The 115,343-nt window shown below is 63.4% G+C and carries 83 protein-coding genes, 1 other RNA gene and 5 pseudogenes (1 of these 89 running past the window's edge); 38 read left to right on the forward strand and 51 right to left on the reverse strand.

The features are described 5' to 3' along the window. Positions 1–309: 309 nt before the first annotated feature. The 6 genes from CKW35_RS22350 (at position 310) to CKW35_RS22375 (ending at position 5,218) form a co-directional block, all read left to right on the forward strand. Positions 310–1,248 carry a 2-hydroxyacid dehydrogenase gene (locus CKW35_RS22350; RefSeq protein ID WP_016488392.1) on the forward strand — a complete coding sequence of 313 codons (939 nt, stop codon included), beginning with the start codon at positions 310–312 and terminating at the stop codon, positions 1,246–1,248. Between the two features lie 51 nt (positions 1,249–1,299). Beyond that, a complete protein-coding gene (locus CKW35_RS22355) occupies positions 1,300–2,088 on the forward strand; it encodes a PhzF family phenazine biosynthesis protein (RefSeq protein WP_095116897.1) in 789 nt (262 codons plus the stop codon). Between the two features lie 193 nt (positions 2,089–2,281). Next, positions 2,282–2,689: a GFA family protein gene (locus CKW35_RS22360; protein WP_016488390.1), complete on the forward strand. Its 408-nt coding sequence runs from the start codon at positions 2,282–2,284 to the stop codon at positions 2,687–2,689. A gap of 82 nt (positions 2,690–2,771) precedes the next feature. After that, a complete protein-coding gene (locus CKW35_RS22365; RefSeq protein WP_016488389.1) occupies positions 2,772–3,110 on the forward strand; it encodes an FKBP-type peptidyl-prolyl cis-trans isomerase in 339 nt (112 codons plus the stop codon). Positions 3,111–3,317: 207 nt separating this feature from the next. Continuing rightward, positions 3,318–3,980 carry a hypothetical protein gene (locus CKW35_RS22370; RefSeq protein ID WP_016488388.1) on the forward strand — a complete coding sequence of 221 codons (663 nt, stop codon included), beginning with the start codon at positions 3,318–3,320 and terminating at the stop codon, positions 3,978–3,980. A gap of 44 nt (positions 3,981–4,024) precedes the next feature. Continuing rightward, complete coding sequence (locus CKW35_RS22375; RefSeq protein WP_095116899.1) at positions 4,025–5,218, forward strand: D-amino acid dehydrogenase; 1,194 nt, start codon at positions 4,025–4,027, stop codon at positions 5,216–5,218. 58 nt (positions 5,219–5,276) lie between these two features. On the opposite strand, the gene CKW35_RS22380 is transcribed toward CKW35_RS22375, so the two are convergent. The 3 genes from CKW35_RS22380 to CKW35_RS22390 all read right to left on the reverse strand — a co-directional run bounded on the left by CKW35_RS22380 (position 5,277) and on the right by CKW35_RS22390 (position 8,547). Then, positions 5,277–6,005: an aspartate/glutamate racemase family protein gene (locus CKW35_RS22380; protein WP_016488386.1), complete on the reverse strand. Its 729-nt coding sequence runs from the start codon at positions 6,003–6,005 to the stop codon at positions 5,277–5,279. 16 nt (positions 6,006–6,021) lie between these two features. Next, a complete protein-coding gene (locus tag CKW35_RS22385) occupies positions 6,022–7,554 on the reverse strand; it encodes an NCS1 family nucleobase:cation symporter-1 (protein ID WP_016488385.1) in 1,533 nt (510 codons plus the stop codon). Between the two features lie 555 nt (positions 7,555–8,109). Further along, positions 8,110–8,547: an Lrp/AsnC family transcriptional regulator gene (locus tag CKW35_RS22390; RefSeq protein WP_024717676.1), complete on the reverse strand. Its 438-nt coding sequence runs from the start codon at positions 8,545–8,547 to the stop codon at positions 8,110–8,112. A 133-nt stretch (positions 8,548–8,680) separates the two neighbouring features. On the opposite strand from CKW35_RS22390, the gene CKW35_RS22395 reads away from it, so the two are divergent. Next, entirely contained in the window at positions 8,681–9,577 is an 897-nt protein-coding gene (locus CKW35_RS22395; RefSeq protein ID WP_095116901.1) for a DMT family transporter, read from the forward strand. 145 nt (positions 9,578–9,722) lie between these two features. Further along, the gene (locus CKW35_RS22400) at positions 9,723–10,649 is read left to right on the forward strand and encodes a class I SAM-dependent methyltransferase (RefSeq protein ID WP_016488382.1); all 927 of its coding nucleotides are present in this window, start codon (positions 9,723–9,725) and stop codon (positions 10,647–10,649) included. 119 nt (positions 10,650–10,768) lie between these two features. Here CKW35_RS22400 and CKW35_RS22405 read toward each other — a convergent pair whose 3' ends face one another. The 3 genes from CKW35_RS22405 to CKW35_RS22415 form a co-directional block, all read right to left on the reverse strand. Then, on the reverse strand, positions 10,769–12,793 hold the full coding sequence (locus tag CKW35_RS22405; protein WP_095116903.1) for a mechanosensitive ion channel family protein: 2,025 nt from the start codon (positions 12,791–12,793) through the stop codon (positions 10,769–10,771). Between the two features lie 173 nt (positions 12,794–12,966). Then, on the reverse strand, positions 12,967–13,965 hold the full coding sequence (locus CKW35_RS22410) for a sulfate ABC transporter substrate-binding protein (RefSeq protein ID WP_016488380.1): 999 nt from the start codon (positions 13,963–13,965) through the stop codon (positions 12,967–12,969). 217 nt (positions 13,966–14,182) lie between these two features. Beyond that, a complete protein-coding gene (locus CKW35_RS22415; RefSeq protein WP_095116905.1) occupies positions 14,183–15,004 on the reverse strand; it encodes an ion transporter in 822 nt (273 codons plus the stop codon). 145 nt (positions 15,005–15,149) lie between these two features. On the opposite strand from CKW35_RS22415, the gene CKW35_RS28935 reads away from it, so the two are divergent. Beyond that, complete coding sequence (locus tag CKW35_RS28935) at positions 15,150–15,908, forward strand: RHS repeat-associated core domain-containing protein (RefSeq protein ID WP_095116907.1); 759 nt, start codon at positions 15,150–15,152, stop codon at positions 15,906–15,908. Here the strand turns inward: CKW35_RS28935 and CKW35_RS22425 are convergent. From CKW35_RS22425 to gcl, 6 genes are all read right to left on the reverse strand, one after another. Continuing rightward, positions 15,893–16,768 (reverse strand): urea transporter, encoded by an 876-nt coding sequence (locus tag CKW35_RS22425; protein WP_060519362.1) that lies wholly within the window; start codon positions 16,766–16,768, stop codon positions 15,893–15,895. The genes CKW35_RS28935 and CKW35_RS22425 overlap by 16 nt on opposite strands. Before the next feature lie 195 nt (positions 16,769–16,963). Further along, positions 16,964–18,379: a pyruvate kinase gene (gene pyk, locus CKW35_RS22430; protein WP_095116909.1), complete on the reverse strand. Its 1,416-nt coding sequence runs from the start codon at positions 18,377–18,379 to the stop codon at positions 16,964–16,966. Further along, on the reverse strand, positions 18,376–19,650 hold the full coding sequence (locus CKW35_RS22435) for a glycerate kinase (RefSeq protein ID WP_024717675.1): 1,275 nt from the start codon (positions 19,648–19,650) through the stop codon (positions 18,376–18,378). Before CKW35_RS22435 ends, pyk begins: the two co-directional genes overlap by 4 nt. Positions 19,651–19,828: 178 nt before the next feature. Then, positions 19,829–20,722: a 2-hydroxy-3-oxopropionate reductase gene (locus CKW35_RS22440; protein WP_016488375.1), complete on the reverse strand. Its 894-nt coding sequence runs from the start codon at positions 20,720–20,722 to the stop codon at positions 19,829–19,831. A gap of 89 nt (positions 20,723–20,811) precedes the next feature. Then, a complete protein-coding gene (gene hyi / locus CKW35_RS22445; protein WP_016488374.1) occupies positions 20,812–21,636 on the reverse strand; it encodes a hydroxypyruvate isomerase in 825 nt (274 codons plus the stop codon). A 54-nt stretch (positions 21,637–21,690) separates the two neighbouring features. Further along, positions 21,691–23,466: a glyoxylate carboligase gene (gene gcl, locus CKW35_RS22450; protein ID WP_016488373.1), complete on the reverse strand. Its 1,776-nt coding sequence runs from the start codon at positions 23,464–23,466 to the stop codon at positions 21,691–21,693. Between the two features lie 257 nt (positions 23,467–23,723). Between gcl and CKW35_RS22455 the strand changes: the two genes are divergently transcribed. Continuing rightward, positions 23,724–24,164, forward strand: a complete 441-nt coding sequence (locus CKW35_RS22455; protein ID WP_016488372.1) for a heme-binding protein — start codon at positions 23,724–23,726, stop codon at positions 24,162–24,164. A 135-nt stretch (positions 24,165–24,299) separates the two neighbouring features. Here the strand turns inward: CKW35_RS22455 and CKW35_RS22460 are convergent, their stop codons facing one another. Continuing rightward, positions 24,300–24,911, reverse strand: coding sequence for a TetR/AcrR family transcriptional regulator (locus tag CKW35_RS22460; protein WP_010955036.1), 612 nt, complete (start codon positions 24,909–24,911; stop codon positions 24,300–24,302). A gap of 132 nt (positions 24,912–25,043) precedes the next feature. On the opposite strand from CKW35_RS22460, the gene CKW35_RS22465 reads away from it, so the two are divergent. Continuing rightward, positions 25,044–25,958, forward strand: a complete 915-nt coding sequence (locus tag CKW35_RS22465; protein ID WP_016488371.1) for a DUF808 domain-containing protein — start codon at positions 25,044–25,046, stop codon at positions 25,956–25,958. Positions 25,959–26,088: 130 nt separating this feature from the next. Here the strand turns inward: CKW35_RS22465 and CKW35_RS22470 are convergent, their stop codons facing one another. The 8 genes from CKW35_RS22470 to puuE form a co-directional block, all read right to left on the reverse strand. Then, positions 26,089–28,032 (reverse strand): LTA synthase family protein, encoded by a 1,944-nt coding sequence (locus tag CKW35_RS22470; RefSeq protein WP_095116911.1) that lies wholly within the window; start codon positions 28,030–28,032, stop codon positions 26,089–26,091. 258 nt (positions 28,033–28,290) lie between these two features. Then, complete coding sequence (locus CKW35_RS22475) at positions 28,291–29,073, reverse strand: outer membrane protein OmpK (RefSeq protein WP_016488369.1); 783 nt, start codon at positions 29,071–29,073, stop codon at positions 28,291–28,293. Between the two features lie 353 nt (positions 29,074–29,426). Continuing rightward, the gene (locus CKW35_RS22480) at positions 29,427–30,212 is read right to left on the reverse strand and encodes an outer membrane protein OmpK (RefSeq protein ID WP_023047851.1); all 786 of its coding nucleotides are present in this window, start codon (positions 30,210–30,212) and stop codon (positions 29,427–29,429) included. Positions 30,213–30,352: 140 nt separating this feature from the next. Further along, positions 30,353–31,708, reverse strand: a complete 1,356-nt coding sequence (locus CKW35_RS22485; RefSeq protein ID WP_016488367.1) for a nucleobase:cation symporter-2 family protein — start codon at positions 31,706–31,708, stop codon at positions 30,353–30,355. Between the two features lie 225 nt (positions 31,709–31,933). Further along, entirely contained in the window at positions 31,934–33,262 is a 1,329-nt protein-coding gene (locus CKW35_RS22490) for a urate hydroxylase PuuD (RefSeq protein WP_016488366.1), read from the reverse strand. 43 nt (positions 33,263–33,305) lie between these two features. Beyond that, positions 33,306–33,809: an ureidoglycolate lyase gene (locus CKW35_RS22495; RefSeq protein ID WP_016488365.1), complete on the reverse strand. Its 504-nt coding sequence runs from the start codon at positions 33,807–33,809 to the stop codon at positions 33,306–33,308. A gap of 48 nt (positions 33,810–33,857) precedes the next feature. Next, positions 33,858–34,373: a 2-oxo-4-hydroxy-4-carboxy-5-ureidoimidazoline decarboxylase gene (gene uraD, locus CKW35_RS22500; RefSeq protein ID WP_016488364.1), complete on the reverse strand. Its 516-nt coding sequence runs from the start codon at positions 34,371–34,373 to the stop codon at positions 33,858–33,860. Continuing rightward, the gene (gene puuE / locus CKW35_RS22505; RefSeq protein ID WP_016488363.1) at positions 34,373–35,299 is read right to left on the reverse strand and encodes an allantoinase PuuE; all 927 of its coding nucleotides are present in this window, start codon (positions 35,297–35,299) and stop codon (positions 34,373–34,375) included. The genes uraD and puuE overlap by 1 nt, the downstream gene beginning before the upstream one ends. A gap of 399 nt (positions 35,300–35,698) precedes the next feature. On the opposite strand from puuE, the gene uraH reads away from it, so the two are divergent. Both uraH and CKW35_RS28690 read left to right on the forward strand, forming a co-directional pair. Next, the gene (gene uraH / locus CKW35_RS22510) at positions 35,699–36,052 is read left to right on the forward strand and encodes a hydroxyisourate hydrolase (protein ID WP_023048949.1); all 354 of its coding nucleotides are present in this window, start codon (positions 35,699–35,701) and stop codon (positions 36,050–36,052) included. Between the two features lie 179 nt (positions 36,053–36,231). Then, positions 36,232–36,493 (forward strand): annotated as a pseudogene (locus tag CKW35_RS28690) (RHS repeat-associated core domain-containing protein); the annotation flags it as partial. A gap of 485 nt (positions 36,494–36,978) precedes the next feature. Here the strand turns inward: CKW35_RS28690 and CKW35_RS22520 are convergent. Beyond that, the gene (locus CKW35_RS22520) at positions 36,979–38,328 is read right to left on the reverse strand and encodes an NCS2 family permease (RefSeq protein WP_016488362.1); all 1,350 of its coding nucleotides are present in this window, start codon (positions 38,326–38,328) and stop codon (positions 36,979–36,981) included. A 283-nt stretch (positions 38,329–38,611) separates the two neighbouring features. Between CKW35_RS22520 and CKW35_RS22525 the strand changes: the two genes are divergently transcribed. Together CKW35_RS22525 and aqpZ are read left to right on the forward strand one after the other, a co-directional pair. Next, a complete protein-coding gene (locus CKW35_RS22525) occupies positions 38,612–39,367 on the forward strand; it encodes a GntR family transcriptional regulator (RefSeq protein WP_012273431.1) in 756 nt (251 codons plus the stop codon). Between the two features lie 150 nt (positions 39,368–39,517). After that, complete coding sequence (gene aqpZ / locus CKW35_RS22530) at positions 39,518–40,216, forward strand: aquaporin Z (protein WP_019472843.1); 699 nt, start codon at positions 39,518–39,520, stop codon at positions 40,214–40,216. On the opposite strand, the gene guaD is transcribed toward aqpZ, so the two are convergent. From guaD to xdhA, 4 genes are read right to left on the reverse strand one after another with little or no spacing between them, the layout of a single operon-like run. Continuing rightward, positions 40,213–41,517, reverse strand: a complete 1,305-nt coding sequence (gene guaD / locus CKW35_RS22535; RefSeq protein WP_095116913.1) for a guanine deaminase — start codon at positions 41,515–41,517, stop codon at positions 40,213–40,215. The two genes, aqpZ and guaD, sit on opposite strands and share 4 nt — an antisense overlap. A gap of 10 nt (positions 41,518–41,527) precedes the next feature. Beyond that, positions 41,528–42,373 (reverse strand): xanthine dehydrogenase accessory protein XdhC, encoded by an 846-nt coding sequence (xdhC, locus tag CKW35_RS22540; RefSeq protein ID WP_016488359.1) that lies wholly within the window; start codon positions 42,371–42,373, stop codon positions 41,528–41,530. Positions 42,374–42,423: 50 nt separating this feature from the next. Then, a complete protein-coding gene (gene xdhB / locus CKW35_RS22545) occupies positions 42,424–44,823 on the reverse strand; it encodes a xanthine dehydrogenase molybdopterin binding subunit (protein WP_016488358.1) in 2,400 nt (799 codons plus the stop codon). Beyond that, complete coding sequence (gene xdhA / locus CKW35_RS22550; RefSeq protein ID WP_095116915.1) at positions 44,816–46,270, reverse strand: xanthine dehydrogenase small subunit; 1,455 nt, start codon at positions 46,268–46,270, stop codon at positions 44,816–44,818. The genes xdhB and xdhA overlap by 8 nt, the downstream gene beginning before the upstream one ends. A 268-nt stretch (positions 46,271–46,538) precedes the next feature. On the opposite strand from xdhA, the gene CKW35_RS22555 reads away from it, so the two are divergent. The 5 genes from CKW35_RS22555 to ffs all read left to right on the forward strand — a co-directional run bounded on the left by CKW35_RS22555 (position 46,539) and on the right by ffs (position 54,742). Beyond that, a complete protein-coding gene (locus tag CKW35_RS22555) occupies positions 46,539–47,198 on the forward strand; it encodes a GntR family transcriptional regulator (protein WP_016488356.1) in 660 nt (219 codons plus the stop codon). A 3-nt stretch (positions 47,199–47,201) separates the two neighbouring features. Next, positions 47,202–50,690, forward strand: coding sequence for a chromosome segregation protein SMC (gene smc / locus CKW35_RS22560; RefSeq protein WP_095116917.1), 3,489 nt, complete (start codon positions 47,202–47,204; stop codon positions 50,688–50,690). 205 nt (positions 50,691–50,895) lie between these two features. Further along, positions 50,896–51,789: a cell division protein ZipA gene (zipA, locus tag CKW35_RS22565; RefSeq protein WP_016488354.1), complete on the forward strand. Its 894-nt coding sequence runs from the start codon at positions 50,896–50,898 to the stop codon at positions 51,787–51,789. A gap of 232 nt (positions 51,790–52,021) precedes the next feature. Next, complete coding sequence (gene ligA, locus CKW35_RS22570) at positions 52,022–54,352, forward strand: NAD-dependent DNA ligase LigA (RefSeq protein WP_095116919.1); 2,331 nt, start codon at positions 52,022–52,024, stop codon at positions 54,350–54,352. Positions 54,353–54,645: 293 nt separating this feature from the next. Continuing rightward, positions 54,646–54,742: signal recognition particle sRNA small type (gene ffs, locus CKW35_RS22575), an RNA gene on the forward strand. A 28-nt stretch (positions 54,743–54,770) separates the two neighbouring features. Here ffs and CKW35_RS22580 read toward each other — a convergent pair. Next, a pseudogene (locus tag CKW35_RS22580) lies at positions 54,771–55,094 on the reverse strand (MerR family DNA-binding protein); the annotation flags it as partial. Positions 55,095–55,453: 359 nt separating this feature from the next. Between CKW35_RS22580 and CKW35_RS22585 the strand changes: the two are divergent. Further along, a complete protein-coding gene (locus CKW35_RS22585; protein ID WP_095116923.1) occupies positions 55,454–55,729 on the forward strand; it encodes a hypothetical protein in 276 nt (91 codons plus the stop codon). Between the two features lie 192 nt (positions 55,730–55,921). Here CKW35_RS22585 and CKW35_RS22595 read toward each other — a convergent pair whose 3' ends face one another. Further along, a complete protein-coding gene (locus CKW35_RS22595) occupies positions 55,922–56,689 on the reverse strand; it encodes an ABC transporter substrate-binding protein (protein WP_095116925.1) in 768 nt (255 codons plus the stop codon). 124 nt (positions 56,690–56,813) lie between these two features. Between CKW35_RS22595 and dnaX the strand changes: the two genes are divergently transcribed. From dnaX to recR, 3 genes are all read left to right on the forward strand, one after another. Beyond that, positions 56,814–58,883, forward strand: coding sequence for a DNA polymerase III subunit gamma/tau (dnaX, locus tag CKW35_RS22600; RefSeq protein ID WP_095116927.1), 2,070 nt, complete (start codon positions 56,814–56,816; stop codon positions 58,881–58,883). Between the two features lie 64 nt (positions 58,884–58,947). Beyond that, a complete protein-coding gene (locus CKW35_RS22605) occupies positions 58,948–59,283 on the forward strand; it encodes a YbaB/EbfC family nucleoid-associated protein (protein ID WP_016488349.1) in 336 nt (111 codons plus the stop codon). Positions 59,284–59,470: 187 nt separating this feature from the next. Then, positions 59,471–60,073, forward strand: coding sequence for a recombination mediator RecR (recR, locus tag CKW35_RS22610; protein ID WP_095116929.1), 603 nt, complete (start codon positions 59,471–59,473; stop codon positions 60,071–60,073). Positions 60,074–60,205: 132 nt separating this feature from the next. Here recR and CKW35_RS22615 read toward each other — a convergent pair whose 3' ends face one another. The 16 genes from CKW35_RS22615 to ccoN (CKW35_RS22695) form a co-directional block, all read right to left on the reverse strand. Beyond that, a complete protein-coding gene (locus CKW35_RS22615) occupies positions 60,206–60,754 on the reverse strand; it encodes an adenine phosphoribosyltransferase (RefSeq protein WP_009683910.1) in 549 nt (182 codons plus the stop codon). A gap of 55 nt (positions 60,755–60,809) precedes the next feature. Then, a complete protein-coding gene (gene fnrA / locus CKW35_RS22620) occupies positions 60,810–61,544 on the reverse strand; it encodes a Crp/Fnr family transcriptional regulator FnrA (protein WP_012273416.1) in 735 nt (244 codons plus the stop codon). 186 nt (positions 61,545–61,730) lie between these two features. Further along, entirely contained in the window at positions 61,731–63,113 is a 1,383-nt protein-coding gene (gene hemN, locus CKW35_RS22625; RefSeq protein WP_095116931.1) for an oxygen-independent coproporphyrinogen III oxidase, read from the reverse strand. A 105-nt stretch (positions 63,114–63,218) separates the two neighbouring features. Continuing rightward, positions 63,219–63,902, reverse strand: coding sequence for a sulfite exporter TauE/SafE family protein (locus tag CKW35_RS22630; RefSeq protein WP_095116933.1), 684 nt, complete (start codon positions 63,900–63,902; stop codon positions 63,219–63,221). After that, positions 63,895–64,110, reverse strand: a complete 216-nt coding sequence (gene ccoS / locus CKW35_RS22635) for a cbb3-type cytochrome oxidase assembly protein CcoS (protein WP_016488346.1) — start codon at positions 64,108–64,110, stop codon at positions 63,895–63,897. Before ccoS ends, CKW35_RS22630 begins: the two co-directional genes overlap by 8 nt. Then, complete coding sequence (locus CKW35_RS22640) at positions 64,089–66,563, reverse strand: heavy metal translocating P-type ATPase (protein ID WP_016488345.1); 2,475 nt, start codon at positions 66,561–66,563, stop codon at positions 64,089–64,091. Before CKW35_RS22640 ends, ccoS begins: the two co-directional genes overlap by 22 nt. Positions 66,564–66,702: 139 nt before the next feature. After that, on the reverse strand, positions 66,703–67,233 hold the full coding sequence (locus CKW35_RS22645) for a FixH family protein (protein ID WP_016488344.1): 531 nt from the start codon (positions 67,231–67,233) through the stop codon (positions 66,703–66,705). A 15-nt stretch (positions 67,234–67,248) separates the two neighbouring features. Then, positions 67,249–68,664 carry a cytochrome c oxidase accessory protein CcoG gene (gene ccoG, locus CKW35_RS22650; RefSeq protein ID WP_060519318.1) on the reverse strand — a complete coding sequence of 472 codons (1,416 nt, stop codon included), beginning with the start codon at positions 68,662–68,664 and terminating at the stop codon, positions 67,249–67,251. Between the two features lie 308 nt (positions 68,665–68,972). Further along, a complete protein-coding gene (gene ccoP / locus CKW35_RS22655) occupies positions 68,973–69,953 on the reverse strand; it encodes a cytochrome-c oxidase, cbb3-type subunit III (protein WP_016488342.1) in 981 nt (326 codons plus the stop codon). Beyond that, entirely contained in the window at positions 69,950–70,141 is a 192-nt protein-coding gene (locus tag CKW35_RS22660) for a CcoQ/FixQ family Cbb3-type cytochrome c oxidase assembly chaperone (RefSeq protein WP_024718181.1), read from the reverse strand. Before CKW35_RS22660 ends, ccoP (CKW35_RS22655) begins: the two co-directional genes overlap by 4 nt. 5 nt (positions 70,142–70,146) lie before the next feature. Beyond that, positions 70,147–70,755, reverse strand: coding sequence for a cytochrome-c oxidase, cbb3-type subunit II (ccoO, locus tag CKW35_RS22665; RefSeq protein ID WP_016488340.1), 609 nt, complete (start codon positions 70,753–70,755; stop codon positions 70,147–70,149). Then, complete coding sequence (ccoN, locus tag CKW35_RS22670) at positions 70,755–72,197, reverse strand: cytochrome-c oxidase, cbb3-type subunit I (protein ID WP_016488339.1); 1,443 nt, start codon at positions 72,195–72,197, stop codon at positions 70,755–70,757. Before ccoN (CKW35_RS22670) ends, ccoO (CKW35_RS22665) begins: the two co-directional genes overlap by 1 nt. A gap of 680 nt (positions 72,198–72,877) precedes the next feature. Then, a complete protein-coding gene (ccoP, locus tag CKW35_RS22680; protein ID WP_023048603.1) occupies positions 72,878–73,819 on the reverse strand; it encodes a cytochrome-c oxidase, cbb3-type subunit III in 942 nt (313 codons plus the stop codon). Then, entirely contained in the window at positions 73,816–74,019 is a 204-nt protein-coding gene (locus tag CKW35_RS22685) for a cbb3-type cytochrome c oxidase subunit 3 (RefSeq protein ID WP_016488337.1), read from the reverse strand. Before CKW35_RS22685 ends, ccoP (CKW35_RS22680) begins: the two co-directional genes overlap by 4 nt. A gap of 5 nt (positions 74,020–74,024) precedes the next feature. Next, positions 74,025–74,633, reverse strand: a complete 609-nt coding sequence (gene ccoO, locus CKW35_RS22690) for a cytochrome-c oxidase, cbb3-type subunit II (protein WP_016488336.1) — start codon at positions 74,631–74,633, stop codon at positions 74,025–74,027. A gap of 13 nt (positions 74,634–74,646) precedes the next feature. Continuing rightward, positions 74,647–76,071 carry a cytochrome-c oxidase, cbb3-type subunit I gene (ccoN, locus tag CKW35_RS22695; RefSeq protein ID WP_016488335.1) on the reverse strand — a complete coding sequence of 475 codons (1,425 nt, stop codon included), beginning with the start codon at positions 76,069–76,071 and terminating at the stop codon, positions 74,647–74,649. 50 nt (positions 76,072–76,121) lie between these two features. On the opposite strand from ccoN (CKW35_RS22695), the gene CKW35_RS22700 reads away from it, so the two are divergent. Beyond that, positions 76,122–76,814, forward strand: coding sequence for an alpha/beta family hydrolase (locus CKW35_RS22700; RefSeq protein ID WP_016488334.1), 693 nt, complete (start codon positions 76,122–76,124; stop codon positions 76,812–76,814). 51 nt (positions 76,815–76,865) lie between these two features. On the opposite strand, the gene CKW35_RS22705 is transcribed toward CKW35_RS22700, so the two are convergent. Further along, positions 76,866–77,150 (reverse strand): pyrimidine/purine nucleoside phosphorylase, encoded by a 285-nt coding sequence (locus CKW35_RS22705; protein ID WP_016488333.1) that lies wholly within the window; start codon positions 77,148–77,150, stop codon positions 76,866–76,868. A 74-nt stretch (positions 77,151–77,224) separates the two neighbouring features. Beyond that, positions 77,225–77,776 (reverse strand): exonuclease domain-containing protein, encoded by a 552-nt coding sequence (locus tag CKW35_RS22710; protein WP_016488332.1) that lies wholly within the window; start codon positions 77,774–77,776, stop codon positions 77,225–77,227. Between the two features lie 171 nt (positions 77,777–77,947). On the opposite strand from CKW35_RS22710, the gene CKW35_RS22715 reads away from it, so the two are divergent. Both CKW35_RS22715 and CKW35_RS22720 read left to right on the forward strand, forming a co-directional pair. Beyond that, positions 77,948–78,748, forward strand: a complete 801-nt coding sequence (locus CKW35_RS22715) for an ABC transporter substrate-binding protein (protein WP_095116935.1) — start codon at positions 77,948–77,950, stop codon at positions 78,746–78,748. Positions 78,749–78,811: 63 nt separating this feature from the next. Next, positions 78,812–79,825 (forward strand): GNAT family N-acetyltransferase, encoded by a 1,014-nt coding sequence (locus tag CKW35_RS22720; RefSeq protein WP_095116937.1) that lies wholly within the window; start codon positions 78,812–78,814, stop codon positions 79,823–79,825. 115 nt (positions 79,826–79,940) lie between these two features. Here CKW35_RS22720 and CKW35_RS22725 read toward each other — a convergent pair whose 3' ends face one another. Next, positions 79,941–80,471: an RNA polymerase factor sigma-70 gene (locus CKW35_RS22725; protein WP_023048844.1), complete on the reverse strand. Its 531-nt coding sequence runs from the start codon at positions 80,469–80,471 to the stop codon at positions 79,941–79,943. 305 nt (positions 80,472–80,776) lie between these two features. On the opposite strand from CKW35_RS22725, the gene CKW35_RS22730 reads away from it, so the two are divergent. After that, positions 80,777–93,730: a non-ribosomal peptide synthetase gene (locus tag CKW35_RS22730; protein WP_095116939.1), complete on the forward strand. Its 12,954-nt coding sequence runs from the start codon at positions 80,777–80,779 to the stop codon at positions 93,728–93,730. 317 nt (positions 93,731–94,047) lie between these two features. On the opposite strand, the gene dsbG is transcribed toward CKW35_RS22730, so the two are convergent. From dsbG to dsbD, 3 genes are read right to left on the reverse strand one after another with little or no spacing between them, the layout of a single operon-like run. Beyond that, positions 94,048–94,806 (reverse strand): thiol:disulfide interchange protein DsbG, encoded by a 759-nt coding sequence (gene dsbG / locus CKW35_RS22735; RefSeq protein WP_023048273.1) that lies wholly within the window; start codon positions 94,804–94,806, stop codon positions 94,048–94,050. A gap of 1 nt (position 94,807) precedes the next feature. Then, a complete protein-coding gene (locus CKW35_RS22740) occupies positions 94,808–95,644 on the reverse strand; it encodes a TlpA disulfide reductase family protein (protein ID WP_095116941.1) in 837 nt (278 codons plus the stop codon). Further along, positions 95,644–97,359 carry a protein-disulfide reductase DsbD gene (dsbD, locus tag CKW35_RS22745; RefSeq protein ID WP_095116943.1) on the reverse strand — a complete coding sequence of 572 codons (1,716 nt, stop codon included), beginning with the start codon at positions 97,357–97,359 and terminating at the stop codon, positions 95,644–95,646. Before dsbD ends, CKW35_RS22740 begins: the two co-directional genes overlap by 1 nt. Before the next feature lie 344 nt (positions 97,360–97,703). Here dsbD and CKW35_RS22750 point away from each other — a divergent pair, with 344 nt between their 5' ends. The 8 genes and pseudogenes from CKW35_RS22750 to CKW35_RS22785 form a co-directional block, all read left to right on the forward strand. Continuing rightward, positions 97,704–100,535 carry a xanthine dehydrogenase family protein molybdopterin-binding subunit gene (locus CKW35_RS22750; protein WP_016488320.1) on the forward strand — a complete coding sequence of 944 codons (2,832 nt, stop codon included), beginning with the start codon at positions 97,704–97,706 and terminating at the stop codon, positions 100,533–100,535. Further along, positions 100,528–101,064, forward strand: a complete 537-nt coding sequence (locus CKW35_RS22755; RefSeq protein WP_016488319.1) for a (2Fe-2S)-binding protein — start codon at positions 100,528–100,530, stop codon at positions 101,062–101,064. Before CKW35_RS22750 ends, CKW35_RS22755 begins: the two co-directional genes overlap by 8 nt. A 2-nt stretch (positions 101,065–101,066) precedes the next feature. Continuing rightward, complete coding sequence (locus tag CKW35_RS22760) at positions 101,067–102,278, forward strand: cytochrome c (protein WP_016488318.1); 1,212 nt, start codon at positions 101,067–101,069, stop codon at positions 102,276–102,278. A gap of 2 nt (positions 102,279–102,280) precedes the next feature. Further along, complete coding sequence (locus tag CKW35_RS22765) at positions 102,281–103,252, forward strand: XdhC family protein (protein ID WP_016488317.1); 972 nt, start codon at positions 102,281–102,283, stop codon at positions 103,250–103,252. After that, positions 103,249–103,812, forward strand: coding sequence for an NTP transferase domain-containing protein (locus tag CKW35_RS22770; RefSeq protein ID WP_023047084.1), 564 nt, complete (start codon positions 103,249–103,251; stop codon positions 103,810–103,812). Before CKW35_RS22765 ends, CKW35_RS22770 begins: the two co-directional genes overlap by 4 nt. A gap of 119 nt (positions 103,813–103,931) precedes the next feature. Beyond that, positions 103,932–104,615, forward strand: coding sequence for a response regulator transcription factor (locus CKW35_RS22775; protein ID WP_016488315.1), 684 nt, complete (start codon positions 103,932–103,934; stop codon positions 104,613–104,615). Next, positions 104,612–105,934: an ATP-binding protein gene (locus CKW35_RS22780; RefSeq protein WP_016488314.1), complete on the forward strand. Its 1,323-nt coding sequence runs from the start codon at positions 104,612–104,614 to the stop codon at positions 105,932–105,934. Before CKW35_RS22775 ends, CKW35_RS22780 begins: the two co-directional genes overlap by 4 nt. A 214-nt stretch (positions 105,935–106,148) precedes the next feature. Beyond that, positions 106,149–107,540, forward strand: a pseudogene (locus tag CKW35_RS22785) (aspartate aminotransferase family protein); the annotation flags it as partial. A gap of 908 nt (positions 107,541–108,448) precedes the next feature. On the opposite strand, the gene CKW35_RS22790 reads toward CKW35_RS22785, so the two are convergent. Continuing rightward, a complete protein-coding gene (locus tag CKW35_RS22790; RefSeq protein ID WP_095116945.1) occupies positions 108,449–109,402 on the reverse strand; it encodes a siderophore-interacting protein in 954 nt (317 codons plus the stop codon). 358 nt (positions 109,403–109,760) lie between these two features. Here CKW35_RS22790 and CKW35_RS28940 point away from each other — a divergent pair. Continuing rightward, a pseudogene (locus CKW35_RS28940) lies at positions 109,761–114,128 on the forward strand (amino acid adenylation domain-containing protein); the annotation flags it as partial. A gap of 117 nt (positions 114,129–114,245) precedes the next feature. After that, positions 114,246–115,343 (forward strand): annotated as a pseudogene (locus CKW35_RS28945) (amino acid adenylation domain-containing protein) (its annotated part continues 14,954 nt past the right edge of the window); the annotation flags it as partial.

Here is a 115,343-nt window from a genome sequence, read left to right on the forward strand (position 1 = left end):
CGCTGCGCTCCGGGGTTCCCTCACTCCGGCCTCGCTCCCGGGAGGACCGCGCTGCAGGCCCCATCCTGGGGCCCAGCGCTTGACGGGCATCCATGCCCGTCACCTCCCTCCGCAAGGCCTGCGTTCGGCCTCCTGAAGTCGCGAAGAGCAAGAGCAAGAGCAAGAGCAAGAGCAAGAGCAAGAGCAAGAGCAAGAGCAAGAGCAACGGCTACAGCGGAGCAGCACAGTACAGTTTTGCCTTGTTATTTCAATTGACTGTACTGGCTGGTGACTCCGCATAATGACGCCTCGAATTGACCCGGAGGTGGCATGCGCAAGACAGTCCTGGTACTGGTAGAAACCGTCGACGATTACCTGCCCATGCTGGAGCAGGCCGGTTACCGCCTTATCCGTGCCCCCTTACCGCAACTGCGCGCCGAGGCCATTCAGCGCCACGCCAGTGAAATCGATGCCGTGCTCACTCGCGGCCCGCTGGGGCTGACTGCCGCCGAAATCGACGCATTGCCCAAGTTGCAGATCATCTGCGTGATCGGCGCCGGCTACGAGCAAGTCGACCTGGTTGCCGCCGCCGCCCGCGGCATCACCGTAACCAATGGCGCTGGTGCCAATGCCAGCGCAGTCGCCGACCACACCCTGGCCCTGTTGCTGGCACTACTGCGCGACATTCCCCGTGCTGATGCCAGCACCCGGCGCGGTGAATGGAACCGGGTGATCAGCCCCTCGGTGAGCGGCAAACGCCTGGGTATTCTTGGCCTCGGGGCGGTGGGCCAGGCCATTGCCAAGCGCGCCAATCTGGGCTTCGACATGTCCATCAGCTATCACAGCCGCACGCCGCGCGAAGATGTACCTTACACCTGGTACGACAGCCCGCTGCACCTGGCCGCTGCTGTCGACATCCTGGTCGTGGCCACTCCCGGTGGCGCCAATACCCAGCACCTGGTCGATGCTCAGGTACTGCAGGCGCTGGGCGCAAATGGCTATCTGGTGAATATTGCCCGGGCCAGCGTGGTCGACACGCAGGCTCTGATTACCGCATTGCAGCAGGGTCAGCTGGCGGGCGCCGCGCTGGACGTGTTCGACGACGAACCGGCAGTACCCCAAGGCCTCAAGGCTTTGGCCAATACCGTGCTCACGCCCCACGTTGCCGGCCAGTCACCGGAGGCTGCGCGCGATACCGTGACCCTGGTGCTGCGCAACCTGCAGGCCTTCTTTGCCGGCGAGCCAGTATTGACCCCGGTACGCCCGTAACCCCTTTTCAGACATCTGCCTGGCAAGGCCCGGGCAACAAGGAGTGTGTGCATGCAACTCGAAATCTTCCAGGTCGATGCCTTTTCCGCTGAACCGTTCGGTGGCAACCCGGCGGCGGTGATCCCGCTTGAGGCCTGGCTGCCGGACGATGTGCTGCAGCGCATCGCCGAAGAAAACAACTTGTCGGAAACGGCCTATTTCGTGCGCAACGGCGAAACCTTTGACCTGCGCTGGTTCACCCCGACCGTTGAAGTTGACCTATGCGGCCACGCGACTCTCGCGTCGGCCTATGTGCTGTTCGAGCAACTGGGTGAGCAGGCGCAGGTGCTGCGTTTCAATACCCGCAGTGGCGAATTGCGTGTCAGCCGTGGCGCTGACGGGTTGCTGGCCATGGATTTCCCGGCCAAACAACCGGGCATCGTGGAAACCCCGGCGGGCCTGTTGCAAGCGCTGGGCCTGAGCCAGGCACAGGCGGTGTACCGTAGCGATGACTACGTCGTCGTGATTGATGACGCCCTGTTGCTCGATACGTTAAAGCCTGACTTTGTGGCACTTTCGGCCTTCGACGTGCGCGGCATTGCCGTGACGGCTGCAGGGCGTGGCTTTGATTTTGTCACCCGCTGGTTCGGCCCGCGGGTCGGCGTGAATGAAGACCCGGTCACTGGCTCGGCACACACCTCGCTGGCGCCGGTGTGGGCTGAGCGCCTGGGCAAGCAGGTGCTCAGCTGCGAGCAGGGCGGTGCACGTAAAGGGCAGCTGCGGTGCGAAGTACCGGGCAATGGTCGGGTGATCATCAGCGGGCGGGCGGCGTTGTACCTGCGCGGCACTGTGTACATCTGACGCTTCACGCGATCCTTTGTAGGCGCGGCCTTGTGTCGCGAGCGGCGCAACGCGCGCCCCTCGGCTTTCGCGTAGATGCATCACCCAAGGGGCTGCTTTGCAGCCCGATCGCGACACAAGGCCGCTCCTACACCGACCGCGTTGCAGCTGGCATCTATAATTGCTGGCCCATCTTCCGCTCAAGGAGCCAGCCATGGCCCTGGAAAAACAAGGCACCTGCCTGTGCGGCGCCACCACGCTCAAGGTCACCGTCGACAACACCCATATCAGCGCCTGCCATTGCAGCATGTGCCGCAAGTGGACCGGCGGCCCGTTGCTGGTGGTGCATTGCAGCCAGCCGCCGGTCATCGAAGGGCGTACCCCCAATGTCTACGATTCGTCCGACTGGGCGCAGCGAGGGTTTTGCGGCCAATGCGGCACGCACCTGTATTACCGGCTGAAGTCCAATGACTTCCATGCGGTGCCGGTCGGCCTGCTGGATGGGGATCAGGAGTGGGATTTCGATCTGCAGATTTTTGTCGAGCAGAAGCCCGCCTGGTACTGCTTTGCCAACCAGACCAAAGAGCTGACCGGTCAAGAAGTGTTTGAGCAGAGCAGTTAAAAGTGGCCTGTCGATCCTTCTTGCCAAACCTGTGCATTCCTGAGAAAAGGGCGGCTTTGTTTTTCAGCGTTGGAGTGTGCCTGTGAGCCAAGAACTGCAGATCATCGACCTGGTCGAGGGTGAAGGCAAAGCCGCCGTCAAGGGCGCCCTGATCACCACCCAGTACACCGGCTGGCTGGCTGATGGCAGCGAGTTCGACTCGTCCTGGTCACGCGGCAAGCCGTTCCAGTGCGTTATTGGTACCGGTCGAGTGATCAAAGGTTGGGATCAGGGCCTGATGGGGATGCGCGTTGGCGGCAAGCGCAAACTGCAGGTTCCAGCACACTTGGGCTATGGCGAACGCAGCGTGGGGGCGATACCGCCTGGCTCGGACCTGACCTTTGAGATCGAATTGCTGGAAGTGCTGACGCGGGATGATTGAAGCACCGGACATAATTTAGCAACACCCATCCCCTAATCTAGGCTTGCCTAGGGAACGGCATCCACCTCCAGGGAGGAACCAAACGGGTTCAGGGCACTCTGACGCTCACTCGTTGCCAAGGATGGCATTTACTGCAAGGGCGCCCTGCAACCGATGGGGCGATGTGGCGGGTCAACCCGATTTTCTCTGCCACACGAGCCTGCCTTGATGAAGTTGCCCACATTCTTCCGCCGTCGTCGCCATCTGGTACTGAGCCTGGCACTCACGGTCGTCGGCGTACCGCTGGCGCTGGAGGCTGTCGACAGCCGGGCTCAACCGGTGGATGGCACACAGACCCTGGTGTTCCTGCGCCATGCGGAGAAGCCGGGTGAGGGGCTTGGCCAGTTGAACTGCCAGGGCCTCAATCGCGCACTGGACCTGGCAACCTTGCTGCCAGAGCGCTTCGGTAATGCCGACTACGTGTTTGCCGCCAACCCTTCGCGGCAGGTCGAGGAAGGCAGCAAGGACGAAAGCTACAGCTACATCCGCCCGCTGATGACCATCACCCCTAGCGCCATCCGCCTCGGCTTGCCGGTGAATATCGACTACGGCGCCAACGACACCGATGAACTGGCCGATGAATTACTGAGCGACAAATACCGCAACGCGACCATCTACACCGCCTGGTCCCACGGCTACCTGCCTGAACTGATCAACACGGTGGCCGGCAAGGCCTTGGGTGAAGAGCGGGTGATCACCCAGGACTGGAACGGCGATGACTTCGACACCCTCTATGTACTGACCCTGACCTGGCACGACGGCAAGGCTAGCCTGCTCAGCCGCAACGTGCGCCAGGGCCTGAATGACGGTGCGCATAGCTGCCCGACCTGATCCGCTGGTACTGTTTGGCCAGGAAGCCACCACAGGGAAGCGCGATGAAGCAGCGGGTAACGGTAATCGGGGGCGGGGTGGTTGGCCTGGCGACGGCTTACGCGCTTGTTCGTGAAGGGCGGTCGGTTGATTTGATCGAGGCCCGCGACAGCTTGGCGTCGGCGACCAGCTTCGCCAATGGCGGGCAATTGTCCTATCGCTATGTGGCGCCGCTGGCTGATGCCGGGGTGCCGTGGCAGGCATTGGGTTGGCTATTGCAGGGCGAGTCGCCGCTGCGCCTGCGCTTGCGCCTGGACCCGGCGCAGTGGCGCTGGTTGTTGGCATTCACCCTGGCTTGCCGGCGCAGCGTCAATCGCCGAAATGCCGAGCAGCTGCTGGAGCTGGCGCTGCGCAGCCAGGCCGTGCTGGCGCAATGGCGCGAGGACCAGAACCTGGGTGATTTCAACTGGCGGCGCAATGGCAAGCTGGTGGCTTTTCGCAGCGAGCGGGCCTTTGCCCATGGCCGGGCTCAGTTGACGGACCCGGCCAGCCAGCGGGTGCTGGCAGCAGCCGAGTTGCGCGCGCTGGAACCCGCCCTGGAGGGCGCACCGTTTGTGGGTGGCGTGTTCACAGCGGATGAAGAGGTGGGCGATTGCCACTTGTTCTGCCAGCGCCTGGAGGCACTGTTGCGCGCTTCGGGGCAATGCCGTTTCCTGCTTGGGCGGCCAGTGACGCAGCTGGTACGGCGCCAGGACCAGGTCGTAGCGCTGCAACTGGGCAACGAGCAACTGGACGTGGAACAGTTGGTGCTGTGTGCCGGGCATCGTGGCCCAAGCTTGACATTACCGGGGGTGCAGATACCGGTCTACCCGCTGAAGGGCTACAGCCTGACGGCACCGATCAGCACTGGGCATCGGGCACCGGAAGTGAGCCTTACCGACTATGAACGCAAGATCGTCTATGCCCGCCTGGGGCAGCAGCTGCGGGTAGCGGCGATGGTGGACATTGTCGGGTTCGACGAATCGGTGGAAAAGCGCAGGTTGCAGAGCATGCGACGGCTGGCGCTGGAGACATTACCGATGGCTGCGGATTATGGGCAGGCGGTGGAGTGGGCGGGCATGCGACCGGCGACACCGACCGGGGTGCCGATCATAGGGGGGACGGTGTATCGCAACCTGTGGCTGAACCTGGGGCATGGGGCGTTGGGGTTTACACTGGCCTGTGGCAGTGCGCAGCGCTTGGTCGAGATGATGGGTTGATAGTACCGGCCTCTTCGCGGGCAAGCCCGCGAAGAGGCCAGTACAGGCCAATGAAGGATCAGCGGCCTAGGCGCATCGGCCAACCCACCACTTTCTTCACCCGCGGCGTGGCATAGGTGCGCACCTTGGAGGTGCTCAAGCCCATGCGCACCAGCGATTCGGCAATGGTCACCGCTGCGCTCACCCCATCCACCACCGGCACGCCGGTGCGCTGGCGGATCTGCTCGTCCAGCCCGGCCATGCCGCCGCAACCCAGGCAAATCACTTCGGCCTTGTCGTCATGCACGGCGCGTTCGGCCTGCTCGACAATCGCCTCCACAGCCCGTTGTGGGTCAGCTTCCAGCTCCAGCACCGCCAGCCCGCTGGCCCGCACTGACGCGCAGCGGTCATAAAGGCCAGACAGCTTCAGACGGTCTTCGATCAGTGGCACGGTACGGTCCAGGGTGGTTACCACGGAGTAAGCATGCCCCAGGTACATCGCGGTGCTGGCGGCCGCATCGGTAATGTCCACCACCGGCACGTTCAGCAGTTCCTGCAGGCCTTCGCGGCCGTGTTCGCCGTAACCAGCCTGGATCACGGCGTCGTAAGGACCTTCGTAGGCGAGCACCCGGTCCATCACCGCAATGGCAGCCAGGTAGCTTTCGAAGTTGCCTTCCACCGACTCGGCGCCGAACCAAGGGGTAAGCCCCACGATTTCGGTACCGGGTGCGGCTACTGCACGGGCCTGTTGGGCAATGGCTTCGGTGATGGCTTCGGTGGTGTTGACGTTGGCGATCAGAATACGCATGGGCAGTCCTCCCTGATCAATGGCTGCTGTGGTCGACGGCGATGCATTCGCCGCTGACGTCGTGGTAGTGGCGGTTGCGTGGTGCGATCAGCAGGTACAGGACGGCGGCGATGCCGGCACCGATCAGCCATGAGAACGGGGCCACGCTGTGGAAATGGGGTACCAGGGCCAGCACGATGGCCAGCAACGCAGCAGGCACGAAGGCGGCCACGGCGCGCAGGTTGATGCCCTTGCTGTAGTGGTAGGCGCCGGTCGGGTGCTCGGTGTACAGCTCCGGCACGTTGATGCAGCCTTTGCGCAGCAACCAGTAGTCGGACATGATCACCCCGTACAGCGGGCCGAGCAGGGCGCCCAGGCCGGACAGGAAGTACACGATCACCAGCGGACTGTTGTAGAGGTTCCACGGCAGGATCAGCACCGCCAGCGTGGCGCTGATTAGCCCCGCGCGGCGGAAGTTCAGGTGGCGTGGCGCCAGGTTGCTGAGCACGAAAGCCGGGGCGACGAAGTTGGCCATGATGTTCACCGCCACGGTGACAATCAGGAAGGCTACGCAGCCCAGTACCAGGAACAGCGTGCTGGGGATGGCGGCGACGATCTGGGTCGGGCTGTCGATGATCTGGCCGTTGATCTGGAACTGCGCGCCGCACAGCACCACGGTGATCACGGCAAACACCAGTATGTTCACCGGCAGGCCCCAGAAGTTGCCGACGCGGATGGTCTTGCGGCACGGCGAGGAGCGGGCGAAATCACAGAAGTTCAGTACCAGGGTGCCGTAGATCGCCAGCCACAATGCGCCGCCAGCGAAGATGTTGCGCCACATATCAACGCCGGTCAGTGGCTCGGCGACCGACCAGGCGATGCGCGCGTCGGCCTTGACGTACATGAACACCGCCAGGGCGGCAACGGTCAGCAGGATCACCGGGCCGGCGAAGGCCTCGTAGCGGCGCACCATCTCCATGCCGTAGGCCAGGATCACCAGCTGCACCAGCCAGATCGACACGAAGCACGCCCAGCCCAGGCTCGACAGGCCGAGGATGCTGTCGTGGTCGTAGGCCGCCACTTGCGGCCACACGGCTGTAAGCAGCACACGCAGCACCACCGAGGCCAGGTAGGTCTGGATGCCGAACCAGGCAATGGCAATGACTGCGCGGATCAGCGCCGGTATCTGTGCGCCGTGAATGCCGAAGGCAATGCGGCTGATGACCGGGAACGGCACCCCGGTTTTCTGCCCCATATAGCCAGACAGGTTCATGAAGAAGTACACCAGCGCCGCGCCAATGGCCAGCGACAGCAAAATCTGCCAGCCACCCAGGCCAAGGGCGAACAAGCCCATGGCGAAGGAGTAGTTGGCAATATTGTGCACATCGTTTGTCCACAACGCGAAGATGCTGTAGCCACCCCAGCGCCGCCCTTCGGTGCGTGTCGGGGCAAGGTCGCGGTTGTGCAGGCGCGGGCTCAGCGCCAGTTGCGGCACCTCGCCAACAAGGTTGGAAGCGGGGTGGATGCTGGCGACGGATAGTTCAGGGGCAAGGTCGAGGCTGCTACTCATTCCGGCGGGCTCCTGATGCACTTTGACTGCGATGAGCGGGCATGCGCACGGGCTCGCCACCTCGTCGGTGCAGCTTGGCATCACAGGGTTCTGGGCGCGGCGGCCGGTTTTGGACCGGCGTGGCGGGTTCTTGTGTATTTATGTTTTGTTTAAGTTGTATACAAAACACGAACACACAAAAGCGAGTTCCATGCCAGGGGAAAGCAAGTTGTAACAGATGGACATTTCGAACTTATCTTTTTGAAAGATAAGTTAATGAAATAAGTGAGGTATAAATTGACCGAATGAACAGGTTTAAATTTTCTGTCGACTATTTAGTTGATCGAATGGTCAAAATTAGTTGCGGGTAGTGTGTAACGCAATGGGGCGTTTCTGAAGAAAGTGCACACAAAAATGGCACTTATGGTGACATTTATGTGTACAAAAAATCGTCAGGTTTTTCTGCGCTAGCCTCTTCGCGGGTAAACCCGTTCCCACAGGGTTCATCACAAGCCCAAATCTGGTGCAGTACTTGTGGGAGCGGGTTTACCCGCGAAGAGGCCGGGACAGGCGAATTCATTCCATTGGCGGCAATCGCCGCTTCACCGGGCTTTTCTTGATGATGGCGGTGTTGGTCTCGGCCAGCACATTGATGCGGTCGAGCAGGGTGTCCAGTTGCTCCATCGAGCGCACATGCAACCGGGTAATGAAACAGTCCTCCCCGGTGACCTTGTCGCACTCGGTGAACTCGGGGATGGCGATGATTTGCCGTTCTACCTCCTGCAGCTGGCCCGGCAGTGGGCGGATGCGCACGATGGCCTGTAACTGGTAACCAAAGGCGCGCGGATCGACCTCCACGGTGTAACCGCGCAGCACACCGCGCTCTTCCAGGCGGCGCAGGCGCTCGCTGACGCTGGGCGCGGACAGCCCGCTGACTTGCGCCAGGGCTTTGAGCGAGCGGCGCGAGTCTTCCATCAGTGCATTGATCAACAGTTGGTCGATGGCATCGGTCATGGTCACCTCGTCAGGTAATTCGCGTAATTTGCCTTGATAGTAAAGGCAAGGCTGCAAATCTGCCTTGGTTATCCGCTGGAAGGCTGAGCTGTAACCTTTGCATACTGTTGCCATCAACAACGGGAGGTGTGAGATGGACAGTTCGTTGCGCCGTGGCTCGCTGGAAATGGTCGCCGCCATGCTGATTTCCGGGACCATCGGCTGGTTCGTGCTGGTGTCGGGGCAGCCGGTGCTCGAGGTGGTGTTCTGGCGCTGCGTGTTCGGTGCCGTGACCCTGCTGGTGATTTGCGCCGCTTTCGGCTTTTTGCGGGCCGGAGTCATCAGCCGCACGGCGTTCCTGTTGGCGATCGCCAGCGGCGTGGCCATTGTCGGCAACTGGCTGCTGCTGTTTGCCTCGTATTCCCGTGCGTCGATCGCCATCGGGACCGCGGTGTACAACGTGCAGCCGTTCATGCTGGTGGGGCTGGCAGCGCTGTTTCTGGGCGAAAAGATCACACTGGCCAAGCTTACATGGCTTAGCGTGGCGTTCCTCGGCATGTTGGCCATCGTCAGCGCCCATGGTGCGGGGCAGGGCGGCGGTGAGGAATACTTGCTGGGCATTGCCCTGGCACTGGGTGCGGCGTTTTTGTATGCCATTGCGGCGTTGATCATCAAGCGGCTGAAAGGCACGCCACCTCACCTGATCGCGTTGATTCAGGTAACGACGGGTGTACTGGTGCTGGCGCCGTGGGTCAAGCTCGGCGGATTGCCGGGTGAAGTGCCAGCGCTGGCCAGCCTGTTGACGCTGGGCATCGTCCACACCGGCCTCATGTATGTGCTGCTGTACAGTGCCATTCAGCGTTTGCCCACGGCGTTGACGGGGGCGCTGTCATTCATTTACCCGATTGCTGCGATTCTGGTGGACTGGGTGGCCTTCGGGCACCGCCTTGCTCCGCTGCAATGGCTGGGGGTAGGGCTGATTCTGCTGTCAGCGGCGGGGATGCAGCAGGGATGGTGGTTCCGGCCGGCGCGGCTTGCAGTCAAGAATTGAAGTGACCTTGCCGGCCTCTTCGCGGGTAAACCCGCTCCCACAGGATCACCTTAGCTCTGAATACTGTGGGGTCCCTGTGGGAGCGGGTTTACCCGTGAAGAGGCCCTCAAGGTAGAATGCCGCTTTTGCCAGCCTGCGACCCACCATGACTTCCCCGATTCACACCTTGGAGCAACACCTGCTCGCCGCCCTCGACCCTGCCCCGCAGGAAACCCGCCGCCTGTTCCATGGCCGTGGCCGCTGCTGGGCAGGCCTGGAGCAGGTCACTGTCGACTGGCTGCAAGGCGTGCTCTCGGTAGCCCTCTTCCGCGAGCTGCCCGAGGGCCAACTGGCCGAACTGGAAGCCATGCTGCGCAACCTGGCCCAGTGCCCGCAATGGGCCGGCCAAGCCATCCTCATCCAGCACCGCTACTTGCCCGACAGCCCTGGTCAGTGGCTGCTGGGCGAGCCGTGTCAGCAACGTGAGGTGGTCGAGGACGGCCTGTCCTACTTGCTGGACCTGGGGGTGCGGCAAAATATCGGCCTGTTTCTCGACATGCGCTATGGCCGCCGCTGGGTGCGCGAGCAGGCGGCGGGCAAGCGCGTGCTGAACCTGTTCGCCTACACCTGCGGCTTCTCGGTAGCAGCGATTGCCGGGGGCGCCGAGCAGGTGGTGAACCTGGACATGGCCAAGTCGGCGCTGGCACGGGGTCGGGACAACCACCGCCTCAATGGCCATGACGCATCGCGGGTGGCGTATCTGGGGCATGAGCTGTTCAAGTCGTGGGGCAAGGTGCGCAAGTACGGGCCTTATGACCTGATCATCATTGACCCGCCAACCTTCCAGCGTGGCAGCTTCGTGCTGACCCAGGATTACGCGAAGATCCTGCGGCGTTTGCCAGAGTTGCTGAGCGCCGGTGGAACGGTGCTGGCGTGTGTCAACGACCCGGCGATCGGGCCGGAGTTTCTGATCGAGGGGATGGCTGAGCAGGCGCCATCGCTGGCGTTTGTCGAGCGGCTGGAAAACCCGCCGGAGTTTCCGGATGTGGACCCGGCCGGGGGGCTCAAGGCCTTGGTATTCCGCCAGACCTGAAGTTGCCAGTACCGGCCCTATCGCCGGCAAGCCAGCTCCCACAAGGGGCAGCACAACCCTGAATGTGGTGGGGGCCTGTGGGAGCTGGCTTGCCGGCGATAGGGCCAGTGCTGACAGCATCAAGCCCCCAGGGCCTGCAGCGGCAGCGGGTACACCTGGGCAAAGCTGACGTTGTCGGTCTGGTCCACCCGCTTCTTCAGCCGCTCGTTGAACGCTCGGCTCACCGCATATTGCCCGCCGGAAATGGTGCGGAACTGCGCCGTCAGCACAAACCCGTTCAGGTCCATGCGGTCCACCCCGAACACCTGCAGCGGCCCTTGCAGGTTGATGCGTAGCAGCGGGTCTTCGCTGATCGACTTGCCCACTTCATGGATAAGTGCCAGTGACGCATCCACATCACTGTCGTAGGTGAACTGCACCGAGAAGAACGCATAGGCGAACTGCCGCGACTGGTTGGTAACCGCTTTGATCTGGCCGAACGGCACCGAGTGCACAAAGCCTTTGCCATCGCGCAGGCGCAACGTACGGATCGTCAGGCTCTCGACGGTACCGGCATGGCCGGAGTCAAGCACGACCCAATCGCCGATGGAAATGGTGTCCTCGATCAGAATGAACAACCCGGTAATCACATCCTGCACCAGTTGCTGCGAGCCGAAGCCGATGGCCAGGCCGATCACCCCGGCACCGGCCAGCAGAGGCGCGACGTTGATCCCCAGGTTGGCCATGGTGGTGATGGTGCAGATGACGATGAGGATGACCTTGATGGCGTTGCGCAGCATCGGCAGGATGGTCCGTACCCGGGTACTCGGCTGGCGCGATGCGCGCCGCCCCACCGCAGGCTTGAGCGCTTCCTGAATGGCAGTATCGAGCACCACCCACAGCAGCCAGGTGACCAGCAGGATCAGGCCGATACTCGACAGCGAATTGCTGATGGCCTGACCGAGGCTGTTGCTTAGCGCAAAGCCGATCACCGAAACGCCCCAGATGCGCCCCAGCAGTTCGATGAAGGCCACTGCCATGGCGATGCGCAGCAGCGCGTGGGCCAGGCTGCGCAGCAGTTCCCTGTAGGGCCGTACCCGTTGCCCGGTATCTGCGTCGCGCGGTGCCAGCAGGTGTTGCAATAGTGTGCTGACAAACACCGTGGAGACCAGTAGCACTGTGGTCAGCAAGGCCTTCTGCAATGCTTTCTGGCTTTCTTCGCCGGCGCCGATCAGGTGAATGGCCGACACCAGGATCATCAGCAGGATCGGCAAATACCACAGCACCGAAAAGATCCGCAGGGTTTCCTGCACCGCGCGATGCTGCACGCGGTCCTTGAAGGCGCGGTTGCGGATCAGGTGCGCGACCGGGCGGCGCAGGCGGACCACCAGGCTGGCGAAGATGAAGGTGGCAATCAGGCCGGTGGCCACGGCGACGCTGGCGGTGATGTTGCCGCCAAGCTGGCGGGCAATCTGTGGGCTGGTCAGGGCATCGCTCCAGGCAGCGAGAAAGCCGATCATGAACAGCGGGCGGGGGGCCAGGCGTTTGATTACCGCCACAGCGGCGCGTTTGTGGCCGGCGTCGAACAGGGTCACCAGGCACAGGATGATCGAGGTCGAGAACAGGCCGCTGCTGGTGGCGTAGGCCAGGCTCAGGCCCAGTGCGCGCGCTACCGACGGGTCGAGAAAGCGGCTGGCGTACAGTGTCAGCGGTAAGCTGGCCAATGCCGGCAGGGTATAGGGCAGCAAGTAGCCGAGCAGGCTGCTGGCGCGCTTGCGTTCGCGTAGCCAGGGCTTGCCTGAAGCGCGGTTGGCGACCCACCGGCCGAGGCTGGTGAATGCGGCGAAGCTGGCGGCCCAAGTCAGGGTAAGCAGGATGAAGTTGCCGATCAGATGCAGCGAGTCGTCGGCCGAGTGCCGGTCAACCAGGCGCTCGACCTCCTTGGCGGCGCGGTCGGTGCGCAGGCGCCAGGCATCAACCAGATGGGCATCAAGGTCGAGTTCCTGTGCGGCGCTGTCCAGGCCGTCGGCCAGGGCGCCCAGCAGGCCGCCTTGCAAGACCGGTGCGGGTTCGGCGGGTTGTTCTTCGGTGGGGGCGGGGTCAGCGGCAAGCAGGTGGGTGCTCAGCAGGCAGCCGAGCAGCAGGGTTGAGAGAAAGCGCAGCACTGGAGTACTCCTTGGGCCGGGGTGAGCGGGGCAGGGTTACTCAAGGAACTGATTGTCGGTTGATGAAGAAAGTTCGAAGAAGTGTGTCAAAGCAACTGGCCCTATCGCCGGCAAGCCAGCTCCTACAGGTACTGCACACGCTGCGGGCATTGTGCAGTACCTGCCTGCATCAATTACTGGCCGGTATAGATCTGGTCGAACACGCCACCATCGTTGAAGTGGGTCTTCTGCACGGTGCGCCAGTCACCGAAGGTCTTCTCCACCGACAGGAATTCCACTTTGGGGAAGCGGTCGGTGTACTTGGCCAGTACCGTCGCATCACGCGGGCGCAGGTAGTTGGTGGCGGCGATCTCCTGGGCTGCTGGCGACCACAGGTACTTCAGGTATTCCTCGGCCACAGCCTGGGTACCTTTCTTCGCCACGACCTTGTCGACCACAGTGACAGGTGGCTCGGCTTCGGCCGACACGCTTGGGTAGACCACTTCGAACTGGTCGCGCCCGAACTCGCGGGCGATCATTTCGGCTTCGTTCTCGAAGGTGACCAGCACATCACCAATCTGGTTGGTCATGAAGGTGGTGGTGGCGGCACGGCCACCGGTGTCCAGCACTGGCGCCTGTTTGAACAACTTGCCAACGAAATCACGGGCTTTGGCCTCGTCGCCGCCTTGCTTGAGCACATAGCCCCAGGCCGACAAGTAGGTGTAGCGGCCGTTACCCGACGTTTTCGGGTTGGGCACGATCACCTGCACGCCGTCCTTGAGCAGGTCGGGCCAGTCTTTCAGGGCTTTTGGGTTGCCCTTGCGCACGATGAACACAGTGGCCGAGGTGAACGGCGCGCTGTTGTTCGGCAGGCGGGTGACCCAGTTATCCGGCACCAGCTTGCCATTGTCGACCAAGGCGTTGATATCGGTGGCCATGTTCATGGTGATGACATCGGCTGGCAGGCCATCGATTACCGCACGCGCCTGTTTGCTCGAGCCGCCGAAGGACATTTGCACGTTGACCTTCTCTTTGTGCTCGGCTTCCCAGTGCTTCTGGAAGGCCGGGTTGTAGTCCTTGTAGAAGTCGCGCATCACGTCGTAGGAAACGTTCAGCAGGGTGGGGGCGGCCTGGGCGAGGTTGCCCAGGGCCAGGCCTGCGGCGAGCAGCGAGGCGGTGAAGAGTTTTTTCACGTTGCTTCCTTGTTCTTGAAGGGTTTTGGGGCAGAGTGCCAGCGACTATAGCGGGTGGCTTGAAGCGGGATAAAGAACAAAAAACACTTTGGTTATGCCGTTGCCAGTCCCGGCCTCTTCGCGGGCTCGCCCGCTCCCACAGGACCACCACAAACCTGAAAATTGCATGGTATCTGTGGGAGCGGGCGTGCCCGCGAAAGGGCCAGTACAGGCAGCATCATTGTTTAGGAAACAGCCCATTCCCACACCGGGAACAGAACGCCGCCCCATGCTCATGCGTCTTCTTGTGACACGTCGGGCAATCATGCTGCAACTGCTCCCCGCGCATGGCATTGGCCAGTTCGGCGGTAAAGATGCCGGTCGGCACAGCAATGATCGAGTAACCGGTAATCATCACCAGCGACGACAGCACCTGCCCAAGCGGCGTCTTTGGCACGATATCGCCAAAGCCCACGGTGGTGAGGGTGACGATGGCCCAGTAGATGCCTTTGGGGATGCTGGTAAACCCATGTTCCGGGCCTTCGATCACATACATCAGCGTGCCGAACACCGTTACCAGGGTCGATACGCTGACCAGGAACACGATGATCTTCTGCTTGCTACCGCGCAGCGCCTCCATCAGGTAGTTGGCCTGCTTGAGGTACGGGCTGAGCTTGAGCACGCGGAAGATCCGCAGCATGCGGATGACCCGGATGATCAGCAGGTACTGGGCGTCGCTGTAGTACAGGGCGATGATCCCGGGGACGATCGCCAGCAGGTCGACCAGGCCATAAAAACTGAAGGCATAGCGCAAGGGCTTGGGCGAGCAGTACAGGCGGGTGATGTACTCGGCCAGGAAAACGGCAGTAAAGCCCCATTCGATGGCCGCCAGCACGCCGGAGTAGCCCTGGTGCACTTCGTCAATGCTGTCGAGGATGACAGTGACCAAGCTGGCCAGGATGATCAACAAGAGGATTTTGTCGAAGCGGCGACCGGCTACGGTGTCGGTCTGGAAGACCATGATGTAGAGGCGTTCGCGCAGGGATAGCGGAGGGGGCATGGGTTGTGTTCCGAAAACGAAGCAGCAAGCCTAGAGGGTCTTTGCCCAAGGCTGCAACGAATGAGCTGTTAAAATTGCTAGTTTTCCGGATCGGATTGGCTGGACCAGAATAGCTTAGGGTCAGGGGGCATGAGGCGAGTATGAAATGAACAATGGACAGTTACCCGAGCAAATCGCTGTCGAGGGTGGTCAGGCGAAGTGGATACGGTCATACACAGCTTATGGGTATTCACTGAATTGGCCGATTCCTTCAGTAGGTTTCAATGGCGAAAGGCACGATGGTACCTTGCAAGCCTATGCGCTGGGCAATGGCCACCGATTTTATAGCCCCATTTTTATGCGCTTTCACAGCCCGGATGGTTTAAGCCCTTTTGGGCAGGGTGGGCTGAATGCTTACTGTTATTGTGAGGGTGATCCGATAAACAGCTCTGACCCGTCAGGTCAGATGAAAAGTATGAAAACTGGGCTAACTGCTGAGTTTAAGCGCTTAGGCATACCGAGCACTTTCAAACCAGGAGTGAAGAAATATTTCGAGAACAGCTCTGAAGCTTACAGCTTGGGTATTGGTAATGCTGGATACGAGATTTCCAAAGGGAAGGATGGACGGTTTACGGTGGCGAAGGTTGCTGGTCTGGGCGCTACTCGGAAACAGTTGGAGCGATCTCAAGCGGACAATGCTCGCCTTCAAGAACAGAATCTAGCGCTGCAGAGGAAGATCGATGAGCAGCTAGCGCTACGCCGTCTTCCGAAGCCTCTTCATCCTCTACCTCCGCCCTCGCCACCGCCCCCACTTCCGCCCCGGGGCCTACCAAAGAGGATGTCCTCGGCACCCGATCCAGCCCCCATTAGGCAGCCGTCAGAGACGGAGTGGATATCTGCAGCCCCCAGTCAGTTCGGTAATTGATGTGAGCTGTCTTTCTGTGTCCTGTGACCTAGGTGACCCGCTACATGCATCAGCCAACAGGCGGCGACAAAGGGCGCGGTCAGGCCAGGAACCGGCAGCAGCTTGAATAGCGGTTGCAGCAGCAAGGCCAGGGCAATCGCCAGCAGCGTCACCCACGGCTTTTCACCTTGTCTGCTGAAGGCCAGTGCCGCCAAGGCTGCGTTGAAACCGTGTAGCCCCAACCAGGCACCTTGCGCCTGATCGGCGAGCAGCGCCACACCGCCACCGATGGCCGAGCCGATCACAGCCCACATTGCCGCATAGGGGTTGGCAATGAACATGCCGACAATGATCAGCAAGCCGGCCCAGGGCTGGTCGAGCAGGAAGATCTGACCCACACCACGCGCCAGGGCCTGCAGCGGGTCGGCTTCGACGAAGCCGCTGGGGGCGGGGCTGGTGATCAGCAGGGTGGCCCAGCCCAGCAGCACAAACGGCGCGGTGTAGGCGATCAGCAGTTTGCCGCCGCGCTTGCGCCACTGGTGGGTAATGATGCTGGACAGCCCGCCGGCAGCGATGATCAGCGGCGGCAGCATGACCGACCAGGGCAACACGGCGCTGATCAGGATGCCGATCAGCACGCCGTTGTAGCAGTACAGCCCGGCCTGGCGGTCGGCGCGGTCGTAGCCGCGGGCCTGGGCGGTGAGCAGGCCGGCCAGGGCGCCGAGCAGGGCGCCGCCGACCAGGTCGGGCGCGGTCAGCAGGATGGCCAGCAGGCAGCACAGGCCGCACAGGGGGTTGCGCAGCAGCAGCACCTGGCTGAAGCCGTTGAGTAACGCCGTGGCCCAGTCAGGGCACGGGTTGACGAAATTTTTGGTGTACATGGGGCAGTCAGTGAGGTTGATGGGGGAGCGGTGGGCCTCTTTGGGCCTCGTTTTTCCGCAGGTTTGTTGTCGTGGTGCAAGGGGAGGGCTTTGCCCTCCATTCGCGGGGCAGGCCCGCGCCCACAGGTAAAGCGCTTTCCTTGGGACAGCGGCGTACTTGTGGGAGCGGGCTTGCCCCGCGAAAGGGCCTTTGGATCAGATCAAAGTCTCGATCCGCAGCGTGTTAGTCGAGCCTGGCTTGCCGAAAGGCACACCGGCAGTGATCAGCAGCGTGTCGCCACGGCTGGCCATGCCTTGCGCCTGGGCAATCTCCAGGGCGGTGGAAACCACCTCGTCCACCTGACGCAGGCGGTCGTTGACCACCGAATGCACGCCCCAGGCCACGCTGAGGCGGCGCGCGGTGTTCAGGTTCGGTGTCAGGTTGAGGATCGGTGCCCGTGGCCGCTCGCGTGCAGCGCGCAGGGTCGAGGCGCCCGACTCGCTGTAGTTGACCAGCACCGCCACCGGCAGGATGCCGCTGATGCGGCGGATGGCGCAGCTGATGGCGTCCGACACGGTGGCCTCGGCTTTTGGCCGGCCAACGTCGAGCTGGGCCTGGTAGTCCGGGCCGTTTTCCACCTGGCGTATGATCTTGCTCATCATCTGCACGGCTTCCAACGGGTAGTCACCCGAGGCAGTCTCAGCCGACAACATGACCGCATCGGCACCTTCGGCCACGGCGTTGGCCACGTCGGTGACTTCGGCCCGGGTCGGCGCTGGGGAGAAACGCATGGACTCGAGCATCTGCGTGGCCACCACCACCGGTTTGCCCAGCTGGCGGCAGGTGCTGATGATGCGCTTCTGGATTTGCGGCACGCTTTCGGCCGGCACTTCCACGCCAAGGTCACCGCGGGCCACCATGATTGCGTCTGCCAGTTCGGCGATGGCTTGCAGTTGTTCGACTGCCGACGGCTTCTCGATCTTGGCCATCAGGTAGGCACGGTCGCCAATCAGCTGGCGGGCTTCAACGATGTCCTCAGGGCGCTGTACAAACGACAGGGCCACCCAGTCCACGCCCAGTTCCAGGCCAAAGGCCAGGTCGCGGCGGTCCTTTTCGGTGAGCGGGGACAGGTCGAGTACTGCTTGCGGTACGTTGACGCCCTTGCGGTCGGACAACTCGCCACCGTTCAGCACTTCAGTGTCGATGGCGTCGTTGTGCTTGGCGGTGACGCGCAGGCGCAGCTTGCCGTCGTCCAGCAAAAGGTCCATGCCGGGCTCAAGGGCTGCGATGATTTCAGGGTGTGGCAGGTTGACCCGACGGCTGTCGCCCGGGGTCTTGTCCAGGTCCAGGCGCAGGGCCTGGCCGCGTTGCAGCTGCACCTTGCCTTCAGCGAAGCGGCCCACGCGCAGCTTCGGCCCCTGCAGGTCCATGAGGATACCCAGCGGGTAGTTCAGTTGCTGCTCCACTTCGCGGATCCACTGGGAACGCAGGGCGTGGTCAGCGTGTTCGCCGTGGCTGAAGTTGAGGCGGAAGATGTTCACCCCGGCTTCGACCAGTTGGCGGATGTCGTCGATGCCGTTGATCGCAGGGCCGAGGGTGGCGAGGATCTTTACTTTTTTATCAGGCGTCATGATTGGGCAGTCTCGAGGATCAGGATGGCGCGGAAGTCGTTGACGTTAGTGCGGGTCGGTTCGGTGACGATCAGCGCATCCAGCGCGGCGAAATAGCCATAGCCGTTGTTGTTGTCCAGCTCGTCGCTGGCCGACAGGCCCAGGGCCTCGGCGCGGGCGTAGCTGCCTGGGGTCATGAAGGCACCGGCGTTTTCTTCCGAGCCATCGATGCCGTCGGTGTCGCCGGCCAAGGCGTATACACCTGCGAGGCCTTTCAGGCTTTCAGTGAGGCTGAGCAGGAACTCGGCGTTGCGCCCGCCACGGCCATTGCCGCGTACGGTCACAGTGGTTTCGCCGCCTGACAGGATCACGCAGGGTGCCTTCAGTGGCTGGCCATGCTGGACGATCTGCCGGGCGATACCGGCGTGCACCTTGGCCACCTCGCGTGATTCGCCTTCCAGGTCGCCGAGGATCAGCGGGCTGAAACCTGCCTGTCGGGCTTTTACCGCAGCGGCTTCGAGCGATTGCTGGGGTTTGGCAATCAGCTGGAAGTGGCTGCGAGCCAGGGCCGGGTCATCGGCCTTGACGGTTTCCGAAGCCGGGTTGTTCAGCCAGTCGATGACTGCTTTGGGCGCTTCGATGTTGTAGCGTTTCAAAATAGCCAGGGCGTCAGCCGACGTGCTCGGGTCGGCCACGGTGGGGCCAGAGGCGATCACGGTGGCAAGGTCGCCCGGTACATCGGAAATGGCATAGGTGTAGACCGTGGCCGGCCAGCAGGCCTTGGCCAGGCGGCCGCCCTTGATCGCCGAGAGGTGCTTGCGCACGCAGTTCATCTCGCCGATGGTGGCGCCGGATTTGAGCAGTGCCTTGTTGATCTGTTGCTTGTCGGCCAGGGTAAGGCCCTCGGCCGGCAGTGCCAGCAGGGCGGAACCACCGCCAGACAACAGGAAGATGACGCGGTCGTCTTCATTGAGGTTGCTGACCAGCTCCAGCACGCGCTTGGCTACCGCCAGGCCGGCCGCGTCGGGGACCGGGTGGGCGGCTTCGACCACCTCGATCTTCTGGCAGTTGGCGCCGTGGCCGTAACGGGTCACGACCAGGCCGGAAACTTCGCCCTGCCAGCTTTTCTCGACCACTTCGGCCATGGCGGCTGCGGCCTTGCCGGCGCCGATGACGATGACCCGGCCGCTACGGTCGGCGGGCAGGTAGGGTTCGAGGACTTGGCGGGGGTGGGCGGCAGCGATGGCTGTGTCGAACAGCTCGCGGAGAATTTTTTGCGGATCGACCGACATGGCAGGCTCCCAGTTATTGTTGTTCTGCAAAACCAAAAACGCCCCTGGAACTGCCTCCGTGCAGGCCGAACCAGGGGCGGGTGTTGCTCGGTGCTCCCGCTGAACCTGTGGTCGCAGGTTCAGCGGTGTTGGCTTCTTCGCGCCGAACCGCCGCGAAGAGGCCGGTACGGTCTACAACTTACTTGTCGCCGCGGATCGAGAAGTTGGCCATGTGCTCCAGGCCTTTGATCAGCGCCGAGTGGTCCCAGTTACCGCCACCCAGGGCCTGGCAGGTGTTGAACACTTGCTGGGCATTGGAGGTGTTGGGCAGGTTGATGCCCAGTTCCTTGGCACCTTGCAGGGCAAGGTTCAGGTCTTTCTGGTGCAGGTTGATGCGGAAGCCTGGGTCGAAGGTGCCTTTGATCATGCGCTCTGCGTGCACTTCGAGGATTTTCGACGAAGCAAAGCCGCCCATCAGTGCTTCACGCACCTTGGCCGGGTCGGCGCCGTTCTTGGCGGCAAACAGCAGGGCTTCGGCCACGGCCTGGATGTTCAGGGCGACGATGATCTGGTTGGCAACCTTGGCGGTCTGGCCGTCACCGTTACCACCCACGCGGGTGATGTTCTTGCCCATGGCTTCGAACAGCGGCAGGGTGCGCTCGAAGGCTTTCGGGCAGCCACCGACCATGATGCTCAGGGTCGCGGCCTTGGCGCCGACTTCACCACCGGACACCGGGGCGTCCAGGTAGGCTGCGCCGGTTGCCTTGATTTTTTCGGCGAACGCTTTGGTGGCGGTAGGCGAGATCGAGCTCATGTCGATCACGACCTTGTTCGGGCCCACGCCTTCGGCAACGCCGTTTTCACCGAACAGTACGGCTTCCACCTGCGGGGTGTCCGGCACCATGACGATGATGAATTCGGCTTCCTGGGCAACTTCTTTCGGGTTGGCCAGGGCCACTGCACCGGCGGCGATCAGGTCGGCTGGCGCGGCGTCGTGGTGGGTGGAAACGAACAGGCTGTGACCTGCTTTTTGCAGGTTTTGGGCCATGGGCTTGCCCATGATGCCGGTGCCGATGAAACCGATTTTAGCCATGATAATGTGCCTCTTATATTTGTTGATACCTGACTGCGGGGCTGCCACAAAACCCTGTGGGAGCGGGCTTGCCCCGCGAATGCGATCGGTCAGGCAATGGAGGTGTCTTTGCGGGCGCTTTCGCGGGACAAGCCCGCTCCCACATGGGTTTTCAGCCAGCCCAGGCCCGCTTCGGTGGTGGTCTTGGGCTTGTACTCCGCGCCCACCCAGCCCTGGTAGCCAATGCGGTCCAGGTGCTCGAACAAGAAGCGGTAGTTGATTTCGCCAGTACCAGGCTCGTGACGGCCCGGGTTGTCGGCCAGCTGAATGTGGTTGATCAGCTGCAGGTTGGTTTCCATGGTGCGAGCCAGGTCACCTTCCATGATCTGCATGTGGTAGATGTCGTACTGCAGGAACAGGTTGTCACTGCCCACTTCAGCCTGGATTTCCAGCGCCTGCTGGGTGGTGTTCAGGTAGAAGCCCGGGATGTCGCGGGTGTTGATCATTTCCATGACCAGACGAATACCGGCAGCCTTGAGCTTGTCGGCGGCGTAGCGCAGGTTCTCCACGAAGGTCTTGCGCACGGTGGCGCAGTCCGGGCCTTGTGGGCGAATGCCGGCCAGGGCGTTGACCTGGGTATTGCCCAGCACCTTGGCGTACTCGATGGCCTTGTCGACACCGGCACGGAATTCTTCGATGCGGTCGGGGTGGCAGGTGATACCGCGCTCACCCTTGGCCCAGTCGCCAGCAGGCAGGTTGAAAAGCACCTGGGTCAGGCCGTTGGCTTCTAGCTGCTGCTTGATGTCGGCAGCGCTGAAGTCATACGGGAACAGGTATTCGACGCCGCTGAAACCAGCATCGGCGGCAGCCTTGAAGCGGGCCAGGAAGTCCTGTTCGGTGAACAGCATGGACAGGTTGGCAGCGAAGCGAGGCATGAGTTGTCTCCTTGCGTTGAAGGCCCCCAGGGCGTGCCTGGGGGCGTCAGGCGATCAGTCCAGCATCGAGATGGCGGTTGGCGCGTCGTTGCCGACCAGCGCCAGGTCTTCGAACTCGTTGACCGCGTTGATCTCGGTGCCCATGGAAATGTTGGTCACGCGCTCGAGGATCACTTCGACCACGACCGGCACGCGGAACTCTTCGGCCATCTTCTGTGCCTTGAGCAGGGCAGGGGCGATCTCAGCCGGCTCGAATACGCGAATGGCCTTGCAGCCCAGACCTTCGACCACTGCAACGTGGTCGACACCGTAGGTGGCGGCGTCGGTCGAGTTGATGTTCTCGAACGCCAGTTGTACACAGTAATCCATGTCGAAGCCACGCTGCGCCTGACGGATCAGACCCAGGTAGGCGTTGTTCACCAGTACGTGGACGTACGGCAGGTTGAACTGCGCGCCAACTGCCAGTTCTTCGATCATGAACTGGAAGTCGTAGTCACCCGACAGCGCGACCACCTTGCGTTTCGGGTCTGCTTTCACTACACCCAGTGCGGCAGGAATGGTCCAGCCCAGCGGGCCGGCCTGGCCGCAGTTGATCCAGTGGCGTGGCTTGTAAACGTGCAGGAACTGCGCGCCGGCAATCTGCGACAGACCGATGGTGCTGACGTAGGTGGTGTCCTTGCCGAATACCTGGTTCATCTCTTCGTACACGCGCTGCGGCTTGACCGGCACGTTGTCGAAGTGGGTCTTGCGTTGCAGGCTGGCTTTGCGCTGCTGGCAGTCTTCCAGCCAGGCAGCACGGTCTTTCAGTTTGCCAGCGGCTTTCCACTCGCGGGCCACTTCCAGGAACACGTCCAGGGCCTTGCCGGCGTCGGACACGATACCCAGGTCCGGGGTGAATACGCGGCCGATCTGGGTCGGTTCGATGTCGACGTGCACGAACTTGCGGCCTTCGGTGTAGACATCGACGGAGCCGGTGTGGCGGTTGGCCCAGCGGTTACCGATACCGAACACCAGGTCGGATTTGAGCAGGGTGGCGTTGCCGTAGCGGTGCGAAGTTTGCAGCCCGACCATGCCGACCATTTGTGCGTGGTCGTCCGGGATGGTGCCCCAGCCCATCAGGGTCGGGATTACCGGTACGCCGGTCAGTTCGGCGAACTCAACCAGCTTGTCGCTGGCATCGGCGTTGATGATGCCGCCACCGGCTACCAGCAGCGGACGCTCGGCGTCGTTGAGCAGGGCCAGGGCTTTTTCAGCCTGTACGCGAGTGGCGGACGGCTTGTTGACGGCCAGCGGCTCGTAGGCGTCGATGTCGAATTCGATTTCGGCCATCTGCACGTCGAACGGCAGGTCGATCAGTACCGGGCCTGGGCGGCCGGTGCGCATTTCATAGAAGGCCTTCTGGAAGGCGTAAGGCACCTGGCCTGGCTCCAGAACGGTGGTTGCCCACTTGGTCACCGGCTTGACGATGCTGGTGATGTCGACGGCCTGGAAGTCTTCTTTGTGCAGGCGTGCACGCGGGGCCTGGCCGGTGATGCAGAGAATCGGGATGGAGTCGGCCGAGGCGCTGTACAGGCCGGTGACCATGTCGGTGCCGGCTGGCCCGGAAGTGCCGATGCACACGCCGATGTTGCCCGGGTTGGCACGGGTGTAGCCCTCGGCCATGTGCGAGGCACCTTCGACGTGGCGAGCGAGGACGTGATCGATGCCACCGACTTTCTTCAGGGCCGAGTACAACGGGTTGATGGCAGCCCCTGGGATGCCGAACGCGGTATCTACACCTTCACGGCGCATGACCAGAACGGCTGCATCGATTGCTCTCATTTTGCTCATGGGTTGTGCCTCATCGATTTTGTAATTGTATACAACTTGCTTTGCGATAGAGTGTATTCACGGCTGGCGGCTCAGGTCAATGGGTTTTCATCGGGTGGGCCAGGATTCGTCAGAGCGGCCGTGAAAACGGCTATTTGCGCCATCGCATACGATCGTTTCAAAATATTGTATACAAAAATGCCTTTCGTTGTGTTCTATTTGCCCTATCGGTTTTCAACTGCCCTCAGGGCTTCTCACAACAAGAAGAGGACCTTTCCATGAACGTCTTGAACCTGAAAGTCGCTGTCAGCCTGGTGAACGCCGCACTGGCGGCGGGCCGCAAGATCAATGCCGCGCCACTGACCGTGGCGGTGCTGGATGCCGGCGGGCACCTGCTGGCGCTTCAGCGTGAGGACGGCGCCAGCCTGATCCGGCCTGAGGTGGCCACTGGCAAAGCCTGGGGGGCGATTGCCCTGGGCAAGGGATCGCGCTTGCTGGCGCTGGATGCGCAGCAACGGCCGGCGTTTTTTGCCGCATTGAACGGGATGGGCGAGCGGCCGGTGGTGCCGGCGCCGGGGGGCGTGCTGATCCGTGATCAGGACGGCAAGGTGCTGGGTGCGGTAGGGATCAGCGGCGATACGTCGGATATCGACGAGCAGTGTGCAATCAGTGCAATCGAGGAGGTGGGTATGAAGGCGGATGCGGGTGTAGCAGCCTAAATCGCTGTGGCCTGATCTGGCCACAGCGCCGGCAAGCCAGCTCCCACAGGTACACCACAGTGATCAGGAACTGTGGAAATCCTGTGGGAGCTGGCTTGCCGGCGATTGGGCTGCAAAGCAGCCCCACTGGCCCTGTCAGGCTGCTTCAGGCTCACAGCCTTTCAAGACCATGCGGATGATGGTCTCGGCTGCCGCGTCATAATCGCTGTCGGCCAGCTTGGCCTTGCCGGTCACCGCAGAAATCTGCCAGTCAAAATCTGCATAGGTCTGTGTCGCCGCCCAGATGCTGAACATCAGGTGGTGCGCATCCACGTGGGCGATCTGCCCGCGGTCGATCCAGCGCTGGATGCACTCGATGTTGTGCCGGGCCTGTTCGTTCAGCTGCTCTACCTGGTTCGGCGACAGGTGCGGGGCGCCGTGCATGATCTCGCTGGCAAAAACCTTGGAGGCGTGTGGCAGGTCGCGCGAAATGCGGATCTTCGAACGAATGTACGCACTCAATACTTCCTTCGGGTCGCCGTCGGCATTGAACGGCGTCGACGCCTGCATGATTGGCGCGATGATGCTTTCCAGGACCTCGCGGTAGAGGTTGTCCTTGGACTTGAAGTAGTAATACACGTTCGGCTTGGGCAGGCCGGCCTTGGCCGCGATATCGCTGGTCTTGGTGGCGGCGAAGCCCTTGTCGGCGAATTCCTCGCTGGCCGCGCGCAGGATCAGTTCCTTGTTGCGCTCGCGAATGGTGCTCATGGTCAGGGATCTTCCTCGTGTCTGGCCACCTCTAAGAGGGATCGGGCATGGTAGCACCGGGCTCGACGGGCGCTCAAGGCAGCGGCTTTGGGCTAGAATCCGTGGCACACACTTATCGGGATACAGGCAAACATGGCAGGAAGCAGTCTACTGGTACTGATCGACGACATCGCCACGGTGCTTGATGACGTCTCGCTAATGACCAAGGTGGCGGCAAAAAAAACTGCAGGTGTGCTGGGCGATGACCTGGCGCTGAACGCTCAGCAGGTTACCGGTGTGCGTGCCGAGCGGGAGGTCCCGGTGGTGTGGGCGGTGGCCAAGGGGTCATTCGTCAACAAGGCAATCCTGGTGCCGGCGGCGCTGCTGATCAGCGCGTTCATTCCGTGGGCAGTGACGCCGCTGTTGATGATCGGTGGTGCCTACCTGTGCTTCGAAGGCTTCGAGAAGCTGGCGCACAAGTTCTTGCACAGCAAGGAAGAGGACGACGCGCAGCACAAGGCGCGAAAGGAAGCCGTGGCTGATGCCAATGTCGACCTGGTGGCCTTCGAGAAGGCCAAGATCAAGGGCGCGGTGCGCACCGACTTCATCCTGTCGGCCGAGATCATTGCCATTACCCTGGGTACCGTGGCCGATGCGCCGCTGAGCCAGCAGATCATCGTGCTGTCGGGCATCGCCATCGTCATGACCATCGGCGTATACGGGCTGGTGGCGGGTATCGTCAAGCTCGATGACCTGGGGTTGTGGATGACCCAAAAGGCGTCGAGCGTGACCCAGGCCGTCGGCAACGGCATCCTGCGGGCTGCGCCCTACATGATGAAGAGCCTGTCGGTGATCGGCACGGCGGCGATGTTTTTGGTCGGCGGTGGGATTCTGGTGCATGGCATCGAGCCGCTGCATCACGCCATCGAAGCGTTCAGCGAGGGGCGCGGTGGCGCCCTGACCGGGGCGCTGCTAAACGGTCTTGTCGGGGTGGTGGCCGGTGCCGTGGTACTGGCGGTGGTAGCGATTGCCGGCAAATTGTGGCGGGCGATCCGGCCGGGCACATGAGGCTGCAGGGCCGGGGCTTTGCCCACAAGTACACTGCAAACCTCAGAAACAGCTTTAACCCTGTGGCAGCGGGCAAGCCCGCGAACACCGGCAAAGCCGGTGCCATATACCGCGTTGTTGGCTCACGGGTTTATTGTTCTACCACCGCACCTTGATCCTGTGGTTTCCAGGCCAGCAGCCCTTTGCTGAAGTCGTTTGCCGCACTCTGGTAGTACGCGATAGCCCGGCGGATCAGCGGGTTGTCGCTGGTGGCTGCCATTTCCCGGCTGTTGCCCAAGGCATCCTGGTGCACCCGCATGCCGCCGCGTGGGCTGAGGATCGCCAGGTCCTTGCCGTCGAACAGCCCCAAGTGCTGGTAGTTGCCGATCAAGACCCGTGGCGGCAAGGCATCCTCACCCAACAGGTCGCGGCCAAAGAAGGTTGAGGTGTAGCTGAGGTTGAGCAGGCCGAGCAAGGTCGGTGCAAGGTCGATCTGGCTGGCCAGTTGTGCGTCTTCGCGCGGGGCGATCAGTTTGGGTGCATAGATCCACAGCGGAATCTGGTAATTGCTCACCGGCAAGTCTTCCACGCCGGCGCTACCGGCGGTGTGGTCGGCGACGAAGACGAACAACGTATTGTCAAACCACGGCTTGCCCTTGGCCTCGCGCAGGAACTGGGCGATGGCATGGTCGGTGTACTTCACGGCACCTTCGCGGCCGTCGCCCGAGGGGATGTCGATGCGGCCGTCCGGGTAGGTATAAGGGCGGTGGTTGGAGGTGGTCATCAGTTGTAGCAAGAACGGCTGCTGCTTGGCATGGTCGGCATCGGCCAGTTTCAGCGCCTGCCGATACAGGTCTTCATCGGCCATGCCCCAGGCATTCTTGAAGCCGATTTCGCTTTCATCCACGCTGCTTTGGTCGACGATGCGGTAACCGTTGCCGCTGAAGAAGGCGTTCATGTTGTCGAAGTATCCGCGCCCACCATAGACGAACACGGGGTCATAGCCGACTGCAGCCAGTTGCTGGCCGAGGCTGCCGTAGCCGCTTTCACGGCCGATGCGTTTGACAATGGAGCGCCCCGGCGTTGGCGGAATCGACAGGGTAATGGCCTCCAGGCCGCGATCGGTACGGGTGCCGGTGGCATAGAAGTTGTTGAAGTACAGGCTCTCGCGGCGCAAGACATCCAGGTTGGGCGTGAGGTTGCGCGGGTCGCCGTTGCTGCCCATGTACTTGGCGCTGAAGCTCTCGATGGTGACCAGGATGATGTTGGGCTTGCGTGGCTCGCCGCTGGCGCTGATGTGGCGGCGAATGTCCTCGGGCTCGCTGGCCTGGAACCGTGCGTTGGGCTCGGCCAGTTCCTGGTGCATCTGCGCACCGGCTTGTGCTGCGTCGAGGCTGGCATAGAACTGGGTGTAGTCGAGTTCGTTGTTACGGAACGCGGCAAAGAACTGATACGGTCCGTTACTGGCCAACTCGCGCTGGTAGGCATTGCCGCCCTGGCCGCGGGGGAACTGCTGGTCGATCAGCAGCGCGCTCAGCCCGCCTAGCACTGCCAGCAGCGCAATACCGCCCAGGCGCTGGCGCAGGTTGGCGCTGGGCGCTGCCAGCGCCCGGGCCAGTGGTTTGTGCAGGATCAGGGCAAGCAGCACCGCAACCACGGCAATACAGCCCAACAGGGTCGGTAGCGGGTAGGACTCGCGGATGTTGTCCAGCACCTCCTTGGAGTACACCAGGTAGTCGACGGCGATGAAGTTGAAGCGTACCCCGAACTCGTCCCAGAACAGCCACTCGGCCACGGCGACGAACAGCATCACGAACAGGCTGACGACCAGCACCCCGCTCATCAGCCGGTGGTGCCAGCGTGTGCGCCACAAGGCGGCCGGGCACACTGCCAGGTACAACCCCAGCGGCAGTGCGGCGTAGGTGAGGAAGCTCAGGTCGTAAAGGGCCCCACTGAAGAGCAGTGAGAGGTAGTCGCCATGGACTTCATCCAGATGGGTAGCCAGCAATATCAGGCGGGTCAGCAGGAAAATGCCAAACCACAGTGAGCAAACTAACAGAAGATACCGCCAGGGGGCGGTGAGGGAGGTGCGCATTAAGTAGGCCTGTTTTCTTTTTTTGAATGCAGAAGACAAGCATGCTAAAGGGCGGAGTGCAAAAAAATTGTCAAAACAGAGGGGGCTATTGTGCTATTTGATGTGTTGTTGATTGTCTTGATGCTGTGTTTTTTTAAGGCGAGACTTAATGCAATTAAGAACTATCTGAATCCGCTGTAGGAAATTACTTACATGATGCGCATGGAATTGCACGTGACAACGCGTTAAAAATACAACGCGCTGTCACGTTTCAGCGCATCAGAAGTGCACTTTTACCAGGAAACTCATGGTGTTCTGGTCGGTGGTAAAGGCATCGCTGTCCTTGATGCCATATTTGTTTTTCCAGTAGTCGTATTCCACACCCACATACAGTTGTTTCTCGCCCAGGTGCAGCGCCTTGCCCAGGTCATACTTGATCTGCGGGTTGAAATGCAGGTTGGCGTGGTAGGTACCGCGGCGGTTCTCGTCGTTGTCCACCACCCAGTCCATGAAGCCATCAATCAGCACATCGGAATCGCCCACCGGGATGGTGTACGACCATACCGGGGTGATCTGCCATACGTTGTCGCCAGCGCGGCTGCCGTCGGTGGTGCGGTTGTAGAAGTTCAGCTGGAAGTAGTCGAAGCCGGGAATGGCCAGGTCGAAACCTGGGCCGATCAGGTACGACTCGGTGTCACCCTCGCCAAACTCGTAGGTCATCGCCAGCAGCACATCCTTGACCGGGCCGAACTCGACCTTCTGGTCGAAGATCTTGTTGAACGACAGGCGTGGGCTGATCTCACCGTAATAGGTGTTCGGGCCGTTGCCGGCATCTTTCTGGCCTTGGTAGAAGATCTTGTCGACAAAGATGAAATTGTCGCCGTACTTCCAGCCATCGGCGTGTTCGAACGTGACGGTTTGCTGAATGGCCGGGTTGACCTTGAAGTTCTTGCCCCACAGGTAAGTCAGGCTGTTGTTCTGCCATTGCAGCAGGTCGCCGCCGAAGGTGGTGCCGCAGGCCAGCAGGCCGCCGGCGAGGATCAGGCTGTTGATGGTACGCATTGCGAGTGTCGCTCCCTTGATTGATCTGTTGTCAGCGCTCGTTGATGGCGCTTTTGTTGTCTTGCGAGTCAGCTTTTTTCGATAGGCCACAGCTGTTTGGCAAGGGTTGGGCCAACTTTTCCGGGTTGGCAAAACCTTCCTGCTCGACTTCGTTCTGAACGGATGAAAAGGGTCTTTCAGGCTGGCAACACGTTGGCCAACCGCCCGTATTCATTGACTGAGCGGTCAGTAAACGCAGGCAGAATCCGTTCTGCCCTGATCGAGGGGGCGCGCAGATTACTGGCTTGCGCGCCGCGCCTCAAGTGCTCCGTCCTGGAGCGTGCTGTATCAAACTTGTGCGTTTGGTCAGCTTCTTAGAAGTGTACTTTGATTAGCGCACTGGCGACACTCTGGTTGCTCTCCAGGTTGCCGCGGCTATCGATGCCATATTTGTCCTTCCAGTAGCTGTACTCAAAGCCCACGTACAGCTGCTTGGCGCCCAGGTTCAGCGCCTTGCCCAGGTCGTATTTGACCTGCGGGTTGAAGTGCAGGTTGGCGTGGTAGGTGCCCCGACGTGTCTGGTCGTTGTCGGGGACCCAGTCCATGTAACCGTCGATCAGAATGTCCGACCTGCCCACCGGGATGGTGTAGGACCAGCCGGGGGTGATCTGCCAGACGTTGTCGCCTGGGCGGCTGCCTTCGGTGTTGCGCACGTAGAAGTTGAGGGTGAAATAGTTGAAGCCGGGGATGTTCAGGTCAAAGCCGGGGCCGATCAGGTAGGCTTCGTTGTCGCCTTCGCCCCGCTCGTAGGTCATGGCCAGCAGCACGTCCTTGATCGGGCCGAAGGCCAGCTTCTGGTCGAAGATCTTGCCGAACGACAGGCGCGGGCTGAACTCGCCGTAGTAGGTGGTCACGCCTTTGCTGGCGTCGGCTTTGCCGTTGTAGAAGATCTTGTCGACGAACATGAAGGTGTCGCCGTACTTCCATTTGTTGGCGTGCTCGAACGTGATGGTCTGTTGGATATCAGGGTTGACCTTGAAGTCCTTGCCATACAGGTATGTCAGGCTTTCGCCATGCCATTGCAGCCATTCGCCTGCATGCGAGGGTAGGGTGGCCAGCAGGCTGCTGCCCAACAACAGGGACGTGGTGATGCGCTTCATGTTGTGATTCCCGGACTTATTGTTTTTGTTGGCGGTTTTTTTGGCGCAAAAGCACCCCGGGCGACCCATTCCGGCGGGTCGACGGCGTAGCGGTTACTGCAGGCGTAGGTGAGGGGCGGCAATGCGCCGCCCCTGCAGGCTCAATGCTGGTGACAGACGTCGTTGTGCACCGCGCGGTCGGCGCCACCGAGGATGTTGAACAGGACGTTCAACACCAGGGCACTGACCGTGGCCATGGCGATACCACTGTGGGTGATGGGTTCCATCCACTGCGGCATCTGGGCAAAGAACTCAGGACGCACCACGGGAATCAACCCGAAGCCGACGCTCACCGCCACCAGCAACTGGTTGCGGCGGTCGCCGATGTCCGCCTCCTGAAGAATCTTGATCCCGGTGGCGGTGACCATGCCGAACATGGCAATGGAGGCACCGCCCAGTACCGCAGGCGGGATCGAGGCAATCAGGAAGGCCGCCTTGGGCAGCAGGCTGAGCAGGATCAGCAATGCACCGGCCACGATGGTGACAAAGCGGCAGCGCACCCCGGTCATCTGCACCAGGCCGATGTTCTGGGCGAACGAGGAGTGGGTGAAGGTGTTGAAGAAGCCGGCAATGAACGATGCACCGGCATCGCACAGCAGCCCGCGACGCAGCATCCCTGGCGTGACTTCGCGATCAGTCACCTTGCCCAGGGCCAGGAACATGCCGGTGGACTCGACGAAGATGATCACCACCACCAGGCACATCGACAGGATCGGCGCCAGGCTGAAGGTCGGCATGCCGAAGTGCAGTGGGGTTACCACCTGCAACCACGGAGCGTCTTTCAGGCCAGACAGGTCGACCATGCCGATGGAGCCGGCCAGGATGTAGCCAAGGCCCATGCCTACCAGTACCGACACGTTGACCCAGAAGCCGCGCATGAAGCGGTTGATCAGCAATATCACCGCCAGCACCAGACCGGCCACCAGCAGGTAGATGGGCGAGCCGAAGGTTTCGGCTTCATGGCCGCCACCGGCCCAGTTGACCGCCACCGGGAACAGCGACAGGCCAATCGAGGTGATCACCGTACCGGTGACCAGCGGCGGGAAGAAGCGCACGACTTTGGACATGAACGGCGCGATCAGCATGCCGAAGAACCCGGCGGCGATGGTCGCGCCGAAGATCCCCTGCAGGCCTACGCCGGGCATGCCGGCCATGGCCACCATGCTGCCGACGGCAGCGAAACTGGCACCCATCATCACCGGCATGCGGATGCCCACCGGGCCGATACCGAACGACTGGATAATGGTGGCGACGCCAGCGACCAGCAGGTCGGCGTTGATCAGGAATGCGACTTCTTCACGGGACAACCCGGCGGCTTGGCCGATGATCAACGGCACGGCAATCGCGCCACCGTACATCAGCAGAACGTGTTGCAGGCCAACCAGGAACAGTTGGAACAGGGGCAAGGGTTCGCGCGGCGGCGCAATGGGAATATACGCCTTGCGTGACTCGGACATGCAGCACCTCGAGTTTTGTTTTTATTCTCGGATCCAAGCGACAAGCTCCAAGCGGCAAGCTTCAGGAAGAAGCTTGGATTTCCCGCTGTGAATGCTGACGCTCGATGCTTGCTTGTTGCGTAACACATGAAGCTTTGAGGCCGGGGCTACCGGCCTCTTCGCGGGCAAGCCCGCTCCCACAGGGGAGGTGATCCCCTTGGGAGCGGGTTGGCTGGCGAGGTGCTATCAGTTGACCTGGGCGCCTTTGGCGATCCAGTCGCCGACGAGCTTGCGCTCTTCGGTGGTCATCTGGGTGATGTTGCCCAGCGGCATGATCTGGCTGGCGACCGCTTGCGCCTGGATGCGCGCGGCCTGGGCCTGGATCTGCTGCGGGGTGTCGAACATCACGCCGGCAGGGGCGGCGCTGAACAGTGGGCTGGTCGGCTTGGACGAGTGGCACACGGTGCAGCGTTCCTGGATGACATTGTGGATCTTGTCGAAGTCGCCACCGCCGGCCTGGGCAGCGGCCTGGGCCGGTGCTTGCGCAGGTGCAGCCGGCGCTTCGGCAGCCTTGGCGGCGTCCTCGGCGCGCTGCTCGGCAGCGGTCTTGCCACCGACGGCAGTCGCAGGCAGCGGCTGGTACTCCACTTTCGCTGCGGCTTGCTCAGGGCTTACGGCCATCGGTTTAGGACCGGTGACGTAGGCCAGGCAGATCATCGCCAGGGCGCCGACCGGCAGGGTCCAGGCGTACTTGTTGCTGTCGTGGCGGGTGTTGAAGTAGTGGCGGATCAGAACCGCGGCTACTGCGATACCAGCCAGGATCAGCCAGTTGTACTGGCTACCGTAGGTGCTCGGGAAATGGTTGCTGATCATGATGAACAGCACCGGCAGGGTGAAGTAGTTGTTGTGACGCGAGCGCAGCAGGCCCTTGGCCGGCAGTACCGGGTCGGGTGTCTGGTTGTTCTCGATCGCCGCCACCAGCTGGCGCTGGGCCGGCATGATGATGCGGAACACGTTACCGACCATGATGGTGCCGATGATCGCGCCGGTGTGCAGGTATGCACCACGGCCGCTGAACACCAGGCTGAAGCCCCAGCAGGCGGCGATGATCAGCACGAACAGCACACCGCCGAGCAGCGCTGGCTTCTTGCCCAGGGGCGAGTCGCACAGGAAGTCGTAGATGAACCAGCCAGCGATCAGCGAGCCGATACCGATGGCCACGCCTTCGGCACCGCTCAGGGTGCTGCCAGGTGCCAGCAGGTACAAGGCCGGGTTCCAGTAGAACACCACGCACAGCAGGGCGATACCGGACATCCAGGTAAAGTAGGCTTCCCATTTGAACCAGTGCAGGTTCTCGGGCATTTTCGGGGGCGCGAGTTTGTATTTCTCCAGGTGGTAGATACCACCGCCGTGAATCGCCCAGAGATCACCCGACAACCCATCGCGCGGGTTGCTTCGGTTCAGGTGGTTCTCCAGCCAGACGAAGTAGAACGATGCACCGATCCAGGCGACACCGGTGATCATGTGAACCCAGCGAATGCTCAGGTTCAGCCATTCGTGAAGGTGTGCTTCCACAGTATGTACCTCTGCCGATCACCTTGCGATGATCGACCTTTTCTTATTGGTGGGGATTGAGGATCAGCATCTGTTCCTCGGTGAAGTAATGCTCATCGCAGTTGTTGCCAGAACCACTGCGATCAACCACCAGGAAATCATCCCGCTTTTCGATCGTGAGCACCGGGTGGTGCCAAACGCCGCGATGGTAATTGATGCCCTGCCTGCCATTACTGCGGAAGGCGCGGACCAAGCCTGATACAGGTGCATCGCCAACGGGCGCGACCACGATCAGAAAGGGGTTGCCGAGCAGCGGGATGAAAGCCTGGCTGCCCAGCGGATGGCGTTCCAGCATGCGCACGGTCAGCGGCATGTCCAGCGCGTCGGCGCGGAAGATGCTGATGATCGCCTTGTCTTCGGGCTCGGCGGTCTCGACCGTGGCGAGCTTGTGGAAGCGCATGGTCGAGCCGTTGTTGATCATGAAGTGGTCGCTGCCGTCGGTTTCGATCACGTCTCCGAACTGGGCGAAGGCTTCTTTGGTCAGGGGCTCGATCATCAGGGTGCGCATGCGGGTCTCTCTTATATATTCGTTGTACTGAAAAGGTTCGGCTGCCGTTTACAACTGCAGCAGGCGGAACAGGGCGATCAGGTTGATCTGCGCCAGGGCTTCCTTGAATTCGGCATCGGCATCGTTGTGAATGCGCTTTTCAAAGGCGGCGAGGATCTGGTGCCGGTTGCTGCCCTTCACCGCCATGATGAACGGGAACTGGAACTTGGCCTTGTAGGCATCGTTCAGCTCGGTGAAGCGGGCGAACTCTTCGGCGGTGCACTGGTGGATACCGGCGCCGGCCTGTTCGTTAGTGCTCGATTCGGTCAGCTCGCCCTGGATGGCGGCCTTGCCGGCCAGGTCCGGGTGAGCATTGATCAGCGCCAGCTGGTCGGCGTGGTTGGCGCTGAGCAGGATGTCGCTCATGCGCTGGTGCAGCGCTTCGATCTCGTCCAGCTCGCTCAGCTGACCCAGGTCGTAGGCTTTTTCGGCAACCCAAGGCGAGTGCTCGTAGATGTCGGCGAAGGCCTCGACGAAGGCGTCACGGCTCAGGGCGGAGGGCTTGAGGGTGTTGAAGGCGGTCATCAGGCGTTCTCTTTCTTGTACGGGTGGGTGGCGTGCCAGTGGCGGGCGATATCCACGCGACGGGCGAACCAGACCTGGTCATGGCTTTTTGCGTAATCGACGAAGCGCTTGAGTGCAGCCAGGCGTGCCGGGCGGCCGACCAGGCGGCAGTGCAGGCCGATGGACAGCATTTTCGGTGCTTCGGCGCCTTCGGCGTACAGCACATCAAAGGCGTCTTTCAGGTACTGGAAGAACTGCTCGCCGCAGTTGAAACCCTGTACCTGGGTGAAGCGCATGTCGTTGGTGTCCAGGGTGTAGGGGATCACCAGGTGCGGCTTGCCGGTGGGGTTGTTCGGCTCCCAGTAGGGCAGGTCGTCGTCGTAGGTGTCGCTGTCGTACAGGAAACCACCTTCTTCCATCACCAGGCGGCGGGTGTTCGGGCCGGTGCGGCCGGTGTACCAGCCTACCGGGCGCTCGCCGGTGAGTTCGGTGAGGATGCGGATGGCTTCGAGCATGTGCTCGCGCTCCTGGGCCTCGTCCATGTTCTGGTAGTCGATCCAGCGGTAGCCGTGGCTGCAGATCTCGTGGCCGGCTTCGGCCATGGCGCGGATCACGTCGGGGTGGCGCTGGGCGGCCATGGCCACGGCGAAGACGGTCAGTGGCACGCCGCTGTCCTTGAACAGCTTCAGCAGACGCCACACGCCAGCACGGCTGCCGTATTCGTACAGCGATTCCATGCTCATGTTGCGCTGGCCCTGCAACGGTTGGGCAGCGACCATCTCGGACAGGAAGGCTTCGGACTCTTTGTCACCGTGCAGGATGTTGCGTTCGCCACCTTCCTCGTAATTGAGGACGAAAGACAGCGCGATGCGAGCGTTGCCCGGCCATTGCGGGTGAGGAGGGTTGTTGCCGTAACCGATCAGGTCGCGAGGGTAGTCAGCGCTCACTGCAGTCTTCCTTCTTGTGCGTTAGTGCGGGTGGTGGGCGGGCCGCGTCGGTATGTCGCACCACCGGATGGGCTGATTGTATACAACTTCTGAAATCTTTTGTAAGCCTGTTTTTCCGCATTTCTTTCCTTTCGTCGCCGCGCAGCGACCTTGCAACACAGTGCAAGAAACCTGCCTGATTGGTCAGCTAATGACGTTTGCCTCGTTGCGGTGCCTGTATTTGCGACCGGTGGGTCGTTTAAGGGCACGAAACGCTGGGGGCGACAGATGGGTTCAAAAAATTGTGTACAATTTAGCGATGGAATGTCTTAATGGCGTCATTCCCGCCTGCCGCAGGCGCTATGCTGGTGCGATGGCTGAGTATTTTTTGCCCACAGATTGAACAAGAGGCGACACGCAATGGGACGTTTGACCACACACGTACTGGATGCCGCGCATGGCTGCCCGGGCAGCTCGATCAAGGTCGAGCTGTACCGCGTCGAAGGCCAGCAGCTGGAGCTGGTGAACACCGCCCTGACCAATAGCGATGGCCGCGTCGACGCGCCGCTGCTGCAGGGTGACGACTACCGCACCGGGGTGTATCAGTTGCAATTCAGCGCGGGTGATTACTACCGCGCCCGTGGCGTGCAACTGCCGACCCAGGCGTTTCTGGATGTTGTTGTGCTGCGCTTTGGCATCGACGAGTCGCAGGAGCACTATCACGTGCCGCTGCTGATCTCGCCGTACAGCTATTCGACCTATCGTGGAAGCTAGTTGGTCGCTAGAAGAATCTTCGTAGGTCCTTTGGCCCGCTCTCACACTGGCGGGCTTTTTTTCGTCTGCTGTATTTACATAGTGAAGTGAAACAACCCTTCGACTCACATTTTTGTCAGTAGTCGCATTTGGCGGTGTCTGTAATGATCAAGTGCACAACTCGTACTTGAGGACCACGCTTGGTGAACGCAAAAAATGTATATTCGCCTTATGGCTATCACTTGCCTAGCCAGGGTGTGCTCGGTTTCGAGGGTGATCGGCGGGATCCAGTCACCGGACATTACCATTTGGGTAACGGTTATCGAGCATTCAACCCCTCTTTGATGCGGTTCAATAGCCCGGACAATCTGAGTCCGTTCGATCGAGGTGGCTTCAACGCCTATGCCTATTGCCAAGGGGACCCGGTGAATTACCAGGACCCAAGCGGTCATAGCATTTGGAGAATGCTGGCGAGCGCTCTACAGACGCCTAAGCGAGTGGAAACGATGACTGCGGTTTCCCGCGAGGTGAAATTTACACAATTACTGGGGTGGCATGGGACGAGTCGCAAAGAGCTGCCCTCGCTGCACAAAGGTCTATCGTCAGGGCATTCAGAGGTTCATAGACAAGCTCAAGGGCCGGGGTTCTATGTTGCGCCAAGCCGTGATCATGCCCAAAAATACGCTGACGTCCACCCCGACGGTATCGTCTTGGCGGTAGTTGCAAGCGACGATATGAGCTTGGTTCCCGGCATTGGTTATAAAAAGGATGTGTTTGATGTAGTGGTTGTGAGAGAGCCCGCATTTGACGTTGTCAGGGTGCGTGAAGAGGTTCCGGAAGGAGCGACACGGGCTCGACTTCCTCGAACCGGTATCTTCGCGAAAATACCCGCACCGATTAGATAAAAATGAACGGGCGCCGAAACGCCCTTTTTAATGAACGCCTGCTCAGAGGAACACGAACTTTGCAATAAAGATCGCGCACAGCACCCACAGGCTGGCTGAGATTTCCTTGTACTTACCGGTACCCGCCTTCAGCGCCACGTAGCTAATAAAGCCCAGGGCAATGCCGTCGGCGACCGAGAAAGTCAGCGGCATCATGATCACCGTGACAATCGCCGGAATGCTGTCGGTAGCCTCATCCCAGTGTATGTGCGCCATGCTGCCCATCATCAGCATCGCTACATAGATCAGCGCCCCCGCCGTTGCATAGGGCGGAATCATCCCGGCCAGTGGGGCGAAGAACATCGCGGCGATGAACAGCAGGCCGACCACCACTGCCGTAAGGCCCGTACGGCCACCTGCGGCGACACCTGCAGCACTTTCCACATAGCTGGTGACCGGCGGCACGCCGACCACGGCCCCGAACACACTCGAAGCACTATCGGCCTTCAGTGCCTTCGACAGGTTTTCGATACGCCCGTCCGGCGCCACCAGGTTGGCCCGTTGCGCCACCCCCATCAAAGTGCCAGCCGTGTCGAACATGTGCACGAACAGAAACGCCAGCACCACGCTGATCATGCTGACGTTGAACACCCCGGCCACGTCCATGGCCATCCAGGTCGGTGCCAGGCTTGGCGGCATCGACATCACCCCGCCAAACGTGACCAGGCCCAGGCCCCAGCCTGCCAGGGTGACGCCAATGATGCTGATCAGGATCGCGCCGAATACCCGCTTGTAGCTGAGGATGGCAATCAGCAGAAAGCACACGGCCGCCAGCAGCGGCCCCGGCTCATGCAGCGAGCCCAGCTTGATCAGGGTGGCGGGGCTGTCGACGATGATGCCTGCCGTCTTCAGGCCGATCAGCCCGAGAAACAATCCGACGCCGGCCCCCATGGCATGGCGCAGGCTGACCGGGATGCTGTTGAGCAACCATTCGCGCACTTTCGACAAGGTCAGGAACATGAACAGCACGCCCGAGACAAACACTGCCCCCAGTGCCGTTTCCCAGTTGTAGCCCATGGTGCCGACCACGGTGTAGGTGAAGAAGGCGTTAAGCCCCATGCCCGGTGCCAGGCCCACCGGCCAGTTGGCGTACAGGCCCATCAGCAGGCAGCCCAGCGCGGCGGCGATGCAGGTGGCGACGAAGGCGGCACCATGGTCGATGCCGGCGTCGGCCATGATGTTGGGGTTGACGAAGATGATGTAGGCCATGGTGATGAAGGTGGTCACCCCGGCGATCATTTCGGTTTTGACGGTGCTGCCGTGTTGCTTGAGTTTGAAAATCCGCTCCAGCCAGCTCGTTTCGAGTGGTGGGGCGAGATCCAGCGTAGGGGCTTCGGATTTGCGGCTTTCCACAGCAGGTACTCCTCAAGTCTTTCTTGTTGTTATGGAGCCAGTTTCCTGCGCAATGCACTTGGCGGCTCCGCGAGGGAAGGCAGACGTCTGACCATTTTGTTGACTCATGGGTCAAGAAGTTGCTCGGTGGATTATGCTTTTGTGTACAAAGAATGCAAATAATGTTTTATGTTTTGTGTGCGCAATGCGTCGTACAACGGCTATATAGGTAAAACGCCCCCTGCGGAATCGCCTCAGCCTGTGTACAATGGCGCCATACTTTCTCTTCGTGCCTCGAGAGCCCATGAACGAACAGCTGCAACCTCTGAAGAAACCTGCACGTGTCGGCAAGGCCGGCCGCAGCGGTACCCAGGACGATATCGTCTACGCGCACATTTTCGAGGCGATCCTCGAGCAGCGCCTGGCGCCGGGCACCAAGTTGAGCGAGGAAGCGCTGGGCGAAATCTTCGGCGTCAGCCGCACCATCATCCGCCGCGCCCTGTCGCGCCTGGCCCACGAAAGCGTGGTGCTGCTGCGGCCGAACCGCGGTGCAGTGGTGGCCAGCCCGACGGTGGAAGAGGCGCGCCAGGTGTTCTTCTCGCGACGCATGGTGGAGCGGGCCATCACCGAACTGGCCGTGCAGCACGCCACCCTGGATCAACTCAACGAGCTGCGGCAGATGGTGCGTGAGGAGCGCGACAGTTTCTCGCGCGGTGACCGCGGTGCCGGTATTCGTCTTTCCGGCGAGTTCCACCTCAAGCTGGCCGAAGCGGCGGGCAATGCACCCCTGGTGAGCTTCCAGCGCAGCCTGGTGTCGCAAACCTCACTGATCATTGCCCAGTACGAAAGCGGCAACCGCTCGCATTGTTCGTACGATGAGCACATGCAGCTGATCGATGCCATCGAGGCGCGTGATGCCGAGCAGGCCGTAAGCTTGATGATGCACCACATGGACCACATTGACAGCAAGCTGAACCTGGACGAGGAGAGTGCCTCGGACGATCTGCATGCGGTGTTCTCGCATTTGCTGAAAAAGCCCAAGGTTTCAGCGAAGGGTTGATCGTTTGCAAGGTGATTGAAGGGGGCTGCTTTGCAGCCCCCAGTCATTTTTGGCCATCAGCCAAAGGTCTGCTAAATTCTTGTGAGCAAACCTTCATCAAGCAGTTGGGCTTGCGCATTCGTTGCGTTCAACTTCTTGAGGAATGGGTTCATGAGCATGTCTTTGGGTAAACGTATGGGTGCCGAGCTGATCGGTACCTTCTGGTTAGTGCTTGGCGGCTGTGGCAGTGCAGTACTCGCAGCCAGTTCCCCTCTCGGCATCGGTGTGCTCGGTGTCGCCTTCGCCTTCGGCCTCACAGTGCTGACCATGGCCTTCGCCATCGGCCATATCTCCGGCTGTCACCTCAACCCTGCCGTGTCGTTCGGGCTGGTGGTGGGTGGGCGCTTTCCGGCCAAAGAGCTGCTGCCCTACGTGATCGCGCAGGTGATTGGCGCCATCCTGGCGGCCGGGGTGATCTACCTCATCGCCAGCGGCAAGGCCGGTTTCGAGTTGTCTTCGGGATTGGCTTCAAACGGCTACGCCGACCACTCGCCCGGCGGTTATACGCTGGGGGCGGGGTTCATCAGTGAAGTGGTGATGACGGCGATGTTCCTGGTGGTGATCATGGGCGCGACCGATTCGCGGGCGCCGGCAGGTTTTGCACCGATTGCCATCGGCCTGGCCCTGACCCTGATCCACCTGATCTCCATTCCGGTGACCAATACCTCGGTCAACCCCGCGCGTAGCACGGGGCCGGCCTTGTTCGTCGGCGGCTGGGCCCTGCAACAGCTGTGGCTGTTCTGGGTGGCGCCGCTTATTGGTGCTGCTATCGGCGGCGCGCTTTACCGGGGGCTTGCCAAAGAACCTTAGCGCTGGTGCACGCAACGCCCTGCAGCGTAGGTTTCACGCACAGTGCGGTCGTCGCCCAGGGTGGTGAGCACAAACAGGGTCTCTTCGATGTTGTTGGACTGCTGAATGCGGTAGTCCAGCAGCGGCGTGGCCTTGTAGTCCAGCACCACGAAGTCGGCATCGTTGCCCGGGCGCAGGCTGCCGATGCGGTCGTCCAGGCGCAGGGCGCGGGCGCCGCCGAGGGTGGCCAGGTACAGCGACTTGTACGGGTGCAGGCGCGCGCCCTGCAGCTGCATCACCTTGTACGCTTCGTTCAGGGTGTTGAGCAGCGAGAAGCTGGTGCCGGCGCCGACGTCGGTACCCAGGCCCACATTGACTTTGAAGCGCTCGGCCTGGGGCAGGTTGAACAAGCCGCTGCCCAGGAACAGGTTGGAAGTGGGGCAGAAGGCCACGGCCGAGCCGGTTTCGGCCAGGCGCTGGCATTCGTCGTCGCACAGGTGCACGCCGTGGGCAAACACCGAGCGCTCGCCCAGCAGCTCGAAGTGGTCGTACACGTCCAGGTAACCCTTCTGCTCGGGGAACAGCGACTTGACCCAGTCGATTTCCTTGAGGTTTTCCGACAGGTGCGTGTGCATGTACACGCCGGGGTGTTCCTTCAGCAACTGACCAGCCAGTGCCAGCTGTTCAGGCGTGCTGGTCGGGGCGAAACGCGGGGTAACCGCGTAGTGCAGGCGGCCCTTGCCATGCCAGCGCTCGATCAGCGCTTTGCTGTCGGCGTAACCGGATTCGGCGGTGTCGGTCAGGTAGTCCGGCGCGTTGCGGTCCATCATCACCTTGCCGGCGATCAGGCGCAGGTCCAGGCGCTCGGCCTCTTCGAACAGGGCGTTGACCGATTCCGGGTGCACGCTGCCGAACACCAATGCAGTGGTGGTGCCGTTGCGCAGCAGTTCCTTGAGGAAGATTTTCGCCATCTGGTCGGCGTGCGCTTTGTCGGCGAACTGCTTTTCGCAGGGGAAGGTGTAAGTGTTCAACCAGTCCAGTAATTGCTCGCCGTAGGAGCCGATCATGCCGGTTTGCGGGAAATGGATATGGGTGTCGATAAAGCCTGGGGTGATCAGCGCGTCCTGGTAGTGCTCCACCGGGATGCCTGCGTCCAGGGTCGGCAGCAGTTCGCTGGCGTGGCCAATGGCGCTGATGCGGCCATCGTCGACCACCAGCAGGCCGTCTTCGAAGTACTCATGGGAAGCCTCCAGGCCCACCTCGGCCGGGTCGGCGATGCTGTGCAGGATGGCGGCGCGGTAGGCTTTACGGGTAACGGTCATAACACACTCGTCAAATAGCTTGGCTGCGCCGGGAGGGCGGCAGCAACTGGGCAATGGGGCCGGCATTGGCCGCAGCGTCGTGCTGGCCGAAGCAGGCGTTGTAGGTGGCGATGATTTCGCCGGCGATGGACACGGCGATCTCGATGGGCAGCTTGCCCTTTACCTCGGGCAGGCCCATCGGGCAGCGCATACGCGCCAGCACGGCCTCGTCGTAGCCGCGCTCGCGCAAGCGGTGCTCGAACTTGACCCGTTTGGTCTTCGAGCCGATCAGGCCGAACCAGGTGAAATCGTTGCGCTTGAGAATGGCGGCGGTCAGCTCCAGGTCGAGCTGGTGGTTGTGGGTCATGACGATGCAGTAGCAGCCTGGTGGCAGGCCTGCGACTTCGTCGACCGGTTCCTCACTGACGACCTTGGTCACCCCGTTGGGGATGAGCTCGGGGAATTCCTGTTCGCGCGAATCGATCCAGCGCACCCGGCAGGGCAGCGCGGCGAGCAAGGGTACCAGAGCCCGGCCGACATGGCCCGCGCCGAACACGGCGATCTGCGCCTGCACGGCGGCCATCGGCTCGAACAGCAGCACGGTCACGCCGCCGCAGCACTGGCCCAGGCTGGCGCCGAGGCTGAAGCGCTCCAGGTGCGGCGTGGTGCGCTGCTCTTCGAGCATTTGCCGGGCGATGTGCAGCGCCTTGTATTCCAGGTGGCCGCCGCCGATGGTGTCGAACAGGCCGCTGGCGCTGACCACCATCTTCGAGCCTGCGTTGCGCGGGGTCGAGCCGCGCTCCTCGATGATGGTCACCAGCACGCACGCTTCGCCACGGGACTGGTGGTCGGCGAGGGCGTTGATCCATTGGTGCATGATGCAGATCCTCTTCAGTGCAACGCGGTCGGCTTTGTGTAGGAGCGGCGTTACTGAGTCACAGTTTCCAACTCTGGGGCTTCAGGTTGCGCTGCAGCCACTACCTTGCGCATCTGTTCACAACCCCACAGCACCCGTTCCGGTGTCGCCGGCGCGTCAATGTTCGGCTGTACGCGGTAGTCAGCCAGGCTGGCCACGGCATCCTTGATCGCACACCAGGCCGCAATGCCGAGCATGAACGGCGGCTCGCCCACGGCCTTGGAGTGGAACACGGTGTCTTCCGGGTTCTTGCGGTTTTCAACCAGCTTCACCCGCAGGTCCAGCGGCATGTCGGCGACTGCCGGGATCTTGTAGCTGGCCGGGCCGTTGGTCATCAGTTTGCCCTTGGCGTTCCACACCAGCTCTTCGGTGGTCAGCCAGCCCATACCCTGGATGAAGCCGCCTTCCACCTGGCCGATGTCGATGGCCGGGTTCAGCGAATCGCCCACGTCGTGCAGGATGTCGGCACGCAGCATCTTGTATTCGCCGGTCAGGGTATCGACGATCACCTCCACGCAGGCGGCGCCAAAGGCGAAGTAGTAGAACGGCCGGCCGCGTGCCTGGCTGCGGTCGTAGAAGATTTTCGGCGTGCGGTAGAACCCGGTGCTGGACAGCGACACCTGGGCGAAGTACGCCTGCTGCACCAGTTGCTCGAAGCTGACGATCTGGTCGCGCACGCGTACATGGCCGTTGCGGAATTCGACATCTTCCTCGGTCACCTGATAGTGCCGTGCGGCGAACTCGGTAAGGCGCCGCTTGAGGATTTCGGCAGCGTTTTGCGCTGCCTTGCCGTTCAGGTCGGCACCACTGGAGGCGGCGGTCGGCGAGGTATTGGGAACCTTGTCGGTATTGGTGGCGGTGATCTGGATGCGGCTGAAATCCACCTGGAAGATCTGCGCCACCACCTGTGCCACCTTGGTGTTCAGGCCCTGGCCCATCTCGGTGCCGCCGTGGTTAAGGTGAATGCTGCCATCGGTGTAGATGTGGATCAGCGCACCGGCCTGGTTGAGGAAGGTGGCGGTGAACGAGATGCCGAACTTGACCGGCGTCAGCGCCAGGCCTTTCTTCAGGATCGGGCTGTTGGCGTTGAAGCGCCGGATCGACTCGCGTCGCTCGGCGTAGTCGCTGCTGGCCTCCAGCTCGGCGGTCATCTCCTCGAGCATGTTGTGCTCGACGGTCTGGTAGTAGTGGGTAACGTTGCGTTCGGTCTTGCCGTAGTAGTTGGCCTTGCGCACGGCCAGGGGGTCACGGCCCAGGTGGCGGGCGATATGGTCCATCACCTGCTCGATGGCGACCATGCCCTGCGGGCCGCCAAAGCCGCGGTAGGCGGTGTTGGAGGCGGTGTTGGTCTTGCAGCGGTGGCCATGCACGGTGGCATCGCCCAGGTAGTAGGCATTGTCGGAGTGGAACATGGCGCGGTCGACGATCGAGCCGGAGAGGTCGGGCGAGTACCCGCAGTTGCCGGCCAGGTCGAAATTGATGCCGTGCAGGCGGCCGTTGTCGTCGAAGCCCACATCGTATTCGACATAGAACGGGTGGCGTTTGCCGGTCATGGTCATGTCTTCGACCCGTGGCAGGCGCATCTTGGTCGGCTGCCCGGTCAGGCGCGCCACCACCGCGCACAGGCAGGCAGGGCTGGCGGCCTGGGTTTCCTTGCCGCCAAACCCGCCACCCATGCGGCGCATGTCCAGCACCACCTTGTTCATCGGCACGTCGAGCACTTCGGCGACCAGTTTCTGCACTTCGGTGGGGTTTTGCGTGGAGCAGTAGACGATCATGCCGCCGTCTTCGGTGGGCATTACCGAGGAAATCTGGGTTTCCAGGTAGAAGTGTTCCTGGCCGCCGATGTGCAGGGTGCCCTGAATGCGGTGCGGGGCGCTGGCCAGGGCGGTAGCTGAATCACCGCGCTGGTGGGTGTGGCTGTCGAGCACGAAGTGCTTCTTGCGCAGCGCATCGACCACATCCAGCACCGGCTCCAGGTCTTCGTATTCGACGATGGCGGCCATGGCCGCGCGGCGCGCGGTTTCAAGGTCACGGGCCGCAACGGCAAGCACCGGCTGGCCGAAGAACTCGACCTTGTCGATGGCCAGCAGCGGGTCACCGGCCACCACCGGGCCGATGTCTTTCAGGCCGGGGATGTCCTCGTGGGTGATGGCGATGCGCACACCCTCGAAGGCATAGCACGGCGTGGTGTCGATGCGCAGGATACGCGCATGGGCGCGGTCGGCGGTGCGCGCATAGACGTGCAGCTGGTTGGGGAATTCCAGGCGGTCGTCAATGTACAGCGCCTCGCCAGATACATGCTTGTCGGCGCTGTCGTGCTTGACGCTGCGGCCAACCCCGGTGGTCAGGTCCTGGCTGAACAGCTCGGCCATCTCGGCCTGGCTCTTGGCTACGTGATGGTTAGACATAAGCGGTCACCCGGGTTTCGATGTGCGGCGTTTGCTGTTCGATGAAGTACTTGCGCAGCAGGTTTTGTGCGGTCAGCAGGCGGTATTCCTTGCTGGCGCGGAAGTCGCTGAGCGGGGTGAAATCCTCGGCCAGCGCCTGGCAGGCCCGCTCGATGGCGGCCTGGTTCCACGGCTTGCCGCGCAGCGCTGCTTCGCAGGCGCGGGCCCGTTTAGGGATGGCCGCCATGCCGCCGAAGGCGATGCGCACACCGCTGACCACGCCGTTTTCGATGCTGAGGTTGAAGGCCGCGCACACGGCAGAAATGTCGTCGTCCAGGCGCTTGGATACTTTGTAGGCGCGGAACGCCCAGTCATTGGTGGCGCGAGGCACGATGATCTTCTCGATGAACTCGCTGTCCTGGCGGGCGGTGACGCGGTAATCGATGAAGTAGTCTTCCAGCGCCATGGTGCGCTGGCGCTCGCCTTGGCGCAGTACGATCTGCGCGTCCAGGGCAATCAGCAGGGGAGGCGAGTCGCCGATGGGCGAGGCGTTGCCAATATTGCCGCCCAGCGTGCCCTGGTTGCGGATCTGCAGCGAGGCGAAGCGGTGCAGCAGGTCGCCGAAGTCCGGGTATTCCTCGTGGAGTGCGCCGTAGCAGTCGGTGAGCGGGGTGGCAGCGCCGATTTCCAGGTGGCTGGCAGTTTTTTCGATGCGTTTGAGCTCGGCCACGTGGCCGACATAGATCATCACCGGCAACGTCCTGTGGAACTGGGTCACTTCCAGGGCCAGGTCGGTACCGCCGGCCAGCAAGCGGGCTTCGGGGTGTGAACTGTACAGGTCGGCCAGGTCGGCCACGGTCAGCGGCACCAGGCAACGCTTGTCGCCGCTGTTCAGCTCGCCGGTCTGGGTCGGTGCAATGGCCTTGAGGCGGCTGATGGTTTGCGCCTGCTGGGCATCGAACTGGTCGCGACAGGGCTGGCGGCAGCTCTGCTCGGCGGCTTCGAGGATGGGGCGGTAGCCGGTGCAACGGCACAGGTTACCGGCCAGGGCTTCCTGGGCCTGGTGCAGGTCCGGGCCGCTGCTGTTTTTTTGCAAGGCGAACAGCGACATGACAAAGCCAGGGGTGCAGAAGCCGCATTGTGAACCGTGGCAATCGGCCATGGCCTGTTGCACGCTGTGCAGTTGGCCCTGATGCTTGAGGCCTTCGACGCTGATCAGTTGCTTGCCGTGCAGCGACGAGACAAAGGTGAGGCACGAGTTGAGGCTGCGGTAGCGCAGGCTGTCGTTGCCTTGCTCGTCCTGGCTCAGTTCGCCGACGACCACGGTGCAGGCGCCGCAGTCACCACTGGCGCAGCCCTCTTTGGTGCCGGGTTTGCCCAGGTGCTCGCGCAGGTACTGCAGCACCGTCATGTTCGGGTCCAGGGCGTGCTCACTATGCAGCTCCTGGTTGACGAGAAACTGGATCACGGGGATAGCCTCGCAATGGTTTTATTGTTGTTGGGCGGACTCTAAGCAACACCTGTCCAGCAGGTCAATATTTTTCTGACTCAAAGGTCAAGAAATTGCGCGTGTAGCCGCCCGGCCGAACACGTTGCCCATACAACAAGCATAGATCGCGCCGGGCGCGCGGCTGTCTGGCGGGTCAAATAAACCGCCTGGCCCCTCTGCGCGATTACCGCCCAAGTACGCTACAATCCGCCCCTTGTGCCCAGTTCAATGATTTTGAAGGAAAACCATGACGTTCAAGGCCCCGGACAGCCTCTCCGAGCAGATTGCCGATTACCTGGCCGAACGCATCATCCGCGGCGAGCTGGCGCCAGGCGAGCGTATCCAGGAGCAGAAGGTGACCTTGGCCCTCAACGTCAGCCGTGGCTCGGTCCGTGAAGCGCTGCTGATCCTCGAGCGCCGGCACCTGGTGGCGATTTTGCCGCGCCGGGGTGCCCACGTGACCGTGCTGGACGAGCGCAGCGTGCGTAGCCTGTGTTCCTTGATGGGCGAGTTCTACATCCTGCTGGGCAACGCGGTTGCGCAAAAATGGCGCACCGATGCCGACCTGCGCCCGTTTCTGGATATTCAGCAGCGTTTGCAGCGCGCCCATGACCAGCTCGACATCAAGACGTTTGTCGCCGAGAGCTTCGCGGTGATGCGCGCGGCCTATCCGTTCGCCGACAACCCGTTCCTGCAGGAAACCGTGGAAAACCTGCAACCGGCGATGAGCCGTGCCTACTATTTGTCGCTGGACCAGCGCCAGGCCAACATGATCGATTACCTGGACCTGTTCGCCCGCCTGCTCGACGCCGTGGTCGCCCGCGACCTGCCACGCATCCGGGAGGTGCTAACTGCCTACGGCCAGCGCAGCTGCGAACTGGTGCTGGCGGCGCTGGCCCGAGGCTGACCGATGCGCCTGAAGTGCATTCGCCTGGCCGGGTTCAAGTCGTTCGTCGACCCGACCACGGTCAATTTCCCCAGTAACATGGCGGCCGTGGTCGGCCCCAACGGCTGTGGCAAGTCCAACATCATCGACGCGGTGCGCTGGGTGATGGGCGAGAGTTCGGCAAAGAACCTGCGCGGCGAGTCGATGACCGACGTCATCTTCAACGGCTCCAGTGGCCGCAAGCCGGTCAGCCAGGCCAGCATCGAACTGGTGTTCGACAACAGCGAAACCACCCTGGTCGGCGAGTATGCCGCCTATGCCGAAATCTCGATCCGCCGCAAGGTTACCCGCGACGGGCAGAACAGCTATTACCTCAACGGCACCAAGTGTCGGCGGCGTGACATCACCGATATTTTCCTCGGTACCGGCCTTGGACCACGCAGCTATTCGATCATCGAACAGGGCATGATCTCCAAGCTGATCGAGGCCAAGCCCGAGGAACTGCGCAACTTCATCGAAGAAGCGGCCGGCATCTCCAAGTACAAGGAGCGGCGCCGCGAAACCGAGAACCGCATCCGCCGCACCCAGGAAAACCTCGCGCGCCTGACCGACCTGCGCGAAGAGCTGGAGCGCCAGCTGGAGCGCCTGCACCGTCAGGCCCAGGCCGCCGAGAAGTACCGCGAGTACAAAGCGCAGGAACGCCAGTTGAAGGCACGCCTTTCGGCCTTGCGCTGGCGCGGCCTGGACGAACAGGTACGCCAGCGCGAGTCGGTGATTGGCGACCAGGGTGTGTCCCATGAAGCACTGGTGGCCGAGCAGCGCAATGCCGATGCCAGTATCGAGCGCCTGCGCGATGGCCATCATGAATTATCCGAGCGCTTCAACCAGGTGCAGGGCCGCTTCTACTCGGTAGCCGGTGATATTGCCCGGGTCGAGCAGAGTATCCAGCATGGCCAGCAGCGCCTGCGGCAGTTGCAGGACGACTTCAAGGAAGCCGAGCGCACGCGCCTGGAGACCGAATCGCACCTGGGCCACGACCGCACCTTGCTGGCCACCCTGGGCGAAGAGCTGGCCATGCTCGAGCCCGAGCAGGAAATGACCCTGGCCGCCGCCGAAGAGGCCGCTGCGGCCCTTGAGGAAGCCGAGGCGGGCATGCACGGCTGGCAGGAACAGTGGGACAGTTTCAACAGCCGCTCCGCCGAACCACGTCGCCAGGCCGAAGTGCAGCAGGCGCGCCTGCAACAGCTGGAAGCCAGCCTGGAGCGTTTGGCCGAGCGCCAGCGCAAGCTGGGCGAGGAGCGCGAGCAACTGGGGAGCGACCCGCAGGATGCCGCCATGCTCGAACTGGCCGAGCAACTGGCCAGCAGTGAAATGCTGCTGGAAGAATTGCAGCTGTCCGAAGAACAGGTGGTCGAGCGCCTGGAAGGCGCGCGCGAGCAACTGCAACAGGCCACCCTGGCCCAGCAGCAGGCGCAGGGCGGCCTGCAGCGCCTGGGTGGTCGTCTGGCCTCGCTCGAAGCCTTGCAGCAGGCCGCCCTGGAACCGGGCGCGGGTGCTGCAGGCTGGCTGCAAGGCCAAGGTCTGGAGCAACAGCCACGCCTGGCTGAAGGCTTGCGCGTAGAACCGGGTTGGGAGTTGGCAGTAGAAACGGTGCTTGGCGCCGATCTGCAGGCGGTGCTGGTGGATGATTTCGACACGCTCGATTTCACAGGCCTTGAGCAAGGTGAGCTGCGTTTGCTGCAGGCCAGCGGCAAGGGTTCATCGTTGCCTGGCAGCCTGCTGGAAAAGGTCGCAGGTCGCATCGACCTGGCGCCCTGGCTGGGCCAGGTCAAGCCTGTGGAGGACTTGGCCCAGGCACTGGCGCAGCGCGTGTCGCTTGGCGAAGGCCAGAGCCTGGTCAGCCGCGATGGCTACTGGGTTGGCCGGCACTTCCTGCGGGTGCGCCGTGGTGGTGAAGCTGAAGGCGGCGTGCTGGCGCGTGGCCAGGAAATCGAGCGCCTGGGGCAGGAGCAACAGGAGCAGGAAGCGGCACTGGAGCAGCTTGAGCAACAGTTGCAGGCCCTGCGCGAGCAGCAGCTGGACCAGGAAGAGCAGCGTGAACAGCTGCGCCGCCGTACCCAGGAAGAAAACCGTCTGCATGGCGAACTGAATGCCAGGCTCTCGGCCAGCCGCGCCCGAGCCGAGCAGGTCGCGTTGCGCCGTCGGCGCCTGCTTGAAGAGCTGGCCGAGCTTGAAGAGCAGCGCACCGTGGAGCACGAACAGCTAGGCGAAGCGCGCCTGCTGCTGCAGGAGGCCCTGGAGCTGATGGCCCAGGACACCGAGCAGCGCGAGCAACTGATGGCCCGCCGCGACACCCTGCGCGAAGCCCTCGACCGGGTGCGCCAAGAGGCCCGCCAGCACAAGGACCACGCCCACCAGTTGGCCGTGCGCTTGGGCTCGCTGCGCGCCCAGCACGACTCCACCCGTCAGGCCCTGGAGCGCCTGGAGCAGCAGGCAGCGCGCCTGACCGAGCGCCAGGAGCAACTGAGCCTGAACCTGGAGGAGGGCGAGGCCCCGCAGGAAGAACTGCGCCTGAAGCTCGAAGAGCTGCTGGAGCGGCGTATGAGCGTGGACGAGGAAATGCGCTTGGCCCGCCTGCACATGGACGAAGCCGACCGTGAACTGCGTGATGCCGAAAAGCGCCGCACCCAGGCCGAGCAGCAAGCTCAGTTGCTGCGCGGCCAACTGGAGCAATTGCGCCTGGAGTGCCAGGGGCTGGACGTACGACGCAAGACCTTGCAAGAACAGCTGCTGGCCGATGGCTACGACCTGCAAGGCGTGCTCACCACGCTGGAGGCCGAGGCCAGCGAGCAGGGTACCGAACAGGAGCTGGAGCAGCTTGAAGCACGCATCCAGCGCCTGGGTGCGATCAACCTGGCCGCCATCGAGGAATACCAGCAGCAGTCCGAGCGCAAGCGTTACCTGGACGCGCAGGACGCCGACCTGGTCGAAGCCCTGGAGACCCTGGAAAACGTCATTCGCAAGATCGACAAGGAAACCCGCAACCGCTTCAAGGATACCTTTGATCAGATAAATGCCGGATTACAGGCACTTTTCCCAAAAGTTTTCGGTGGTGGCAGCGCTTATCTGGAACTGACGGGCGAAGATTTACTCGATACAGGGGTGACGATCATGGCGCGACCCCCGGGCAAGAAGAACAGCACCATTCATCTGCTGTCCGGCGGCGAGAAGGCACTGACCGCGTTGGCGCTGGTGTTTGCCATCTTCAAGTTGAACCCCGCACCGTTCTGCATGCTCGACGAGGTCGATGCACCGCTGGACGATGCCAACGTCGGGCGCTATGCGCGCCTGGTCAAGGAAATGAGTGAAAGCGTGCAGTTCATCTACATCACGCACAACAAGATTGCCATGGAGATGGCGGACCAATTGATGGGGGTGACCATGCATGAACCCGGTTGCTCACGCCTTGTTGCAGTTGATGTGGAGGCGGCCATGGCCATGGTCGACGCTTGATGCGCGACGATGCGGGCACATTCTGTAGCGAAATGCCCCCGTCATGTGCGACAGACGGTGTAAAGTTGTCTTTGGTCGTGCTAGCTTAATGTCACTCGTTTTTTGCGTGGGTAAAACGCCTGTCAGAACATAGAGTTGGCGCCACGTGTTAAAGGGCTTTGAACCCTTTGTTTTCAAGCATATTTTTATAGAGGCACGGGATTACATGGAAATCGGTCTGCGCGAGTGGCTGATCGTCATCGGCATCATTGTCATTGCCGGGATTCTTTTCGACGGCTGGCGCCGCATGCGCGGCGGGAAAGGCAAGTTGAAATTCCGTCTGGATCGCAGTTATTCCAACCTGCCGGAAGAAGAGGGTGGCGGCGCCGAAGTGCTCGGCCCGTCGCGCGTGCTGGACGCCCACAAGGAGCCTGAGCTGGACGAAAGCGACTTGCCGTCGCTCAGCGCTTCTTCGCGTGACCGCGAACGCGAGCCCAAGCCGGCCAAGGCCAGCAAGCGCAACAAGCGCGCCACCGTAGCGGCTGATGTACAGCAGGGTGACCTGAACCTGAGTGCCGACACGCGCGAGCCCGACCTTTTTGCTGACAGCAATGACGACTTTGCCGCCGACAACACCCGCAGCAGCACGGGTACAGCGCCTGCCAGTAGCGTCAAGGAGCTGCCACCGGCCGAGGAAGTGCTGGTGATCAGTGTTATCTCCCGTGACGAAGGCGGCTTCAAGGGCCCGGCGTTGCTGCAGAACATTCTGGAAAGCGGCCTGCGCTTCGGCGAAATGGACATTTTCCACCGCCACGAGAGCATGGCCGGCCACGGCGAAGTGCTGTTCTCCATGGCCAATGCGGTCAAGCCAGGCGTGTTCGACCTGGACGATATCGACCACTTCAGCACCCGCGCTGTGAGCTTCTTCCTTGGTCTGCCGGGCCCGCGTCATCCGAAGCAGGCGTTCGACGTGATGGTCGCTGCGGCACGCAAACTGGCCCACGAACTCAACGGCGAGCTCAAGGACGACCAGCGCAGCGTGCTGACTGCCCAGACCATCGAGCACTACCGCCAGCGCATCGTCGAGTTCGAGCGCCGCGCGCTGACCCAGAAGCGCTGACAGATCCAGACGAAAGAGCAGCCTGAGGGCGTGCTGGTCGGTTCGGGAGTTACTGCCCGACCCGGCCCTATCGCCGGCAAGCCAGCTCCCACAGGAGTACCACTGCCCTCCAGGCTTGTGGTGTACCTGTGGGAGCTGGCTTGCCGGCGATAGGGCCCGGTCAGGCAATTACCAATCCAGGCCCCAGACACCACCCCAGGCTGCTCTTTTTGCTTTGCAAGAGACCCTGAAAATGACCGCCGAAACCCGTATCCACGAACTGCGTGCCGAACTCGACCAGCACAACTACCGCTACTACGTGCTCGACGAGCCCAGTGTGCCCGATGCCGAATACGACCGCCTGTTCAACGAGCTCAAGGCGCTTGAGGCTGAACACCCCCACCTGGTAACCCCTGATTCGCCCACCCAGCGCGTCGGCGGCCAGGCGTTGTCCGCATTCAGCCAGGTGCGCCATGAAGTGCCCATGCTCAGCCTGGGCAACGCTTTCGAAGAAACCGACCTGCGTGAGTTCGGCCGCCGCGTGGTAGACGGCCTCGACCAGCCCGGTGCGGTCGACTTCAGCTGCGAACCCAAGCTCGACGGCCTGGCGGTGAGCCTGCTGTATCGCGACGGTCAGCTGGTGCAGGGCGCCACCCGTGGTGACGGCACCACTGGTGAGGATATCAGCGCCAACGTGCGCACCGTGCGTAACATCCCGCTCAAACTGCAGGGCGAAGGCTGGCCAGCGGTGCTGGAAGTGCGCGGTGAGGTGTACATGAGCAAGGCCGGTTTCGACCGGCTCAATGCCGCCCAGGCCGAAGCCGGCGGCAAGACCTTCGCCAACCCGCGCAACGCCGCTGCCGGCAGCCTGCGTCAGCTGGATTCAAAGATTACCGCCAGCCGCCCGCTGGAGTTCTGCTGCTATGGCGTTGGCCAGGTGTCCGAGAGCATCGCCGACAGCCACATCGGCACCCTCGAGCAGCTCAAGGCCTGGGGCCTGCCGATCAGTCGCGAGCTCAAGCACGCGGCAGGCATCGATGAGTGCCTGGCCTACTACCGCGATATCGGCGAACGGCGCAACAGCCTGCCCTATGAAATCGATGGCGTGGTGTTCAAGGTCAACAGCCTGGCCGCCCAGCGCGAGCTGGGCTTCCGTGCCCGCGAGCCACGCTGGGCGATCGCCCACAAGTTCCCGGCCATGGAAGAGCTGACCGAGGTGCTGGACGTCGAGTTCCAGGTTGGCCGTACAGGGGCAGTAACGCCTGTGGCGCGCCTGAAACCGGTCAAGGTTGCCGGTGTGACCGTGTCCAATGCCACCTTGCACAACATGGACGAAATCGCCCGCCTGGGGCTGCGCATCGGCGACACGGTAATCATCCGCCGTGCCGGTGATGTGATCCCGCAGGTGATGCAAGTCGTGCTGGAGCGCCGCCCGGAAGATGCCCGCCCGGTCGAAGTGCCGAGCGTGTGCCCGGTCTGTGGTTCGCAGGTCGAGCGTACCCAGCTGGTCAAACGCAGCAAAGGCAAGGCAACCACCAGCGAAGGCGCGGTGTACCGCTGTGTGGGTCGCTTGGCCTGTGGCGCCCAGCTCAAACAGGCGATCATTCACTACGTGTCCCGCCGTGCGATGGACATCGACGGCCTGGGCGAGAAGAGCGTCGAGCAATTGGTGGATGAAGGCCTGATCGGCTCGCCGGCTGATCTGTACAAACTGGAGTTCGAGCAGGTTGTCGGGCTTGAAGGCTTTGCCGAGGTCTCCAGCAAGAAGTTGCTCGATGCCATCGAAGCCAGCAAGCGCCCGAGCCTGGCGCGCTTCATCTATGCCCTGGGCATTCCCGACGTGGGCGAAGAAACCGCCAAGGTACTGGCCCGCTCGCTGGGCAGCCTGGCCCGTGTGCAGCAGGCGTTGCCACAAGTGCTGACCTACCTGCCGGATATCGGCCTGGAGGTGGCCTACGAAATCCACAACTTCTTCGAAGACGAGCACAACCAGAAAGTCATTGAACAGCTTCTGGCCAGCGGCATGAAAATACAGGACGAGGGCGAACTGGCTGCCGAATTTGCTGCCAGCACCACCTTGGCCGGGATGATCGCCAAGCTCGACATCCCCTCCGTTGGCCCGACCGGTGCCGAGAAGCTGGTGGCCAGGCTCGACAGCCTGGACAAGATCATCGCCGCCGACGGCATCGACCTGCGCCAAGCCCTGGCGGCCAAGCAGGCTGACGCAGTGCGTGAGTTCTTCAAGGATGAAGCGAATCAGAAGCTGGCGCGGGACATCGAAGCCCAGTTGCTGGCGTTCGGCATGCATTGGAGCAGCGAGAAGAAGGTAGCCGAAGGCTTGCCGCTGGCCGGGCAGACCTGGGTGCTGACCGGTACGCTGGAGCGCATGAGCCGCGACATCGCCAAAGACAAGCTGGAAAGCCTGGGGGCCAAGGTGGCCGGCTCGGTGTCTGGCAAGACCCACTGCGTGGTGGCAGGGCCGGGGGCAGGGTCCAAGCTGGCCAAGGCCGCTGAGCTGGGCGTTAAGGTGCTGGACGAAGATGCCTTTGTCACATTCCTGGCCGAACAGGGCATCGCTATCTGAAGCCCTGCGCTATCCCCGACCCCAACATTCTGGCTCGATACCCAGATTCAGAAGCTTGTACGGTCCCTGTAGGAGCTGGCTCGCCGGCGATCACCGGCAAAGCCGGTGCCATCCACTGCGGCGCCTTCTTCGCGGGCGCGCCCGCTCCCACAGGTTTGCGCGCCAGTTCAGCGCCCATGCGCCTGACAAGTCATTGAGAAATGATGACTTTTTCTACCTCAGAGGTTGTATCTGTCCTCAAGACCGGTACAATGGCGCCACTCGCTGCTCAGCGAGGCATGTAGTGGTGGCCCCATCGGTCCCCCCGCATTGATTACCCGTTAACCTGGTCAGGCCCGGAAGGGAGCAGCCATAGCGGGAACATCGAGTGCCGGGGTGTGGCTGGTGGGGCCGCCTCCATTTCTGGGGTCGGAAAACTTCAGTCTGCAACGAACGCATTCGTTCTTGCCTGCTTTCCGCCCAATGCTCCGGCCGCCGACAGCTTCATCAGCCGCTGGAATTTCGGGCATGCCAGATGATCCTCCTCCGGGCACTGCGCCGCATGCCGCAATCCCTTGCTCATCGCTTGCAACCGCCTGATTCGCGCATCCAGCTCGTCCGCCTTGGCGATCAGCATCTGCCGGTCGACCTGCAGGTCCACCAGCATCGCCCCTACTTCATCCAGCGAAAACCCCGCAGCCTGCCCCAGGGCGATCAGTGCCAGCCGGTCTGCCACATCAGCCGCAAACTGCCGCCGCTGGCCGCGCCAGATGCCCCGATTACAGCGAACCCCCGATCAGAGTGCGCACTTTTAAGAGAGGTCCGATAACAGTCTAAGAAAGCGCCTACTTGCGGGATAATTACCGCGAATTATCCTACGATCTCCGTCGACTCCCGTCTGATTGTCCCGGTCAACCTCGCCCACTAGGCTTTCGCGGTCGCTGTCAGTTCAGCGACCGGGTGTGGAAGCCTGGGTGGTTTGGCGGCTGTCGATATGACAGTTGTGCGTGGGAGGCCTTCGGGCCTGCCGGGTTTGCCATACCCCTGGTCTTCCACCCCGCGTACAACTGTCACCCTAAGTGTGGAAGCGAAAGGGTGCTCTCAGCCCGGTATGGTGAACTCATGAAAAAACTGGTCCCCGATCCGCCTCACGTCTTCGATCTTCCCCAGGGCAAATCCCTCTCCCGCGCCATCAGCGAAGGCATCGTGCCGTTGGAGTTCGCGCTGATGAATGTTTCCCACTACCTGATGTTCGCCTACAGCGATAGCCGGCGGGCGCTTGAGCGCATTCAGGATGAAGAAACCAGGCAATTATTGGAGCATGGGTTGCGGGCCATGCAGATTGCCTGGGGGCAGGCGGATGCTGTCAGCTTGGCGTTTGAACGCAAAGGCCAGTGATGTTGCGTTTGCAATAGAGATTTTGAGGGTACCGCACAACTTTGTGGGAGCGGGCATGCCTGCGAAGAACATTACTCGGTGGATGGCACCGGCTATGCCGGTGTTCGCGGGCATGCCCGCTCCCACAGGGTTTGCACAAGCTTTCACAAATTGAGCAGGGCAGTAAGTTGTGCCGGCATTTTGCTGGGCATTTCAGGGGCGGGCCACAGACATATTGTCCGGGTCGCCCGCTCCCCCATACCGCTGCACAATCCGCTCGATCTCACCCGACTGCTTCATTCTTACCAGCGCCCGCAACAGCGCTTGTGTCGGTATCGCCGGATCGTTGCGCACCATGCACCCCAAATCCTGTTCTTCCAGCACCGCCAGCGCCTGCAATTGCTGTTCAGCTGGCAACCCCTGGTTGAACCACTGCAACGACAACTGGTTGCTCACCGCATGCCGATACCGCCCGGCCTGCAGCTTTTGCAGCACCAGCAACTGGCTGCGGCTGTCCTCACGGTGCAGCTGGCCCTTGTCCAGCAGCGGTTGCAGGGTTGAATAGGTGTAGCCCAGCACCGTGCCGATAGCCTGGGGTGGCAGCTGCTCCAAGAGCATCGGGGTGTCGTCGCTGGCGCGGCCAACCAGCACGTCGCGCTGGTGAATCAGCGGGATACTCCACACAAAATCCCCCGGCCGGTCATTGAGCCATCGGGTACTGACGTAGCAACGCACATCTATGTCGCCGCTGCTCATGGCCTCCTCCAGGCGCAGGCGGGCCATGACGTGGTAGTTGGGGCGAGCCCCCACTTCCTTGGCCATGGCCTGCATCAGGTCGTAAAGCAATCCCTCCACTGGCTGATCGCCTTCGATGCGTACCAGCGGCATGCCCCAGCTCTCCGCTACAGAGAAGCGCAGTGCCGGCTGTTCAGCCAGGCTGTGGGTGGTCCAGAGCAACAGCAGGGCCAGCAATCTTCGCAAAGGCGTATCCTCCCTGAACAGCGCGCCTGCCTCAAAGCTTAGACGACGCGCGCAGGGTGCAATTTTGCCCCCGCTCCGCTAGCATTAGCGATCTTCCGCTCTATCAGGCTACGATGGTTTTTCGATGAGTTATCAGGTTCTTGCACGTAAATGGCGTCCGCGCTCGTTTCGCGAAATGGTCGGCCAGGCCCATGTGCTGAAGGCCTTGATCAATGCCTTGGACAATCAGCGCCTGCACCACGCCTACCTGTTCACCGGTACCCGGGGCGTGGGCAAGACGACCATCGCCCGTATTATCGCCAAGTGCCTGAACTGCGAAACCGGCATCACCTCCACGCCCTGTGGCACCTGTTCGGTGTGCCGTGAAATCGACGAAGGCCGTTTCGTCGACCTGATCGAGATCGACGCCGCCAGCCGCACCAAGGTCGAAGACACCCGCGAGCTGCTGGACAACGTGCAGTACGCCCCAAGCCGTGGGCGCTTCAAGGTCTACCTGATCGACGAAGTGCACATGCTGTCGACCCACTCGTTCAACGCCTTGCTCAAGACGCTGGAAGAGCCGCCGCCCTACGTCAAATTCATCCTCGCCACCACCGACCCGCAGAAGCTGCCGGCCACCATCCTGTCGCGCTGCCTGCAGTTCTCGCTGAAGAACATGAGCCCGGAGCGGGTGGTTGAACACCTCAGCCACGTACTGGCTGCCGAGAACGTGCCGTTCGAGCCGGATGCCCTGTGGCTGCTGGGCCGCGCGGCCGATGGCTCGATGCGTGACGCCATGAGCCTCACCGACCAGGCCATCGCCTTTGGCGAAGGCAAGGTGCTGGCCGCTGATGTGCGGGCCATGCTTGGCAGCCTGGATCACGGCCAGGTCTACGGCGTGTTGCAGGCGTTGCTCGAAGGCGATGCCCGGGCATTGCTGGAGGCCGTGCGCAGCTTGGCCGAGCAGGGCCCGGACTGGGCGGGCGTGCTGGCCGAAATGCTTAACGTGCTGCACCGTGTGGCCATTGCTCAGGCGCTGCCAGAGGCCGTGGACAACGGCCAGGGTGACCGCGACCGAGTACTGGCGCTGGCTTCGGCATTGCCGGCCGAGGACGTGCAGTTCTATTACCAGATGGGCCTGATCGGCCGCCGAGACCTGCCGTTGGCGCCGGACCCGCGTGGTGGTTTCGAGATGGTCCTGCTGCGCATGTTGGCGTTCCGCCCGGCTGATACCGACGACGCGCCGAGACCGGTGCTAAAGCCAGTGGGGATCAGCCAAGCCACAGCTGATCCTGCAGCGCCGGTGGCAGCCTCGGCCTTGGCCGTGCCGTCATCGCCTGTTGCGGCCGTGCCGGCAGAACCCGCGGCCGCCGCCCCACAGCTGGAGGTGCCTGCACCTGCGACAGCCGACCATGAGCCGGAGGCCGAGCCAGACGCCGAGCTGCAGGCCGAGATCGAGGCCATTTCGGTACCTGAGCCTGTCGCGGAGGTGGTCGACCTGCCGTGGGAAGAGCCGGCAGTTGCACCTGCGCCGGTAGCGGCTGAACCTGTGCCCGCACCTGCGCCCGAGCCTGTTGCCCCTGCACCGGCGCCACAGCCCACAGCGGCAAGCGACGAGCCGCCTTTCGACCCCTCCGCCTACGCTGCCGTAGGCATGGATCGCGATGATGAGCCGCCGCTGGACGAAGACTATTACAGCGGTGAAAGCGACCCGGTCGGTTTCAGCTATCTGGACGAGTTGGCCGAACATGTGCAGGAAGAGGTATCGAAGCCGGCTGCCGAGCCGCTGCCAGCAGCTAAACCGGCCACCGGGCTGGCCCTGCAATGGCTGGAATTATTCCCACAGTTGCCTGTGTCCGGGATGACAGGCAACATCGCGGCAAACTGTACGCTGATTGCCGCCGATGGCGACGACTGGCTGCTGCACCTGGACCCTGGCCAAGGCGCACTGTTCAACACGACCCAGCAGCGTCGCCTGAACGAAGCGCTCAACCAGCACCTGGGGCGCACCCTGAACCTGCGTATCGAGCTGATCCTGCCTGAGCAGGAAACCCCGGCCCAGGCGGCATCGCGCAAGCGTGCAGAGCGCCAGCAGGACGCGGTCACCTCTATCGAACAGGATCCGTTGATCCAGCAGATGATCAAGTTGTTCGGTGCCAAGGTGCGGCACGATACTATTGAGCCTGTAGAGGCCCTGGCCAAACAGGGCCAGTAACGGATAACCATGCGGCTGGCCCTGCGCCGGGCCGCATCACATGACCCAATCGAGGTATACCCCCATGATGAAAGGTGGCATGGCCGGCCTGATGAAGCAGGCCCAGCAGATGCAGGAAAAGATGCAGAAAATGCAGGAAGAGCTGGCCAACGCCGAAGTCACCGGCCAGTCCGGCGGTGGCCTGGTGAGCGTGGTGATGACGGGGCGTCACGACGTCAAGCGCGTCAGCATCGACCAAAGCCTGATGTCGACCGACGAGGACGACAAGGAAGTGCTGGAAGACCTGATCGCCGCCGCGCTGAACGATGCCGTGCGCAAGATCGAGCAAAGCAGCCAGGAAAAGATGGGCGGCATGACCGCCGGCATGCAACTGCCGCCGGGCTTCAAGATGCCGTTCTAAGCGCATTGCGATACCGAAAACCGCCGCTGATATCAGCGGCGGTTTTTTTTGAGCGATTTCAACCCAGGCGCGGTCTGCTTTTTATGTGATAGCAACAGCAGGCCGGGTAGGCTTGGGGTGACCTTATTTGACGCCGCCGCCCCCGCTGGGTATAAACCGCCTCTTATTGATTTGTCAGGCCATTCCCATGAGCTTCAGCCCCCTTATCCGCCAACTGATCGACGGCCTGCGCATCCTGCCAGGCGTTGGCCAGAAGACCGCACAGCGCATGGCCCTGCAATTGCTGGAGCGCGACCGCAGTGGCGGGCTGCGCCTGGCTCAGGCCTTGACCCAGGCCATGGAAGGGGTAGGGCATTGCCGCCAGTGTCGCACCCTCACCGAGCAGGAACTGTGCCCGCAGTGCGCCGACCCGCGCCGCGACGACACCCAGCTGTGCGTGGTGGAGGGGCCGACCGATGTGTATGCGGTGGAGCAGACGGGCTACCGTGGCCGCTACTTTGTGCTCAAGGGGCACCTGTCGCCGCTGGACGGCCTGGGCCCGGAGGCCATTGGCATTCCTCAGCTTATGGCACGCATCGAGGAGCAGGGCACCTTCACCGAGGTGATTCTGGCGACCAACCCGACGGTGGAAGGGGAGGCGACGGCGCATTACATCGCGCAATTGTTGAGCGAGAAGGGGTTGGTGGCGTCTCGCATTGCCCATGGTGTACCGCTGGGCGGCGAGCTGGAGATGGTGGATGGCGGCACCTTGGCCCATGCCTTTGCAGGGCGCCGGCCAATTTCGTTCTGATTCAAAAATGCTGGGGCCGCTTTGCGGCCCATTCGCGGGACAAGCCCGCTCCCACAGAGATATAGCGATGCTTCACTGTGTGGGAGCGGGCTTGTCCCGCGAATGGGCTGCAAAGCAGCCCCAAAAGCCAACTCAGTACTCGCTGAGGGAAAACTCGGTCAGGCAGAAGGTAGGCACCCCGGCCGCCTGCAACCGACGCGACCCGTCCAATTCCGGCAGGTCGATAATCGCCGCCGCCTCGAACACCTGCGCCCCGGTACGGCGTACCAGGTTGGCTGCAGCCAGCAGCGTACCGCCGGTGGCAATCAGGTCATCGAAGATCAACACCGAATCCCCCTCGCACAGGCTGTCGGCATGCACTTCCAGGAAGGCTTCGCCGTATTCGGTCTGGTAACCCTCGCTCAGCACGTCAGCCGGCAGCTTGCCTTGCTTGCGGAACAGGATCAGCGGCTTGTTCAACTGGTGGGCGATGATTGAGCCAATCAGGAAGCCCCGCGCGTCCATGGCACCAATGTGGCTGAACTCAGCCTCGACATAACGCTCGATGAACTGGTCAGCTACATAGCGCAGCCCGCGCGGCGATTGGAACAGCGGGGTGATGTCGCGAAAGATCACGCCCGGTTTGGGGAAGTCCACTACCGGGCGGATCAGGGCTTTGAGGTCGAAAGCGTCGCTGTGCATTGTTGCGGGTATCCTGGGAAAACGAATGCCAAAGTATACCCGCTAAACGCCGGCCTCAGGCCTCGATTGCACCACCGGCCAGCGCACACAGCTGGATCGGGTCGAGGATGTGCACTTCCTTGCCCTCGGCGCGCAGCAGGCCGTTCTGCTGGAAGCGCGTGAACACCCGCGACACGGTTTCTACTGCCAGGCCCAGGTAGTTGCCGATTTCGTTGCGCGACATGCTCAGGCGGAACTGGTTGGCCGAATAGCCGCGGGCGCGGAAGCGTGCCGACAGGTTGACCAGGAAGGTGGCAATACGCTCGTCGGCGGTCTTTTTCGACAGCAGCAGCATCATTTGCTGGTCGTCGCGGATTTCCCGGCTCATGACCCGCATCAGCTGGCGACGCAGCTGCGGCAGTTGCACCGACAGCTCGTCAAGCCGCTCGAAGGGGATTTCGCACACCGAAGTGGTTTCCTGCGCCTGGGCCGACACCGGGTAGGCTTCGGTGTCCATGCCTGACAGGCCGACCAGCTCGCTGGGCAGGTGGAAGCCGGTGATCTGTTCTTCGCCGCTGTCGCTGAGGCTGAAAGTTTTCAGGGCACCGGAACGTACGGCGTAGACCGAGCCGAAATTGTCACCCTGGCGGAACAGGAACTCGCCTTTCTTCAGCGGGCGGCCGCGTTTGACGATTTCATCCAGTGCATCCATGTCTTCCAGGTTCAGCGAAAGAGGCAGGCACAGGGGGGCCAGGCTGCAATCCTTGCAATGGGCCTGGTTGTGTGGGCGCAGTTTGACTGGCTCGGACATTTGAATCGATCCTTGTGGGAAAGCACACATAAGTCGTAAGGGTAACCCACGACACAGGGTGTAGGCCAGCGTGCGCGTTGATGGTGCGCCCTGGCGAAACCCCGGCAGCCGTCCTGCCGGGAGTCCTTGTGTGCCCATAGTGTGCCTGGCAAGGAGGCTTGTCCATGCGGTTGAACGACTCGGTTTTCAGATAACCCGCGAGAAACGCTGGCGGTTGTGCATCGCCAGGTAGGCGTCGAACACCATGCACACCGAGCGCGCCAGCAGGCGGCCAGCCGGCAGGATGCGAATGCCCTTGGCGTCCAGGCTGATCAGGCCGTCGCGCTGCAAGGTCAGCAGTTCGGGCCAGAGCTCGTTGAAATAACCGCGAAAATCGATGGTGAAGGCCTGTTCGATCGGCTCGAAGTCCAGCTCGAAATGGCAGATCAGTTGCTGGATCACCGCCCGCCGTATGCGGTCGTCGTGGTTGCATACCAGGCCGCGCTGGGTGGCCAGCTGGGCGTTGGACAGGCTGTCCAGGTAGGTGTTGAGGTCGCTGCTGTTCTGGCAGTACAGGTCGCCGATCTGGCTGATGGCCGACACGCCCAGGCCGATCAGGTCGCAGTGCCCGTGGGTGGTGTAGCCTTGGAAGTTGCGCTGCAGGGTGCCTTCTTCCTGGGCGATGGCCAGTTCGTCGTCCGGCAGGGCGAAGTGATCCATGCCGATGTAGCGGTAGCCGGCGGCGGTCAACTGGTCAATGGTGGTGTGCAGCATCTCCAGCTTGGCGGCCGGGCTGGGCAGGTCGTTGTTGTCGATGCGCCGTTGGGGCATGAAGCGCTCGGGCAGGTGGGCATAGTTGAACACCGACAGGCGGTCTGGCTGCAGGCGGATCACTTCTTCGACCGTGCGGGCAAAACCTTCGGGTGTTTGTTTGGGCAGGCCGTAGATCAGGTCCAGGTTGACCGAGCGGAACTGCAGGGTGCGCGCAGCCTCGATCAGGGTGCGGGTCTGCTCCAGGCTCTGCAGGCGGTTGATCGCGCGCTGCACGGCCGGGTCGAGGTCTTGTACGCCCAGGCTGACGCGGTTGAAGCCCAGTTCGCGGAGCAGGCCCATGGTCGACCAGTCGGCCTCGCGCGGGTCGATCTCGATGCCGTAGTCGCCGGAATCGTCGTCCAGCAGGTGGAAGTGCTGACGCAGGGTGGCCATCAGTTGGCGCAGTTCCACATGGCTGAGGAACGTCGGCGTGCCGCCGCCAAAATGCAGCTGTTCAACACGCTGCTGCGGGCCCAGGTGGCAGGCGATCAGCTGGATTTCCTGCTCCAGGCGCTGCAGGTAGGGTGCGGCGCGCGCGCGGTCCTTGGTGATGACCTTGTTGCAGGCGCAGTAGTAGCAGATGTTGGCGCAAAACGGCACATGCACGTACAGCGACAGGGGGCGCACGGCTCGACGGCTCTCGCGCAGGGCGTGGAGCAGGTCGAACGAGCCCACCTCGCTGTGCAGTTGCACGGCGGTCGGGTAGGAGGTGTAGCGTGGCCCGGCCAGATCGTAGCGGCGGATCAGGTCGGTATCCCAACGTAGGTCGTCGAGCATGAGGGCGGTCCCCGGAAAGAGCAGCAGTGCACCGGACTATATGGCTGTCTGTAGGGGTGTGTGTTGATTTGTATCAAGGGCGTTGGGGCTGCACAGCAGCCCCCGTCAATGCCCCATCAGCCAGTGCTGGTGTGGGCCCGGCAGGGTCCAGACCCCAAACAGCATCACCAGCACACCGCCCGCCACACGCACGCTGCGGCGCCTCAACAAGGCGTTTACCCGTTCGGCAGCCAGCCCGGTGGCCAGCAACACCGGCCAGGTTCCCAGGCCGAACGCGAGCATCAACGCCGCGCTGTACCCGGCGTTGCCCTGGCTGGCGGCCCACAGCAGGGTGCTGTAGACCAACCCGCACGGCAGCCACCCCCACAAGGCACCCAGCAGCAACGCCCGGGGCAGGCTGGACACCGGCAACAAGCGCGACGCCACCGGCTGGATATGCCGCCACAGCCCGCGCCCCAGGGCTTCGATGCGGGTCAGCCCGCTCCACCAGCCGGCCAGGTACAGCCCCATGGCAATCAACAACAGCGCTGCCACTACCCGCAGCCCCAGGGCGGCGGGGCTGTTGGCCACCGCCCAGCCGGCCAGGCCGAGCAGCAGGCCGGCGCTGGCATAACTGAAAATGCGCCCAAGGTTGTACGCCAGCAGCAGGCGCAAGCGCCGGCTACGTTGTTCCGGTGGGATGGCCAGGGTCAGCGCGCCCATCAGGCCGCCGCACATGCCCAGGCAGTGGCCGCCGCCAAGCAGGCCCAGGACCAGTGCCGAGCCCAGCAGGGGAAGCAGGTCAGGCACGGGGTGGTGGTTCCTTGTCGGTATCGCCCGGTGTGTCGTCAGGCTTCACCGCGGCCTGGTGGCGCGGGTCCTGGTCGTCGAACAGGATGCTGTGGGCAGGGCCTTCGAGGTCGTCGTACTGGCCGCTGTCCACTGCCCAGAAGAAGATGTACACGGCCACGCCGACCAGCAGCAAGGCTGCGGGGATCATGACATAGAGGGCGGGCATGGTGTCTTCCTCCCGGGCAGGGGTGCTTCGGTTTTCGGCAGGTTCGATGCCAACGGCATGCGGGTCAGGCGCAGGGCATTGAGCACCACGATCAGCGAGCTGACCGACATGCCGATGGCGGCCCACACCGGGGTGATCCAGCCAAGCGCGGCAAACGGCAACATCAGGCCATTATACAGGGTGGCCCACAGCAGGTTCTCGAGGATGTTGCGACGTGTGCGGCGGGCCAGGTCCAAGGCCTGCACCAGTGCCTGCAGGCGGTTGGACAGTAGCACGGCGTCGGCGCTGGTCTTGGCAAGGTCGGTGGCGCTGCCCATGGCAATGCTGATGTCGGCGGCGGCCAGCACCGGCACGTCGTTGACCCCGTCGCCGAGCATCAGCACCTTGCGCCCGGCCGCCTGCAGCGCCTTCAGACGATCCAGCTTGTCGTCCGGGCGCAGGCCACCAATGGCCTGGTCGATGCCCAGTTGCGCGGCCACCTCGGCGACCATCGGCGAACTGTCGCCCGACAGCAGCAGCGTGCGCCAGCCTCGGGCCTTGCAGGCGGCGAGCAGCGCCGGTGCGTCGTCGCGCAGCCGGTCGTCCAGGCCAAACCACGCCAGAGGCCCGTGGCGGTCACCCAGCAGCAGCCACTGGCCGCGTGGTTCCGGCACGGCGGGGATTTGCGCAGCGCTCAGGGCGCAGACGAAGGTGGCCTGGCCGATACGCAGGCGTTGGCCGTCTACTTGCCCTTCCAGGCCCAGACCTGGCACGGTCTGCACGTTTTCGGCCGGTATGGCGGTGCGGCCGAAGGCGCGGGCGATCGGGTGTTCGGAGCGGTTTTCCAGGGCGGCGGCCAGGGCCAGGCAGCGGTCAGCGGGCAGGTTGCCGAGCGGGCGAATGCTGCGCAACGTGAGGCGGCCTTCGGTCAGGGTGCCGGTCTTGTCGAAAATCACCGTGTCGATCTGGTTCAGGCCCTCCAGTACATGGCCGCGGGTTACCAGCAGGCCCAGCTTGTGCAAGCTGCCGGTGGCGGCGGTCAGCGCCGTTGGCGTGGCCAGCGACAGTGCGCAAGGGCAGGTGGCCACCAGCATGGCCAGCACGATCCAGAAGGCCCGTGCAGGGTCCAGGTACCACCACCACAGGCCGATGGCCACGGCAGCCAGCAGCGAGAACAGCAGGAACCATTGCGAAGCTCGGTCGGCGATTTCGGCCAGGCGCGGCTTTTCGGTCTGAGCGCGTTCCAGCAGGCGGACGATGGCCGAGAGCCGCGAATCGTGGCCGAGTGCTTCGACTTCCACGTTCAAGGTGCTTTCGACATTCAGCGTACCGCCGGTGACCCGTTCGCCCACCCGGCGTGGTTGCGGCAGGTATTCGCCGGTGAGCAGTGATTCGTCCACGCTGGAGCGGCCTTCGACAATGCGCCCGTCGGCGGGGATCACCGCGCCGGGCAGCACTTGCACCGTGTCACCGCAGTGCAATTCGCTGAGCAGGATGCGCTCGCTGCGGCCGATGGCGTCCAGGCGCAGGCACGAGGCCGGCAGCAGGTTGACCAGCTGAGCGGTGGCCGCAGCCGTGCGTTCGCGGGCGCGGCGCTCCAGGTAGCGGCCGGTGAGCAGGAACAGGGCGAACATGCCCACTGTGTCGAAATACAGCTCGCCGCTGCCGGTGATGGCCGTCCAGATGCCGGCGCCGAAGGCCAGGGCGATGGCCAGCGACACCGAAACGTCCATGGTCAGGTGGCGGGTGCGCAGGTCGCGCGCCGCGCCCTTGAAAAAGGGCGCGCAGCTATAGAACACAATGGGAATGGTCAGGAACAGCGCCACCCAGCGCAGGATGGTGTGCAACTCGGGGGACAGGTCGATGTTGAATTCTGGCCAGGTGGCCATGGTCGCCATCATTGCCTGGAACCACAGCAGCCCTGCCACGCCCAGGCGGCGCAGGGCGCTGCGGTTCTCGCGGGCCAGCTGCTCGGCGGCCTGGTCGGGCTGGTAGGGGTGGGCGGCATAGCCGATCTGGCGCAACTCGGCGAGCAGGCGTGAAAGTGGCAGTTGCTTGTCGTCCCAGCTCAGCAGCAGGCGGTGGTTGGAGAGGTTCAGGCGCGCCTCGGCGACACCGGGCAGGTTGCGCAGGTGCTTTTCGATCAGCCAGCCGCAGGCGGCGCAGCTGATGCCTTCGACCAGCAAGGTGGTTTCGGCCAGCTCGCCCAGGTGGCGCACGAAGCTTTGCTGCACGTCGCTGCGGTCGTACAGGGCCAGTTCGTCTTGCAACTGCCTGGGCAGGGCCTCGGGGTTGGCGCTGTTGTCACTGCGGTGCTGGTAGTAGTGCTCCAGGCCACCGGCGACGATCGACTCGGCCACCGCCTGGCAGCCGGGGCAGCAGAACTGCCGCGGCTGGCCGAGGACCACGGCGGTGAAGCGGCTGCCGGCGGGGACGGGCAGGGCGCAGTGGTAGCAGGGGGTGGGCTGGGTCATAAGGTAAGCACGACTGCTCAGGCAGATATGAAACCCTGTGGGAGCGGGCGTGCCCGCGAAAGCGTCAGGCCTGAAAACACCTTTGCCTGAGCTACCGCATTCGCGGGCATGCCCGCTCCCACAGGGATTTGCGATGATGCTACTGTTGGTGCTCGGCACCTTGCAGGGCTTCGTCACCCAGCTGCAAGGTCACACCATGTTCCACTTTTTCCTCTTCGAACAAGCGCCACACCTGGCCCCCTTCGCTGCCCAGCAGTTCCACAAAGCGCCGCCCGTCGACCTTGTCCTCCAACTGCCCCACATAGCGCCCCGCGTCGACCCTGCTCAGCAGCACCCTGCGGTCCTTCTCCGGCTGCGTGGGCGAAATCAGGTTCAGCTCCAGGTTTTGCGGGCCGCTGCTGCCGGTCAGGCGCAGGTCCACTTCGCCGGTCAGCTCGTCCAGGTGCACGCTGGCTTTCAGGCCCAGCTGCTGCGCCAGCAGCTCGCGGTCCAGCGAGCGGTTGATGCCTTTGCCTGCCTCGTAGTAGTTGTCGTTCACCAGATTGTCCGGGTTGCGTACGGCAATGCTGACCATGGTCAGGCTCAGGCACACCGAGGTGGTGAGGATACCAATGATGATCCAGGGCCAGAGGTGCTTGTACCAGGGGCTGGCGGCAGTGGCGGCAGGCATTGTGCGTTATCTCTCTTAGCGGATCTGTGGGCCGATGAAGCGGCTCTTGGCTTCAACCTGGGCGTCGCTGTCGTCGGCGCTCTTGAGGGTGAAGGTGATTTCATTGGTGGTCGATGGCAGTTTCTCGGGTGCGACCGACAGCTGCACCGGCAGGCTGACGATATCACCGGCAGCCACGCGGATTTCGCGCTGGCCTTCGAGCTTGAGGTCCGGCAGGCCGACGGCATCCAGCACGTACACATGGTCGCGCTGGTCCTTGTTCATTACCTTCAGGCTATACACGTTCTCGATCCGGCCCTGGGCGTTCTCGCGGTACAGCACGCGGTCCTTGCTGACGTCGAAGCCAACCAGCGAACGGGTGGCAAAGGCGGTCGCCAGGCCGACAATCATCACCAGCAGCACCGCGGCATAGCCGATCAGGCGCGGGCGCAGCATGTGGGTTTTCTGCCCGGACAGGTTGTGCTCGGTGGTGTAGCTGATCAGCCCTTTGGGGTAGTTCATCTTGTCCATGATGCTGTCGCAGGCGTCGATGCACGCCGCGCAGCCGATGCACTCGATCTGCAGGCCGTCACGGATGTCGATGCCGGTAGGGCAGACCTGCACGCACATGGTGCAGTCGATGCAGTCGCCCAGGCCCTGGGCCTTGTAGTCGGCGTCTTTTTTACGTGGCCCGCGGGTTTCGCCACGGCGCGGGTCATAGGACACGATCAGCGTGTCCTTGTCGAACATCACGCTCTGGAAGCGGGCGTAGGGGCACATGTACACGCACACTTGTTCGCGCAGCCAGCCGGCGTTGCCGTAGGTGGCGAGGGTGAAGAAACCGACCCAGAAGTAGGCCCAGCCATCGGCCTGGCCTGTAAAGAATTCGATGACCAGCTCGCGGATGGGCGAGAAGTAGCCGACAAAGGTCATGCCGGTGACAAAGCCGATTAGCAGCCACAGGCTGTGCTTGGCGAACTTGCGCAGGAATTTGTTGCCGCTCATGGGGGCTTTGTCGAGCTTCATGCGCTGGTTGCGGTCGCCTTCGGTGACCTTTTCGCACCACATGAAAATCCACGTCCACACGCTTTGCGGGCAGGTGTAGCCGCACCACACACGGCCTGCGTACACGGTAACGAAGAACAGGCCGAAAGCGGCGACGATCAAAATGCCCGACAGCAGGATGAAGTCCTGCGGCCAGATGGTGGCGCCGAAGATGTAGAACTTGCGTTCGGGCAGGTTCCACCACACGGCCTGGTGGCCGCCCCAGTTCAGCCATACGGTGCCGAAGTACAGCAGAAACAGCACTGCACCGCCGACCATGCGCAGGCGGCGGAACAGGCCAGTGAAGGCGCGGGTGTAGATCTTTTCCCGGGAGGCGTAGAGGTCGACGGAATCCTTCCCTTTGCTGGCAGGCGGGGTCACATCATGTACCGGAATTTGCTTGCTCATCATCAAGTCCCACGGCAGTGGAGAAACGCCGCAGCCAGTGCGTGCCGGCCGCAGTCTCGCGCAATCTGCTAGCGCTCTGCGGTCCATGATACGCCGCTGATGGCAGTATGGGGCCGCACTGCGACCTTTAGTCGCGTTGGGTTCGTGGTATGAATCGTGTTATGGCGGGTGTCAATTGATCCAGGTCATCCTGGGTGGCATTTGCCGGCCCTTTCGCGGGCAAGCCCGCTCCCACAAGTCACCCGTTGTTCCGGATTCGGTGGTGTACCTGTGGGAGCGGGCTTGCCCCGCGAAGAGGCCAGGCCTGCTTACTCGGCCTTGGCCTGCGCCTGATCCCGTTGCGACAGGCTGTAGACATAAGCGGCCAGCAAATGCACCTTGTCGTTACCCTGCAGCTGTTCTTGCGCCGGCATCTGCCCTTGGCGACCATAGCGAATGGTCTGCTGCAACTGGGCAAAGCTCGAACCGTAGATGAACGCCTGCGGGTGGGTCAGGTTCGGGGCACCCATGGCTGGGGTACCTTTGCCTTCCGGCCCGTGGCAGGCCACGCAGTTGGCGGCGAAGATCTTCTGCCCGTTCTCGGCATCGGCCTTCGCGCCCTCAGGCAGTGTGCGGCCATCGAGTTTGCTGACCACGAATGCAGCCACGTCGGCCACGCCCTGATCACCGATCACTTCAGCCCAGGCTGGCATTACGCCGTGGCGGCCGCCCATGATGGTGGTCTTGATGGTTTCCGGCTCGCCGCCCCAGCGCCAGTCGTTGTCGGTCAGGTTAGGGAAGCCGAAGGCACCCTTGGCATCGGAGCCGTGGCACACGGAGCAGTTGGAGGCGAACAGCCGCGCGCCCATTTTCAGCGCCTGAGGGTCCTTTGCCACCTCCTCGATGGGCATGGCGGCGAACTTGGCGAAGATCGGCCCGAAGCGAGCGTCGGCCTTGGCCATTTCCTTTTCCCACTCGTGCACGCCGGTCCAGCCCGCCTGGCCGTTGGAAAACTCGGTCTGCTTGTCGTTATCCAGGTACGAGTAGCCCGGCAGGATGCCTTTCCAGTTGCCCAGGCCCGGGTACAGCACCAGGTAGCCGAGGGCAAAGATGATGGTGCCGACGAACAGCCAGAACCACCATTTTGGCAGCGGGTTGTCATATTCCTCGATGCCATCGAAGGCATGCCCGACGGTTTCGTCGGTCACCTCTTCGCGCTGGCCCTTGCGGGTCGACAGCAACAGCCAGGTCAACGAGAAGATGGTGCCCAGGGTCAGGACGGTAACGTACAGACTCCAGAAGGTTGTCATTGTTTTTTGCTCCCAGAAGCTTTTGCTTGCTCGACGTGCCGGGTGGCCTCGGGGTCATCCGCGAAGGGCAGTTGGGTCGCTTCGTCGAAGTCCTTTTTACGCCGTGGGTTGAACACCCACAGCGCCAGGCCCACGAAGGCCACCATCACCACGACGGTGCCCAGGCCGCGAATCATCCCGATATCCATCAGCGTCACCGTTTGCTCTTGATGATGGTGCCAAGACCCTGCAGGTACGCGACGATGGCGTCCATTTCGGTCTTGCCCTTGACCGCGTCACGCGCGCCGGCGATGTCGGCATCGGTGTACGGGGTACCGAGTGTGCGCAGCACTTCCAGCTTCTTCGCGGTGTCCTTGCCGTCGAGCTTGTTCTCGACCAGCCACGGGTAGGACGGCATCTTCGACTCCGGTACCACGTTGCGCGGGTTGTACAGGTGCGCGCGGTGCCAGTCATCGGAGTAGCGGCCACCCACCCGGGCCAGGTCCGGCCCGGTGCGCTTGGAGCCCCACAGGAACGGGTGGTCCCACACGCTCTCGCCGGCCACCGAGTAGTGGCCGTAGCGCTCGGTTTCGGCGCGGAACGGACGGATCATCTGCGAATGGCAGCCTACGCAGCCCTCGCGGATGTAGATGTCGCGGCCTTCTACCTCCAGCGCGGTGCGCGGCTTCATGCCTTCAACCGGTTTGTTGGTGACGTCCTGGAAAAACAGCGGGACGATCTGGGTCAGGCCACCGACGCTGACGGCGATGACCATGAAGAAGGCCAGCAGGCCTATGTTCTTCTCGACGGCTTCATGCTTCATCAGTGCGCTCCCACAACGACGATCTTGGCGGCTTCTTCAGCCTGTGCCGGGTTGGCGGCACGTACGGTACGGAACACGTTGTAGGCCATCAGCAGCATGCCGCTGGCGAAGAACGCACCGCCCAGGGCGCGGACGATATAGCCAGGGTGGCTGGCCTGCAGGGCTTCGACGAACGAGTAGGTGAGCGTGCCGTCATCGTTGATGGCGCGCCACATCAGGCCTTGGGTGATGCCGTTGACCCACATCGAGGCGATGTACAGCACGGTGCCGATGGTGGCCAGCCAGAAGTGCGCGTTGATCAGGCCAATGCTGTGCATCTGCTCGCGACCGTAAAGTTTCGGGATCATGTGGTACACGGCACCGATCGAGATCATTGCCACCCAGCCCAGGGCGCCGGCGTGGACGTGGCCGATGGTCCAGTCGGTGTAGTGCGACAGGGAGTTCACGGTCTTGATGGCCATCATCGGGCCTTCGAAGGTGGACATGCCGTAGAACGCCAGGGACACGACCAGGAAGCGCAGGATCGGGTCGGTGCGCAATTTGTGCCAGGCACCGGACAGGGTCATCATGCCGTTGATCATGCCGCCCCAGCTTGGCGCCAGCAGGATGATCGACATCACCATGCCCAGCGACTGCGCCCAATCGGGCAGCGCGGTGTAGTGCAAGTGGTGCGGGCCGGCCCAGATGTACAGGGTGATCAGCGCCCAGAAGTGCACGATCGACAGGCGATACGAGTAGATCGGCCGCTCGGCCTGCTTGGGCACGAAGTAGTACATCATCCCCAGGAAGCCGGTGGTGAGGAAGAAGCCCACGGCGTTGTGGCCGTACCACCACTGGATCATTGCGTCGGTGGCACCGGCGTAGGCCGAGTACGACTTGAACAGGCTCACCGGCAGCGAGATGTGGTTGACGATGTGCAGCATCGCGGTGACCACGATGAAGGCACCGTAGAACCAGTTGCCGACATAGATGTGCTTGGTCTTGCGCTTGACGATGGTGCCGAAGAACACCAGCCCGTAGGTGACCCAGACGATGGCCAGCAGGATCGCCAGCGGCCACTCGAGCTCGGCGTATTCCTTGGTGGTGGTGTAGCCCATCGGCAGGGTGATCAGCGCGCCGACGATCACCGCCTGCCAACCCCAGAAGGTGAAGGCGGCCATGCTGTCGGAGATCAGCCGGGTCTGGCAGGTGCGCTGGACCACGTAGTAGCTGGTGCCGAACAGCGCACAGCCCCCGAAGGCGAAGATCACCAGGTTGGTGTGCAGCGGGCGCAGGCGGCCGAAGCTGGTCCAGGGCAGGTCCAGGTTCAGTTGCGGCCATACCAGCTGCGAGGCGATGAAGACGCCGAGGCCCATGCCAAGGATCCCCCAGACCACCGTCATGATGGCGAACTGGCGGACGACCTTATAGTTATAAGCAGTCGGACTGATTGCTGTGCTCATTCTAAGGTTCCACGGTTTTGATGTTCTTGTTGGTCGAAAAATCGGCGCCAGTATTGATAACCAGCAAGGCTACTGCAACGCAACTTTGGTACGCCGACCCGTGTCCGGGCCCGTTCACTGATGTCCCGCAGCGAATGGGTCCGGACGATTGTACACAAATAAATATTTGTAATGTGTACCGTTTTTCACCTTTTTCTGATCGATCGGTCAAGCTTTTTCAGGGGCGGCGACAGGCTATGCGCCGCGTCTGCTTCAGTCCTTTCGGAGCGAAGCCCACTGAGGCAACAAGCTTAGTTGTGTTCGGAGGGGGTGCAAGGGAGGGGGGCGGTGGGGGGGTATGGTTTGAGGGGGATGGTGGGGCGGGGGTGTAAGGTTTGATGGTTATGGTGGGGCGGGGGTGTAAGGTTTGATGGTTATGGTGGGGCGGATATCGAGCGCCGCCCGCGCGGCGCATCGCGACGCAAGGCCGCTCCCACATTTGTTTCGGGCCAGTTCCTCCTGTGTCAGGGGCGCGCGACCGCCTTGTTGGTACGACGCGATATCGAGTCATGCGCCAAGGCGTTCGCGCGCAAACGCCACAGGAATAATTGGCCTGAAACAAATGTGGGAGCGGCCTTGCGTCGCGATGCGCCGCGCGGGCGGCGCTCGATCTCACAGACGCCGAACCTCTCTCGGCGAACTCATTTGGCAGTCACGGTTTCAGCAGCACTCTCCTGCGACAGGCTATACACATAAGCCGCCAGCAGGTGCACCTTGTCATTGCCCTGGATATCGGCCTGCGCCGGCATCTGCCCTTGGCGACCATAGCGAATGGTCTGTTGCAGCTGGGCAAAGCTCGAACCGTAGATGAACGCCTGCGGGTGGGTCAGGTCGGGTGCGCCCATGGCAGGGGTACCCTTGCCTTCGGGCCCGTGGCAAGCCACGCAGTTGGCCGCGAAGATTTCCTTGCCCTTGGCAACGTCAGCCTTGCTCCCTTCAGGCAGGCTGCGACCGTCCAGGTTGGTCAGCACGAATGCGGCCACATCGGCCACGCCCTGCTGGCCGATCACCTCAGCCCAGGCCGGCATCACGCCGTGACGGCCATTCATGATCGAAGCCTTGATGGTTTCTGCTTCGCCGCCCCAGCGCCAATCCTTGTCGGTGAGGTTGGGGAAGCCGAAGGCACCCTTGGCGTCCGAGCCGTGGCACACCGAGCAGTTGGAGGCAAACAGGCGGCTGCCCATTTTCAGCGCCTGCGGGTCCTTGGCGACTTCCTCCACCGGCATGGCGGCGTACTTGGCAAAGATCGGCCCGAACCTGGCGTCAGCCTTGTCCATCTCTTTTTGCCATTCGTTGGCGCCGGTCCAGCCATTTTCATAGCCCGGCAAAATGCCTTTCCAGTTGCCCAGGCCCGGGTAGAGGATCAGGTAGCCGACCGAGAACACCAGGGTGCCGACGAACAGCCAGAACCACCACTTGGGCAGCGGGTTGTCGTACTCCTCGATGCCGTCGAAGCTGTGGCCCATGGTCTGGTCGGTGGTGTTCTTGCTCTCGCCCTTGCGGGTGGCGAGCAGCAGCCAGGTCAGGCCGATCAGGCTACCGATGGTCAGTACGCTGATGTACGTACTCCAGAAGGTGGTCATTGCCCGTTACTCCTTGCAGCAGTCGTGGCAGCAGGTTCCTGCCCGCTAGTGGGCAGGTGGTCGTCGACGAAGGGCAGCAGGCGCGCTTCGGCGAAATCACGGTCGCGGCGGCGGTTGAATACCCACAGGGAGAGGCCAATGAAGGCGATCATCACCACCAGGGTGCCCAGGCCGCGGATCATGCCGATGTCCAGTTCCATCGCATTTACCTCTTGTTCTTGATCGCGGTGCCGAGCACCTGCAGGTAGGCGACCAGTGCATCCATCTCGGTCTTGCCTTTGACTGCGTCACGGGCGCTGGCAATGTCGTCGTCGCTGTACGGCACGCCCAGGGTGCGCAAGGTGCGCATCTTGACGTCGGTGTGGCTGTTGTCGACCTGCTGGGCGACCAGCCACGGGTACGACGGCATCTTCGACTCCGGCACCACGTTGCGCGGGTTGTACAGGTGCGCGCGGTGCCAGTCGTCCGAGTAGCGGCCACCGACCCGGGCCAGGTCCGGCCCGGTGCGCTTGGAGCCCCACAGGAACGGGTGGTCCCACACGCTCTCGCCGGCCACCGAGTAGTGGCCGTAGCGCTCGGTTTCGGCGCGGAACGGGCGGATCATCTGCGAGTGGCAGCCCACGCAGCCTTCGCGGATGTAGATGTCGCGGCCTTCCAGTTGCAGCGCGGTGTAGGGCTTCATGCCTTCCACCGGCTTGTTGGTGACGTCCTGAAAGAACAGCGGGACGATCTGGGTAAGGCCGCCGATACTGACGGCGAACACCATCAGCAGGGCCATCAGGCCGACGTTTTTCTCGATGACTTCATGTTTCATCAGGCGTTTCTCCTCAAGCCAACTGGGCGTTCGCAGGGGCGACGTCAAGCGCTGGCGAACGCACGGTGCGCCAGGTGTTCCAGGCCATCAGGAACATGCCGCTGAGGAAGATCGCGCCGCCGACGAAGCGCACGACAAAGCCTGGGTGGCTGGCCACCAGGGTTTCCACGAACGAATAGGTGAGCGTGCCGTCGCTGTTGACTGCCCGCCACATCAGGCCCTGGGCGATGCCGTTGACCCACATCGAGGCGATGTACAGCACGGTGCCGATGGTGGCGAGCCAGAAGTGCGCGTTGATCAGGCCAAGGCTGTACATGCGTTCCTTGCCGAACACTTTCGGGATGGTGTGATACAGCGCACCAATCGAGATCATTGCCACCCAGCCGAGGGCGCCGGCATGCACGTGGCCGATGGTCCAGTCGGTGTAGTGGGACAGGGCGTTGACTGTCTTGATGGCCATCATCGGGCCTTCGAACGTGGACATGCCGTAGAACGCCAGCGATACCACCAAAAAACGCAGGATCGGGTCGCTGCGCAGTTTGTGCCAGGCGCCCGACAGGGTCATCATGCCGTTGATCATGCCGCCCCAGCTCGGTGCCAGCAGGATCAGCGACATCACCATGCCCAGCGACTGCGCCCAGTCAGGCAGGGCGGTGTAGTGCAGGTGGTGCGGGCCGGCCCAGATGTACAGGGTGATCAGTGCCCAGAAGTGCACGATCGACAGGCGATAGGAATACACCGGGCGCTCGGCCTGCTTGGGCACGTAGTAGTACATCATCCCCAGGAACCCGGCAGTCAGGAAGAAGCCTACGGCGTTGTGGCCGTACCACCACTGCACCATCGCGTCGGTGGCACCGGCGTACACCGAGTACGACTTGGTCAGGCTGACCGGCAATTCCAGGTTGTTGACGATGTGCAGAAGCGCCACGGTGAGGATGAAGGCACCGAAGAACCAGTTACCCACGTAGATATGCTTGGTGTTGCGCTTCATCAGCGTGCCGAAGAACACGATGGCGTAAGCCACCCAGACGATGGTGATCAGGATATCGATCGGCCATTCCAGTTCGGCGTATTCCTTGGAGCTGGTATAGCCCAGCGGCAGGCTGATGGCCGCCAGCAGGATCACCAGTTGCCAGCCCCAGAAGGTGAACGCGGCCAGGCCCGGTGCGAACAGGGTGGTCTGGCAGGTGCGTTGCACCGAATAATAGGAGGTGGCAAACAGCGCGCAGCCGCCGAAAGCGAAGATCACCGCATTGGTATGCAGGGGGCGCAGGCGGCCGAAGCTGGTCCAGGGGAGGTCGAAGTTGAGGGAAGGCCAGGCAAGCTGGGCGGCGATGAAGACGCCGAGCCCCATCCCGACGATTCCCCACACCACCGTCATGATGGCGAATTGGCGGACCACCTTGTAGTTATAGGCGGTACTGCTGGTTGTGTTCATGTATGGGTTCCCATCCACGGTTATTTGGCAGGCTTTACAGCGAGGCAAGCATGATTAATGGGCAAAGTGCCGGTATTGACGGGGATCAATGGGCGAAGGTCGGAAATGTCCCAGGCTTGCGCTGCGATCTTCCACAGGTTCAGGGCAAGGACGGCTACAGGGGCTGCCTGATCCTGGCCCATGGTGCAGGTGCGCCGATGGACAGCGGGTTCATGGACGAAATGGCGCAAAGGCTTGCGGCGCTTGGGGTAGCGGTGGTGCGCTTCGAGTTTCCGTACATGGCCGAACGCAGGGTTACCGGCGGCAAACGGCCGCCGAACCCACAGAAGGTGCTGCTTGAATGCTGGCGCGAGGTGTACCGGCAGGTGCGACCTTTGGTCGCGGGCAAGCTGGCCGTGGGTGGCAAGTCCATGGGCGGTCGCATGGCGAGCCTGCTGGCTGACGAATTGGGCGCGGATGCGCTGGTGTGCCTGGGCTATCCGTTCTACGCGGTGGGTAAACCCGAGAAGCCACGGGTGGAACACCTGGCCGGGCTGAAAACACCGACGTTGATCGTGCAGGGCGAACGGGATGCGCTGGGTAACCGCGAGGCGGTGGCGGGGTATGCGTTGTCGCCGGCAATCGAGGTGAGCTGGCTAGTGGCGGGTGACCATGACCTGAAGCCGTTGAAGGCCTCGGGGTTCAGCCATGAGCAGCATATGCAGACGGCGGCGGAACGCGTTGCTGATTTCCTGAAGGATTAGTGCCGGCCTCTTCGCGGGCATGCCCGCGAAGAGGCCGGCACAGGCTGACGCTTAGTCGCGGTACTCGCACAGGTAAGCGGTATCCACCTTCACCTGCAGCTGGAACTTGCTGTCGGCGGCAACATTGAACTTGTCGCCCGCATTGAAGGTTTCCCAGTTGTCGCTACCTGGCAGCTTGACGGTCAGGGCGCCCGATACCACGTGCATGATCTCGCGCTTGGCAGTGCCGAACTCGTATTCGCCCGGGGCCATGACGCCGACAGTGGCGGGGCCTTCTTCGCCCGCGAATGCGATCGACTTGACGGTGCCGTTGAAGTACTCGTTGACCTGGAACATGGGCGACTCCTGAAAAGGGGGGATGAAAAAGGGCTGGCCAGTATGCCCAAGCCCACAGGCCTCGTCATCTGCTTTCAGGGGCTGTTGGCGGGCAGGGTCAACGGTAGTAGCCGCGCCGTGTTGCGCGCATCTTCAAGGGCCCGGTGCTGCTGCCCGCAAAAGTGCATGCCGGCCAGGTGCAGGGCACCGTTCAGGCCGGTGGGGCGCTGCAGGTGGCGGGCCTTGGCAAAGCGTTGCTTGAGGTTGATGTGCGGCAACGTCCGTAGCAGGCTGTCGAGCCCGTGCAGCTGCCACTCCTGGTGCAGTTGCTGGCGGTCGTAGTCGCCCCAGCTGACCCAGGCCTGAAGCTGCTCACGGTGGTGCTCCAGCCAGCGCTCGAAGCTTGCCCACACCTCGCGAAACGGTGCAGCGCGATCCACATCATGTTGGCTTATGTGCGTCAGTTCGCGGCAAAACGGGGTCAGCTGTGGCCGCCGGCGTGGCCGCACGAAACACTGAAAGTGGTCGACCTCGCGGCCATCGCGGGTGACCAGGCTAGCGCCGATTTCAATGACTTCCATCTCTGTAACCGGCCATCCACCCTCGTCGGTGGTGGCTTCCAGGTCGATTACCAACCAATGGCCCATACCAGGCTCCCTTGCAGATCCTGCTAGAGCGTAGCCAAAGTCCGCGCATACGGCATCCCGTGGCATATTGCCGCCTGCTTTGGCACAACGAGCGCGCTCCAGCAGTTGTGCCGCTTCCGGAAAACGCCTAGCTTAAGCGGACCCAGGCATGAACCGTGATGAGCGTCCGTCTTGACTCCAGCACCCGGCCTCAAGGCTTTGTCCACCCTGATGTTGCTGGCCGTGTATTGGCTAGCGGTGCCGGCATGGGCTGCCGATGCCGTCGAAGTGAAGATTGGTGCGGCCCATTTCCCGCCCTACACGGTGCGCCCTGAACAGGGGGCTGACACCGGCCTGTTGCCGCAATTGGTCGATGCGCTCAACCGCTTGCAGCAGGGTTACCACTTCGTCCTGGTGCCCACCTCCATCCAGCGGCGTTTTGGCGACTTCCAGCAAGGCCGTACCGACATGGCGATTTTCGAAAACCCGCAATGGGGCTGGGAGCAGATTGCCCACCAGACCGTGGACATGGGCCTGGAGGACGCCGAAGTGTTCGTTGCCCGCCAGGCCAATGGCAGCGACCCGTCGTACTTCGATGACCTGCGCGGCAAACGTTTGGCATTGTTCAACGGCTATCACTACGCGTTCGCCCGCTTCAATTCCGACCCGGACTACCTGCGCACAACCTATAACGCGACCCTGACCTACTCCCACGACAGCAACCTGCTGATGGTGCAGGCTGGGCGCGCCGACATCGCCCTGGTCACCCGCTCGTACCTCAGCGATTTCCTGGCGCGCAACCCGGCCAGCAGGGCGCAGCTGCTGCCTTCGCAACGCATCGACCAAATCTATCACCACTACGCCCTGCTGCGCCCGGGGGCGCCTATCGACGAGCAGTCGTTTGCCCGCCTGCTGCGCGACCTGCGTGCCAGCGGTGAACTGGCCCGAATCTTCGAGCCCTACCGCATCACGGTCTCGGTGCCCAAGGACTAAATTCACGCACTTTCGCAACGTTCTCAGCAGTGAGCCTTTTCTTCATTTTTCGTGAGACAAGCCATGCCGTTCGATGCCGCTTCGCAGCCCCTGTCACCGCCACGCTGGCGCAGCCTCAGTGCCGAGGAGGGTGACAGCTGGCTAGGCCTCTCCCTCGAAGGTCGCCCACTGATCCAGGTGCGCCTGGAGGCGGGCGCTACCCTGCACGTTCACCTTGAGCGCCTGTGTCCCGAGCGCCCTTATCAAGCCTTGTGGTCGGCCTGCTATTGGTTGTTGTCCCGTGATACCACCTGTCAGCGCCTGGTCTGGCACTTGCCCGAAGTGCAGCCGCAGGCGCTGGCCAGTGGCTTGCTGCGAGTGGCTGAGCAGCCGGGCCAGTATCTGTGCGAGCGGGCGCTGTTCTGGCAGCTGCCACAGCCCTGGCTGGGCGATGCGCAGGCTGCGGTTTACCCACAGCAGATGCAGATCAGCAACGGCAAGCGCCACCCATGCCGCGCGCCCAAGCCCCGTGGTGAGGTATACCGGCGCTTCGATGCGCGGCTGGGTAGCTGGGTGTCGCTGCGCACGCTGGAGATCGAACATGACCTGGAGCGCTTCAACCGCTGGCAGAACAACCCGCGGGTGGAGGCGTTCTGGCAGGAGGGGGGCACGCTGGCCCAGCACCGCGAGTACCTGGACAAGCTCGAGGCCGACCCGCACACCCTGACGCTGATCGGTTGCTTTGACGATGAGCCGTTTGCCTACTTCGAGGCTTACTGGGCCAAGGAAGACCGCATTGCGCCGTTCTACCCGGCCGATGATTACGACCGCGGCATACACATGCTGGTGGGGGAGGAGAACCACCGAGGGCCGCACAAGGTGGCCAGCTGGCTCTCGGCGCTGGTGCACTACCTGTTCCTGGATGACCCGCGTACCCAGCGGGTGGTGGCCGAGCCGCGTGCCGACAACGGCAAGATGATCGGCTACATGCACGACCAGTGCTTCCACTGCGACAAGGAGTTCGACTTCCCGCACAAGCGTGCGGCGCTGATGATTCTGGGGCGAGAGCGGTTTTTCGAGCGCTGCAAGCTGGCTTGATACCGAGTTGGCTTCTTCGCGGGCATGCCCGCTCCCACAGGATCACCACAGGCTTCAAGAGCAGTGGGGTACCTGTGGGAGCGGGCATGCCCGCGAAGAAGCAAACCCTGTGTGGTCAGGCCTGCCGGTTGGCCGTCTTGCGGCAATGCACCAGCGCATCGCGGATCATGAAGTTGACCAGTGTCGGCGATACCCCCAGCTCTTTGGCAATGTCTTTCTGCGGCACGCCATGCAGGCGGTACATCTCGAACGCATAGCGGGTGCGCTGCGGCAGTTCGTTCAGCGCCTGGGCAATGTCATCCAGCGCGGCAAGGTTGATGTGAGTGGCTTCGGGCGAGGCGTTCTGGATGACCACGTTCAGCCCTTCCTCCTCGCTGCCGGAGTATTTCAGCTCCATTGCCTGCTTGCGGTAGTGGTCGATCGCAAGGTTGCGCACGATCTGGAACAGGTAGCTGAGCTGCGCCTTGAACGACGAGGTTATCTGCGGGGCGGCGTTGAGCCGGAAGAAGGCATCCTGCACCACATCTTCGGCGCGCGAGCGGCAGCCGGTGATGCGTGCAGCGATCTTGACCAGGATGCTGCGGTTGTCGACGAAGGCCTGCAGTAATGGTGAATCGCACTTACTTGTGGATAGTTGTTCCGCCATGGAAATCACCTTGTCACAGAGGGGAAAGGAGGCCCCCAAGGCTGGGAAGCTTCCTACGACGTGCGACAAGCTATTCAGAATGATAATGATTGTCAAATACGAAACGTAATTAGTATCTATATCTTTCAGGTCTAAGGCCATCGTGTGACAGCGTTCACCTTTGGCCCCGCCTGCCACTGCGTAATCCCCGCTAATTTCTGCCTGCGCCCATCCGTTCCCCTGTGTACATCTTCGATCGCCCTTTGCTGTCCGCACACGTTCGCGGTGCAGCCGGCGCGCCCCAACAGACACTGGCAGGAACCCCCATGACGGACGCCTTCGAACTCCCGCTCTCGCTGGTCCAGGCACTTGCGCAACGCGCCACGCAGACCCCGGACAAGATCGCCCTGCGCTTTCTGGCCGACGCCCCCGGCGAGCAGGCTGTGCTCAGCTACCGGGGCCTCGACCAGCGTGCACGCACCATCGCCACTGCGTTACAGGCCCGTGCCAGCTTCGGCGACCGTGCGGTGCTGTTGTTCCCCAGTGGTCCGGACTACGTGGCGGCGTTCTTCGGTTGCCTGTATGCCGGGGTGATCGCGGTACCGGCTTACCCGCCAGAATCCGCGCGCCAGCACCATCAGGAGCGTTTGCTGTCGATCATCGACGATGCCGAGCCGCGCCTGCTGCTGACCGTCGCGGCGTTGCATGACGGCCTGCAAGGCTTGCCAGCGCTGGCGGCGCACAACGGGCCTGAGCTGCTGGCAGTGGACAGCCTGGACCCGGCGCTGGCCGCAAACTGGCGCGAGCCCGTGCTCAAAGGTGATGACATCGCCTTCCTGCAATACACCTCGGGCTCCACCGCGCTGCCCAAGGGTGTACAAGTCAGCCACAGCAACCTGGTGGCCAACGAGCAGTTGATCCGCTGTGGTTTCGGCATCGACCTCAACCCCGACGACGTGATCGTCAGCTGGCTGCCGCTGTACCACGACATGGGGCTGATTGGCGGTCTGCTGCAGCCGATCTTCAGCGGCGTGCCGTGCGTGCTGATGTCGCCGGGTTACTTCCTGGCCCGGCCGCAGCGCTGGTTGCAGGCCATCAGCGAATATGGCGGCACCATCAGCGGTGGCCCCGACTTTGCCTACCGTCTGTGCAGCGAGCGGGTCAGCGAGGCCTCGCTGGCCGGGCTCGACCTGAGCCGCTGGCGCGTGGCCTATTCTGGCTCCGAGCCGATTCGCCAGGACAGCCTGGCAACCTTTGCCGACAAGTTCCAGGCCAGCGGCTTCGACCCGCAGAGTTTCTTCGCCAGCTACGGCCTGGCCGAAGCCACCCTGTTCGTCAGTGGCAGCCGCCGTGGCCAGGGCATCGACGCGCTGGAGCTGGACGCCGAAGCCTTCGCCGCTAACCGCGCCGAGCCGGGCAAAGGCAGCGTGCTGATGAGCTGCGGCTACCCGCAGCCCGGTCACGCGGTACGTGTCGTGGAGCCGCAGCACTTGCAGGTGCTGGGCGACAACCAGGTCGGCGAAATCTGGGCGGCTGGCCCGAGCATCGCCCGGGGTTACTGGCGCAACCCCGAAGCCAGCGCACGCACCTTCGTTGAAATGGACGGCCAGACCTGGCTGCGCACCGGCGACCTGGGCTTCATGCGCAACGGTGAAGTGTTCGTCACCGGGCGCCTGAAAGACATGCTGATCGTGCGCGGGCAGAACCTGTACCCGCAGGACCTGGAAAAAACCCTCGAACGTGAAGTTCAAGTGCTGCGCAAAGGCCGTGTGGCCGTGTTTGCCGTCGAGCAGCAGGGCGAGGAGGGCATCGGCGTGGCGGTGGAGATCAGCCGCAACGTGCAAAAGGCAATCGAACCCCAGGCGCTGATCAAGACCCTGCGCCAGGTGATCGCCGACGCTTGCCGCCAGGCGCCGGCCGTGGTCCTGCTGCTGAACCCGGGCGCGTTGCCCAAGACCTCCAGTGGCAAGCTGCAACGTTCGGCCTGTCGCCTGCGTATGGACGATGGCAGCCTGGACTGCTACGCCCGCTTCCCTGATGTGAGCGAAACGGCTGCAAGCGCGGCTGCCGGCAATGAGCTCCAGGCACAGATCGCCGCAGTGTGGCGGGACATTCTCAAAGTAGAGGCGGTTGCGGCAGACGACCACTTCCTGCTGCTGGGCGGCAACTCCATCGCCGCCACCCAGGCCACCGCACGGCTGGCCGATGAGCTGGGTATCAACCTGGGCCTGCGCACCCTGTTCGAAGCGCCGGTACTGGCCGATTACAGCAGCGCTGTGGCGTCGATCATGGCCGACGGCGCTGCTGGCACTGCCACCATTGCACCGCTGGAGCGCACCCAGGCCTTGCCCCAGTCGTTGGCGCAAAACCGCTTGTGGCTGATGTGGCAGTTGCAGCCACAATCGGCTGCCTACAACATCCCCGCCGGCCTGCAGCTGCGCGGCGAGCTGGACGAAAGCGCCCTGCAAGCCGCCTTCCAGGCGCTGGTGGCGCGCCACGAATCCCTGCGCACCGTATTCAGCGAAGAAAACGGCCAGCCCCTGCAACGCATTGTGGCGCAACAGCCGTTCAGCCTGCGCCGCCTGGACCTCGAAGGCCAAACGCTGGAGCAGGTCAGCGCCCAGCGGGAAGCCGAGGCCCGTCAGCCGTTCGACCTCACTCAGGGCCCCTTGCTGCGGGTGACCCTGGCACGCCTGGACGACGAAGATCATCAGTTATGGGTGACCCTGCACCACATCGTCGCGGATGGCTGGTCGCTGAATATCCTGCTGGATGAATTCGCCAAACTTTACGCAGCCCGCTGTCAGGGCCTGGAGGCCAACCTGGCGCCGCTGGGCCTGGGCTATGCCGACTACGGCACCTGGCAGCGTCAATGGCTGGCCGCCGGTGAAGCCGAACGCCAACTGCAGTACTGGAAGGCGCAGTTGGGCGGTGACCTGCCGGTGCTGGACCTGTGCACCGACCACCCCCGCGCCAGCCAGCGCGAGCACAGTGCTGCCCGGTTCAACCTCAAGGTACCGGCCACGCTTGCCGAAGCACTCAAGGGCCTGGCCCGCGAACAGCAGGCCAGCCTGTTCATGGTCCTGCTGGCCGGCTGGCAGGCGCTGCTGCACCGCTACAGCGGCCAGGCCGACATCCGTGTCGGTGTGCCCAACGCCAACCGCCCGCGCCTGGAAGCCCAAGGCATGGTCGGCTTTTTCATCAATACCCAGGTACTGCGTGCACAGCTCGATGGTCGCCTGCCATTCACGCAGTTGCTGGCCCAGGTGCGCCAGGCCACCCTTGCGGCGCAGGCTAACCAGGACTTGCCGTTCGAACAGCTGGTCGAAGCCCTGCCGCAAGCCCGTGAGCAAGGCTTGTTCCAGGTCATGTTCAACCACCAGCAACGCGACCTGTCGGCCCTGCGCCGCCTGCCGGGGCTGCTGGCCGAGGAGTTGCCATGGCACAGCCGCGAAGCCAAGTTCGACCTGCAGTTGCACAGTGAAGAAGACCACCAGGGCCGCCTGAGCCTGGCCTTCGACTATGCTGCGGAGCTGTTCGAAGCCAGCACCGTCAAACGCCTGGCTCATCACCTGCTGGCGCTGCTGGAACAGGTGTGCGCCGCGCCGCAGCGGGCGCTGGGCGAGGTGCAATTGCTGGACGAGCCTGCCCGTGCGCAATTGCTGGGCTGGGGCCGGGCACCGGCTACCGCGCCGCCAGGCCTGCTGGTCGAACAGCTCAACGAACAGGCCCGCCTGACCCCGCAACGCACCGCGCTGGCCTGGGACGGCGGCAGCCTCGACTACGCCGAACTGCACCAGCAGGCCAACCGCCTGGCCCACTACCTGCGCGACAAAGGCGTCGGCCCCGACACCTGCGTCGCCATCGCCATCGAGCGTTCGCCACAGTTGCTGGTCGGCCTGCTGGCCATCCTCAAGGCCGGCGGCGCTTACGTGCCGCTGGACGTCGACTACCCGGCCGAACGCCTTGCCTACATGCTGGCCGACTGCAATGCCGGGCTGCTGCTGAGCCACAGCAGCCTGCTGGGCAAGCTGCCACAGGTCGACGGCGTCAGCGCCATTGCCCTCGACCAGTTGCACCTGGACAGCTGGCCCAGCCACGCGCCTGGCCTGCACCTGCACGGCGATAACCTGGCCTACGTGATCTACACCTCCGGCTCCACCGGCCAGCCCAAGGGCGTGGGCAATACCCATGCGGCGCTGGCCGAGCGCTTGCAGTGGATGCAGGCGACCTATGCGCTGGATGACAGCGACGTGCTGATGCAGAAGGCGCCGATCAGCTTCGACGTGTCGGTGTGGGAATGCTTCTGGCCGCTGGTCACCGGCTGCAAGCTGGTGCTCGCCGGCCCCGGCGAACACCGCGACCCGCAGCGCATCGCCGCGCTGGTGCAGGCCCATGGCGTGACTACGCTGCACTTCGTGCCGCCGCTGTTGCAGGTGTTCGTCCAGGAGCCGCAGGCGGGTGCCTGCAGCAGCCTGCGCCGGGTGTTCTCCGGTGGCGAAGCATTGCCCGCCGCGCTGCGTGACCGCGTGCTGCAGGTGCTGCCGCAGGTGCAGCTGCACAACCGCTACGGCCCGACCGAAACCGCCATCAACGTCACCCACTGGCACTGCCAGGTGGCGGACGGCGAGCGCTCGCCAATCGGTCGCCCGCTGGGCAATGTGCTGTGCCGCGTGCTGGACGATGAGCTTGAACTGACTGCCCCCGGCGTGTCGGGCGAGCTGTACCTCGGTGGCGCTGGCCTGGCCCGTGGCTACCTGGGCCGTCCCGGTCTTACCGCCGAGCGCTTCGTGCCCCAGGCCGACGGCCACGGCGAGCGCTTGTACCGCAGTGGTGACCGCGCGCGCTGGCAGCTGCAGCTACAGGCCCTGGAATACCTCGGTCGCCTCGACCAGCAGGTAAAGGTGCGTGGTTTCCGCGTCGAGCCTGAGGAAGTACAGGCCTGCCTGTTGGCACAGCCGGGTGTGGAACAGGCGCTGGTGCTGATCCATAAGGACGCCGTTGGTGCGCAACTGGTGGGTTACTACAGTGGCAGTGCGCAGCCAGCCGAACTCCTGGCCGTGCTGGCTGAGCAACTGCCCGCGTACATGGTGCCGGCGCAGCTCATCCCGTTGGCACAGCTGCCGCTGAGCCCCAGCGGCAAGGTCGACCGCAAGGCGCTGCCGGCCCCGGTGTGGCAGCAACGCGAACATGTCGAGCCCCACACCGAGTTGCAACAACAGGTCGCCGCCATCTGGCGCGAAGTGCTGAACCGGCCGCGTGTCGGCCTGCATGACGACTTCTTCGCCTTGGGCGGGCACTCGCTGCTGGCCACCCAGATCGTCTCGCGCAGCCGCCAGGCCTGCGATGTCGAGCTGCCGCTCAAGGCGCTGTTCGAAGCCAGCGAACTGGGCGCCTTCTGTGCCGAGATTGCACGTATCCGCGCGGCCGGCGAGCGCAACCTGCAAGGCGCAATCGCCCGGGTCGACCGCCGTCAGGCGGTGCCGCTGTCGTACTCGCAGCAGCGTATGTGGTTCCTCTGGCAAATGGAGCCGGACAGCCCGGCGTACAACGTCGGCGGCATGGCACGCCTGCGCGGCACCCTGCACGTGGACGCCTTCGAGCGTGCGTTGCAGGCGCTGATCGTGCGTCACGAAACCCTGCGTACAACCTTCCCCAGCATCGACGGCGTACCGTATCAGTGCGTGGCCGAAGACAGCGGCCTGCACCTCGCCTGGCAAGACCTGAGCGCCTTGCCCGGCGCGGCCCGCCAGCAACATCTGCAACAACTGGCCGACGACCAGGCGCACCAGCCGTTCGACCTGGAGCGCGGCCCGCTGCTGCGCGCCTGCCTGGTCAAGGCTGACGAGCGCGAGCATTTCTTCGTGCTCACCCTGCACCACATCGTCACCGAAGGCTGGGCCATGGACATTTTCGCCCGCGAGCTAGGCGAACTGTACGAAGCCTTTGTCGATGACCGCGAGTCGCCGCTGGCGCCGCTGCCGGTGCAATACCTGGACTACAGCGTATGGCAACGGCAATGGCTGGAAAGCGGCGAGGGCGCTCGTCAACTGGCCTACTGGAAGGACCGCCTGGGTGACGAGCACCCGGTGCTGGCGTTGCCTGCCGACCGCCCGCGTCCGGCAGTACAGAGCCACCGCGGCGAGCTGTACCGCTTTGAACTCGACCCGGCGCTGGTCGCCCGCGTGCACGCCTTCAACAGCCAGCGCGGCCTGACCCTGTTCATGACCATGACCGCCACCCTGGCTGCCTTGCTGCACCGTTATAGCGGCCAGCGTGACCTGCGCATCGGCGCGCCGGTGGCGAACCGCATCCGCCCGGAAAGCGAAGGCCTGATCGGCGCCTTCCTCAATACCCAGGTGCTACGTTGCGAGCTGGACGGCCAGATGACCGCCAACGCGCTGCTGGAGCAGATGCGCCAGGCCGCCATCGAAGGGCAGTCGCACCAGGACCTGCCGTTCGATCAGTTGGTCGAAGCGTTGCAACCGCCGCGCAGCAGCGCGTATAACCCGCTGTTCCAGGTGATGTGCAACGTGCAGCGCTGGGCCTTCCAGCAAAGCCGCACGTTGGCCGGCATGCAGGTGGATTACCTGGTCAACGATGCCAGTGCCACCAAGTTCGACCTGTACCTGGAGGTCACCGACCTCGACGGCCGCCTGGGTTGCTGCCTGACTTACAGCCGCGACCTGTTCGACGAACCGCGCATAGCGCGCATGGCCGAGCACTGGCAGCACCTGCTGGTCGGCTTGCTGGACAACCCGCAGCAGCGCCTGTGCGAGCTGCCGATGCTGAGCGGTGCGGAGCAGCAGGTGCTGGCGGGTCAGTTGCAGGGCGAGCACGACTTCGACCTCGACCAGACCCTGCACGGCCTGTTCGCCGCCCAGGCGGCGCGCACACCACAGGCTGGCGCGCTGACCTTCGCTGGCCAGCACATGACTTACGCTGAACTCGATCAGCGGGCCAACCGCCTGGCCCGCGCCCTGCGCGAGCGTGGCGTCGGCCCGCAGGTGCGTGTGGGCCTGGCGCTGGAGCGCTCGCTGGAAATGGTCGTCGGCCTGCTGGCCATCCTCAAGGCCGGCGGAGCCTACGTGCCGCTCGACCCCGAGTACCCGCTCGACCGCTTGCGCTACATGATCGAAGACAGCCGCATCGGCCTGCTGCTCAGCCAGCGTGAGCTGTTGCAAACCCTGGGCGAGCTGCCTGAGGGCGTGGCCCGCTGGAGCCTGGAGGACGATGCCGCCAGCCTGTCGGCCTACAGCGATGCGCCGCTGGACAACCTCAGCCTGCCGCAGCATCAGGCGTACCTGATCTACACCTCCGGCTCCACCGGCAAGCCCAAGGGCGTGGTGGTCAGCCATGGCGAATTTGCCATGCACTGCCAAGCGGTCATCGCCGCGTTCGGCATGCGCAGCGATGATTGCGAGCTGCATTTCTATTCGATCAACTTCGACGCTGCCAGCGAGCGCCTGTGGGTGCCGTTGCTGTGCGGTGCCCGCGTGGTGCTGCGCGCCCAGGGGCAGTGGGGCGCCGAGGACATCTGCCAGCTGGTGCGCGAGCAGCAGGTGAGCATTTTGGGCTTTACCCCCAGCTACGGTAGCCAGCTGGCGCAATACCTGGGCGGGCAGGGCGAGCAACTGCCGGTGCGCCTGGTGATCACCGGTGGCGAAGCGCTGACCGGCGAGCACCTGCAGCGTATTCGCCAGGCCTTTGCGCCGCAGCAGTGCTTCAACGCCTACGGCCCGACCGAAACCGCTGTCATGCCGCTGGCCTGCCTGGCGCCAGACGAGTTGCCAGCGGACCTTGGCAGCGTACCGATCGGCCGCGTCATCGGTAGCCGCACGGCCTATATCCTCGACGACGACCTTGCCCTGTTGCCGCAAGGCGGCATTGGCGAACTGTACGTTGGCGGCGCCGGCCTGGCTCAGGGGTATCACGACCGCCCGGGCCTCAGCGCCGAGCGCTTCGTCGCCGACCCGTTCAGCATCGAAGGTGGCCGCTTGTATCGCACTGGCGACCTGGTGCGCCTGGGCACTGACGGCCTGGTCGAGTACGTCGGCCGTGCCGACCAGCAGGTGAAGGTTCGCGGCTTCCGTATTGAACTGGGTGAAATCGAGAGCCGCTTGCAGGCGCACGCCGATGTCGACGAGGCCGTGGTGCTGGCCCTCGACCTGCCGGGCGGCAAGCAGTTGGTGGGTTACCTGGTGTGCAAGCAGGCCAACGCGGGTAGCGAGGCGCAAAACCTGCTGCGTGAAGCGGTGAAAGCCGATGCCCGCCAGCACCTGCCGGACTACATGGTGCCTGCGCACCTGGTACTGCTCGACAGCCTGCCGCTGATGGGTAACGGCAAGCTCGACCGCCGTGCGCTGCCGCTGCCGGACCTGGAACAAGCGCGTCAGCACTACCAGGCACCTGGCAACGAGGTGGAAAGGCAGTTGGCGCAGATCTGGCGCGATGTGCTCAACGTTGCCCAGGTCGGTGTACAGGACAACTTCTTCGAACTGGGCGGCGATTCGATCCTGTCCATCCAGGTGGTCAGCCGGGCCCGTCAGGCCGGGTTGCAATTCACCCCGCGCGACCTGTTCCAGCACCAGACCATCCAGACCCTGGCGGCTGTCGTTCAGCACAGCGAAACCGCGAGCACGGTGGAACAGGGGCTGCGCCAGGGCCAGGCCGGGCTGACACCGATTCAGCATTGGTTCTTCGACAGTGAAGTACCCCAGCCACAGCACTGGAACCAGGCCGTGTTGCTGGAGGCGCGCCAACCGCTGGATGAGGCGGTACTGGCGCAGGCCTTGGCGCTGCTGGTGCAGAACCACGACAGCCTGCGCCTGCGCTTCAGCCAGGCCCATGGCCGCTGGCAGGCCGAATACGCCCAGCCTGATGCCAGGCCATTGCTGTGGACCGCCACCGTTGCCGATTTCGCTGATTGTCAGGCGCTGTACACCGACCTGCAGCGCAGCCTCGACCTGCAACAGGGCCCACTGCTGCGCGCCTTGCTGGTGGGTGACGGGCAGGGCAGCCAGCGCCTGTTGCTGGCGATCCATCACCTGGTGGTCGATGGCGTGTCCTGGCGGGTGCTGCTGGAGGACCTGCAGGCGCTTTACCGCGGCCAGCCACTGCCGGCCAAGACCCATGCCATGGGCGATTGGGCTGCGCGTCTGGCCAGCTACGCCGGCAGCGATTCGTTGCGTGACGAGCTGAGCTGGTGGCAAGGCCAGCTGGGCGGCGTGCGTCGCGAGCTACCGTGTGATCACCCGCAGGGCGGCAACTTGCACCGCCATGCGCAGACCCTGGCCATCGGCCTGGACGTGGAGCAGACCCGGCAACTGCTGCAACAGGCCCCGGCGGCTTACCACACCCAGGTCAACGACCTGCTGCTGACTGCACTGGCGCGTGCGTTGAGCCGGTGGAGCGGCGATGAAGAAGTGCTGGTACAGCTTGAAGGCCATGGCCGTGACGGGTTGTTCGAAGACATGGACCTGACCCGCAGCGTTGGCTGGTTCACCAACGCCTATCCCCTCAGCTTGCGCCCGCTGGCAGGCGAAGGCGACGTGGCGCTGGCCGGCTCGATCAAGCGTATCAAGGAGCAACTGCGCCAGGTGCCGCACAAGGGGCTGGGCTATGGCGTACTGCGCTACCTGGCCGACACGGCCGGGCGCGAGCAGATGGCGGCCTTGCCGCAGGCGCGTATCACCTTCAACTACCTGGGCCAGTTCGACCAGCAGTTCGACAGCGCGGCGCTGTTCCAGCCCCTGGAAGCACCGGCCGGCCTGGCGCATGACCTCGATGCACCACTGCCTAACTGGCTGAGCGTCGATGGCCAGGTATATGGGGGGGCCTTGCAGCTGCGCTGGACCTTCAGCCTCGAGCGCTATGACCCGCAAACCATCGCCCGCCTGGCCGAGGCCAATCGCCAGGAACTGCTGGCGCTGGTCGCGCATTGCCTGGCCGATGGCAACACCAGCTTCACCCCGTCGGACTTCCCACTGGCGCATCTCACTCAGGAGCAGATCGACGCGTTGCCGGTACCCGCTGCGCAGATCGAGGACGTCTACCCACTGACGCCGATGCAGGAAGGCATGCTGCTGCACACCCTGCTGGAGCCAGGCACCGGCCTCTACTACATGCAGGACCGCTACCGCATCAACAGCGCGCTGGACCCTGAACGTTTTGCCCAGGCCTGGCAGGCCGTGGTGGCACGTCACGAAGCGTTGCGGGCATCGTTCAGCTGGAACAGCGGCGAGGCGATGCTGCAGATAATCCACAAACCGGGCAACCTGGCGGTGGACTACCAGGACTGGCGCGGCCTTGCTGACGAGGCCCAGGAGCAGCGCCTGCAGGCCCTGCACAAGCAGGAGCGCGAGGCCGGTTTTGCCCTGCTCAGCGAAGCACCGTTCCACTTGCGCCTGGTGCGTGTGGCCGACGAGCGCTACTGGTTCATGATGAGCAACCACCACATCCTTATCGATGCCTGGTGCCGCTCGCTGCTGATGAACGACTTCTTTGAGGTTTACCAGGCCCTCGGCGAAGGCCGCCAGGCCCAGTTGCCGGTGCCGCCGCGTTACCGCGATTACATCGGCTGGTTGCAGCGCCAGGGCCTGGAGGATGCGCGCGCCTGGTGGCAGGCCAACCTGGCCGGCTTCGAACGCGCCACCGCCATCCCCAGCGACCGCCCGCTGCGGCATGACCACGCTGGCAGCGGCATGGTCGTCGGCGACTGCTACACCCGCCTGGCGGTGAGTGACGGCGTGCGCCTGCGCGAACTGGCCCAGGCCCACCAGCTTACCGTCAACACCTTCGCCCAGGCGGCCTGGGCCTTGGTGCTGGCACGCTACAGCGGCGACCGCGATGTCGCCTTTGGCGTGACCGTGGCCGGGCGCCCGGTCAGCATGCCGCAGATGCAGCGCACCGTCGGCCTGTTCATCAACAGCGTTGCCTTGCGTGTGCAGTTGCCCGCATCCGCTGAGCGTTGCAGTGTGCGCCAGTGGCTGCAGGGCCTGCTGCAAAGCAACATGGAACTGCGCGAGTACGAATACCTGCCGCTGGTGGCGATCCAGGAGTGCAGCGACCTGCCCAAGGGCCAGCCGCTGTTCGACAGCCTGTTCGTGTTCGAGAACGCGCCGGTGGAAACCGCCGTGCTCGACCACGCCCAGCACCTGAACGCCAGCTCCGACTCGGGCCGTACCCATACCAACTTCCCGTTGACGGCGGTGTGCTACCCGGGCGACGACTTGGGCCTGCACCTGTCGTTCGACCAACGGTACTTCGACTACCCGACCGTCGAGCGCCTGCTGGCGGAGTTCAAGCGCCTGCTACTGGCGCTGGTACAAGGCTTTGAAGGGGAGGTGAGCGAGCTACCGTTGTTGGGTGCCGAGGAGCAGCGTTTCCTGCTGGACGACTGCAACCGGACCGAGCGGTCCTATCCGCTGGAGCAGAGCTACATCGCACAGTTCGAAGCACAAGTGGCCGCACATCCGCAGCGCACTGTGGCCCGCTGCCTGGAGGCGTCCTATGACTACGCCGGGCTGAACCTGGCAGCCAACCGCCTGGGCCATGCCCTGGTGGCTGCCGGGGTCGGCGTGGATCAGCCGGTGGCGCTGCTGGCCGAGCGCGGGTTGCCGCTGCTGGGCATGATCGTTGGCAGCTTCAAGGCCGGCGCGGGCTACCTGCCGCTGGACCCGGGCCTGCCGGCGGCGCGCCTGCAAAGCATCATCCAGCTCAGCCGTACGCCAGTGCTGGTGTGCAGCGCCGCTTGTGCCGAGCAGGGGCGGCAGTTGCTGGGCGAGCTGGCGGTTGCACTGCGGCCGCAATTGCTGGTCTGGGAAGACATCCAGGCCAGCCAGATCGCAAGCCACAACCTGGGCATCCACAGTGGCCCGGACAACCTCGCCTATGTGATCTACACCTCAGGGTCGACCGGCCTGCCGAAAGGGGTGATGGTCGAGCAGCGCGGCATGCTCAACAACCAACTGAGCAAGGTGCCGTACCTGGCCCTGAGCGAGCATGACGTGATCGCCCAGACCGCATCGCAAAGCTTCGATATTTCGGTGTGGCAGTTCCTTGCCGCGCCGCTGTTCGGCGCCAAGGTCGAGGTCGTGCCGAACGCCATCGCCCATGATCCGCAGGGCCTGCTGGCGCATGTGCAGGCCACCGGCATCACCGTGCTGGAAAGCGTGCCGTCGCTGATCCAGGGTATGCTGGCCAACGACCATCAGGCCCTCGACGGCCTGCGCTGGATGCTGCCGACCGGCGAGGCCATGCCACCGGAACTGGCGGCGCAGTGGCTGCAGCGTTACCCGCAGATCGGGCTGGTCAACGCCTACGGGCCGGCAGAGTGCTCGGATGACGTGGCGTTCTTCCGCGTCGATGCCGCGTCGACCCAAGGCAGCTACTTGCCGATCGGCACTCCGACCGACAACAACCGCCTGTACCTGTTCGGCGAAGAGCAGGCACTGGTGCCGCTGGGCGCGGTGGGCGAGCTGTGCGTGGCTGGCACGGGTGTTGGTCGTGGCTATGTCGGTGACCCGGCGCGCACGGCAATGGCGTTCATGCCTCACCCTTACGGGCTACCTGGAGAGCGGCTGTACCGGACCGGTGACCTCGCACGGCAGCGCCCGGACGGTGTGCTGGAGTACGTCGGGCGCATCGACCACCAGGTGAAGATCCGTGGTTACCGCATCGAGCTTGGCGAGATCGAAGCCCGCCTGCACGAACAGGCCGAGATTCGCGATGCTGCAGTGGGCGTGCAGGAAGGCGTCAACGGCAAACATCTGGTCGGTTACCTGGTGGCACACCAGGGTATCGCCGCCGATGGCGCATTGCTGGAGCAGATCAAGCAGCGCCTGCGGGCTGGGTTGCCAGAGTACATGGTGCCGCTGCACTGGGGTTGGTTCGACAGCCTGCCGCACAACGCCAACGGCAAACTCGACCGCAAGGCCCTGCCGGCCATCGACATCGGCGGCCAGCACAGCCAGGCCTATCAGGCGCCGCGCAACGAGCTGGAGGAAGTGCTGGCGGGCATTTGGGCCGATGTGCTCAAGGCCGAGCGGGTGGGGGTACACGACAACTTCTTCGAGCTGGGCGGGCATTCGCTGCTGGCCACGCAGATCGCTTCGCGGGTGCAGAAGCAATTGCAGTTGAACGTGCCATTGAGGGCGATGTTCGAGTGCAGCACGGTGGAGGAGCTGGCCGAGTATGTGCAGGGGTTGCAGGGCAGTGCGCTGGATGACGACAAGGTTGACCGGCTTAGTGACCTGATGGCCGAGCTTGAGGGGCTGTAGGATTAGGGTTCGCCCTAGGTTTTGCGGGGCGGCGGAAATCGAGCGCCGCCCGCGCGGCGCTTCGCGGGGCAAGCCCGCTCCCACATTTGTTTCGGGCCAATCACTCCTGAGTCATTGGCGCGCGCCCCCTGTTCGTCCCATTGGATATCGAAGGGTGAGCATTCGCTCCTCTTCCATTTCCAGCCATGCGCCAAGGGTGCGCGCGCGGAAGGCACAGGCGAAATTGGCCCGAAACAGATGTGGGAGCGGGCTTGCCCCGCGAAGCGCCGCGCGGGCGGCGCTCGATCTCCGCCCCAGTGCAAAACTCAAGACATCCGCTAGCGTTTACCCAGTATATTGCCAAGCATTTCTGGCCGCGGTGCCCCTTGCTGGCTTTGCAGATTGCCCTGTTCATCCTGATAGAAAATCGCCGGAGTCGCCTGCAACCCCATCTCTTCCATCAATGCCATGTTGGCTGCCAGCTTCTGCTGCACCGCCTCAGGCACCTGCTCCAGTGCCTTCAGCGTGCTGGCCTTGCCGGCTTTTTCATGCTGTTGCAGTGCCTTGGCCGGGTCTTTCGCAGCCAGCAGCGCCGCCGATTTACCCGGGCTGTCCTCGCGGATGATGCCGACCATGATATGGCGCAATTGCACCTTGCCCGACTCCACCCACGGCCGCGCCTGTTCCCAGAACATGTTGCAATAAGGGCAGTTCGGGTCGCTGAACAGGTACACCTTGCGCGGTGCATCGGCCTTGCCGTCGGCGATCCAGGCGGTTTTCTCCAGCTTCGCCCAGATTGCTTTGCTCATCGGTGCATACACCAGCTTTTCCAACGGCTCGGCGCTAAGGTCCTTGCCTTGTTCGTCGAACAGGCTGCCGACTACTACGTGCTTGCCGTCAGGGGTCAGGTACAGGGCCAGGGCGTTGTTCTGGTACTCGGCGGCGTAGCCGCGCAGGCCGTCAGGCGCGTTGAAGCTGCCTTTGATCACGGCGCCCTTGGCTTGCAGTTGCTGAACCGCCTTGGGCAGCTCTTCGGCCTGCAGGGGCGGGGCGGCCAGCAGGGCCAGGGACAGGGGCAGCAGTGCAGTCAGTCGCATGTCAGTTTCCTTGTGCGGCAGGGGCGGGCGCAGTGGCCCGGTCGAAAGGTTCCAGGGCGTGGCGCAGGCTGGCCCGGGACAGCTCGCCCAGGTGGCTGCCGATCAGCCGCCCGTCGGCGTCATAGAACAAGGTCGTGGGCAGGGCCATGGAACCGACCCGTTGGGCCAGCAGGCCGGTGCCGTCGAACAGCACGTGGGTCAGGCTCAGGCCGGTAGTGGCGAGGAAGGTGCTGACGTTTTCCGGGGTCTCGCCCTGATTGACGAACAGGAAGGTCACATGCGGGTATTCGCCTTGCGCCTGTTGCAGCACCGGCATCTCGCGCCGGCAAGGCGGGCACCAGGTGGCCCAGATGTTGATTACCAATGGCTTGCCGCGGTAGCTGTGCAGCGCCACCGGCTGGCCGCCAGCGTTGCGCAGGCTCAGTCCGGGCAGCTCGGTACCTTTGCTGTACAAATGTCCGCCGAAGCTGGCCAGGCCCCAGAACAGCGCGCCGCTGAACAGCGCCCAGCCCAGCGGGCGGCGCAGGCCTGGGTGGCGCCAGCCCTGCCACAGGGCACCAAAGACGATGCCGACAAGGCCCGTCCAGAGCAGGAACCCGCCATCGCGGATGTCGATCATTTGCAACGGCTCATCGCGGTACATCGGCCAGTAGGCCAGCACGAAGCCGGCACGGGCGCACAGCAGGCCGATCAGGAACAGGTTGAACAGCGCCGATTCCGGGCTTTCGCCGCCACGCCGGGCGACCCACCAGCCGACCACGCTGGCGATCACCAGGGCGGTGAGCATCAACAGGTGGTTAAGGGCCATCGTCAGTGGCCCGAGGGTTACGGTCAGCATCAGCCTTGGCTCCTGGTCTGGGCCCAGTGTTGCTGGAACGCGGCGGCATCCACCTCACCGGTAATGCGCCGCGCGCGGCGTTCGTCGCCTTCCGGGCCGATCCAGATGATGCTGGGCGGGCCGGGTACCTGGTAGCGCTGCAGCAAGGCTTTGCTGGCTGGGCTGTCGGCGGTCACGTCCAGGCGCAGCAGGTGCACCCCGGCCAGGCCGGCCTGCACGTCGCTGCGGGCGAACACCTGTTTTTCCATGACCTTGCACGACACGCACCAGTCGGCATAGTAGTCGAGCATCACCCACTGGCCACGAGCCTTGGCCGCATCCAGTTCACGTTGCAGGTCTTCGGGGCGGCTGACCGTGACGAAGCTGTCTTCGGCATGCTGGCCAGCGACTGGCGCGCCACCACCACCGGTGAACGGGCGCAGCGGCTGCCACAGGTCATCGCCACCGGCTGCGGCGCCTACCAGCAACAGGCCGCCCCACAGGGCGCCCAGCAACGGTACGGCGCGCAACGCTGGCAGGCGCTGCAGGGCCGGCCAGGTGGCCCAGGCCAGGGCGATCAGCCAGGCGCCGCTCAGGGCCAGCAGCAGCGTGGCGGGCAACAGGCTGCGCACGGTATACAGCGCCATGGCCAGGAACACGAAGCCGAACACGCCCTTGACCCGGTCCATCCAGGCGCCTGGGCGCGGCAGGTAACGGTTGCCCAGGGTTACCAGCAACAGCAGCGGTACGCCCATGCCCAGGCCGAGGCTGAACAGCACCAGCGCGCCCTGCAGCACGTCGCCGCTCTGGGCGATGTACAGCAGCGCGCCGGCCAATGGCGCAGTCATGCACGGGCCCAGCAGCAGGCCGGACAACGCCCCGAGCAGCGCCGCGCCATACAGGTTGCCGCCACGGGTGCCTTGCCCGGCGCGGTCAAGGCGGTCCCGCACGGCGGCGGGCAGTTGCAGCTCGAAGGCGCCAAACATGGGCAGGGCCAGCAGCACGAACAGCCCCGCGAGGCTGCCCAGCAGCCAGGGTTGCTGCAGCCAGGCCTGCAGGCTGGCACCCAGCAGCGCGGCAACCACGCCCAGGGCGGCGTACACCAGTGCCATGCTCAGCACATACACCCCGGCCAGCAGCCAGCCGCGTCGGGCGCTGGCGCCATTGCCCAGTACCAGCCCGGCAAGGATCGGCAGCATCGGGAGCGAGCAGGGGGTAAACGCCAGCAACAGGCCCAGGCCGAAGAACGCCAGCAGGCTCCAGGCCAGGTGGCCCTGTTGCAGGCCACTGGCCAGGGCCTGGTCGCTGGCTTGCTCGGCGGCTGGGGCCACACTGCCGCCCAGCTCGATCAGGGTGGTCTGCGGTGGATAGCACAGGCCGGCGTCGGCGCAGCCTTGCCAGCCCAGGCGCAACTGGCCTTGGGCATTGGCCGGCAGCAGCAGTTCGAGCTGGTCGCGGTACACCGCGCTGTCACCAAAGAATTCGTCATGGTGGTTGAGCGCCGGCGGCAACTGCGGGTGCTGCTCGGCAGGCAGGCCGTCGAATTTCAAGCGCTTCTGGTACAGGTAGTAGCCCGGCTTGATCTGGAAATACAGGCGCATCTGGCCATCGGCCTGGCGGTCGTGGGTGAGCACGAAGGCCTGGTCGACCGGCAGGAAGTCCGGTTTTACATCGAACGGGTTGGCCTGCAACGGCCCGGCCAGAAGCAGTGTGAGGAAGAGCAGGAGGACGCGCATGTCTTCGCCTTGGCAGATCTAGGAATGGGGCCATGCTGGCTGGGGTTGATTAAAGGAAGGTTAACTCTGGTTTTTGGGCAGATGCTTGTCGGGGGATTCTTGGCGCCTGGGAGATCGAGCGCCGCCCGCGCGGCGCTCGATCTCCCAGGCGCCAAGAATCCCCCGGCAAACACCTGACAGCCCACCCCCAATCCCCCCATCACCCCAGACACACCGCGACATATTGTCGGCTTGACTTTGCCTATCCCCACTCACTTGCTGTAAAGTTGACGCACAAGTCAGCTTTCCCCGCTAGCACTAGAATCAAAAATAGGGCAGGCCCCCCACTGCCCAGAGGATCAAGCATGTCCAACCGTGATATTTCCAGGCGCGCCTTCTTGCAAGGCGGGCTGATAGCTGGTGTCGGTGTGACCATGGCGCCACTCGGCAGCCAGGCGTTCGCCGCACTGATGGAGGACCGCGTCACCACCTCGCCGCAGAAGTGGATGAACCATGACGGCAAGGCGCGTTTCCGTAACGATGCCTTGTCCAAGGTGTGTGGCGACAAGGTGTTCGCCCGCGATATCCGCGCCAAGGACATGCCTGGCTGGCCAACGCAGCAAGGCCACGCGCTGCTGCTCAAGGCCACCAAGGCCGACCGTATCTATGCCGGGCATGACCTTAGCCTGCTCGGAAGCGAGTTGCAGCCGGACCGCATCGTTACCGCTGCCGACCTTGAGAAAGACGGTCTCGCCTGGCCCGAGGCCCATTCGCCCGACCCGCTGCTGCCGCCCGGCAAGGTGCCGATGTTCATTGGCCACCCGGTGGCAATCCTGATCTGGCACGACTTCGAGCGCTTCCGCCAGGCCAAACGCAAGCTGCAGTTCAACGAACAGGCGATCCGTTACGGCGCCCAGGCACCGCTGTACCAGCGCGACCCTTACGGCAGCTTCCGCTTCGTGCGCGTCGGCGGTGCCACGCCGTTCGACGACGATGAATTCTCGAGCCTGAAGAATTCCATGCTGTTCCCGACCATTCTCAACCGCAAGCCGGTGTGGTCGAAACAGCCCAACCAGCATGGCGACCTGACCGAGCAGGGGCTGTTCTACGCCAAGCGCATGGCCGAGCAACTGGACAACCCGCCCGAGGACTGGCTGGTGTTCGACGAGCGCTACAAAACGCCGTCCATCGAACCCGCCGCGCTGGAGCCGGACAACGGCAATGGCTGGTACGACCCGGCCAGCGGCACGCTGCACTTCGTGGTCGCCACCCAGTGCCCGTTCGAAGTGGCGCAGGAATGCGTGCACATGATCAAGCCGTCGCGTTTCGCCCTGAACACGCTGAACATGCACCCGGGTTACACCGTGGGCTATGGCTCCAAAGACAACAACATCTTCGTCTTCTACGCCGCCGTGGCTGCGCTGTATGGCGCCGGCGTGCCGATCCGCCTGGCCAACGACCGTTACGAGCAGTTCCAGAGTGGCATCAAGCGCCATGCCTTCGATATCCGCTACCAGTTGGCCGTGGACAAAAAGGACAACAGCTTCAAGATCTTCCGCGCCGACATGAGCTGCGACGGCGGCGGGCGCATCAACTACAGCCCGTCGGTAGCTGCGGTGGGGGCTACGGCAGCGCAGTCGATCTATTACATGCCGCAGAACGACCTGTCGGTCACCGCCTACCATTCTCGCGGTGTCGAGGCCGGCTCCATGCGCGGCTACGGCACCTTGCAGAGCATGGCGGCCACCGAGATGATGGTCGATGAAATTGCCGGCCGCCTGGGCGTCGATGCCATCGACCTGCGCCGTGCCAACGCGCTGAAATCGGGCATGAAAAACACCCAGGGCGCGGTGCCGGCGGGCGCGCTGCGTCTGTACGAGATTCTCGACAAGGCCGCCGTGCATGAAGGGTGGCGCAACCGCGATACGCGCAAGCAGCAGATGGACGCGCAGGACCAGGACCACTGGTACGGCGTGGGCTTTGCAATTTGCCAGAAGGACTTCGGCACCGGCTCCGAGGCGCCGATGGCCAGCATCGAGTTCAGCCGCGAGGGCCGCATCAGCCTGCGCCACATCGGCACCGAGCTGGGCACCGGCATGTCTACCTCGCAGGCCCTGGTGGTCAGCGATTTCCTTGGCCGCTCGGCTGACGAGGTCAGGACTGCGGTCACCGAATGGCCAGAGCTGCAACTGAGCACCAGTGGCAACCCGTACCTGATCAGCCAGCCCGAGCAGGATGCCGCGCTGCGCAACCCGCGCTGGGTGGGCAAGCTGGCGTCGCCATCGTCGGCGACCAACTCGGCCTTCTACTTCAGCCATGCCACCCGCGAAGCGGCGCGCGTGCTGTTCAACCACGGCCTGTGGCCGGCGGCCATGGCCATCTGGAGCCAGGGCCCGCATGGCGGCCAGGCCAACCCGCTGGTGGTGCGCCGCGAGAACGCGGTGTGGGTCAATGGTGAGCTGACCGGTAACGGCCTGCAGCCGATCCCGTTCGCCCAGCTGGCACAGAAGGCCCACGACATGGGCCTGGTCACCGGCGCCAGTGTGCACGGTTTCAACCGTTGGAGCTGGGCCGAGGCTGACTTCGTCATCGACGGCGTGCGCGAGCGCTTCCCGCTCGACGCCGTGGCGGTGAAGTACGGCGATGGCGCAGTGAGCGCCAAGAAGGCGCAGATGAGCAGCCACGGTTACCACCTGCTCGACCGGCAGAACGCAGCCTACCCCGATACCCAGCTGAACAACGCCATGGTCACCTACTACAGCCCGGTGGCAACCCTCGTTGAAGTCAAGGTCAACAAGGGCACCCATGAAGTGCAAGTGCTCAACCATCACAGCTGGGTCGAGTGCGGCCGGGTGCTGGTACCGGAGCTGGTCAAGGGCCAGCTAGAAGGCGGTATCGCCATGGGCATCGGCCACGCGCTGACCGAAGAAATGCCGTTGTACGAGGGTGGGCCCGGGGAGGGCGACTGGAACTTCAACCGCTACCGCCTGCCGCATGCGCGCGACGTGGCGGTGTGGCAGCAGACCAGCGAAATTCTCCCGCCGCTGTCACCGACCGACCCGTCCAAGGGCATCGCCGAAGTGGTGATGATCCCGGTCGTGGGGGCCATCGGCAATGCCGTTGCCCATGCCATCGGCAAGCGCGTGCGCGATCTCCCTATCACCCCAGCCCGTATCAAGGAGGCCCTCAATGGCTAACCGTCCACTGCAACTGACCCTCAACGGTCAACCGGTCGGCCCGGTCGAGGTCCCCGCTGACCTGGCGATGATCGACTACCTGCACGAACACCAGAACCTCACCGGCTCGCGCCTGGGCTGTGGCCAAGGCATCTGCCACGCCTGCGTGGTGATCGTCGACAACCCCGACGGCACCAGCGAGGAAGTGCGCACCTGCATCACCGGCGCCCACTATTTCGAGGGCAAGAAGGTGCGCACCATCGAGGGCCACGCCAAACCGGACGAGGCCGGCAACCTGACGCTGAACCCGATCCAGCAGAAGTTCGTTGACCTGTTCGCCTTCCAGTGCAGCTACTGCGCGCCGGGGTTCGTCAACGCTGCTACCGTGCTGGTGGAAACGGCCCAGCGCCAGCCGTTGAAGAAGAGCGAAGTGGAAGACCGCATCGAGGCCAGCCTCGGGCACCACATCTGCCGCTGCACCGGCTACGTGCGTTATTACGACGCTACCCGCAAGGTGCTCAACGATCTCGGCCTGGTCAAGGAGGGTTGAGCATGGGCTTTGTACGTAGCGCATGGGCGTTGGCACTGGGTCTGGCCGTCAGTTCGTTTGCCCTGGCGGCCGACGAGGCCCAGGTCAAGCGCGGTGAATACCTGGCACGCGCGGCCGACTGCATGGCCTGCCATACTGCCGAAGGCGGCGCGCCGTATGCTGGCGGGCTGCCGATTCATTCGCCGTTTGGCACCATTTACGGCAGCAACATCACCCCGGACAAGCAATACGGCATCGGCAATTACAGCGCCGACGAGTTCTTCGCCGCAGTCACCGAGGGCAAGCGCAAGGACGGCGCCAATCTGTATCCGGCGATGCCTTACACCTCGTACCACCTGATCAAGCGTGAAGATTCGGACGCGATCCTCGCCTACCTGATGACCATCCCGCCGATCAACCGCCCGGCACCGCAGACCGCGTTGCGCTTCCCGTTCAATGTGCGGATGGGCCTGAGTGGCTGGAACATGCTGTATGGCAAGAGCGTGCAGTTGCAGCCAACCGAAGGCAAAAGCCCGGCCTGGCAGCGTGGCCAGTACATGGTCGAGGTCATGGGCCATTGCGGCGAATGCCATACCCCGCGCAATCCCATCGGCGCGCTGCAGCAGGACCAGCGCCTGACCGGTGGCTTGCTTGGCGGCTACCTGGCGCCGAGCCTGCTGGCCCAGGACCTGGCCGAACGCGGCTGGACCCAGCCAGACCTGACCACCTTCCTCAAGCACGGCATCAGTGCCCAGGGCAGCATGTTCAACGAGATGTTCCCGGTGGTGCACCACAGCACCCAACACCTGGAAGACGCAGACCTGGCGGCCATGGCCACTTACCTGCTGGGCGACCAGCCACCGCCGGCCAAGGCCATCCAGGCAGTTGCCCTGGAGCAGATGAGCGACAGCGCCAAGCGCGGCCACCAGCAGTACCTGAACGTCTGCGCCGGCTGCCATGGTGTCGACGGCGAGGGCAAGCCGCACATCGCCGTGGCCATGCAGGGCAACACCGTGCTGCGCCAGGGTGACTCGCGCAACCTGGTCAAGGTCATCCTCGAAGGTATTCGTGAACAGCAGTTCACCGGCTTTGAACGCATGCAGCCAATGCCAGGCTTTGCCGACAAGCTGGATGACCAGCAGGTGACGGATATGGTCAACTACCTGCGCCAGGCGTGGGGTGGACTGCCCGGTGACCTGAAGGTACAGCAGCTCGCCGAGCTGAAGGCGGAGTAAACGTGCAACATCTCGATCTACAGGTGATTCGTCAGGCCTTGCAGTGGTCGTGCAACGGGCAACGTGTGTGGTTGTGCACGGTGCTGGCCACCTATGGCTCGGCGCCGCGTGCGCCGGGCTCGCTGCTGGCTGTCAATGCCAGTGGCCAGTGGCTGGGGTCGCTGTCCGGTGGCTGTGTCGAAGACGACTTTCTCGAACGCGTGGCCCTGGGTGAATTCCCGGAGCCGGTTGCCATCGTGCGTTACGGCGATGGCAGCGACCCGCGTTCGAGTGTCCGCTTGCCGTGTGGCGGTGTGCTTGAAGTGCTGGTGGAGAACCTGCCGGCCGAGTGCGAGGTGCAGGCGCACCTGCGTGAGATGGAAAGCGCGCTACAGGGCCAGCGCCGGGTGCTGCGTGAAGTGAGCTTGCCCGAAGGTACCCGCCATCTGGCCGATGACCCTTCCCAGGGACCACGCGTCGAGCGGGAAGCAGCCTGTGTTCGCTTGCGTGTCGGCGCGGCCCAGCGCCTGCTGCTGGCCGGCTATTCCAGCGTGGCGCATTTTTGTGCCGAGTTCGGCAAAGGCATGGGGTTTGAAGTCATCCTTTGCGAGCCGCGGGACGAAGTGCTGGATGGCGTGCGGCTGGACGGCGTTGAAGTGCGCCGCGAGTTGCCTTCGGAGTTTATCCACCATGGCGGTTGCCATGCCGACACGGCGGTGGTGGCTTTGACCCACGACCCGAAGATCGACGACCTGGCGATGCTTGAAGCGGTGCGTACCGAGGCTTTCTACATTGGCGTGATGGGCTCCCGGGTGACCTCCGACAAGCGCCGTGAGCGCTTGCAGCGCATCGGCGGCCTGGGTGAAGTGGAATTGGGCCGCATCCATGCCCCGATCGGCCTCAACCTGGGCAGCAAGACCCCGGCCGAGATCGCACTGGCGGTGTTGGCCGATATCCTGCGGGTGCGCAACGGCATTGCGCGGGTGGCGCTGTGAGCGTGGTGGCCCTGGTGCTGGCGGCAGGGCGCGGTACGCGTTTCGGTTCCGACAAGCGCCGGGCCACCCTGGCCGATGGCCGCAGCTTGCTGGCGCATAGCGTGGAGCGAGCCCGGGCGGTGTTCGATGATGTGCGCGTGGTATTGCGCGCAGGTGAGCGGGCCGAGGATTTTGGCGTGCCCCCCGATTGCCAGGTAATCATCAGCCATCAAGCGGCCGCGGGCATGGGGCACAGCCTGGCGGCCGGCGCTCGGTCTTTGCTCGACAGCCATGCCCAGGCAGTGGCCATTTTGCTGGGTGACATGCCGTGGATCGAGTCGGCAACCTTGCGCCAACTGGCCGCAGCGGCCGCGGCTTCGACCATCGTGTTGCCACGCCATGCGGGGCAGCAGGGGCATCCGGTGATGTTCGGGCGTGATTTCTGGCCTGCGCTGGGGCAATTGTCCGGCGATGAAGGGGCGCGCTCGGTGGTGCAGGCCAATCGGGGCAGTTGTGTGGTGATCGAACTGGCAGATGCCGGGGTGTTGCTGGATGTCGATACGCCACAGGGGTTGATGTAGGGCCCTGGTGCTCACCACTGCACCCAAGACGAACACCCTGACCCACCCACAAAGGTCCATAATGCCCCCTTAATCCGCCCAAGGTGCAATGCCAGCCACACCACTCCGGGAGCCCCACCATGCACGTTCTGCTCTGCGAGGACGACGACCTGATCGCCGCCGGCATCTGCGCCGGCCTCACCGCCCAGGGCCTGACCGTGGACCGGGTGGGCAACGCCGCCGCTGCGCGGGCGATGTTGCAGGCCGCGCAGTTCGACGTGATGATCCTCGACCTCGGCCTGCCCGACGAAGACGGCCTCAAGCTGCTGCGCCGCCTGCGCCAGCAGGGTGTGGACCTGCCAGTGCTGGTACTCACGGCCCGCGATGCCGTCACCGACCGCGTCGATGGCCTGCAGGCCGGCGCCGATGACTACCTGCTCAAGCCGTTCGACCTGCGCGAGCTGGCCGCTCGCCTGCATACCCTGCTGCGGCGGGTGGCCGGGCGGGCGGTGAATGTGATCGAGCACGGGCCGTTGCGCTATGACCCGAGCAGCTGCGAGGCGACCCTGGCCGGCCAATCGGTCGACCTGTCCCGCCGTGAGCAGGCCTTGCTCCAGGCGTTGCTGCAAAACCCCGGGCGGGTGCTGTCCAGTGAACAGCTTAAAGATTGCGTATACGGCTTCAGCGATGAAGTCGAAAGCAACGCCCTGAACGTGCATATCCACCACCTGCGGCGCAAGCTGGGCAACGGCATTGTCGAGACCGTGCGTGGCCTGGGTTATCGGCTGGGCCCTGCGCAGGCCCCGGAGGAGGCCGCCTCATGAGCCTGCGGGTACGCCTGAGCCTGATTCTGGGCAGCGCTTTCGTGATCATCTGGGCGCTGGCCGCGGCGTGGATGCTGCGTGACCTGCGCCAGCAGATGATGTTTTCCCTCGACCAGCGTCTGGTAGCCTCGGCGCGCATGGTCGCCGGCCTGATCGACCAGTTGCCGCAACCCCTGACTGCCAAGGGCGGGGAGGCGCACTTTTCCGCCGACCAGTTCAGTGTGCCGGACGGCATGGCCTGCCAGGTCAGTTCGCTGCGTGGCGAGATCCTTGCCAGCAACCATAAGCACGATGGCGCCATGGACGACGAGCGCAGTGGCTTCCGTGACCAGACCATCGACGATGCCCTGTGGCGCACCTTCACCTACAACCATGGTGATGTGCGCATCACCACTGCCGACCGGCACATGGAGCGCGAGGCGCTGAACCAGTCGATCCTGCTGGCCGCTTCGGCGCCCGTGCTGATGGCCCTGCTCGGCAGCCTGGGGCTGTTGTGGATTGGCCTGGGCAAGGGCCTGGAGCCGCTCAACCGCATGCGCGACGCGTTGCGCCGTAGGCGCGCGGACAGTGTCGAACCCTTGCAGGTGGCGGGCATGCCCAGCGAGTTGCAGCCCTTGCTGGAAACCCAGAACCAGCTGTTCCTGCGTATAGCCCAGACCCTCGAGCGCGAGCGGCGCCTGACCGACGATGCGGCCCATGAATTGCGCAGCCCGCTGACCGCCATCAAGACCCACCTGCAGGTGGCACGCATGACCGATGGCGCGGTGCGCGAGCAGGCGCTGGAGCATGCCGAGCAGGGCACCGACCGCATGCACCGCACGCTGGAGCAGTTGCTGATGCTGGCGCGGGTGGAAGGCAGCCTGTCGTTCGAGGATGGGGTGCAGTGCAGCGCCGAGCAGGTGGCCCGCCAGGCGGTGCAGGATGCCGGTGGGGGTGACAACCGCCGCATCGTGCTGCGTCTGCCTGAAGAAGCCACGCAAATCTACCTGGGCATGCCCGCACCGTTGGCGGTGGCCGCGCTGCGCAACCTGCTGGACAACGCATTGCGCCATGGCGGCGATGAGGCGGTGGAGCTGGAGGTGCAGATGGCCGACGGCCAGGTGGGCTTCATGGTGCGCGACCACGGGCCAGGGATTGCCGAAGGCGACCTTGAGCACCTGACCGAGCGCTTCTGGCGCAATGGGCAGAGTGGCGGCTGCGGGTTGGGGTTGGCGATTGTCCAGGCGATCGTGCAGCGGTGTGCGGGTAGCCTGCGCTTTGACAGCCGTAGCGATGGGTTGCGGGTGCTCTTGCAAGTACCGGCGCGATCCGGGCATTGATGTTTATCGGCTGGGCGGGCCTCTTCGCGGGTGAACCCGCTCCCACAGGTACTGCACAGGCTTCAAGAGCGGTGCGATTCCTGTGGGAGCGGGTTCACCCGCGAAGAGGCCGGTGCAGGCAAAGTAAAATCCAGTAACAACCGCTAAATCCTCCCGGCACTCAAGCGTTTTTCAAGCGATAACTGCCCATTCGCTTGCTTGCGAGGATTTACCCATGTCCACCGCTTCCAGCCTTGCCCAGGTTGCACCGGTCAGCGCGTCGCAACCTTTGTACGAGTTTACCGAATCCCCCCTGCTGCAACGCCAGCAACAGCAGGAGTCCAATGCCCGCAGCTACCCGCGGCGTATTCCGCTGGCGCTCAAGCGCGCCCGTGGCATCTATGTGGAGGATGTTGAAGGCCGCCAGTTCATCGACTGCCTGGCGGGCGCCGGCACGCTTGCGTTGGGCCACAACCACCCGGTGGTGGTCGAGGCGATCCAGCGTGTGCTGGCCGATGAGCTGCCCTTGCATACCCTGGACCTGACCACGCCGGTGAAGGACCGCTTCGTCCAGGACCTGTTCGGCATTCTGCCCGAGGCGCTGCGCCGCGAGGCCAAGGTACAGTTCTGCGGCCCGACCGGCACTGATGCCGTGGAGGCGGCGCTCAAGCTGGTGCGCACGGCCACCGGCCGGAGCACTGTGCTGGCCTTCCATGGCGCCTACCACGGCATGAGCCAGGGCGCGTTGAACCTGATGGGCAGCAACGGGCCGAAGCAGCCGCTGGGCGCCTTGCTCGGCAACGGCGTGCAGTTCATGCCGTACCCCTACGACTACCGCTGCCCCTTCGGCCTGGGCGGTGAAGCAGGGGTCAGGGCCAACCTGCATTACCTGGAAAACCTGCTGCTCGACCCGGAAAGCGGCGTGCCTCTGCCGGCGGCAGTGATCCTTGAGGTGGTGCAGGGCGAGGGTGGTGTGATCCCGGCCGATATCGAATGGCTCAAAGGGGTCCGCCGTATTACCGAGCAGGCCGGCGTTGCGCTGATCATCGACGAGATCCAGAGCGGCTTTGCCCGCACCGGGCGCATGTTCGCCTTCGAACATGCCGGCATCGTGCCGGACGTGGTCACCTTGTCCAAGGCCATTGGCGGCAGCCTGCCGCTGGCGGTGGTGGTGTACCGCGACTGGCTGGATACCTGGAAGCCGGGTGCGCATGCCGGTACCTTCCGTGGCAACCAGATGGCCATGGCCGCGGGGTCGGCGGTCATCAACTACCTGGTCGAGCATCGCCTGGCCGAGCATGCCGAGGCCATGGGGCAGCGTTTGCGCCAGCACCTGCTGCAGTTGCAGCGCGATTATCCGCAACTGGGTGATGTTCGCGGGCGTGGCTTGATGCTGGGGGTCGAGTTGGTGGACCCGCAGGGCAGAACGGATGCCTTGGGTCATCCGCTGGCCAACCGCGAGCTGGCGGCCAAGGTGCAGCGTGAGTGCCTGAAGCGCGGGCTGATCCTGGAACTGGGCGGGCGGCATGGCGCAGTGGTGCGCTTCCTGCCGCCACTGATCATCAGCGCCGAGCAGGTTGATGAAGTGGCGCAGCGTTTTGCCGAGGCGCTTGTGGGAGCGGGCTTGCCCCGCGAAGCAGGCAACGCTGTGCATGGCACCGGCTGCGCCGGGGTTCGTGGGACAAGCCCGCTCTCATAGAACAACGTATTGATTTGGCGTCAACTTGTGGGAGCGGGCTTGCCCCGCGAACACCGGCAAAGCCGGTGCCATACACAGCGTTGCCTGCTTCGCGGGACAAGCCCGCTCCCACACCAGGCACTGTTCTCCGCGTGACAGCGCAGCCTATAGGGGATGAGTGGCCTCCCACAAAGTCACCGCTAAATCAGTCAATCAAAGTGTGTTCCATGAGAGATCACCCAGCCCTTCCGGGCTGCGCTGTCGCGCAGCAAACAGGATGCGCATGACGCCAGCTGTGCACCGGCGTTAATCCGTGTCGGCACAGCTTGCTGTGACCACGTATAGAAGAGTGAACACTTCACCGCCATTGACCCCGCGCACCTGTTTGATAGAAGCTGCCTTGCCGGCGAAAGGCGCAAAGCGCCCCCGCTCTCATAGAACAACGTATTGATTTGGCGTCAACTTGTGGGAGCGGGCTTGCCCCGCGAACACCGGCAAAGCCGGTGCCATACACAGCGTTGCCTGCTTCGCGGGACAAGCCCGCTCCCACACCAGGCACTGTTCTCTGCGTGACAGCGCAGCCTATAGGGGATGAGTGGCCTCCCACAAAGTCACCGCTAAATCAGTCAATCAAAGTGTGTTCCATGAGAGATCACCCAGCCCTTCCGGGCTGCGCTGTCGCGCAGCAAACAGGATGCGCATGACGCCAGCTGTGCACCGGCGTTGATCCCTGTCGGCACAGCTTGCTGTGCCCACCTACAGAAGACTGAACACTTCGTCGCCATTGACCCCGCGCACCTGTGTGATAGAGGCTGCCTTGCCGGCGAAAGGCGCAAAGCGCCCCCGGCTAGTTCCAGTCAATCAAAGGTCCGCCCGGCCCGCCAATAGCCCATCAAGGTCAGGCACTCGCGCGGCAGCCCGCGCTCCTTGATCAGGTAGCGGCGAATATCCATGACGGTCGCCGATTCCCCTGCCACCCAGGCATGAAACGCACTGTTGGCGCTACTGGCCTGCTCCCACAGTATCCGTGTATCGATATCCACCTCTTCCAGCTTCACTCGCGGTGCGGCTTGCCCCTGCGGCAGGCTGGCCAGTTCGCGCACGGCATGCTGCATGGCCTGGCCATGCTCGCAATTGAGCAACTCGCGGGGCAACCAGTGAAGGTCGGTGGCGCTGCCATGGTGCAAAGGCAGGCAGTCAGCCTCCAGCGGTACCTCGATGAATGCCTGCACCGCCAATCCGAGCTGGTCGTCGGCCAGTTGCTCAAGAATGCCGGCAATTGCCGGCAGCGCGGTTTCGTCACCGACCAACAGTATGTGGCGCACACCCTGTGGCGGTTTCCATTCATAGCCACCGGTGTCGCCCTCATAGGCCAGGTTGGGCGCCACCATCTGCAAGCTGTCACCCACCTGCGCGTGGGTAGCCCAGGCCGAAGCGGGGCCGTTGACGCCATGCAGCACGAAATCGATATCCACTTCCAGCGCCTCGCGGCGCAGGGCGCGGATGGTGTAGGTGCGCATGGGCGGGCGCTGGTCTGCCGGCAAGGCGCTGTGGGCAGCCTTCCAGTGCCGCTCGTTGCTCAGGTTTGGCCGTGAGCCGTCGGGCGCGGGAAACAGCAGCTTGACCCGCTGGTCCGGCGCCAATGTGGTCATTTCGGCAACATCCGGGCCGCTGAACACCAGGCGGGTCAGCGAAGGGCTGAGCGCGATCCGCCGCTTCAGTTGCACATCGAAAATCCGGTAGCTGGGCTGTTTGCCGGGCAGCGCTTGAGTGACCCGCTTGCGCAGGGTGTTGGCCAGGGTGGAGAGCATCGCGAGGGCCGCCTTCTGGAGAATGGGTATGACGTTCAGACGAGTCGCCCACCCGGCGATTTAATCGGGCAGCCCGGGCGGTCGTCGGTGGCCGGGGCTTTGGCTAAATCAGCTCGCGGTTGTTTCGTCTTTGAGGGATGACTGGGCCCTGTGGTCCCGCTTCCTATCGCTAAGGACGCATCGCATGAATGCCGAAAACTCGTTGAAACTCGCTCGCCGCTTTATCGAACTGCCGCCGGAAAAACGCCGTTTGTTCCTGGCTGGGCTACAGGCAGAGGGCGTCGACTTTTCCGTGTTTCCGATCCCTGCCGATGTCGCCTGCGATGACCGCGACGGGTTGTCCTACGCCCAGCGACGCATGTCGTTTCTCTGGCAGCTGGACCCGCAGGGCGCGGCCTACAACCTGCCCATGGCCGTGCGCCTGAAGGGCGAGCTCGACCGCGCAGCCCTGCAGCAGGCGTTCGATCGCCTGGTCGCGCGCCACGAGAGCCTGCGTACGCGCCTGCGCACCCAGGGCGAGCACCTGTACCAGGAAGTTGTCGCCGCACAGGCCGTCGCCATCGTCGAGCATGATCTCACCGCCCTGGCGGTGGCGCAGCGCGAGGCCCGTGTCGCGGCTCTGGCTGAAGCCGAAGCGCAGGCACCTTTCAACCTGCTGCAGGGGCCACTGCTGCGCGTGACCCTGCTGCAACTGGCCACCGACGAGCACGTGCTGCTGCTCACCCTGCACCACATCGTTGCCGACGGCTGGTCGCTGAACGTGCTGATCGACGAGTTCGTGCGCTTGTACGATGCGGCCTGTCAGCGCAGCGAAGCGACCCTGCCGGCTCTGCCCATCCAGTACCGAGACTACGCGCTGTGGCAACGCAGCTGGCTGGAAGCCGGTGAGCAGGAGCGTCAGCTGAACTACTGGCGCGACAAGCTGGGCGATGATCATGCCGTACTGGAACTGCCGTTCGACCATCCACGTGTCGGGGCACCGAGCCACCGCGGTGCGCGGCGTGAGTTGCAGGTCGATCCGGCGCTTGCCGGGCGCCTCAGGGCGCTGGCCAGTGCCCAGGGCGTCACCCTGTTCATGGTGCTTCTGGCGTCGTTCAAGCTGCTGCTGCAACGCTACAGTGGCCAGCGCGCAATCCGCGTCGGCGTTCCGGTCGCCAACCGTCACCGTACAGAAGTCGAGGGCTTGATCGGCTGCTTCATCAACACCCAGGTGCTGCATACCGATATCGACCCGCTCATGAGCGTGGGCCAGCTGCTCAGCCGGGTCAAGGACACCGCCCTGGGAGCCCAGGCGCACCAGGACCTGCCGTTCGAGCGCCTGGTCGAGGCGCTTGAACTCGATCGCAGCAGCGCGCAAAGCCCGTTGTTCCAGGTGTTGTTCAACCATCAGGCGGCTATCGCCGACGCCGGTCAGGTCCGCCTGGGTAACGGGCTGACGCTGGAAAAAGTCGCCTTGGACAAGCACAGCGCTCGCTTCGACCTTGCCCTCGACACCTACGAAAGCGCCGGGCGTCTGCATGCTGTGTTCACCTATGCGCTGGATGTCTTCGAAGAAGCCACCATCATTGGTTTCGGCGAGGATTGGCTGCGACTGCTCGACGGGCTGAGCCAACCGTCCGCCACCCCGGTTGGCGAGCTGCCCTTGGCGACTCAGGCGTCGCACGGGGAGCAGCAGCAAGCTGCCGGAACGCCAGAGCCTGAGTTGTGCATCCATCACCTGATTGAAACGGCCGCCAGCCACAACCTGCAGGGCCTGGCAGCGAGCGGCGACGCCGGTCGGCTAAGCTATGCCACCTTGCAGGCACGCTCGGATGCCCTGGCTCAGGTACTGCTGGCGCGTGGCATACAGGTGGACCAGCGGGTCGGTGTGGTGGCCGACCGGTCCTGCGAAATGCTCATCGCCATGCTGGCCGTGCTCAAGGCTGGGGCGGCCTACCTGCCGCTGGACCCTGAGCAGCCCCAGTCGCGCATCGACTTCATGCTTGCCGATAGCGCGGTCAGCTGGGTACTTGGCCGAGCCGGGCAGATCAGCCTGCCGCAAGGCGTTGCGGCAATCGACGTGGAAGGTGACTACCCCTCGGTTTCGGCGCCCAAGGTGGCGGTGGGTGCAGACAACCTTGCCTATGTCATCTACACCTCCGGCACCACTGGCAAGCCCAAGGGCGTCGCGGTCAGCCATGGCGCCTTGGTCAACTATGTGCGCGGCGTGAGTCAACGCCTGCCAATGGACGAGATCGGTAGCCTGGCGATGGTCACCACGCCGGCGGCCGACCTTGGCCACACCATGCTGTTCGGTGCGCTGTGCTACGGCAAGACCCTGCACATGCTGCCCAAGGAGACGGTGCTCGATGCCGAGGTCTTCGCCGCCTACCTGCAGACGCATGCCATCGATGCACTGAAGATCGTCCCCTCGCACTTGCAGGCCATGCTCGCTGCGGGTGCCCAGGCTTTGCCGCGGCGTTGCCTGGTGGTTGGGGGTGAAGCCTGTAGCCCAGCACTTCTGAGCCGGATCAAGGCATTGGCGCCCGGCCTCGACGTGATCAACCACTACGGCCCCACCGAAACCACGGTCGGTGTGCTTACTCATGCCCTGCAGGAGCGGCCGCTGCTCGGCCAACCCCTGCAAAACCTGCGCGCCCATGCGCTGGACAGTTGCCTTAACCCCGTGCCCGGCAAGGCCAGGGGGGAGCTCTATATCGCCGGTGCAGGGCTTGCTCGTGGTTACCTGGGCCAGGCGGCGCTCACGGCCGAGCGCTTCGTGCCCGACCCCAGTGGCTGCAAGGGTGCGAGGATGTACCGTACCGGCGACTGGGTACGCCTGAACGCTGACGGCGAACGGGTTTTCGCCGGACGTATCGATGGCCAGGTGAAAATCCGCGGCTATCGCGTCGAGCTGGCCGAGATCGATACCTGCCTGCGGCAGTTGCCGGGCATCGAAAGCGCCGTTGTGCGAGTCGTTGGCGAAGACGCCGATCGGCAGCTGGCCGCCTACCTGGTCCCGCAGCACTGGGCTGCACAGGACGAAGCCCGTCAAGCCGTGGTCGACAGTATTCGGGCAGCGCTGAAGCGGGCCTTGCCCGAGCATCTGGTACCGCATTACCTGATGCTGCTGGAGCGTCTGCCAGTGACCCTCAACGGCAAGGTCGACGTCAGGGCGCTGCCTGAACCGGTCGCTGTCACAGCCGTTTACCGGGCGCCCGAAACACCCCTGCAAATGCAGGTCGCGGCCATCTGGGCCGACGTGCTGCAACAGACCCAGGTCGGCCTCGACGACAATTTCTTCGCCTTGGGTGGGCATTCGTTGCTGGCTACCCAGGTGGTCTCGCGGATCAGGCAGCAACTGCGCCTGGACGTGGCTTTGCGGGTGCTGTTCGACACTGCCGACCTGTCCAGTTTTGCCGAGGCTTTGCAAGGCCTGGAGCAGGTCGCCGGGGGCGATATCCAGGTCCTGGACCGGGCGCTGCCGCTGCAGGTTTCGCATGCTCAGTATCGCCAGTGGATGTTCTGGAAGCTGCACCCGCAAAGCACCGCCTACAACACCCCCCTGGCCATACGCTTGCACGGCGAGGTGGACCGGGCCGCCATGCAGGCCGCGTTCGATGCACTGGTCATGCGCCATGAATCCCTGCGCACGGTCTTCGAGGAGCATGACGGCATTCCCCGCCAGCGCATACTGCCCGCAGCGTCGGCAATCATTGAATTCCATGACCTCAGTTCGGCGGATGGCCGGGCGCTGCAGCAGCGCATACAGGAAGAAGCGCTCACGCCCTTTGACCTCGAGCAGGGTCCGCTGATCCGGGTCAAGGTGTTCCAGGGCGGGCCGCAGGAGCAGGTGCTGACCGTGCTGTTGCACCACATTGTCTCGGACGGCTGGTCCATGAGCGTCATGGTCCGCGAGCTGGCGGGCGTCTACAACGCCCACACCACCGGGCAGCCGCTTGAACGCCAGGCGCTGGCGGTGCAATACGCCGATTACGCCGCCTGGCAGCGTGAACGCCTGGCCTCGGGGGAGCTGCAGGCCCAGCTGGCATTCTGGAAAGCCACGCTGGCAGACGATTTTGCAGTACTCGAGCTACCCGCCGACCGTATTCGGCCTCAGGCCCAAAGCTATCGTGGCGGGCGCGTGGATGTGCTGCTGCCTGCCGCGCTCACGGCCGATCTGCAACGTTTGGCGGTTGCCGCCAATGCCACGCTGTTCCATGTGTTCCTGGCTTCGTTCGCACTGCTGCTGTCGCGCTACAGCGGGCGCGAAACGCTCAACATCGGCATCCCGGTGACCAACCGCAATCGCCTTGAGCTGGAAGGGCTGATCGGTTTCTTCGTCAACACGCTGGTCGCGCGCGTGGCGGTCGACCCGTTGCAGTCTTTCAGCCACTTGTTGCTGGCGGTCAAAGAGACCACCCTGCAGGCCCAGGCGAACAAGGACATCCCCTTCGATGTACTGGTGGAAGCGCTCAAGCCCGAGCGGGGGTTGGGCCACAACCCGCTGTTCCAGGTCATGTACAACCACCTGAGCAATCTTGGCGAGCGGGTCTCCGGCGACAGCGTGCAAGGGCTGAGCGTCGAGGAGGTCGAGCTGGTCGAGCACACCACGCAGTTCGATCTGTCGCTGGACACCCTCGAACGCAGCGATGGCGTGATCGCCTCCTTCGGCTATGCATCGGACCTGTTCGACGTCGAGCGTATCGAGCGCCTGGCATCGGTCTGGGTCAACCTGCTGGGTGCACTGGCCAGTGAGGCGGCATTGCCGGTCGCCGAGCTGCCTCTGCTCACAGCCGCACAGCACAAGCTGGCGGCCCAGGCCGTCGACCCGGCCCCCTTGCGTTTCGCCGAAGACCTTGGCGTGCACCAGCTGTTCGAGGCGCAGGCCCAGCGCGCGCCGCAGGCCACAGCGCTGGTCCTTGATGATCAGGCGCTGACTTACCAGGCACTCAACCGCCGCGCCAACCAGCTGGCCCACAAGTTGCGCGAACTGGGCGTGGGGCCGGATGTGCGGGTCGGCATCGCCGTGGAACGCAGCCTGGACATGGTGGTGGGCCTGCTGGGCATCCTCAAGGCCGGTGCTGCCTATGTGCCGCTCGACCCGCAATACCCGCAGGAACGCTTGCGTTTCATGATGCAGGACAGCGGCATTCACTTGCTCCTGACCCAGCCTCACCTGACACCGACGCTACCGATTCCCCCGGCAGTGACCTGCCTGCAGATGCAGGCGGATGAGCAATGGCTGGCCCAGTACAGCGCAGCCAACCCGGTGAACCTCACCGTCGCCGACAACCTTGCCTATGTGATCTACACCTCCGGGTCCACCGGCAAGCCCAAAGGTGTGGCCGTCGCTCATCGGGAACTGTCGGTGTTCTGCAGCGTGGCGGCCGATTATTCGCGGCTCGACGCCAGTGATCGGGTGCTGCAGTTCGCCACGGTCAACTTCGATGGCTTCGTCGAGCAGCTGTACCCGGCCCTGTGTTGCGGTGCGCGGGTTGTCATGCGCGGACCGCAGTTGTGGGACATTGAAACCCTCCAGCAGGCCATCGTTACCCACGGCATCACCGTGGCGGACCTGACAACCGCCTACTGGCGCATGCTGGCTGCGCAAAAGCTGCCCGCCGGCGCCTGCGCGTCGCTGCGCCAGGTGCACGTGGGCGGTGAAGCCATGCCGATGGAAAGCCTGGGCGACTGGTGCGCCAGTGGCCTGCAGCAGGCTCGTCTGCTCAATACCTATGGGCCTACCGAAGCGACCGTGGTAACCACGGTGCAGGACTGCGCAGGCTTGCAGCCCGGTGCCGGTGGCAAGGCCATTGTGCCCATCGGCCGAGCGGTGGGGGGGAGGGTGACGTACGTCTGTGACGATGGCCTGGCCTTGGCCCCGGTCGGTTGGGTGAACGAATTGCTGATCGGTGGCCGGGGCTGCCTAGCCCGCGGCTATTTCAACCGCCCGGGGTTG

It is taken from the genome of Pseudomonas sp. Irchel 3F3, assembly GCF_900187545.1.
GTDB lineage: Bacteria > Pseudomonadota > Gammaproteobacteria > Pseudomonadales > Pseudomonadaceae > Aquipseudomonas > Aquipseudomonas fortuita.

Bases quoted from the DNA above. Each gene is read 5' to 3' on its own strand.
- CKW35_RS22480 (WP_023047851.1), bottom strand. From the start codon at position 30,212: ATGAAGCGCATCACCACGTCCCTGTTGTTGGGCAGCAGCCTGCTGGCC.
- recR (WP_095116929.1), top strand. From the start codon at position 59,471: ATGAGCTTCAGCCCCCTTATCCGCCAACTGATCGACGGCCTGCGCATC.
- CKW35_RS22475 (WP_016488369.1), bottom strand. From the start codon at position 29,073: ATGCGTACCATCAACAGCCTGATCCTCGCCGGCGGCCTGCTGGCCTGC.
- ligA (WP_095116919.1), top strand. From the start codon at position 52,022: ATGACCGCCGAAACCCGTATCCACGAACTGCGTGCCGAACTCGACCAG.
- CKW35_RS22645 (WP_016488344.1), bottom strand. From the start codon at position 67,233: ATGCCTGCCGCCACTGCCGCCAGCCCCTGGTACAAGCACCTCTGGCCC.
- CKW35_RS22350 (WP_016488392.1), top strand. From the start codon at position 310: ATGCGCAAGACAGTCCTGGTACTGGTAGAAACCGTCGACGATTACCTG.
- CKW35_RS22425 (WP_060519362.1), bottom strand. From the start codon at position 16,768: ATGTACACCAAAAATTTCGTCAACCCGTGCCCTGACTGGGCCACGGCG.
- smc (WP_095116917.1), top strand. From the start codon at position 47,202: ATGCGCCTGAAGTGCATTCGCCTGGCCGGGTTCAAGTCGTTCGTCGAC.
- ccoP (WP_016488342.1), bottom strand. From the start codon at position 69,953: ATGACAACCTTCTGGAGTCTGTACGTTACCGTCCTGACCCTGGGCACC.
- CKW35_RS22790 (WP_095116945.1), bottom strand. From the start codon at position 109,402: ATGCTCTCCACCCTGGCCAACACCCTGCGCAAGCGGGTCACTCAAGCG.
- CKW35_RS22755 (WP_016488319.1), top strand. From the start codon at position 100,528: ATGGCTAACCGTCCACTGCAACTGACCCTCAACGGTCAACCGGTCGGC.
- CKW35_RS22355 (WP_095116897.1), top strand. From the start codon at position 1,300: ATGCAACTCGAAATCTTCCAGGTCGATGCCTTTTCCGCTGAACCGTTC.
- xdhB (WP_016488358.1), bottom strand. From the start codon at position 44,823: ATGTCTAACCATCACGTAGCCAAGAGCCAGGCCGAGATGGCCGAGCTG.
- aqpZ (WP_019472843.1), top strand. From the start codon at position 39,518: ATGAGCATGTCTTTGGGTAAACGTATGGGTGCCGAGCTGATCGGTACC.
- ccoO (WP_016488336.1), bottom strand. From the start codon at position 74,633: ATGAAACATGAAGTCATCGAGAAAAACGTCGGCCTGATGGCCCTGCTG.
- CKW35_RS22395 (WP_095116901.1), top strand. From the start codon at position 8,681: ATGGACAGTTCGTTGCGCCGTGGCTCGCTGGAAATGGTCGCCGCCATG.
- CKW35_RS22725 (WP_023048844.1), bottom strand. From the start codon at position 80,471: ATGGCGGAACAACTATCCACAAGTAAGTGCGATTCACCATTACTGCAG.
- CKW35_RS22615 (WP_009683910.1), bottom strand. From the start codon at position 60,754: ATGCACAGCGACGCTTTCGACCTCAAAGCCCTGATCCGCCCGGTAGTG.
- xdhC (WP_016488359.1), bottom strand. From the start codon at position 42,373: ATGCACCAATGGATCAACGCCCTCGCCGACCACCAGTCCCGTGGCGAA.
- CKW35_RS28935 (WP_095116907.1), top strand. From the start codon at position 15,150: ATGAACAATGGACAGTTACCCGAGCAAATCGCTGTCGAGGGTGGTCAG.
- guaD (WP_095116913.1), bottom strand. From the start codon at position 41,517: ATGACCGTTACCCGTAAAGCCTACCGCGCCGCCATCCTGCACAGCATC.
- CKW35_RS22720 (WP_095116937.1), top strand. From the start codon at position 78,812: ATGCCGTTCGATGCCGCTTCGCAGCCCCTGTCACCGCCACGCTGGCGC.
- CKW35_RS22495 (WP_016488365.1), bottom strand. From the start codon at position 33,809: ATGCGCACCCTGATGATCGAGCCCCTGACCAAAGAAGCCTTCGCCCAG.
- CKW35_RS22485 (WP_016488367.1), bottom strand. From the start codon at position 31,708: ATGTCCGAGTCACGCAAGGCGTATATTCCCATTGCGCCGCCGCGCGAA.
- CKW35_RS22705 (WP_016488333.1), bottom strand. From the start codon at position 77,150: ATGTTCCAGGTCAACGAGTACTTCAACGGCACCGTCAAGTCGATCGCA.
- CKW35_RS22415 (WP_095116905.1), bottom strand. From the start codon at position 15,004: ATGCCCCCTCCGCTATCCCTGCGCGAACGCCTCTACATCATGGTCTTC.
- CKW35_RS22435 (WP_024717675.1), bottom strand. From the start codon at position 19,650: ATGTCGGTCGATCCGCAAAAAATTCTCCGCGAGCTGTTCGACACAGCC.
- ccoP (WP_023048603.1), bottom strand. From the start codon at position 73,819: ATGACCACCTTCTGGAGTACGTACATCAGCGTACTGACCATCGGTAGC.
- CKW35_RS22605 (WP_016488349.1), top strand. From the start codon at position 58,948: ATGATGAAAGGTGGCATGGCCGGCCTGATGAAGCAGGCCCAGCAGATG.
- CKW35_RS22375 (WP_095116899.1), top strand. From the start codon at position 4,025: ATGAAGCAGCGGGTAACGGTAATCGGGGGCGGGGTGGTTGGCCTGGCG.
- CKW35_RS22585 (WP_095116923.1), top strand. From the start codon at position 55,454: ATGAAAAAACTGGTCCCCGATCCGCCTCACGTCTTCGATCTTCCCCAG.
- CKW35_RS22380 (WP_016488386.1), bottom strand. From the start codon at position 6,005: ATGCGTATTCTGATCGCCAACGTCAACACCACCGAAGCCATCACCGAA.
- dsbD (WP_095116943.1), bottom strand. From the start codon at position 97,359: ATGCGCGTCCTCCTGCTCTTCCTCACACTGCTTCTGGCCGGGCCGTTG.
- CKW35_RS22780 (WP_016488314.1), top strand. From the start codon at position 104,612: ATGAGCCTGCGGGTACGCCTGAGCCTGATTCTGGGCAGCGCTTTCGTG.
- CKW35_RS22660 (WP_024718181.1), bottom strand. From the start codon at position 70,141: ATGGATATCGGGATGATTCGCGGCCTGGGCACCGTCGTGGTGATGGTG.
- CKW35_RS22640 (WP_016488345.1), bottom strand. From the start codon at position 66,563: ATGACCCAGCCCACCCCCTGCTACCACTGCGCCCTGCCCGTCCCCGCC.
- CKW35_RS22465 (WP_016488371.1), top strand. From the start codon at position 25,044: ATGGCAGGAAGCAGTCTACTGGTACTGATCGACGACATCGCCACGGTG.
- gcl (WP_016488373.1), bottom strand. From the start codon at position 23,466: ATGAGCAAAATGAGAGCAATCGATGCAGCCGTTCTGGTCATGCGCCGT.
- CKW35_RS22700 (WP_016488334.1), top strand. From the start codon at position 76,122: ATGATTAATGGGCAAAGTGCCGGTATTGACGGGGATCAATGGGCGAAG.
- zipA (WP_016488354.1), top strand. From the start codon at position 50,896: ATGGAAATCGGTCTGCGCGAGTGGCTGATCGTCATCGGCATCATTGTC.
- CKW35_RS22555 (WP_016488356.1), top strand. From the start codon at position 46,539: ATGACGTTCAAGGCCCCGGACAGCCTCTCCGAGCAGATTGCCGATTAC.
- ccoG (WP_060519318.1), bottom strand. From the start codon at position 68,664: ATGAGCAAGCAAATTCCGGTACATGATGTGACCCCGCCTGCCAGCAAA.
- CKW35_RS22390 (WP_024717676.1), bottom strand. From the start codon at position 8,547: ATGACCGATGCCATCGACCAACTGTTGATCAATGCACTGATGGAAGAC.
- ccoN (WP_016488335.1), bottom strand. From the start codon at position 76,071: ATGAACACAACCAGCAGTACCGCCTATAACTACAAGGTGGTCCGCCAA.
- CKW35_RS22455 (WP_016488372.1), top strand. From the start codon at position 23,724: ATGAACGTCTTGAACCTGAAAGTCGCTGTCAGCCTGGTGAACGCCGCA.
- CKW35_RS22750 (WP_016488320.1), top strand. From the start codon at position 97,704: ATGTCCAACCGTGATATTTCCAGGCGCGCCTTCTTGCAAGGCGGGCTG.
- uraH (WP_023048949.1), top strand. From the start codon at position 35,699: ATGGGACGTTTGACCACACACGTACTGGATGCCGCGCATGGCTGCCCG.
- fnrA (WP_012273416.1), bottom strand. From the start codon at position 61,544: ATGTCCGAGCCAGTCAAACTGCGCCCACACAACCAGGCCCATTGCAAG.
- CKW35_RS22730 (WP_095116939.1), top strand. From the start codon at position 80,777: ATGACGGACGCCTTCGAACTCCCGCTCTCGCTGGTCCAGGCACTTGCG.
- ccoS (WP_016488346.1), bottom strand. From the start codon at position 64,110: ATGCCCGCCCTCTATGTCATGATCCCCGCAGCCTTGCTGCTGGTCGGC.
- pyk (WP_095116909.1), bottom strand. From the start codon at position 18,379: ATGACGCCTGATAAAAAAGTAAAGATCCTCGCCACCCTCGGCCCTGCG.
- ccoO (WP_016488340.1), bottom strand. From the start codon at position 70,755: ATGAAGCATGAAGCCGTCGAGAAGAACATAGGCCTGCTGGCCTTCTTC.
- dnaX (WP_095116927.1), top strand. From the start codon at position 56,814: ATGAGTTATCAGGTTCTTGCACGTAAATGGCGTCCGCGCTCGTTTCGC.
- dsbG (WP_023048273.1), bottom strand. From the start codon at position 94,806: ATGCGACTGACTGCACTGCTGCCCCTGTCCCTGGCCCTGCTGGCCGCC.
- CKW35_RS22385 (WP_016488385.1), bottom strand. From the start codon at position 7,554: ATGAGTAGCAGCCTCGACCTTGCCCCTGAACTATCCGTCGCCAGCATC.
- CKW35_RS22400 (WP_016488382.1), top strand. From the start codon at position 9,723: ATGACTTCCCCGATTCACACCTTGGAGCAACACCTGCTCGCCGCCCTC.
- CKW35_RS22775 (WP_016488315.1), top strand. From the start codon at position 103,932: ATGCACGTTCTGCTCTGCGAGGACGACGACCTGATCGCCGCCGGCATC.
- CKW35_RS22360 (WP_016488390.1), top strand. From the start codon at position 2,282: ATGGCCCTGGAAAAACAAGGCACCTGCCTGTGCGGCGCCACCACGCTC.
- uraD (WP_016488364.1), bottom strand. From the start codon at position 34,373: ATGACCGCCTTCAACACCCTCAAGCCCTCCGCCCTGAGCCGTGACGCC.
- CKW35_RS22760 (WP_016488318.1), top strand. From the start codon at position 101,067: ATGGGCTTTGTACGTAGCGCATGGGCGTTGGCACTGGGTCTGGCCGTC.
- hemN (WP_095116931.1), bottom strand. From the start codon at position 63,113: ATGCTCGACGACCTACGTTGGGATACCGACCTGATCCGCCGCTACGAT.
- CKW35_RS22370 (WP_016488388.1), top strand. From the start codon at position 3,318: ATGAAGTTGCCCACATTCTTCCGCCGTCGTCGCCATCTGGTACTGAGC.
- CKW35_RS22440 (WP_016488375.1), bottom strand. From the start codon at position 20,722: ATGGCTAAAATCGGTTTCATCGGCACCGGCATCATGGGCAAGCCCATG.
- CKW35_RS22740 (WP_095116941.1), bottom strand. From the start codon at position 95,644: ATGCTGACCGTAACCCTCGGGCCACTGACGATGGCCCTTAACCACCTG.
- CKW35_RS22470 (WP_095116911.1), bottom strand. From the start codon at position 28,032: ATGCGCACCTCCCTCACCGCCCCCTGGCGGTATCTTCTGTTAGTTTGC.
- CKW35_RS22685 (WP_016488337.1), bottom strand. From the start codon at position 74,019: ATGGAACTGGACATCGGCATGATCCGCGGCCTGGGCACCCTGGTGGTG.
- CKW35_RS22525 (WP_012273431.1), top strand. From the start codon at position 38,612: ATGAACGAACAGCTGCAACCTCTGAAGAAACCTGCACGTGTCGGCAAG.
- CKW35_RS22460 (WP_010955036.1), bottom strand. From the start codon at position 24,911: ATGAGCACCATTCGCGAGCGCAACAAGGAACTGATCCTGCGCGCGGCC.
- ccoN (WP_016488339.1), bottom strand. From the start codon at position 72,197: ATGAGCACAGCAATCAGTCCGACTGCTTATAACTATAAGGTCGTCCGC.
- hyi (WP_016488374.1), bottom strand. From the start codon at position 21,636: ATGCCTCGCTTCGCTGCCAACCTGTCCATGCTGTTCACCGAACAGGAC.
- CKW35_RS22710 (WP_016488332.1), bottom strand. From the start codon at position 77,776: ATGGGCCATTGGTTGGTAATCGACCTGGAAGCCACCACCGACGAGGGT.